Origin of the sequence: Acinetobacter sp. CIP 53.82 (genome assembly GCF_000369465.1) — a bacterium.
Taxonomy (GTDB): Bacteria; Pseudomonadota; Gammaproteobacteria; order Pseudomonadales; family Moraxellaceae; genus Acinetobacter; species Acinetobacter indicus.
In genome coordinates this window covers 1,673,309-1,758,074 of sequence record NZ_KB850046.1, presented here as the reverse complement: position 1 = coordinate 1,758,074, position 84,766 = coordinate 1,673,309, and the positions used below count along the sequence as shown (strand labels likewise).

66 protein-coding genes, 4 tRNA genes and 1 pseudogene (1 of these 71 only partly in view) are annotated in these 84,766 nt (G+C 48.4%); 35 read left to right on the top strand and 36 right to left on the bottom strand.

All coding sequences use genetic code 11. The features are described from left to right. From F905_RS15550 to tusA, 4 genes and pseudogenes are all read right to left on the bottom strand, one after another. Nucleotides 1-422 (bottom strand): annotated as a pseudogene (locus tag F905_RS15550) (DUF1910 domain-containing protein); the annotation flags it as partial. A 4-nt stretch (nucleotides 423-426) separates the two neighbouring features. Beyond that, nucleotides 427-1,878, bottom strand: a complete 1,452-nt coding sequence (locus F905_RS13775; protein WP_005181886.1) for a hypothetical protein — start codon at nucleotides 1,876-1,878, stop codon at nucleotides 427-429. Further along, nucleotides 1,875-4,961 carry a type VI secretion system Vgr family protein gene (locus tag F905_RS13770; RefSeq protein WP_005181883.1) on the bottom strand — a complete coding sequence of 1,029 codons (3,087 nt, stop codon included), beginning with the start codon at nucleotides 4,959-4,961 and terminating at the stop codon, nucleotides 1,875-1,877. Before F905_RS13770 ends, F905_RS13775 begins: the two co-directional genes overlap by 4 nt. A gap of 151 nt (nucleotides 4,962-5,112) precedes the next feature. Further along, nucleotides 5,113-5,370 (bottom strand): sulfurtransferase TusA, encoded by a 258-nt coding sequence (gene tusA / locus F905_RS13765; protein ID WP_005181880.1) that lies wholly within the window; start codon nucleotides 5,368-5,370, stop codon nucleotides 5,113-5,115. A 198-nt stretch (nucleotides 5,371-5,568) separates the two neighbouring features. Here tusA and F905_RS13760 point away from each other — a divergent pair, with 198 nt between their 5' ends. Both F905_RS13760 and lnt read left to right on the top strand, forming a co-directional pair. Beyond that, complete coding sequence (locus F905_RS13760) at nucleotides 5,569-6,408, top strand: HlyC/CorC family transporter (RefSeq protein WP_005181878.1); 840 nt, start codon at nucleotides 5,569-5,571, stop codon at nucleotides 6,406-6,408. Continuing rightward, nucleotides 6,405-7,964, top strand: a complete 1,560-nt coding sequence (gene lnt / locus F905_RS13755) for an apolipoprotein N-acyltransferase (protein WP_005181876.1) — start codon at nucleotides 6,405-6,407, stop codon at nucleotides 7,962-7,964. Before F905_RS13760 ends, lnt begins: the two co-directional genes overlap by 4 nt. A 153-nt stretch (nucleotides 7,965-8,117) precedes the next feature. Here the strand turns inward: lnt and F905_RS13750 are convergent, their stop codons facing one another. The 3 genes from F905_RS13750 to gspF all read right to left on the bottom strand — a co-directional run bounded on the left by F905_RS13750 (nucleotide 8,118) and on the right by gspF (nucleotide 10,549). Continuing rightward, nucleotides 8,118-8,453, bottom strand: a complete 336-nt coding sequence (locus F905_RS13750) for a hypothetical protein (RefSeq protein WP_005181873.1) — start codon at nucleotides 8,451-8,453, stop codon at nucleotides 8,118-8,120. A 401-nt stretch (nucleotides 8,454-8,854) separates the two neighbouring features. Next, complete coding sequence (gene gspG, locus F905_RS13745; RefSeq protein ID WP_005181871.1) at nucleotides 8,855-9,292, bottom strand: type II secretion system major pseudopilin GspG; 438 nt, start codon at nucleotides 9,290-9,292, stop codon at nucleotides 8,855-8,857. Nucleotides 9,293-9,343: 51 nt separating this feature from the next. Then, nucleotides 9,344-10,549 carry a type II secretion system inner membrane protein GspF gene (gene gspF, locus F905_RS13740; protein WP_005181870.1) on the bottom strand — a complete coding sequence of 402 codons (1,206 nt, stop codon included), beginning with the start codon at nucleotides 10,547-10,549 and terminating at the stop codon, nucleotides 9,344-9,346. A gap of 151 nt (nucleotides 10,550-10,700) precedes the next feature. Between gspF and F905_RS13735 the strand changes: the two genes are divergently transcribed. From F905_RS13735 to F905_RS13710, 6 genes are all read left to right on the top strand, one after another. Next, a complete protein-coding gene (locus F905_RS13735) occupies nucleotides 10,701-12,923 on the top strand; it encodes a primosomal protein N' (RefSeq protein ID WP_005181868.1) in 2,223 nt (740 codons plus the stop codon). Nucleotides 12,924-12,973: 50 nt separating this feature from the next. Then, nucleotides 12,974-14,815: a monovalent cation:proton antiporter-2 (CPA2) family protein gene (locus F905_RS13730; protein WP_005181866.1), complete on the top strand. Its 1,842-nt coding sequence runs from the start codon at nucleotides 12,974-12,976 to the stop codon at nucleotides 14,813-14,815. 50 nt (nucleotides 14,816-14,865) lie between these two features. Then, nucleotides 14,866-15,741 (top strand): Hsp33 family molecular chaperone HslO, encoded by an 876-nt coding sequence (locus F905_RS13725; RefSeq protein ID WP_005181862.1) that lies wholly within the window; start codon nucleotides 14,866-14,868, stop codon nucleotides 15,739-15,741. A 411-nt stretch (nucleotides 15,742-16,152) separates the two neighbouring features. Next, a complete protein-coding gene (locus tag F905_RS13720; protein ID WP_005181860.1) occupies nucleotides 16,153-16,614 on the top strand; it encodes a DUF2147 domain-containing protein in 462 nt (153 codons plus the stop codon). Nucleotides 16,615-17,017: 403 nt separating this feature from the next. Beyond that, nucleotides 17,018-17,356 carry a chaperone modulator CbpM gene (locus tag F905_RS13715; RefSeq protein ID WP_005181858.1) on the top strand — a complete coding sequence of 113 codons (339 nt, stop codon included), beginning with the start codon at nucleotides 17,018-17,020 and terminating at the stop codon, nucleotides 17,354-17,356. Nucleotides 17,357-17,432: 76 nt separating this feature from the next. Further along, complete coding sequence (locus tag F905_RS13710; protein WP_034598128.1) at nucleotides 17,433-17,702, top strand: HP1242/YdcH family protein; 270 nt, start codon at nucleotides 17,433-17,435, stop codon at nucleotides 17,700-17,702. 86 nt (nucleotides 17,703-17,788) lie between these two features. On the opposite strand, the gene F905_RS13705 is transcribed toward F905_RS13710, so the two are convergent. The 7 genes from F905_RS13705 to F905_RS13675 form a co-directional block, all read right to left on the bottom strand. Further along, the gene (locus tag F905_RS13705; RefSeq protein WP_005181853.1) at nucleotides 17,789-19,015 is read right to left on the bottom strand and encodes a magnesium transporter CorA family protein; all 1,227 of its coding nucleotides are present in this window, start codon (nucleotides 19,013-19,015) and stop codon (nucleotides 17,789-17,791) included. A 97-nt stretch (nucleotides 19,016-19,112) separates the two neighbouring features. Beyond that, nucleotides 19,113-21,200, bottom strand: coding sequence for a polyribonucleotide nucleotidyltransferase (gene pnp / locus F905_RS13700; RefSeq protein WP_171065134.1), 2,088 nt, complete (start codon nucleotides 21,198-21,200; stop codon nucleotides 19,113-19,115). Nucleotides 21,201-21,447: 247 nt separating this feature from the next. Continuing rightward, nucleotides 21,448-21,717 (bottom strand): 30S ribosomal protein S15, encoded by a 270-nt coding sequence (gene rpsO / locus F905_RS13695; RefSeq protein ID WP_004637724.1) that lies wholly within the window; start codon nucleotides 21,715-21,717, stop codon nucleotides 21,448-21,450. Between the two features lie 217 nt (nucleotides 21,718-21,934). Next, nucleotides 21,935-23,002: an RNA-guided endonuclease InsQ/TnpB family protein gene (locus F905_RS13690; RefSeq protein ID WP_005181845.1), complete on the bottom strand. Its 1,068-nt coding sequence runs from the start codon at nucleotides 23,000-23,002 to the stop codon at nucleotides 21,935-21,937. A 685-nt stretch (nucleotides 23,003-23,687) separates the two neighbouring features. Next, entirely contained in the window at nucleotides 23,688-25,463 is a 1,776-nt protein-coding gene (gene recD, locus F905_RS13685) for an exodeoxyribonuclease V subunit alpha (protein WP_005181842.1), read from the bottom strand. An 80-nt stretch (nucleotides 25,464-25,543) separates the two neighbouring features. Continuing rightward, nucleotides 25,544-29,242 carry a UvrD-helicase domain-containing protein gene (locus F905_RS13680; RefSeq protein ID WP_005181839.1) on the bottom strand — a complete coding sequence of 1,233 codons (3,699 nt, stop codon included), beginning with the start codon at nucleotides 29,240-29,242 and terminating at the stop codon, nucleotides 25,544-25,546. A gap of 3 nt (nucleotides 29,243-29,245) precedes the next feature. Further along, the gene (locus F905_RS13675) at nucleotides 29,246-32,932 is read right to left on the bottom strand and encodes an exodeoxyribonuclease V subunit gamma (RefSeq protein ID WP_005181836.1); all 3,687 of its coding nucleotides are present in this window, start codon (nucleotides 32,930-32,932) and stop codon (nucleotides 29,246-29,248) included. Between the two features lie 181 nt (nucleotides 32,933-33,113). On the opposite strand from F905_RS13675, the gene F905_RS13670 reads away from it, so the two are divergent. Beyond that, nucleotides 33,114-33,620 carry a hypothetical protein gene (locus F905_RS13670; protein ID WP_005181834.1) on the top strand — a complete coding sequence of 169 codons (507 nt, stop codon included), beginning with the start codon at nucleotides 33,114-33,116 and terminating at the stop codon, nucleotides 33,618-33,620. Nucleotides 33,621-33,694: 74 nt separating this feature from the next. Here F905_RS13670 and F905_RS13665 read toward each other — a convergent pair whose 3' ends face one another. Further along, a complete protein-coding gene (locus F905_RS13665; RefSeq protein WP_005181831.1) occupies nucleotides 33,695-35,119 on the bottom strand; it encodes a polyphosphate:AMP phosphotransferase in 1,425 nt (474 codons plus the stop codon). Nucleotides 35,120-35,326: 207 nt separating this feature from the next. On the opposite strand from F905_RS13665, the gene F905_RS13660 reads away from it, so the two are divergent. From F905_RS13660 to F905_RS13595, 14 genes are all read left to right on the top strand, one after another. Continuing rightward, nucleotides 35,327-36,031 carry a DUF8198 family protein gene (locus F905_RS13660; protein WP_005181824.1) on the top strand — a complete coding sequence of 235 codons (705 nt, stop codon included), beginning with the start codon at nucleotides 35,327-35,329 and terminating at the stop codon, nucleotides 36,029-36,031. A gap of 207 nt (nucleotides 36,032-36,238) precedes the next feature. Further along, nucleotides 36,239-37,180, top strand: coding sequence for a bifunctional demethylmenaquinone methyltransferase/2-methoxy-6-polyprenyl-1,4-benzoquinol methylase UbiE (gene ubiE, locus F905_RS13655; protein WP_005181822.1), 942 nt, complete (start codon nucleotides 36,239-36,241; stop codon nucleotides 37,178-37,180). 19 nt (nucleotides 37,181-37,199) lie between these two features. After that, nucleotides 37,200-37,871: a ubiquinone biosynthesis accessory factor UbiJ gene (locus F905_RS13650; RefSeq protein WP_005181819.1), complete on the top strand. Its 672-nt coding sequence runs from the start codon at nucleotides 37,200-37,202 to the stop codon at nucleotides 37,869-37,871. A 12-nt stretch (nucleotides 37,872-37,883) separates the two neighbouring features. Next, entirely contained in the window at nucleotides 37,884-39,503 is a 1,620-nt protein-coding gene (locus F905_RS13645) for an ABC1 kinase family protein (protein WP_005181816.1), read from the top strand. 193 nt (nucleotides 39,504-39,696) lie between these two features. Continuing rightward, complete coding sequence (locus tag F905_RS13640) at nucleotides 39,697-40,773, top strand: patatin-like phospholipase domain-containing protein (RefSeq protein WP_005181814.1); 1,077 nt, start codon at nucleotides 39,697-39,699, stop codon at nucleotides 40,771-40,773. 149 nt (nucleotides 40,774-40,922) lie between these two features. Next, the gene (gene hisIE, locus F905_RS13635; protein WP_005181811.1) at nucleotides 40,923-41,708 is read left to right on the top strand and encodes a bifunctional phosphoribosyl-AMP cyclohydrolase/phosphoribosyl-ATP diphosphatase HisIE; all 786 of its coding nucleotides are present in this window, start codon (nucleotides 40,923-40,925) and stop codon (nucleotides 41,706-41,708) included. Nucleotides 41,709-41,719: 11 nt separating this feature from the next. Beyond that, the gene (locus F905_RS13630) at nucleotides 41,720-43,222 is read left to right on the top strand and encodes a UvrD-helicase domain-containing protein (protein WP_005181808.1); all 1,503 of its coding nucleotides are present in this window, start codon (nucleotides 41,720-41,722) and stop codon (nucleotides 43,220-43,222) included. A 16-nt stretch (nucleotides 43,223-43,238) separates the two neighbouring features. After that, on the top strand, nucleotides 43,239-44,606 hold the full coding sequence (locus F905_RS13625) for a PH domain-containing protein (protein ID WP_005181805.1): 1,368 nt from the start codon (nucleotides 43,239-43,241) through the stop codon (nucleotides 44,604-44,606). Between the two features lie 339 nt (nucleotides 44,607-44,945). Beyond that, a complete protein-coding gene (locus F905_RS13620; RefSeq protein ID WP_005181803.1) occupies nucleotides 44,946-47,783 on the top strand; it encodes a monovalent cation/H+ antiporter subunit A in 2,838 nt (945 codons plus the stop codon). Between the two features lie 2 nt (nucleotides 47,784-47,785). Then, nucleotides 47,786-48,151, top strand: coding sequence for a Na+/H+ antiporter subunit C (locus tag F905_RS13615; RefSeq protein WP_005181802.1), 366 nt, complete (start codon nucleotides 47,786-47,788; stop codon nucleotides 48,149-48,151). Beyond that, the gene (locus tag F905_RS13610) at nucleotides 48,151-49,959 is read left to right on the top strand and encodes a monovalent cation/H+ antiporter subunit D (RefSeq protein WP_005181801.1); all 1,809 of its coding nucleotides are present in this window, start codon (nucleotides 48,151-48,153) and stop codon (nucleotides 49,957-49,959) included. The genes F905_RS13615 and F905_RS13610 overlap by 1 nt, the downstream gene beginning before the upstream one ends. 2 nt (nucleotides 49,960-49,961) lie before the next feature. Next, nucleotides 49,962-50,483 (top strand): Na+/H+ antiporter subunit E, encoded by a 522-nt coding sequence (locus F905_RS13605; RefSeq protein WP_005181800.1) that lies wholly within the window; start codon nucleotides 49,962-49,964, stop codon nucleotides 50,481-50,483. Beyond that, nucleotides 50,480-50,755 carry a monovalent cation/H+ antiporter subunit F gene (locus F905_RS13600; RefSeq protein ID WP_005181799.1) on the top strand — a complete coding sequence of 92 codons (276 nt, stop codon included), beginning with the start codon at nucleotides 50,480-50,482 and terminating at the stop codon, nucleotides 50,753-50,755. Before F905_RS13605 ends, F905_RS13600 begins: the two co-directional genes overlap by 4 nt. A gap of 9 nt (nucleotides 50,756-50,764) precedes the next feature. Further along, complete coding sequence (locus tag F905_RS13595; RefSeq protein ID WP_005181795.1) at nucleotides 50,765-51,175, top strand: Na+/H+ antiporter subunit G; 411 nt, start codon at nucleotides 50,765-50,767, stop codon at nucleotides 51,173-51,175. A gap of 180 nt (nucleotides 51,176-51,355) precedes the next feature. Here F905_RS13595 and F905_RS13590 read toward each other — a convergent pair whose 3' ends face one another. The 10 genes from F905_RS13590 to tpiA form a co-directional block, all read right to left on the bottom strand. Beyond that, nucleotides 51,356-51,760, bottom strand: a complete 405-nt coding sequence (locus tag F905_RS13590; RefSeq protein ID WP_005181793.1) for a ribosome-binding factor A — start codon at nucleotides 51,758-51,760, stop codon at nucleotides 51,356-51,358. Beyond that, nucleotides 51,760-54,480: a translation initiation factor IF-2 gene (gene infB, locus F905_RS13585; RefSeq protein WP_005181788.1), complete on the bottom strand. Its 2,721-nt coding sequence runs from the start codon at nucleotides 54,478-54,480 to the stop codon at nucleotides 51,760-51,762. Before infB ends, F905_RS13590 begins: the two co-directional genes overlap by 1 nt. A 10-nt stretch (nucleotides 54,481-54,490) precedes the next feature. Next, nucleotides 54,491-55,975, bottom strand: a complete 1,485-nt coding sequence (gene nusA / locus F905_RS13580) for a transcription termination factor NusA (protein WP_005181786.1) — start codon at nucleotides 55,973-55,975, stop codon at nucleotides 54,491-54,493. Nucleotides 55,976-56,007: 32 nt separating this feature from the next. Next, nucleotides 56,008-56,532 (bottom strand): ribosome maturation factor RimP, encoded by a 525-nt coding sequence (rimP, locus tag F905_RS13575; RefSeq protein ID WP_005181784.1) that lies wholly within the window; start codon nucleotides 56,530-56,532, stop codon nucleotides 56,008-56,010. A 228-nt stretch (nucleotides 56,533-56,760) separates the two neighbouring features. Beyond that, nucleotides 56,761-56,837, bottom strand: a tRNA-Met gene (locus F905_RS13570). A gap of 143 nt (nucleotides 56,838-56,980) precedes the next feature. Beyond that, nucleotides 56,981-57,057 (bottom strand) — tRNA-Met (locus F905_RS13565). 77 nt (nucleotides 57,058-57,134) lie between these two features. Next, nucleotides 57,135-57,211 (bottom strand) — tRNA-Met (locus F905_RS13560). A gap of 51 nt (nucleotides 57,212-57,262) precedes the next feature. Continuing rightward, nucleotides 57,263-57,347 (bottom strand) — tRNA-Leu (locus tag F905_RS13555). A 53-nt stretch (nucleotides 57,348-57,400) separates the two neighbouring features. Further along, the gene (gene secG, locus F905_RS13550) at nucleotides 57,401-57,730 is read right to left on the bottom strand and encodes a preprotein translocase subunit SecG (protein WP_005181783.1); all 330 of its coding nucleotides are present in this window, start codon (nucleotides 57,728-57,730) and stop codon (nucleotides 57,401-57,403) included. A 13-nt stretch (nucleotides 57,731-57,743) separates the two neighbouring features. Next, nucleotides 57,744-58,535: a triose-phosphate isomerase gene (gene tpiA / locus F905_RS13545; RefSeq protein WP_005181780.1), complete on the bottom strand. Its 792-nt coding sequence runs from the start codon at nucleotides 58,533-58,535 to the stop codon at nucleotides 57,744-57,746. Between the two features lie 290 nt (nucleotides 58,536-58,825). Here tpiA and pilB point away from each other — a divergent pair, with 290 nt between their 5' ends. Further along, nucleotides 58,826-60,532 (top strand): type IV-A pilus assembly ATPase PilB, encoded by a 1,707-nt coding sequence (pilB, locus tag F905_RS13540; RefSeq protein ID WP_005181778.1) that lies wholly within the window; start codon nucleotides 58,826-58,828, stop codon nucleotides 60,530-60,532. Nucleotides 60,533-60,610: 78 nt separating this feature from the next. Here the strand turns inward: pilB and F905_RS13535 are convergent, their stop codons facing one another. Then, nucleotides 60,611-61,762 (bottom strand): IS4-like element ISAbe18 family transposase, encoded by a 1,152-nt coding sequence (locus F905_RS13535; RefSeq protein WP_005176703.1) that lies wholly within the window; start codon nucleotides 61,760-61,762, stop codon nucleotides 60,611-60,613. 99 nt (nucleotides 61,763-61,861) lie between these two features. On the opposite strand from F905_RS13535, the gene F905_RS13530 reads away from it, so the two are divergent. The 3 genes from F905_RS13530 to coaE are packed head-to-tail and all read left to right on the top strand — an operon-like array spanning nucleotide 61,862 to nucleotide 64,546. After that, nucleotides 61,862-63,067, top strand: coding sequence for a type II secretion system F family protein (locus F905_RS13530; protein WP_005181776.1), 1,206 nt, complete (start codon nucleotides 61,862-61,864; stop codon nucleotides 63,065-63,067). After that, a complete protein-coding gene (locus tag F905_RS13525) occupies nucleotides 63,067-63,927 on the top strand; it encodes a prepilin peptidase (protein ID WP_005181774.1) in 861 nt (286 codons plus the stop codon). Before F905_RS13530 ends, F905_RS13525 begins: the two co-directional genes overlap by 1 nt. A gap of 10 nt (nucleotides 63,928-63,937) precedes the next feature. Beyond that, entirely contained in the window at nucleotides 63,938-64,546 is a 609-nt protein-coding gene (gene coaE, locus F905_RS13520; protein ID WP_005181773.1) for a dephospho-CoA kinase, read from the top strand. On the opposite strand, the gene F905_RS13515 is transcribed toward coaE, so the two are convergent. The 3 genes from F905_RS13515 to F905_RS13505 form a co-directional block, all read right to left on the bottom strand. After that, nucleotides 64,543-65,463 (bottom strand): DMT family transporter, encoded by a 921-nt coding sequence (locus tag F905_RS13515; RefSeq protein WP_005181771.1) that lies wholly within the window; start codon nucleotides 65,461-65,463, stop codon nucleotides 64,543-64,545. The two genes, coaE and F905_RS13515, sit on opposite strands and share 4 nt — an antisense overlap. A 17-nt stretch (nucleotides 65,464-65,480) precedes the next feature. Beyond that, nucleotides 65,481-66,233: a 23S rRNA (guanosine(2251)-2'-O)-methyltransferase RlmB gene (rlmB, locus tag F905_RS13510; RefSeq protein WP_005181769.1), complete on the bottom strand. Its 753-nt coding sequence runs from the start codon at nucleotides 66,231-66,233 to the stop codon at nucleotides 65,481-65,483. A 105-nt stretch (nucleotides 66,234-66,338) separates the two neighbouring features. Beyond that, nucleotides 66,339-66,662, bottom strand: a complete 324-nt coding sequence (locus F905_RS13505) for a pyrimidine/purine nucleoside phosphorylase (RefSeq protein WP_005181767.1) — start codon at nucleotides 66,660-66,662, stop codon at nucleotides 66,339-66,341. A gap of 712 nt (nucleotides 66,663-67,374) precedes the next feature. Between F905_RS13505 and recN the strand changes: the two genes are divergently transcribed. The 4 genes from recN to F905_RS13485 all read left to right on the top strand — a co-directional run bounded on the left by recN (nucleotide 67,375) and on the right by F905_RS13485 (nucleotide 71,023). Further along, a complete protein-coding gene (recN, locus tag F905_RS13500) occupies nucleotides 67,375-69,039 on the top strand; it encodes a DNA repair protein RecN (protein ID WP_005181764.1) in 1,665 nt (554 codons plus the stop codon). Nucleotides 69,040-69,148: 109 nt separating this feature from the next. After that, nucleotides 69,149-69,703 carry a YqgE/AlgH family protein gene (locus tag F905_RS13495; protein ID WP_005181761.1) on the top strand — a complete coding sequence of 185 codons (555 nt, stop codon included), beginning with the start codon at nucleotides 69,149-69,151 and terminating at the stop codon, nucleotides 69,701-69,703. After that, on the top strand, nucleotides 69,696-70,136 hold the full coding sequence (ruvX, locus tag F905_RS13490) for a Holliday junction resolvase RuvX (RefSeq protein WP_005181760.1): 441 nt from the start codon (nucleotides 69,696-69,698) through the stop codon (nucleotides 70,134-70,136). The genes F905_RS13495 and ruvX overlap by 8 nt, the downstream gene beginning before the upstream one ends. Before the next feature lie 119 nt (nucleotides 70,137-70,255). Next, a complete protein-coding gene (locus F905_RS13485) occupies nucleotides 70,256-71,023 on the top strand; it encodes an IclR family transcriptional regulator (RefSeq protein ID WP_005181757.1) in 768 nt (255 codons plus the stop codon). An 85-nt stretch (nucleotides 71,024-71,108) separates the two neighbouring features. Here F905_RS13485 and F905_RS13480 read toward each other — a convergent pair whose 3' ends face one another. Continuing rightward, nucleotides 71,109-71,732 (bottom strand): alpha-ketoglutarate-dependent dioxygenase AlkB family protein, encoded by a 624-nt coding sequence (locus F905_RS13480; protein ID WP_005181754.1) that lies wholly within the window; start codon nucleotides 71,730-71,732, stop codon nucleotides 71,109-71,111. A 137-nt stretch (nucleotides 71,733-71,869) separates the two neighbouring features. On the opposite strand from F905_RS13480, the gene F905_RS13475 reads away from it, so the two are divergent. Further along, nucleotides 71,870-73,672: an ABC transporter ATP-binding protein gene (locus F905_RS13475; protein ID WP_005181751.1), complete on the top strand. Its 1,803-nt coding sequence runs from the start codon at nucleotides 71,870-71,872 to the stop codon at nucleotides 73,670-73,672. A gap of 82 nt (nucleotides 73,673-73,754) precedes the next feature. Here the strand turns inward: F905_RS13475 and pgsA are convergent, their stop codons facing one another. The 3 genes from pgsA to uvrC form a co-directional block, all read right to left on the bottom strand. Beyond that, on the bottom strand, nucleotides 73,755-74,342 hold the full coding sequence (gene pgsA, locus F905_RS13470) for a CDP-diacylglycerol--glycerol-3-phosphate 3-phosphatidyltransferase (protein WP_034598126.1): 588 nt from the start codon (nucleotides 74,340-74,342) through the stop codon (nucleotides 73,755-73,757). A 108-nt stretch (nucleotides 74,343-74,450) separates the two neighbouring features. Beyond that, on the bottom strand, nucleotides 74,451-75,245 hold the full coding sequence (locus F905_RS13465; RefSeq protein WP_005181735.1) for a thioesterase family protein: 795 nt from the start codon (nucleotides 75,243-75,245) through the stop codon (nucleotides 74,451-74,453). Between the two features lie 114 nt (nucleotides 75,246-75,359). Then, a complete protein-coding gene (gene uvrC / locus F905_RS13460) occupies nucleotides 75,360-77,159 on the bottom strand; it encodes an excinuclease ABC subunit UvrC (protein WP_005181732.1) in 1,800 nt (599 codons plus the stop codon). 173 nt (nucleotides 77,160-77,332) lie between these two features. Between uvrC and F905_RS13455 the strand changes: the two genes are divergently transcribed. Then, nucleotides 77,333-78,409, top strand: coding sequence for an AAA family ATPase (locus F905_RS13455; protein WP_005181730.1), 1,077 nt, complete (start codon nucleotides 77,333-77,335; stop codon nucleotides 78,407-78,409). Here F905_RS13455 and F905_RS13450 read toward each other — a convergent pair. Then, nucleotides 78,398-78,814, bottom strand: coding sequence for a PH domain-containing protein (locus F905_RS13450; protein WP_005181729.1), 417 nt, complete (start codon nucleotides 78,812-78,814; stop codon nucleotides 78,398-78,400). The genes F905_RS13455 and F905_RS13450 overlap by 12 nt on opposite strands. Before the next feature lie 121 nt (nucleotides 78,815-78,935). Next, nucleotides 78,936-79,850 carry a lipid A hydroxylase LpxO gene (lpxO, locus tag F905_RS13445; protein WP_005181728.1) on the bottom strand — a complete coding sequence of 305 codons (915 nt, stop codon included), beginning with the start codon at nucleotides 79,848-79,850 and terminating at the stop codon, nucleotides 78,936-78,938. Between the two features lie 489 nt (nucleotides 79,851-80,339). On the opposite strand from lpxO, the gene fadB reads away from it, so the two are divergent. Together fadB and fadA are read left to right on the top strand one after the other, a co-directional pair. Further along, entirely contained in the window at nucleotides 80,340-82,493 is a 2,154-nt protein-coding gene (gene fadB, locus F905_RS13435) for a fatty acid oxidation complex subunit alpha FadB (protein ID WP_005181727.1), read from the top strand. A 12-nt stretch (nucleotides 82,494-82,505) separates the two neighbouring features. Continuing rightward, nucleotides 82,506-83,678, top strand: coding sequence for an acetyl-CoA C-acyltransferase FadA (gene fadA, locus F905_RS13430; protein WP_004975824.1), 1,173 nt, complete (start codon nucleotides 82,506-82,508; stop codon nucleotides 83,676-83,678). A 146-nt stretch (nucleotides 83,679-83,824) separates the two neighbouring features. On the opposite strand, the gene F905_RS13425 is transcribed toward fadA, so the two are convergent. Further along, a protein-coding gene (locus F905_RS13425; RefSeq protein ID WP_005181726.1) for a nucleobase:cation symporter-2 family protein crosses the window boundary here: on the bottom strand, nucleotides 83,825-84,766 show its 3' portion. The gene runs 420 nt beyond the window's last position; the window shows 942 of its 1,362 coding nt (coding positions 421-1,362); its start codon lies beyond the right edge, outside the window — the gene reads right to left on this strand; its stop codon occupies nucleotides 83,825-83,827.

Sequence of the window (84,766 nt, the reverse complement as noted above, 5' to 3'; positions counted from 1 at the left end):
AAAGCAATATACCAATAATCTTCAGTTCCTAAAGAAATATGCCAGACATAACGTCCACCTGCATCTGGGCTTAAATTATAAAGATGACTCGTTTCAGCATATTCTTCTGTCCAATGAAGAAGATATGGATAAAGTTCTTTTATAAAATTTAAATCTCCACCCGCGGAATATTGTAAAGATATTAAGTTTAAAGCATCTTGTAAGCGTTGATGACCAGCTGCGATATATCCGCCAAATTTAGAATCATTTTTATACTTATTGAAACCGTCTGTAACGGAATATATACCATTCACTAAAATGTCAAATCGTTTATGATACATTTTTGATTCAAGAAAGTTATCTCTATATTTTTTTGAATCTTTTACTTCTAAATTTAACCAACTGTGCCAATCTATATCTTTATCATTTACTTGTATCGACATTCTTTTATCTCTCCAACATCTCATTGGGTAAAACAAATTCTAATTTAATCCCATGCGCAGTCACTGTCCGTGTGCACTTGGGTTTATTTAAACCTTTACATTTTTCATGATGGTCAAATTTATCGCCTGTAATCGTAACTAGGCTTCTATCATAAGGACAACGTATTGCAACGGTTTTTCCAATTTTTCTTTCTGTACTTGGTTTAAAGTTAACACGTCGCCATGCTTCTATTTGTAAAATCAATTTTTCTTCATGTAACTCAATAATTTTTGAGCTTTTTATCTTATTAGCAATCCATAAATGTGACATTTGCACCCCATCACTCACCGTTGTTCCAACGGAGCGTTTCACTTTATCATCTTGGTCTGATGCCATATAAACATCGAGACCCATTTTCAATGCCATCATGACTGCCTTTGGTGTCATCAGTGTTCGATGACTCAGTGCATTGGTCGCTTTACTGTCTGTAATACGATACTTATGTGCTAGTCGAGCACTATGCCATACATGATCAAGTCCGTTATGACCCGTATCGTGATATTCGTACAGCACGCCATTATTATTAATTTTAGAGCGACTTTTCATGCGTTTTACATAGTAATAATCCGTAATGTGCTCACCACCTGAACCAAGTTCTTGATTCGATCTTCTTTTTCGCTGTAATTGTTGACGTCGTGTTGAAGTATTTTGACGACCTAGGCTTACATTATTTCCTCCAGTATTTCTTGATACATTGCCATTTTGCTGAGTTCGTGGGGCTGGATTTTGATTTGGTCTACTGGTTGTTGTCGGTGTTCGAGTCGTAATTGGAGCTCTAGCTGTAGTGTTAGGATAAGGAGTTACTAGTGCCTTTTTATGGGCTGCTTGCATTTCTTTCATAACCATATCAATTTTTTGATTGGCAACTTTCTTCATTTGCTGAAGCTGAGTTACTAATGTTTTTAACTTAGCATTGCCGAGAACAGCTCGTGTCATCCAACTATCAAAGACGCCAATTAAACCATCAATAATTTTATTACTAGTTGTTTGCAGCTCTCTTGTGTATGTATTCCAATTTAAGGTTCTAAACCATTTATCTACATCACCACGTAATGTTTTGCTTGGTATTGCATCCAAAATAGCTCCCATAGCTTTACCTGAACGCAATTGTTTAAAAACAATTTTTAATCCATCACCAGCAATTGGAACAAATGCAACAAGATTAAATACCAAATCAAACCAATTCTCTTTATTATCTGGCTTTTCTGATATTTTAACGACTGAGACAATCACATTCCCGACATCAACGCCTTGACCAACAAAGGGTATACAACCTATCACAACTGCAACAATAATTTGAGCAGGACTGGAGCCACTACCATCAAGTACACCTTTAATCCATTGAGCCGCCGATTCTTCCCCTTTAGCTGTTATTCTCACAGCTTGCGTTGAACCCTTGGCTACGGCAGTATTCATTGTTTATCTCCTAGCTCTAATCTAGAAGTAGAATCATCTGTAAGTAAAATTTCTTCTAAATCATCTGCTATTGCATCGTCTACATCATTTTGTTGTGGTATTAATTGTTCTTCATAATCGCTTACATGATCGTCGTATTCGATATTATTTGACGTGAGCATCTCTTCAATTTCATCAGGGAAATATTCATCTAATAATGCATCAAGTTCCTGTTGATTATATTTTTCAATTAACTGCTCTGCTTCAGTAACACTCATCACTTTTTGATCTTTGAAAGGATTATCAACTTTTTCTCTATCTGGTTTCGCCTCAACACTACTAAAGCCATAGTAGACTTTAGGTTGAGTTTTATCACTAGGAATAGTGACTTTGGCATAACCTTCGGCATCTAGTACTCCTTCTTGAGAAGAACCATCAGCAAAAATCAATTTAAATGGAGCTTGTGCAACAGGTTTTAAGTCATCATAAATGTATTTTAATTCCACTTTATTAGGTAATAATTTAAAGGTAGGTAAAGCTGGAAATTTTGCTGATACATTCTTTCCATTCACAAACTGATGCTGCCCTGCTTTAACCTCAAACTTACCGCCAGTCGTAGGAAAAATCCCCGAAGCATTTATTTTTAGTTGCGAACCGCCTGCGGTCAGTACGATTTCTTTCGCACTGGTGATATCGACATTTGCCTCCGTCGAAATAATCTGCACACCCTTTCTAGCAATCAGATCAGCACCATCCCCTTGAGCTTGAATCTCGATCTTGCCTTTGCCTGCATAGAGTCGTGCCCCTTCTTGCGCTGCAAATAAACTGATCTTTTTGCTGGCATGTCCGATGATGCTGTCTTGCGTGCTGGTGTTAATGCTTCCTTGTGCAATCTGGTTGATCTGCCCATCTGCACTGAGGTGGATGTCTTCGTTACTTTCTAGGGCAATTGAACTTGGTGAAGCCAAGAGCATGATCGCTTGTTTGAAAGCCGCGGCTTTGCTTTGGTCTTCACTCTCTAAGTTCTTGAGGTAGCCCTGTAGGTTTTCGAGTAAGCTCAGTGGATCAGTTTGTTGGTTTTTGGCCACTTCACTTAAAGCTTGGGCATTGTTCAGTGAGCCTTCAATCTGGGATTTGGCCTCACTGGTATCAAGATGATTGCCTTCGGCTTGTTCTTGTTTGTAGGTGGAGATGAGTATGCCTTCTCCCGCTCGTACTGCACCCCACTGATCAGTTCTGAGTTCAAAACCTTCACCCCGACCATCACTTTCGGCGCTGGCTTTGGGATGACTTAAGTTCCCCAGGTTCAGTTGGGTCGCACCATGGCTGCTTTGCAGCTGGGCAGAAATCTGCTTCGGAGTATCATCAAAACGCAGCTGGTTAAAGCCACTGCCTTCAATTTCCTGTGAGCGGATCCCGCTGAGTTTTTTGGTGTCGGGTAGTTGGCCTTGTTGGTCGAATTGGGTTGGCGAGCGTTCTGCTTCATGTAGACGCCCCACGACAAATGGCCGATCGATGTTACCGTCAAAGAAGTCGATCACCACAATTTCATTAATCCGTGGCAGGAAACGTGCCCCGTAGCCTTCTCCGGCCCAAGGCGTCAGTACATCGACCCAGGCGGAATCGGTGTCATTGTCATTACTGCCGGCCCCGCCATCATGCTGATGGTCATCACTGCGGGTAAACAGGAAACGGACTTTAATCCGTCCCCATTCATCGACATGGATGCTTTCGCCAGCAGGACCGACTACCCGGGCGCGCTGTGGATGAACCGCCGGTCGGTGCTGTAGTGGATGGTATTCCGGGACGGTGCGGATATTGCGGCGTTGCAGGGCTAAGGTATTGCCTTGACGTTCATCCGGGTGTTGTTCGTGTTTAACATTAATATGGCTATGCCAGTGGCTCTGGCTGAGTAGCTGGTTGATCTGCTGATTGAGGTCTTTAGGTAAGTTGTTCTGGTTATAGAACTGTTTGCCGGTGATTAAGAATTCTTTGTCGGCTGCACTGTGCTGGTCAATTTCCGGGTGTTCATTCAGTTCAAACCAGTAGCCGACCTGGGCATCACGGACGGTGGAATGCGCACTAAAGTATTTGGATTGCAGGTCGTGGTAGTGACTGAGGTTCTGGTTCAGTTTGTCCAGCTGGTTATTAGAGGATGCGGTGGCCTGGTCTTCGCCATTTAAATCCTGCATCCAGGCCGGGCTGATCTGCCAGGCTTGTTCCAGGCTCAAGCTGGCATTGTCCTGATTATGGCTGTGCTGGTGTTTGCTTTGCACTGAACCGGCACCTTCTTCCTGGCTCAGGCTATCTGACTGCCAGCGTTGCAGATGTACGGCAGTCGGTTGCAGGCTGCGCTGGGCAATCAACTGGGTGATGCTATCTAATTGTTCGGTGGCACTGGAGCGATGAAAACGAATGCTGCGGCGGTTTAAGGCACTGTACTGGCTGTTGTCATCAATCAGACGTAGTTTCTGGGCCTGAATCGGGCTACTGGAATGTAAGACCTGTAACTGGGCTTCATCAATCAGCCAGTTAATGCCTTCACTGCGCCAGAGCCGGGTCAAAAAGTCATAGTCGGTTTCATTGGACTGCATGATAAAAGGACGCACATCCAGTTCCTGGGTCAGTCCAGTTAAGTCCAGGGTCAGGCTAGCGGCAAAGAGCGGGCTTTTGTTTTGCCATTCTTTAAATAGAATTTCGCTGACCTCACGCACGCTTTTATTCATAAACACGCGGCTGTTACGGCGTTTATGCCAGAGTGCAGTCGGATCTTCTAGCGTGAGTTTATAGAGGGTGAGTGAGCCATCACTCTGGCCTTGCGCGGCTGCGGTGATAATACCGCTGCTGCGAAACAGCTGGCCCTGGTCGGTGACCTGATCGACGGCAACCTGCGCGCCGATAAACTGTTTTAACGGAATCTGGGCATTGGTGGAGAGACAGATCAGTTCGGCATGTAGACCCTGATTGAGCTGGTGTTCACCGTCGATGCGCTGTAAAAAAACATCGGCATTTAAGGCAGGCTGAGAAAATTGAATATGGAGGGCACGTTTTTGTGGGCTGAGGCCTAATTTTTCTAGTGCTGCAAATATATTGCTTGGCATCATTGTTCTGTAATAAATAGCTAAAAAAAAGTGTGGCTATTTTATACAAAATAACCACATAAAACATCGCTTCAACCCGGCCGCTTGTTTATCAATATGTAACTATCCGATAAAAAGCATAGCCTTTAAAACCGCGGCATTGTCGGAGGATGGCCTAGCCTTTTTTGACCAGATAATGAAATTCTTTATTACCGGCAGCATCCAGCACTTCTTCCTGTAACAGCAGCTCATGGCCCAAATGCATACAGAATTTTGGAATATCCCACGAAGTAGAATTGTCGGTGGCAAAAATCTCCACCACATCGCCCGATTTAGATTTACGAATGGCTTGATGCAACATCATCACTGGTTCAGGGCAACGCAGACCACGCGTATTTAGCTGAATGGCAGGGGTAATGGATGAATCAGACATAATAAAACTCGGCGAGATACAATTTTTCTATTCTAACACAAAGCCAGCAAAACCACTGATGCCGCAAGCTGGCTTTATCCGCCTGATAAATCATCAAATTCATTGTTTCAGCGAAAGTCGATAAACAATAGACAACTGTATTTTCTGCGGTATGATTAAATCAAGTTTTTTAGATACAACGAGTCTTTAGGAAGGATCATGCACGAGGAATCAGGCCCATCGTGGGGTATGCGTGGCTTACGTAAATGGTTAGGTACTGCACCGGAAACCCGCGATGAATTGCTAAAATTAGTACAAGATTCACGTCGTTTTTTAGAACCCGATACTGTGGCAATGCTGGAAGGTGTGCTGGATTTGCCGGCCACCAAAATCCGTGAGGTTATGACCCCGCGCACTTCCATGATCAGCTTGCAGGAAGATGATGAGCTGCTGGATATTCTGCATGTACTGGTCGAGTCGGCCCATTCACGCTTTCCGGTCTTCTCTTCAGACCAGCCTGACAATGTAGTGGGGATTCTGCTGGCCAAAGACTTGTTACCCTTTCTGACCGAACCAACGCCGAAGGTCGATATCCGGGCACTGATGCGTCAGCCACTGTTTGTGCCAGAAAGTGCGCGTTCCGATCAGGTCCTGCGTATGCTGAAAAATACCCAGACCCATATTGCCATTGTAATTGATGAATATGGCAGCACTTCAGGACTGGTAACCCTAGAAGATATTCTGGAAGAAATTGTTGGTGAAATTGAAGATGAGCATGATCAGGCCGATGCCGAAGCACAATACATTGTGCCCGATCATGATCCGCAGACCGCCAACACCTGGCTGGTACAGGCACTTACACCAATTGAACACTTTAACAATGTTTTAGATGCTGATTTTTCTGACGATGAAGTAGAAACTGTCGGCGGTTTACTGCTTCAGGAAATTGGATTGGTGAGTGATCTGCAAGGTCAAATTATTGAAATTGGGGATTGGCAGTTTAAGATTCTTGAAGCAGATGCACGCACTATTCATCTGATTCGAGCTGTACGTCAATGAGGACTTATTTCACCAAGCTGTTAGATTCATCCCAACAACACAAACAGCTCCCGCTAGTTTATCCCCTGCTGATTGCCTTAATCGCAGGTGCCATTTTCAGTTTTGCCCTGGCACCGTATTATTACTGGTGGATTGCCCTGCTGTCTCCGGCCTTGCTTTATGCAGTTTTACGTCAGCGCTCTGCCAAACAGGCCTTTTTTATTGGCTGGGCCTACGGTATTGGCCTGTGGTTTGTCGGTGCCTTCTGGCTATATACCTCCATTCATGTCTATGGAGATACCCCGGCCATTTTAAGCGTGCTGATGATTGCGATTATGGCCTTGGCCATGGGGCTGTTTACCGCCATTCAAACCTGGCTGTATCGCCGCTTCTTCCCGGAAACGCCGCTAACTTTTGCGCCGCTGTGGGTGTTCTTTGAATGGGCCAAAACCTGGGTATTTACCGGTTTCCCGTGGCTATTTGTCGGCTATGCCTTTACCGAGCGTTTTCTGGACAGCTATGCGCCTTTATTCGGGGTGTTCGGGGTGTCGTTTGTGGCCATTATTCTGGCCTGTGCGCTGGTGGAAATTCTGAATAAACGCATCTTCTGGCTGGTGCCGTCATTGCTGCTCCTGGCCGGTGCTTGGGGTGCTTCCCAGCTCAGTTTTGTCAGCGAGAAAGATGAACCGCCGCTGTCCGTGTCCTTGATTCAGGGCAATATTCCACAAGACCTGAAATGGCTGACCGAATATCAACTGAAAACCCTGTTAATCTACAGCGAACTGACCCGCACCGAATGGGGCCGCGACCTGATTGTCTGGCCAGAATCTTCCATTCCAATGTTCCAGACCGATATCGAACCGTTTTTAGCCGCCATGAAAACCGAGGCGGAAAAATCGGGAAGTGCCTGGGTCACCGGTATTCCGTATTGGGACCTGCCTGAATCGCAGCAAAATGGCCAGCCGATGTACTACAACAGTATTATGGCCACCGGTACAGATTCAGAAGGCTTATACAAGAAACAGCGCCTGGTGCCATTTGGTGAATATATTCCTTTATCCGGCCTGTTAAGCTGGGTCTTGCCGGCCTTGCAGAATGATCCATCCATGAGTGGTTTTTCGCGCGGTGCCAAAGAGCAAAAACCGCTGATGATTCATAACTCGCCGTTGGGTGCAGCCATCTGTTATGAAGTGGCCTATCCGAATCTGACCCGTCGTAATGCCAGCCAGAGTGATTTTCTGGTGACTGTGTCCAATGATGCCTGGTTTACCGGTACAGCCGGCCCGTGGCAGCATTTACAGATGGTGCAGATGCGTGCCAAAGAAAATGGCCGCTGGTTTATTCGGGCCACCAATACCGGTGTGACCGCCTTTATTGACCATCAGGGCCATATTGTGCAGCAGGCTCCAATTGATCAGGAAGCAGTGCTGCGCGGTGAGTTACCGGCAATGCAGGGCCAGACCTTGTATACCCGCCTTAGTGATTGGCCGGTGCTGATCTTCTCCTTCCTGTTGCTGATTTTGGGCTGGATCTATCGTCCACGTAAGGTCGATGTCAGCTTTAAGTCGAGAAGATAATTCGCCTATGAAGTCCCCCTTTATCAAAGGGGGGTTAAGGGGATTAACTTTATAAATCCCTCCCTTGCGAAGCAGTGCTTCTCACCCTTTGTAAAAGGGAGGCGTAATAAAAAACCGAGGTGCATGCCTCGGTTTTTTTTATTTTGTCTATATTTAAAGCTGGGTCACCAGATAGGACAGCATCGCCGCCAGAGAGAGCATCGGCAAATAACGATAGACTTTTACCACTGCCTGCTCAAAGCAAGAGGCCTGTTCTGGTTCTAGTTTTAAAATAGTGGCTTGTAGCGCCGACAAGAAACTTAAGAGCAAGCACGAGCTCATCAGGCTCAGGGCGAAGAAACCGACCATAATCTGGCTGCTGCCTTCGGTGCTTTGCCAGAGATGCAAAAAGCCCTGACTCAAGGGAAGCAGGCTTAAAATCAGCAGAACAGACTTCAGCATCGTCCAGTGAAACTGGTTAATTTCATCCGACAAGATTAATGCTTTCATACCATCCTCCAGACAAATATGTGCCTTTTGACTTATTATGAACGGTTTTAATGAAATAAATAGATGATATTGCTCCACATTCCCGGGATTATTGTAATCAGTACTGTTGGGAATAATTCTTATTATGAATCTCAAATCTGGAAGATTATCTTAAATCTATATTTATCAAGATATTAGTATATTTTTTATAATTAAGAGCGGTTTTGTTGCATAAATATGTAAGCATCTGATTTAAATAAATTTAATTTTGGATCAAAAAATAATCAAAACTTTTAAAATCATATAGTTATGAAATCTTTGTGCAACAAAGCCATTAAGAGCTATTATCACTTCACCTTTAATTGAATAGTCCAATCAGGTGAAGTGATATATTCCATCACGGCATTTATAATCAAGCCGGCTTAAGGCTGATAATAAATATCGGCATCGGTGCCTTCACCGCCCTGCTGACCATCTGCACCAAAAGAATACAGGTCAAAAGCGCGACCTTCAGAGCCTGGAATTACATATTGAATGTCATTGTCCCAGCTGTCTTTTGGATAACCGCCTTTGACATAACCACCCGGCAACCAGTTTTTAGCTGACGCGGGCTGATTGACCAGCGCATCTAAACCGCCATCCTGCATGGATGGATAACGGCCATTGTCCAGCTTGTATTGATCCAGCGCGCCGGCCACACCTTTTAAGGTAATTGCGGTGGTATCGACTTTGGCTTTTTCACCACGGCCCATCACGTTCGGGACAATTAGCGCCGCCAGCACGCCTAAAATGACAATCACCACCATTACTTCAATGAGGGTAAAACCGGCCTGTTTATTCGAATAGGATTTCCGTTGCATCAGGTTCTCTCTTGAATCTTTCATCATTTGTTATCTTCAATGGGTCTCGATTTAAATCATATTATTCATATTGACAATAGGCAGCATCACCGCAATCACAATCACCAGCACAATACTGGCCATCAGCACCAGCATTAAGGGCTCCAGCAGCGCCAGTAAGGTCGAGATGAGCGTGGTCACCTCCCGATCCTGCATGGTCGATGCGCGCTCCAGCATCCGGTCGAGCTCACCCGATGCTTCACCACTTTTAATCATTTGTACCATCATCGGCGGGAAATAACCACTGCGCTCCAGCTGGGTGCCCAAGTTCCCCCCTTCGGTGACTTTCTCGGCCGCCAGATTAACCGAATCGCGGATCACCCAGTTACTGCTGACCGCAGCGCCAATTTTTAAGGCATCAACCAATGGTACACCGGACTGGGTCAGAATCGACAGGGTGCTGGCAAAACGTGCTGCGTTTATACCACGTGACAGTTTACCAAATAGTGGCAGTTTGAGGGTTAAACGATCAAATGCATAATGGCCGGCCGAGGTTTTTAAAAAGCGGACCAACAGGAAGATGCCCAGAATCGTCCCGACCAGCAAAAAGGGCCAGGCCAGACGGATAAAATCACTGGCTTGCATTAACGCCACGGTAATCCACGGCAAGGCGCCTTTGTCCTGATCAAAGGTTTTGACAATATCCGGCACCACATAGGTCATCAGCCCCATCACAATGGCAAAGGACATCAGCATTAAAATAATTGGATAAATCATCGCGCCTTGCACTTTTTTCTGCATGGCAAAGCGGTTTTCGGTGTAGTCCGACAGCTGGTCCAGAATTAAATCCAGATGTCCAGAACGTTCCCCGGCGGCAATGGTGGCAATATATAAATCCGGAAAATGCCCCGACTGCTGTAAGGCATTGGCCAGTGAATATCCTTCTAAAACCTTGGAGCGTACCGACAGCAATAAATTCTGCACATGGACTTTTTCACTTTGCTTGGCCACGGCGCGCAAGGCTTCTTCCAGCGGAATGGCTGCGGCCACCAGTACCGACAGCTGCCGGGTCATTAAGGCCAGATCATAAGCGGTCATTTTTTTCTGGAACCAGCGCTGGGCCTGATGCTTCTGTTTTTGTTCTACCGGATCAACGCTAATCGGGATAAGGGCCTTGTCACGCAATTGCTGACGAATCTGCCGTGCAGAATCCCCTTCTAAAACCCCTTTTTGCTGCTTTCCTGATGCATCAAGGGCTGTAAACTGATATGCAGGCATTGTAATGCTCTAATTTTCCAAAAAATTATTCAACGCAGTTGCGTCTCACCACCAAAATCATTCATATTCTGAGATATAAATTATTTGCTCACTCTATCATAACTCCAGATCGAGCACGACGACATTTTCATCAGGAAGCAGACCCGCTGTTATGCCAAATTCGCCCGTCCATCCCGCCCCCATCTACCGTGTTCGTGTAGCTGTTCCGGTCTATCTGTATGACGGGTTTGACTATATGCTCAGTGCGGCTGAATATCAGCAGGCTGCCGTTGGCGCGCGGGTGCTGGTGTCCTTTGGCCGGCAGAATCTGGTGGGCATCATTATTGAAAAACTCCCGCCCGATCATCCGCTTGACCCCAAGATTAAACTGAAAGCCATTAGCGAGCTGCTCGACCAGCAGCCGATTCTAGATCAGAAAGTTTTAACTTTGTTGACATGGTCGGCGCAGTATTATCAGTTTCCGATTGGCGAAGTGATGCATAGCGCCCTGCCCAGCCTGTTACGTCAGGGACGCCCGTATAATTTACTGGCACGAATGTGGAAACTACTGGATGATCAGGCCGAAGCCAAACTGAAGCGCTCCGAGAAGCAGCAGGAGGCCTATAAAGTCCTGAAGCTGCATCCGAGCGGGACTTCAGAAAATATCCTGAATCTGGCCGGTATTGAAACTGCAACCTTAAAAGCGCTGGAAAAAAAGCAGATTTGCTATTGCGATCTGGAGCAGCAGGATTTTAGCCCGGTGCCAATGACGCTGGCGCAAATGCCGTTAACCCCGAACAGTGACCAGAAACGGGCCATTGAAACCGTACTGAAAGCGCAGCATCGTTATCAGGCCTTTTTACTCGATGGTCTGACCGGTAGTGGTAAAACCGAAGTCTATCTGCAGATCATGCAGGAAGTGCTAAAACAGGGTAAACAGGTATTGGTGCTGGTGCCGGAAATTGGCCTGACTCCTCAAACCATTAGCCGCTTCCAGTCACGTTTTCACTGTCATATTGCGCTGCTGCATTCCGGTTTAAATGACAGCAAACGTCTGCAGGCCTGGCAGGCCGCCCAGACTGGCAAGGCTTCGATTATTCTTGGTACACGCTCGGCAATTTATACCCCGCTGCCCAATCTGGGGCTGATTATTCTGGATGAAGAACACGACCTGTCATTTAAACAGCAGGAAGGCTTTCGTTACCATGCCCGCGATGTGGCCTTATACCGTGCTCATTTAGAACACTGCCCGGTGATTCTCGGTTCGGCCACGCCCAGCATTGACAGCTATGCCTTAACGGAACAGGGTAAAATGATCCGTCTGGAACTGAACCAGCGTGCCGGCCCGGCACTGATGCCGAAAATTCACATCATTGATTTAAAAGTTGCGCAAAAGCAGCAAGGTCTAAGCCTGCTGCTGATTCAGGAAATCAAAAAACGCCTGCAGAAAAAAGAACAGGTGCTGATTTTCTTAAACCGCCGTGGTTATGCACCGGTGCTGGTCTGTGACAGCTGCGGCTGGCAGGCACAATGCCCACACTGTGATGCCAACTTTACCCTGCATCATAGTCCATATACCCATCTGCATTGTCATCATTGTGGCACCATTCAACGCAAGCCAGAGCAATGCCCGCAGTGCCAGCATAATGAACTGAAAACCCTGGGCATGGGCACAGCCAAGGTTGAAGAAAACCTGCAACAGCTGTTCCCGGATTACGATGTGGTGCGGGTGGACCGCGATTCCACTAGCCGCGTCGGCAGCTGGCAAAAAATTTATGACCGCATTCAAACCAGCCAGCCGCTGATTCTGCTCGGCACCCAAATGCTGGCCAAAGGCCACCATTTTCCTTATGTGACTCTAGTGGCGATTTTGGATATTGATGCCGGCCTGTTAAGTGTTGATATCCGGGCGCCAGAGCGGACTGCGCAGCTGATTGTGCAGGTGGCCGGTCGTGCCGGCCGCGGTGAACATAAAGGCGATGTCTATTTACAGACCCTGCGTCCTGATCATCCGCTGCTGAGCACCCTGGTCGAGCAGGATTATCGTGCCTTTGCCCGGCAAACCTTAAAAGAACGTCAGGCCGCCCTGCTGCCCCCGTTTCGCTATACCGCCCTGATTCGCTGCGAATCCAAAAGTCAGGAGCAGAACCAGCAGTTTTTACAGCAACATGCCCAGTGGCTGCGAGAAAATTCTGAACAGTTAATTGATATCTGGGGACCGATTCCGGCGCCAATGGAACGCAAGGCCGGCCGCTATCAGGCGCATCTGGTGCTGTTGTCGCAAGATCGCGCCCGTTTACATTTTTATCTACGTGCATGGTGGCAAAATATGTTGCATCACAAGCCATCAAATATGAAACTTAGCTTAGATATAGACCCTCAGGAATTCAGTTAACCACTGACTTTGGCTGCAGCCTGAGGGCACCATAACTCCTAGGATTGTCGATGTCGTTACTGCTGCAAATCACCCTGTTTCTGGGTGCCTCTTTATTACTGGTTCCGCTGCTCAAGCGTTTTGGGATTACCACCGTACTCGGCTATCTGTTTACCGGTATTTTATTGGGCCCGAGTGTGTTCAATATCGCCAGCGACCCGGAAGCCATTCAGGAACTGGCTGAATTTGGCGTCATTTTACTGATGTTCATTATTGGTCTGGAACTCAGACCCCAGCGGCTCTGGCAAATGCGTCAGTCGATTTTTGTCATGGGCAGCGCGCAGGTGGCCGTCACTGGCCTGTTACTGGCGATTCTGGTGTTTTTCAGTTTGCAGCAGCAGATTGCCGCCAGCCTGATTATTGGTTTTGCCCTGGCCCTGTCCTCAACCGCCTTTGTGCTGCAACTCTTGAATGAAAAACAGCAACTGAACAGCAGTTATGGCCAGCAGTCTTTTTCAATTCTGCTATTTCAGGATATCGCCGCCATTCCATTAATTGCAATTATTCCCTTGCTGGCCGGTACTGAATCGACCCATCACGGGCTGGCCTATTTCGCCGCGATTTTAGCCACCTTTAGCGGGCTGTTTTTATTTAGCCGTTATCTCATGCGCCCGTTTTTCCGTTTTGTTGCCAAAACCGGCGCGCATGAGCTGATTACCGCGGTCGGCCTGTTTATTGTGCTGGCCGTGGTCTGCCTGATGGATGTCTTGGGGATTAGCACCACGCTTGGCGCCTTCCTGACCGGGGTGCTACTGGCCGATTCCGAATTCCGACATGAACTGGAAGCCAGTATTGCACCGTTTAAAGGACTATTGCTCGGCCTGTTTTTCATGACCGTGGGGATGACCACTCAGATGTCCCTGCTGATCGACAGTCCACTGTTCATTCTCGGCGGCGCCTTAGTACTGCTGTTGGTGAAATTTATTTCCCTGACCGCAATTGCCCGGTATTTTAAATATTCCTGGCAAAACAGTTTGCTACTGGCCACCTGTCTGGCGCAAGGCGGTGAATTTGCCTTTGTGGTGTTACAGGTTGCCTTAACAGAAAAAGTGGTGGCACAGGCCATTTTAGAGCCGATTACCCTGATGGTGACCCTGTCGATGGTGCTAACCCCGGTGCTGTACTGGTTCATGACCAGTCAAGTGATTCCGCGTCTGAATCAGGACAAGACGCCGGAATATGACCAGATTCCCGATGCGCATCCAGCGCTGATTATTGCCGGTTTTGGCCGGGTTGGGCAGATTATTGCACGGGTGGCCTATTTGCAGCACCTACCCTATACCGCCATTGACAGCAACCTGGATAAAGTTGATTTTGTGCGCAATTATGGCGGTAAAGTCTATTATGGCGATGCCACCCAGCCCGATATTTTACGTGCCGCCGGGATTGAACATGCCAAGACCTTTATTCTGGCTATTGATGATATTGAAGACTCGATGAATGTGGCCCGGCATATCCGCCTGAATTATCCGCAGCTCAAACTGCTGGTGCGTGCCCGTGACCGCCATCATGTGCATTTATTGCGGGATTTAGGCGTTGAACACATCTGGCGCGAAACCTATTTATCTTCTTTAGGCATGGCCTATTGCGCACTGCGCGACCAGGGTATTGCTGAAGAAGATGCTTACAAGAGTATCGAATTGTTTCGCAGTTATGATGAAAAATTACTGGCCCAGCAGCAGAATATTTATACCGATGAGCAAAAAATCTATGAAACTCATCGCAATGCACTGGCCGAGCTGGAGCACCTGTTCGAGAATGATGCTCAGGTCCGGGAAAGCCCGACCGGTGTAGATTTAAAGCGTTCACTACAAAACCATCATATTGATGTAACACGTAATGAATCAAACTGACTTGTGATTTACAATATCATCACCATTAATGCAGGGTTATGGAGAATTTTATGTCTGATTTACGCCAACGCTTTTTTATTGAAGATAGCCCTGTCCGCGGTGAGATTGTTCATCTTGAAGAAGCCCTGCAAACCATTTTGGCCCAACGTGACTATGCGCCTGCCATCCAGGTCCTTTTGGGAGAAATGCTCAGTGCCACCGCTTTGCTGGCCAGTACCTTAAAAATTAAAGGTCGGATTAGCCTGCAAATTCAGGCCAGCGGCACCTTTAAATGGGCAATGGCCGAATGTAATCATCTGGGTGAAATTCGTGCTTTGGCAGATTATGAACCAGATCCACATTTCCAGCAGGCTGAAGACAGCAGCACGGTACTCAAAACCCTGGTCAATCCGGTGCTGTTTATTAATATTGAACCGGAATTTGGTGAGCGTTATCAGGGTATTGTGCCTTTAGACAAGCCAAATCTGGCCGGCTGCCTGATGCAATACTATGATTTATCTGCACAAATTCCCACCCGTATTGTACTGGCCAGCAACGACCAGCGTTCTGGCGGCTTGCTGATTCAGCTGTTACCGCGAAATAGCGAAGAAGAACAGCAACGTGTAGATGAAGATTTATGGCCACGTCTGACCATGCTGACCGAAACCCTGAAAACCAGCGAACTGACCGATCTGGAAGTTCAGGAAGTATTGTACCGTCTGTACAACGAAGAAGAAGTACGTCTGCCAGAAGTTGAACATCTTAAATTTGGCTGTACCTGTTCCAAAGAACGCTGTGCTACGGCACTGACCCAGATTGGGGCCAATGCAGTACGCGAAACCTTGGAACATCAAAACCCGATTGTGATGGATTGCCAGTTCTGTAATGCACGTTATCAGTTTACTGCAGAGGAAGCACTCGGCCTGTTTGGTGAACACCTAAGCTAAGCCGTACAATTTAAAATGTCCGAGAGATCAAATTGGAGAACAGTTTGGTCTCTTTTTTATGTTCAGTTTTATGCGTTTATTCAATCTTTATGACCCTGCAGATATAGGTTCAAATAGCGCACGCTTTTTGCTGAACTCAGCATCAATCTCGCTCAAGCTGTTACTCATCTTTTTTAAGCTATGGGGTTGCGACAAACCGTACCAATTTATTCATCTAGCGTACGCACACATTCTCTGTATAACCTGACTGATGAATTCAAGCGTGCGTAATAGCTGCAACCACTTAGCGGTTTACTGCCTTATTGTGATCGTTTTCACTTATTATTTCATTGATTTAACAGTATTTTCTTCTATAGAATTAGGCACTTTACTCTAATTTTAATAACGCGCATGGCGTTGGGGATAATAATCATGAAAAAGGGGTTTACAGGGATTGTTGCTGGATTGCTTTTGGCAACAGTGTCAGGCGTATCTTTCGCAGAGAATGATCCATTGGTGGGGAAATGGAAAACAATTGATGACCGTACCAGTTATTCCCGTGCCGATGTCGAAATCCGTAAAAAGCCGGATGGCACCTATGAAGGTATTATTGTTGAAACCCGCAACATTCCGGGCGCAGAAAAAATGAATATTTGCCACCAATGTCCGGGTCAACTTAAAAACAAACCGTTTATCGGCTTGCCATTTATCTGGGGCTTTAAGCAGGATCCAAAAAACCCGTTACAGTTTGTGCAAGGCAGTGTACTTGACCCGATTGGCGGCAAAGTCTATAAAGGCAAGGCACGCCTAAGTGCCAACGGTAAACGCCTGACCTTACGCGGCTATGTCGGTGTTTCCGTGATTGGTCGTAGCGTGACCTGGATTAAATACTGATTCTTCAACAAGTTTACAAGAGGCTTCTACGGAAGCCTTCATTTTATCTTAATGATATGGACATAATTTGAAACAATATAGTTACTCTACCCTCTGTCCGTCCCTCTCGAAAGCCTGAATAATGAATAAAATTTAAACAGTTTATTTAAACTGGAGATTAGCCAAAAGTAGGCCTGCTGAGCGTCCTTGGTGCCAGCAAAATGGCGAAAAAGCAAGCAAGGCTACGTTTCAAGCACAAAGGAATACCAAACAAAACAGCCAAATGCTGAAATATGGTTTTAAATAAAATTAATCCTTCAGATAAAACAACAAGAGCGCAGCGCATAGACCCGAAATTGCGATAGAACAACCCATGCATCTGCTCTTCCTTGTTTTAACAAGTTCAAGCTAAAAGGAGTAAGCCATGACCACGATCCAATATCGCGAAAACTCCCAGTCTGGTCGCCCACAAGCTGAAATTATAGATGAGCGCGTATCTTTTGATTTAGAGCATTTTGCTGAAGCTTGTGGTCAAAGCCCGGAATGGGTATTACAGCTTTTAGAATATGACATTCTACCTTCACGTCCGGAAGAACGGATTCACCAGTTTTTTGGGGAAGATGTCTCTCGTGCCCGCCAGGCCTATCGCCTGCAACGCGATTTTAATGCCAGCTTTTCTGCCGTCGCCATGATGCTCGACCTGATTGATGAACTGCAAAATTTGCGCAAAGAAGTCAAACATCTGCATTTAAGACAAAGCTAGGCACCACGCCATTTACTCTCTACAGGGAAATCTGCGTATTTCCCTCTCTTCATTTTTGGGAAAATAGACGGTCGCAATGAAAACAAAAGAATGCAACAAAAAGGTCAAACTCATGTTCCCGGAGTTTCGGGAATTAATGCAACAACTGCGCGAAGACAACCCACATTTTGCGCGCCTGTTTGAAGATCATGAACATCTGGACCGGAAAATCAGCCAGCTCGAGCTTGATCCGGTTCATCAGATTAATGATGATATCGAGGCGCTGAAACGCAAAAAATTAAAACTGAAAGATCAGATTTATCAGCTTTTGCAGCAGGCCCAGCAAAATCCTTCATCTTCACCTTAACCGGTTTTTATTGCAGTGCGATGAAATCTGCACGCTGCCCGAAAGAAAGCAGATGCTTTCTTTCGGGCAGGCAAATGAAGGCTGCATTATTTTGGTTTAAGCTGAGAATCTCGAAGAGTGTTCTGACCTTCCGGCAGTAATGGCTTGCCAGGCACATAATCCAGAAACCAGAACAGGTCCATCCGGGTCCGATCCGGCCGCTGCGAAAGCATGTCCAGCACACTTTTTTCACCGCGTCCCACCATATGCCGCCGATAAAAATAATACAGCAGCAACAAGGTGGTAATAAGCATGGTGCCAAGCATCACCCAGAAAGCATAGGGTGAATCCAGCCCCGGAATCATCACGAAATTCATGCCGTAAATTCCGGTTAACAGGGTTAAGGGTGCAAACACCGCGGTAATAATCGCCAGAATCCGCATATTTTCATTGGTCTGGTTGGCAATGGCAGAAAAATGCAGGTCTATGGCCGCCTGAATGGCACTTCTTAAACGCAAGGTATGTTTCTGGATGCGGGCCACATGGCTGCTTAAGTCATCTACCCGCACCAGCATGATTTCCTGTTTTTCACTGCGTTTCTTGCCTTTTAAATGCAGATAGTTTTCGACAATTTCATCGCGCAGTTCCTGCAAGGTATCAATCTGTTCTTCACACAGATTTTCCACATGCTGAAATGCCATATTTTCCTGTAGCAACTGATGCCACTGGTTAAAACGGCGATGGCCCTGCAACAGCTCACGCTGCCAAAACTCGACCCGGCGGGTTAAAGGATGACGCAGGTTTAAATAGTCATCGACCATACTGTTCAGTAAACGTAAGGCCAAATCTAGAGGCGAGGTCGCCAGTTTTTTTGGTTTATTCTGCTCTTCAGCCGGCCGGCTTAAAATGGTATCTAAACGGGCAATATAATTTTCGATGGCTTTATTGCCCTGCTCACTCACCGTAATAAGCACCTGCGGGGTCAGAATAAAACTGACCGGTGTGGTGCTTAAGCCAAACACATGCTCATGCGCTTCGTCATTAAAGTTATGAATCTGGTCATCCGGAGTAATCAGTTTGCGGAAAATCAGCAGGTCATAATCTTCCAGACTGTCGAAATTACAGGGATGTTCCAGATTTAAAATATCTCGCAGATGATATTCATTCAGCCACAGCTGGGTGTGCTGCAGTACCTGTTGCTGCCACTGTTCCGGATGCTGGCGTACATCTTCCCGGGTATAGTCCAGCCAGATAAATTCTGCCTCGGCGGCCGGCCCCCGATGCAGAAATAACTGTTGTGTGGTGTCATGGAGGGAAAAATAATACTGTTGCATCCGCGTGCATCCACATTCCTGTCATTTTATTTTGCGATCATGCCATAAAAAAGCCCGCTTCATAAAGCGGGCTTTTTCAATTCATCAGGGCCTGAAATTAAGCCTGATCAATGTCTTTCATGGTTAACTTGATACGGCCACGGTTGTCGACATCTGCAACCTGGACTTTCACTTCCTGGCCTTCTTTCAGTACGTCAGTCACGTTAGCTACACGCTCATTTGAAATTTGAGAAATGTGCAGCAGACCATCTGTACCCGGCATGATGTTTACGAAGGCACCGAATTCAACAATACGAATTACTTTACCGGCGTAGATTTTGCCTGGTTCAACTTCAGCAGTTAAAGCCTGAATTTTGGCAATAGCCGCTTGTGCAGCTGCTTTGGTTTCACCAAATACGCGAACGGTACCGTTGTCTTCAATATCAATTGCCGCTTTGGTTTCTTCAGTGATTTGACGAATGGTTGCACCGCCTTTACCAATCACGTCACGGATTTTGTCCGGGTTGATGGTAATGACCTGGAAGGTAGGCGCATGCATTGAAATTTCTGGACGTGCACGTGAAATCACTTTGTTCATTTCGTTCAGGATGTGCATACGACCGGTATAAGCCTGGTTCAATGCCACTTCCATGATCTCTTCAGTGATCCCTTCGATTTTGATGTCCATTTGCAGCGCAGTAATACCGTTGGCAGAACCGGCAACTTTAAAGTCCATGTCGCCCAGGTGGTCTTCGTCACCCAGGATGTCAGAAAGCACTGCGAAACGCTCGCCTTCTTTGACCAGACCCATCGCAATACCCGCAACTGGTGCTTTTAGTGGAACACCGGCATCCATCAGTGACAGAGATGCACCACATACAGACGCCATAGAAGATGAACCGTTCGATTCAGTAATGTCCGATACAATACGGATTACGTACGGGAAGCGGTCAGCAGCTGGAAGAACCGCTTGTACACCACGACGTGCCAGACGACCGTGACCGATTTCACGACGTTTAGGACCAGACTCACGACCCGTTTCACCAACCGAGTAAGCCGGGAAGTTGTAGTGCAACATGAAGTTGTCAGTTTTGGTTCCAGCCAGGGTATCAACCATTAATGCATCACGGGTGTTACCAAGAGTCGTTGTTACCAACGCCTGTGTTTCACCACGGGTGAACAGCGCAGAACCGTGAGCACGATCAAGAACGCCCACCTGTACATCTAACGCACGTACAGTTTTGGTGTCACGACCATCAATACGCGGCTTACCAGACAGGATGTTGTCACGTACAGTGCGGTATTTCAGATCTTCAAACAGTTCATTCAGGTCATCTGCGATGCCATCTACATCTTCTTCAGGTACGAACTGCGCAACCGCCTCTGCTTGCAATGCATCCAAAGCAGCATAACGGTCTTGTTTGATTGCAATGGTATAGGCTTCAGAGATTTTCGCTTCAAACGCTTCTTTTAATTTCGCGCGAAGGTCTTCATTTTTCTCTGGTGCAGTCCAGGTTGACTCAGTTGCGCCAGCCGCTGCTGCAAATTCATTAATCGCCTGAATCGCAATTTGCATTTCGTCATGACCGAATAACACTGCGCCCAGCATCTGGTCTTCAGACAGTTCTTTCGCTTCAGATTCAACCATCAGTACTGCAGCTTCTGTACCTGCAACCACGAGGTCAAGGTCAGACTGTGCCAGCTGTTCGTGGTTCGGGTTCAGGATGTATTCACCGTTGATTAAACCCACACGTGCTGCACCAATTGGGCCACGGAACGGTGTACCCGCAATTGCCAGTGCTGCTGAAGTACCTAACATGGCAGCAATATCCGCTTCCATGGTTTTGTCAGAAGAGACAACTGTTGCTGTTACCTGGATTTCGTTGTAATAACCTTCCGGGAACAATGGACGAATTGGACGATCAATAAGACGTGAAATTAAAGTTTCTGCCTCAGACGCACGGCCTTCACGTTTGCCATAACCACCCGGAATACGGCCAGCAGCGTATTGCTTTTCTTGATAGTTTACGGTTAGTGGGAAAAAGTCCTGACCGGCTTTTGCTGTTGGCTGTGCAACTACCGCCACCAGTACCGATACACCACCCATGGTGATTAAAACCGAGTTGGCCTGACGTGCAACACGACCGGTTTCCAGTACCACGTTGTACTGACCATATTGGAATTCTTTACGAATAATATTAAACATTGACATGTATTTTTGTTTCCTGATTTTATTCTAGTGGAGACCCCTAAGGTTTGGCATTCACGACTCAGGTTCAAGTAAATGACAAAGCTTAGAAGCCGACCTCACTAGAAATATAGGTTTTTTAAACACAAAGAAGGAGCGAAACAATCGCCCCTTCTTAATTACCCGGTCAACGCCGGGTACACTTTAGTTTTCAGACATACAGCGCAACGCATGCAATAACCCGAAAATAAAAGTCTAAATCGAATTAACGACGTAAACCTAAAGCACCGATCAACGCAACATAACGACCGTGATCTTTACCGTTTAAGTAGTCTAATAATTTACGACGTTGGTTAACCATACGGATCAGACCGCGACGGCTATGGTGGTCGTGTTTGTGCTCTTTGAAGTGACCTTGTAAGTCATTGATTTGAGCAGTTAAAAGAGCTACTTGAACTTCTGGTGAACCAGTGTCGTTTTCAGCACGAGCAAATTTAGCGATGATCTCTGCGCGATCTGCGTTTGTTAAAGCCATTCGATTTCTCCGAGATGCTTATAAAATACCTTGATAAAAATCAAACCGATGTCAAGCATCTGTCTGACTGCCGTGCATCACTACAGCAAGTGCATTATTTTAAGACAAAACCGCTTAAATTGCAAAACACAACGCGAAAAAGCCATGAATTATCCGATGCGATGTCACATGAATGATGCAGCGTCTGCCCGGAGGATTGATTCTATTCTTGACATCCTCACCCACCTGAAAGGAGGGTAATTCCTACTGCTAGACGCTTATGCCCAAGCGCAAGTATGTTCTTGGCGGAGTTTAAATCGCGTTGATTTACACTTCCGCATTCACATTCCCATACTCTTATTCGCAAATCTGCTCTACCTTTCGGACTGCTTGCGGTGATTGCACCGCAGCTCGAACAGGTTTGGGTTGTGAATCTCTCATTGACTTCCTCAAACATGACCCCTGCGTTCTCGCATTTATACTTGAGCATGGTTGTGAGTGCTGAAAATCCTGTATCTAAAACAGATTTCGCCATTTTAGTTTTTACAAGTTTGCTCGCACTTAGATCACCAACGACAATCAGTGCATTGTCTTTCACCAGCTGGGTGCTAGCCTTGTGCAAATGGTCTTTACGACAGTTTGCAATCTTGGCGTGTAATGCACGGACACGCTTTTTATTTCTCGCTCTCTGAGCAATCCCTAATTTCTGTTCATATTGATGGTAAAACTTGGGATTGGAAATGATCGTACCATCTGAACAAGTAGCAATATCTTTTAAGCCTAGATCAATGCCCACGGCTTTTGTGGCGGTAGGTTTGTCTTGTTTGGGTGAATCAACCACTAAGCAGACATACCAACGTCCACGACTATCCTCTACAAATGAGCCTGTTTGAATGCTGTATTTCGATAGTCCGTAACTATCCCATAGCTTGAATTGATGCTTGCCATACTGAACGTATCCATCGGCGTATTTAATAGCGACCTTTTTAAAGGGTATCCAACCTAGTGATCTTCTTGCTGATTTCTTATTACTGACACGCCATCTCAATTTTAATTTTTTGAACTGTTTTCTGCGAGTGACCAATTCTTCTGTTACAGCCTGAATGGTTTGGCTATGAAGATTACATTCCTTTGATGCGCCTTTCGTGTATTTAGCAATATCGTATGCTGAAAAGAATTGTTGTTTGCGCTGTAGGTGTTTGAAACACAAATCATTGACATAGTTCCAGACAAAATTAACTTCAGATGCCAATTGGTCTAGCACCTTACAATGTTTGTCTTTTATACGTAATTTAAGTGTTTTCATGGGCTTATATTAGCTCGTATTAGGCTTGAAATATTGTTTTTTAGCAATTAAACGACATTTCATGTCGTGTCGCTTATATCTCTGACCTGAAAGACAGAGGTTTACGCTCCATTTGATAAAACACCGAGTAGAAGCCCAAGATGATCAAACGCAAATAAGCCAAGATGGAATAAAAATAGCCCGGGAATAAATTCCCGGGCTATTTTTTGCGCTGTAGTTTCTTCTTTTTTCGTTGTTCTAATTTTATTTATTGTGATGTATAGCGAGGCTTTGGCCTTCTTCTAATCAACATTCCCTGTTTTAATTGGCTTTCCTTATGTGATAGATTTTGCCACAAGCCCTTGGGGAAAGAAGCAGATAATTACCTCTCTCCTTGTACGTTTTCGCTTACGTCGATGAATGACGCTTCATTTTTTTGATTTTGAACTGCCAATAAAAAAGCCCTGTAGTCTCTCCCAAAACTACAAGGCTTAGCGGCTGTAAGTTTCCTCTTTTTTTCACCTACTTCAATGTAAGCTCGCTGTCTCTCGACTTTCTTATTCTGGTTTTGCGATTTTCCTCAACTTTCCGTGTTGAGCTTTTGTGTGAAGTCATCTTCTCAAAAACTCAGGCAAAGCTCTATGCGCAAATTTCTCGAATCGTTGTAAGCATTTTCTTACAACGGCCGGGTTTATTTATGCCAACTTTATAATGACAAATGTTCATTTACTTTTTCTAACACACCACTGTTACGGCTGGTTTTCACGGTTAAGGCCTGTACCAGCGCCTGCCGGTCGGCCAGTAAACTCACCACCGATTTGGCCCGGGTAATGGCGGTATAGATCAGTTCCTTGCTCAGCAGATTCTGCGCGGCCTGATCCAGCACCACCGCCACATGCTGAAACTCCGAACCTTGAGATTTATGAATGGTCAGAGCAAATGCGGTTTCAATATTTTTTGGCAAGCGTGTGGCTGGCACCCATTTATCCAGACTCGGGAAATACACTTCAAACTGCCGGTTGCCCTCACGCAGACGTTGCAGACACAGGCCAATATCACCGTTGGACAGGCCGAGCTGATAGTCGTTATAGGTCATCATTACCGGCCGGCCGACATACCAGTCGCCCTGCTTGGCCACGTCCAGAGCCAGTTGCTGCAACAAACGCTGCTCAATCTGCATGTTCAGCTGTTGCAAGCCCAAGCCACCATGCCGAATTGCAGTCAGAATCCGATACTGGTCAAAGGCTTTCACCACCTGCGCCACCACCGAGTCCGGATCATCAGCCTGTAAATACTGTTTTAAGCTGTGCACATAGCCCTGATAGCCCAGCATCAGTTTGTCATAATAGCCCTGCCCGGCTACGGGATCGGGCGCTTCATCGGGTAAATATTCCAGTTGCAGTACATCGGCCATATCCGGCGTTAAAGTTACGGCCTGTAATTCACCCGGCTGTACCAGCTGTGCGGCAAACTGCTGCAAGATTTGCACGGCCGGCTGTTCAGCCGTTTGCTGCTGAATAAAGCGGGCCATTTCACCAATTAAGGCACCGGCTTTAAAACGGCGACTGGTGACCAGATGCACATGATTATCTGCCAGTGCCGGCACCTGCTGTAAATCGGCCAGCACCGAACCAACATCGACCGACGCCAGCTGCTGCGCATCCCCAAGTAAAATCACCCGGGTCTGTTCAGCAATGGCATTGAACAGCATGCTGGCCAGATTCAGGTCCAGCATGGAAGCTTCATCAATCACAATCAGGTCATAAGGCAACGGCTGCCGGGCATGAAAACGTGGCTGCTGCCGGTTGCCAAGGCCCAAAAGCCGGTGGATGGTAATCGGGGTCAGGCGTTTAAGATCGTCACTGACCAGATTGGCAATTTTCGGATCATCAAAGGAATTCTGCAGTGCTTCTTTCATACGCTGCGCGGCTTTTCCGGTCGGGGCCGCCATGGCAATCCGGATTTCCGGCAAGGCCTGGTTTAGCACGGCAATAATCCGCGCCAAAGTATAGGTTTTACCGGTACCCGGGCCGCCCGTAATCAGGTTAAAAGCGGTAGTCGCGGTCATTTTGAGCGCCTGCTGCTGGTGCTGGTCTTCCAATAAATGCAGATAGTCCGACACATCTACCGCCGTAACAGCTTGCTGTTTTAAGCGTGCCACCTGCTGTGCCAGCGCCGACTCCAGCGCCCAATAACGGTACAGGTATAAATGCTGCTGGTCATAAATAAACGGCGCCACCGAACCCGGTTCAGAACCGGAACCGACCAGATTGGCCAACGCTGCCACCTGTTCGGCAGAAGCGGCTATACAGCTGTCACCATTGAGAGTAGCCTCCAGCAACTGCGCGATGATTTTAGCGGAATCTTCTCGCTTTTCCGCCTGAAAAAAAGGCGCCTGTAAAAGATAGTTACTCCAAAGCGCAAACCATGCCGGGCTTTGGGTTTCAGGCGTTGCTGCTAAAACTGTCCGCTGGTTGTCCACACTATTATCCTCAAAGTTATCCACATGCTAAATCATTCTTTCTTTAAATGTTATTAAATGATTTAGGCAATTTTCCCCAGTTAATCGACAGTTGGATTCCCCAACAGTGCATCCAGTCGCAAAATAAACTCGACCGGCGGTTTCCAATGGTACACGCCCTGCCCGGCCTGACCATTCATGCCGCGCAAATACAAATAGCTGGCCCCACCTAAATGTTGATAAATATCGTAATTTTCCAGATGGACTTTCAGGTAGCGATGCAGGGCCACCAGATACAGACCGGCCTGCAGCCAGTAACTGGACTGTGACATGCTGGCCTGCACCGAGGCCGCCTGATAATGCGACTGATCGGCGCCCAAGAAGTTACTTTTATAGTCGGCAATATGGTAACGGTGGCCATCGAAATACACCAGGTCAATCGAACCGGTTAAATAGCGTGCCGAATTGGCATCATGAAAATCCAGCATCTGAATGCCATATTCATCAAACAGCTGATGAATCCGCTTGATCGCCAAGACCTGATCAGACAAGGACAGATAAAACGGAAATTCTGCCAGATGCTGCTCGGGCGCCAGCTGTTTTAACTGAAAGCCCGGATGCAGCGGCGTACTCAGCACATCCAGCAGCCATGCCGACAGCCAGCTTAGCAAGATGTCCTCCGTATGCTCCGGATATTCCTGACTAAACTTGTCCTGCAGCTCCTGCCACAAAGAAGGATAATCATTTTTAAAACGGCGCTGGATTTCCAGCGGCCAGTCCTGCTGATCCTGAAAATCAATATGTTCAAAAATCTCATGCAGGAAATTACCGGCCAAGGTTCCCATCGGGAACAGGCGTTTAATCCAGGCAATCGGCTGATTCAGGATTTCGACATCGTCGACCGCTACTGGCTGATGCAGTTCATCAGCGGCACTGCTGTGCTGCTCAATGTGCGCCGCCAGCGCATCAATCGCCTGTTTACGGCTTAAATGCTGGGCCAGGGCACTAAAACTGGTTTTACTGCGCGGATAGAAACGCTGCTGCGGGAAAGTCTTTGCCGTTAATGGTAGTGTCTGCTCATGCTGCTGCGGCTTCAGCTTTGGCGGCTTTTCAGTCAGCAATGCTTCATCGCCACAATGCGGATGCTGGAAAACGTCACTGCCCTGACCGCGCCAGAAAGCCAGACCGGAACAGGATTTGCCGCTCTGATCCTGCAAAATGGCATAGACCCGATGGCTGGCCCGGGTCAGCGCCACATACCACAGACGGCGTTGCTCAGCTTCGGCCCGGAGCTGATGCTGTTGTTGATCCTCTGCACTGAGCAAAGCTGCTGCATTTACCGCAATCAGACGCTGCTGCTCGGTTTGACCGGTCAGCGGATTGACCGCCTGAACAGTCGAGAAATTCAGGGTTTTGTTGACCTCACGAAAATCCTTATCCGCCCCCAACAAGAACACCACTTTAAACTCCAACCCTTTGGACTGGTGGATGGTCATCAACTGTACCCCGGCGGCATTGGACAGTTTTCGCTCCAGTTCCCACTCGCGTTCACTTGGCGCCTGCAACTGTTTTAAATACCACTGATACAGGGTTTGTGCGCCCTGATAATGTTCGCTGTGCTGGCTAAGCAGTTCGCTTAAATGGCGAAGATTGACCACCACCCGTTCATTGTCACGGCTGTGATGGGCGACCAGATTTTCCCAGACCTGAAACAGGTTCAGGGCATATTGCCAGGCACTTAAAAAGCCTTTTTCAAACCAGATGCTGCGGATGCCGTCAAAATCATCCATAAACTGGCTCAAGCCGGCCGGATGGGCTTCCAGTTCCAGTAAGCGCTGTAAATTAAAATTCAGCAGGCGGCTTAACAAGGCTCTTTTGACTTTGGCTTCATCATAAGGATGCATAATTGCGGTCAGCACCGCCCCCACATCTTTGGCGATCTGGCTGTCAAACACACTGCGTTTGGATGGACGGTTCACCCGAATCCCAAGCCGCTCCAGTTCATACTGCACCTTGTCCAGCCCGTCATGGTTTTTGGACAGCACCGCAATATCATCTTCAATTAGCGGGCTGCGCTCCTGACCATTGTGCAGATAGATCTGCTGCTGCGCCGCCTGATTTAAAAGCTCCCGGATTTTCCAGGCCACCTGCAATGCTTCATTATTTTTGTCTTCTAGCATTAACCAGCGCAAGGGCTGCCGGTTCTCCCCTTGCCCGTCAATTAAGGCCGGATGGGGACGAGGTCCGGCTTCTACCAGGCTATATTGCACCTCTTCACCAAAATCTATTTGGCGCTGGAACAAGGCGTCCACCACTTCCACCAGAGCCGGAATAGAACGATGATTGTATTTCAGGCTATACAGACGTCCCTGTTTGGCCTGCACATCGGCCCGGGCCTTGTTATAGGTCAGCATATCACCGCCGCGGAAACCGTAAATGGCCTGTTTTGGATCACCCACCATAATCATGCAGCCCTGCTGATAATAGCGGGCATGACGCCAGATACTGGCCAGCATACTGTCCTGATCCTGGTTTGTATCCTGAAATTCATCGACCAGAATCAACGGATATTTACTGTGCACAAACTGGGCAAAACGCAGTCCCTGCTCGCCCTGCAAGGCTTCCGACAGGCTGCGGATCTGCTGGGCAAAGGTGGTTTCACCTTTTTGCTGCAACACCTGTGGCAGGCGTTTTTTCACTTCGCGGCTTAAATAGTATTTGAGATAGGCATCCAGCAGCTCTAAATCCAGTTGCAGCTGCTGCAACTGCTGGCAGAAGGCTTTTAGCCGTTGAATCACCGCATGCTGTTCAAACTGCGTCAGCACCTCGTCCGGACATTTGTTCAGCACTTTTTTGGTGGATAAATCGGTACACAGCTTTAAGGTTTTTTCAAAATGTGGTGCAAACAAGGCATAGCCACGTTGCTGGGACAACGCCTTTAGTAATGCCGGCAAAGCCTCGCATAAGGTGTGTTGCATCAGCTGATTGGTGCGCCACTTTTTCCCAACCAATGCAGCGTACTGGCCCTGCTCCAGATAATAGTCGCCTAGGCTGTCGACATCAGCCAGATCCAGCTGCAACAACTCATCAATGGCTGCTTCAAACTGGTTTAAATCCAGTTCGGGCGCCGGTACTTCACGAAACTGGGCCGAGGCAAAATTCAGGGTATTTTCAACAATACCCTCATAGGCGTCGACATGCTTGAGTTTCTTTTGCAACAGCAGATAATTCACCACCTGCTGTGGCTGGGCCTGCAGCCATTGCCGCAGCACATCATGAATCAGCTGATGCACATAACTTTTGGCATCATCAGTAATATCGGCGCGTTCAATCTTGCCACATTCAAAACTGAATTCTCGCAACAACTTCTGGCTAAAACTGTCTAAGGTACCCACAAACAGTTCATCCAGCTGGTCAATCACCAGCTTGAGCCGGTCACGGGCAAAGTCCGGTTTGGCAGCATAATCCGCCAGCACTTTTTGCAATAGCGGATCGGACTCAGTCTGGGCCTTGGCTTGCAGTTCGGCTTCAGTATAGGACTGGCACTGTTCAAAATAACGTAGGGTTTCAACCAGACGTGCACGAATCCGGCTTTTCAGCTCGGCCGCGGCGGCACGGGTAAAGGTGGTCGCCACCACCTGATGGGGTAAATAGGCTTCCAGAAAAATCCGCACAATCAGGCTGGATAAGGTATAGGTCTTGCCGGTGCCAGCCGAAGCTTCAATCCAGTGCAGCCCCTTGAACTGCATGTCGGTAATGGGCTGGAAAGATAGTGGCGAAGAATGTGGAGTAGCGGCCATCATTTACTCCTCAAGCGTCTGCTGGTGCCAGAAAATCGGCTGGTATAAATCATAGGAAAACTGTTCACAGGCATGCGCCAATAATAAACTGGCATCCTGCTCCTGCAAAATAAACTGCCAGTCACGATGATGCTTGCAGGCTTCGTTGTCGGCCACCGAAAAGGCACTAAACTGGCCCGAATCATTCCAGTCCTTATACAGCCCCTCCAGATCTTTCAGCTGCATACGCTGTTCGGCATCGGGTTCCCATTCATGCTGCTTGCCTTTTTCCGCCACTTTCAGCAGCAAGGCTGATGGCAGTACCAAGGGCTGGCGCTGGCCATAGTCCCAAGCCTTAAACCAGTGTTCCAGCCACTGTCTGGCCTGATTGGAACTGACCCCTTCACAGCAGACGGTATCATCGCTAAATACCACAATCCGCTGATGCTGCTGGCCGCCATCACCCAGATTCAGATAGGCCAGCCAGAGCAGATATTCCAGCCAGAGTGCGGTACGGCGTTTGGCACGCGCACTGGACGCTTCCAGACTAACCCAGCGCTCGGCGCCCTGTTTTGGCAGGGTCAGGCGGATGTGCAAGTCAGGACGCACTTTCCAGACCTGTCGGGTGATAGTCGTTTCACTCGGTGCATACTGCTGCAAGCGGGCCTGTAGCTGCTGCTGTTCGACCAAACTCATGGTCCAGCTGCCTTCACGAATCTTGCCAATTGGCAGGCGATCTTGTAACAGTGCCGGATCGGGCGTATCGTGCTGCTGTTTCAGAAAATCGCGGATGGTATAACGGCCTAAACCATCCAGCAATAACGGCTCGGCCTGATCGCTGCGCTGTTCCGGGCGCAGGTTTTCCACCCCGACACTTTTTAAATACAGCCGCGCCGGGAAAATCATGTCCTGAATCCATTGCTGGCTGTCCAGCACCTGCAAATCCTGGGTCAATAAAGGATAAGGCTGATTGGCCCAGTGACTGCGCTGCCCACCCGGCTGACGAATCTGCTGTGCCACTGCATACCACTGGTCCTGAAAACGGATGATCTCGCTGGATTCAAAACCGAGCGGATCAAACGGCTGTAAACGGTGCACACAGTACAGCTGACGCAACTGCTCCGGCACCTCAATCCCGTCAATACTCACGGTCTGGTTCAGCGCAGACTCGGGCTGCGGCGCGGCAACAATCAGCGCCAGATGCTGAATCAGCTCCTGCAAGATGCTGGACGGATCACGCACCTGCCCATCATTGACATCAAAACCGTTATAAAACAGCCAGACCTTGTCCTGCGCCAATAGCAGTGCATCCAAAAATGCACCCTGATCATCTTCCAGACGTGAGCGGTCACCCAGTTGCGGTTTCAGCAACTGCATTAAATCGAATGGCAGCTGCACATTACGATTCGGGAATTTGCCACTATCCAGATTCAGCATCACCACCAGTTTATACGGCAGTGGACGCAGCTGGCCCAGCTGGCAAAAGGTAATCTGGCCGCTTGGTTCGGCCTGTTCCAGTTGTGCTGCCAGCTGTGCTTCAATTTCTTCCAATATATACGGCAAAGGCAGACTTAAGGCCGCCAGCGCATGCCGGTCCTGCTCATCATAATAGCTGGCCAAAGTCAGCATACGGTATTGCTTTTTAATGATCTTATAAACCGTTTCCAGCGCGGTGACACCGGCTGCACTAAACTCGTCAATGTCTTGCATTAAGCGTTTTAGCCACTGTTCGGCCCGCGTGTTCTCGCCGCGTTCATGCGCAATCATCCAGTGCCGGCGCTCGGCCAGGTCCTGATAAATCTGGATCAGTTTGGCAATCAGTTCAAAATCGGCTGGCATCACTTCGGCAAAACATAGGGTGTCCTGAAACAGGGTATGTTCCGGAATGGCCAGCCCCAGCGCCAGACGATCCAGCGCAAATTTAAAGCTGAAGCGATAATCCTGATCATCGGCGCTCAGGCTGCGCTGCAAATGCTCGGCATCAAAACCGCGTTTAAAACCGGCGGCACTGAGCAGTTCCAGCAAACGCTCCAGCTGGGTAATGTCCAGCTCATAACGCTGCAAACTGGCCGCTAGTCCCAGCCAGTCAGCAAATTCATCCAGACTAAAGCGGCCCTGTAACAGACGAATCCGGCCGGCCACGGCGCGCCAGGCATTGCTGACATCCAGCTGGCTAACCCCGGCAATCTGAATTGGCAAATACACGCTGTGCTGGGCCAACCGGCTACTGTCATGTAAGGGACTGCCCAGATCACGCGCACTCGGTGGCGGCGCAAAGACACTGCGGATTAAAGGCTCAAGCTCTTTTAAATTTGGACTTAAAACCAGAATATCGCTTGGCCGGCGTGGCTGCTCTTTTGTGCCTTGCGACAGCCAGTGCAGCAGCTGGTCTTTTAACACTTCCAGCTGACGCAGACTGGAATGGCAGACATGAATCTGGATGGAATCATCATGCTGCTCTAAAGCATATTGATGCGCGGCCGGTTCATTTAAATACAGGATATCGGCCTGCAGCTTGCCCAATAAGCTGGGCTGATAGTCATCAATAAACAGATCGGCCCAGACGCCTTCTTCACCGGAAGATAAGGCAGAGAGTAAGGAGAAATGATCGCGTGCCTGCTTGCCCAGACGGGTCAGCAAGGGATGACGCGACTCGCGGTTCTGGGCATTAAAATGCAGGGTAAACTGTTCGAAAAACTGGGCAATCTCGGCATCATTGGCCTGTGGATGCTGCGCCAGAAAACGCTGTTTCACCCGCGCATCATAACGTGCCTTCCAGTTCGGATCGACGCTGTCGGCCCAGTACTCCTGTGAAGGGTTGTAATGCAGGATAAAAATTTCAATGTACTGACCTAAACGGCGCAGGAACTGTAACTGCTGCGGCGGCAAGTCCAACAAGGTAAATACCACCAGCTGTTTCGGTAATTTGCGTAGCGCCTTGCCCGGCTGCTCCGGACTGCCCAGCGCCTGCCAGAACAGCTGGTCAATCTGCTGCATCTGCTCAAAATCTTCATGAAAAACTGCCTGCCACAGCCAGCGCTGCCACGCCTCCAGTTCTTCTGCCTGCTGCAGCATAAAGCCCGACACTTCGCTGTCGGTTTTAAAGAACATCTGCTCCAGATCAAGGGCCTGATCACGGCCCCATTGCATCAGCCAGTTGGTCGGACAGCGGCACTGCTCGCCACAGCCTTTCTGGCAATGCCCACGATAAGTCATATAGTGGCTAAACAGTTTGGATACCTGTTCGGCCACCCAATACAACATGCTCTGTTTTTTCAGCTGGCGTTCCAGCGGCTGTTCCAGCCGGTCGGCACTGGCATAAATCCGCTGGATAATCGGAAACAGCGCATGGCTGGTTGCTAGCGGATTCTGTTCCGGCTGAATAAATTCTTTTAGCGCCTGAAATACGCGCCATTTAATGATAATTCGTGGAATATTGGCCTGACGGACCAAGTCCTTCTGATCATGCAGCACCCATTGATAGGCACTCCACTGGAAACCGCGAATCCGGTGATGAAACTCGGTATTGGCACAGATGCTTTGATGTTCGGCCAGACGTTGGGTTAACCAGGCTTCCACCGCAGGGGACGGCACAATAAAGTGCTGGGTTTTTAATACCTCCAGCGGATGCGCTGCAGGTTTACGGACTGTCTTCAGCATCGCCTCGACCAGTACATCGACACGCTGACTTTGAATGACATGAATCCCCATAACGCTCTACCCTGTTAAACTTTTGCCATGATATCTACAAAACCATAAAGATTCATTACTATACTTTTGCAGTTGCCTATGTCACTTTTAGCTCATGGTTCGATTCAAAAATGCTTTGAAATACGTACCTTAATAGTGCTTCAATAAAAAAATCGATACACCGCTTAAGGTATTTAATATTATGAAAATAGACAAGATTCCCAACTCGATTGACCCCAATTTAAATTTAGAGCAAGTTCGTGCTGACTGTCTGGAGCTGGTCAAAAAACGGGCCTACGTGTCCGCAGGCGCGGCGGTCATTCCGGTTCCATTTTTAGATGTCGTGATTGACGTCGGTATTTTGTCACAACTGATTCCTGAAATTAATGCCCGTTTTGGTCTGTCGCCGGAACAGGTCAGTGTCTATGACCCCGAAACCAAGCAGATTCACTGGCAGGAACTGCGTAAACGTGGCATTGAATTTTCCGGCCTGGTGGTGGCACGTACCGCCGTCAAAAAATCATTGAACAATGTTGCCGCGAAAGTGATCACGAAGCAAGTCACCAAATTTATTCCTTTAGGCGGACAGCTGGTGGCGGCCAGCCTGGGCTATTTTGTCATGAAGAAAGTCGCCGAAGCGCATGTGGAAGAAAGCTATAAGATTGCCAAAGGCATCCAGCAGAAACAGACCCAGGTGGTCAATGGCTAAGCCTTTTTCCTCAATCTGATGCCGGTCCAGTGACCGGCATTTTTATGGCTGTTTCATGCATGGTTGCTGCCGGCTTAATCGACTTTCAGCTGTTTCAAGATGGTTTTCAGCACTTCAATCCGGGCACTGTTTTTGTCATTGGTGGCAATAATATGCCACGGTGCATCCTCGGTGCTGGTATGGGCAAACATATCGGCTGCGGCATTTAAATAATCATCCCAGCGGTTCCGGTTCCGCCAGTCTTCCTCAGTAATTTTAAAGCGTTTATGCGCAGTCTGTTCACGCGCTTTAAAACGCTGTTCCTGCTCATCTTTGCTAATCGCCAGCCAGAACTTGATAATCACGGTCTGATGTTCGGTTAAATCCTGTTCAAAGCGGTTAATTTCCGCATACGCGCGTTGCCATTCCAGGTCACTGGCAAAACCTTCAATCCGTTCCACCAGTACCCGACCATACCAGGAACGGTCAAAAATACAGATTTTTTCTTCTGGTTGCAGCTTGGTCCAAAAACGCCATAAATAAGGCCGGCGTAATTCATATTTTTCCGGTGCGCCAATGGTATAAATTTCGTATTCACGCGGATCCAGCTTTTTCACAATCCGTTTAATTGCGCCGCCTTTGCCGGCTGCATCCATCCCTTCAAACACAATCACCACGTTGCGGTCATCAAAACGCAAGGCATCGGCCACTTTGCGGCTGAGTTTTTTGAGTTCGGCTTTATAGTCGCCCTCCTCCAGCGCGGCATTGTCCGGATTGAGCAAGGCCTCAGGAATGGGCGCCTGCTGCCAGCTCTGCTCAACAGTTTTCGGATGCTCCGGGCAATCTTTAAAAGCCTGTAATACATGCTGGGCAAACTGCTGGTCACGCAGCTGCTCATCTTCACCATCAATAATAATCCAGTCATCGGTAAAACGCTGGCGCAGCTTTTGCAAGGTGTCGTACTGTTTCTTGTTGCGCCAGGCGAGGCCATTCATTTTGTGCCAGCGCACTTCGCTCGGGTCCATCTCGTTCAGGCGTTTTTGCAGGGTTTTCCAGGACAGGTCAAACCAGATCTTGACCACATCGACCTGGTTGTTTTTTAAATCCTGTTCAAAGGCCCGAAAACGCTGCACATACTCATCAAACAGGCTGTCATCAAAGGGCTTCGAGACATGGGTGGCGCTACTGAGCAGATCGCTATACCAGTTGCCAAACAGAATCATGATCTGCCCTTCGGCCGGAATAAAACGCGCATAGGGCTGCCAGAAACTGGTTTTGAAATCAAACAGGTGTGCAGCATCGGCCTTCACATGCAAATAACGTGGATCAACCCATTCACGCAGCTGTTTCACCGCCTCGCCTTTGCCAGCCAGCTCAATGCCGCTGACCAGAATCACCAGACTTTTGGCATTGCTCTGACCGCGGCTGTCTTTTAGGGCATATTGTGCTTCAATCAGCTCGACAGACAGCTGATCTTCATCCATTAACTGAAATTCTGTTTGCGGGTTCTGCTCGGTCATAGGCACACACTCTTGTTTTATTGTTCCGTTCAGTATAACCAGCCTGCTGGCCGGGCGGCTGATGATTTTGTATAGCGCGTCTGTCTGATTTTGTCTATTTCTAGTGCAAACTGACCCGATGATCCTGAATCTGTCACCAATTTGTCATGGCCTGTGCATGTAACTGGCTTTAGAATGCCGCTTAAGTCAAAACAATTGAGACGCTCCATGTCCAAACTTGCGGTTTTAGATGACCTTTTAGAACTTTATAATCAATTTGAATATCATCGCCAGCCGGAAATTTTCACACGTTTGCAGGAAGTGCAGCTGTGGCAGAAACAGCGCATGCAACGTACCCATGCCCCGCATTTTGCCGAAAAAAATAATGTACTGATGGCCGAATATTTTCTGAACCGTTTATACGGCGGCCCCGATTTTGATACGCTGGCCGCACAGATTGCACGCCTGACCAAATACGCACATAAAGCAGAAAAACTGATTCCGGAAAATGCCATTAAAACCGGCACCTCCGGGGTGGCCCTGGCCATTTTAGCGGTGCAGCTGGATGAACAGGTTGCCATTCAGCTGTTAAAGGATTATCCGGCGCAGACGCCATTGACCGACGAGATGATGCGCCTGACCTATTTAAAGCTCGATCAGGGCAGCGCGCGTTTAAAACAGCTGGACATGCTGGATGAACTGGGCAAAAGCCTGGACAAATACATGCGCTCCTTTATGGTTTATACCGCCTTTAAAATGTGTAAAGGCGCCGCGCATAAATATAATTTCGATATCATGTACGAGTTTATGCAAGATGGTTTTGTGGCCATGAAACCGCTGAAATCTGCAGAAAAATTTGTCCGCGAATTTACCGCAGTTGAACGCCAGATTATTGACAAAGTGCATCGGGGAGATCCGCAGCCCTTTCAATAAAGCCACATAATTTTTTGCATGTGATGGCCAAAATTTGGTACAAAAACAGCAGTAAAACGAATATGCATTCACGTTCATCAGGATAACAATTCAATTTTCTGTATTTTATTCCTGACAATTGCAGGCCGATGACTGTACAACGCCTAAGAATCTGTCATCATGCTTGCACTGCCACATCAACCCGATTTTCATGTTAGGAGTGACACTATGTCTAATGAAGAGCAAAAGCCTACCCATCCAGAAACGGCAACCAACACAGACAAAGTGAGCCCATTCTTAACCTCGCCATTACCGGAAGGTGCACCACAAGGTCAGCAGCAGTCTCTAGAGCAGCGCCTGACTGACACCCCGGTAACAGGCAGCATTCCAAAATACAACCTGCCACGTGGCGCCAATACCGGTAATGTCGGTGCGACCACACATTTTGGCTACCAGACCGTAAACAGCGAAGAAAAAGCCCAGAAAGTGGCGGAAGTATTTCATTCGGTGGCCAGCAAATACGACATCATGAATGACCTGATGTCTTTTGGTATTCACCGTTTATGGAAACGCTTTGCGATTAACATGTCGGGTGTACGTCGTGGCCAACACGTACTGGATATTGCGGGTGGTACCGGTGATTTGGCCAAAGTTTTTAGCCGTGAAGTTGGTCCAAGTGGTCATGTGGTCCTTTCAGATATTAATGAATCGATGCTGAATGTCGGTCGTGACCGTCTGATTGATGCTGGTTGTACCAATGTCGATTTCGTTCTGGCCAATGCTGAAACACTAGAGCCTTTTGCTGACAACAGCTTTGATCTGGTGACCATTTCTTTCGGTTTACGTAACGTGACCGATAAAGATGCTGCACTGCAAGCCATGTACCGCGTACTTAAGCCAGGTGGCCGTTTACTGATCCTGGAATTCTCAAAACCGGTATTTGAACCGTTCTCGAAACTGTACGACCTGTACTCGTTCACCGCACTGCCAATCATGGGCAAACTGGTGGCGAATGATTCTGAAAGCTATAAATATCTGGCGGAATCAATCCGTATGCACCCAGACCAGCGCACCCTGAAAGGCATGATGGAAAATGCCGGCTTCCAGAACTGTGACTACCACAACCTGACCGGTGGTATTGTGGCGGTGCACCGCGGTTTTAAACTCTAATTCCGAAAAGGACACTGCTATGTGGTCGATTCTGGCCTTAGGTGCCGTTGAACGATGCATCCATCATGTCATTAATCTGGATGCGATTACCCGCATCCAGCTGAACCAGCTACAGGGCAAAACCCTGCGCGTGGTGATGGATGGGCCGCAACTGTCGGTAGATGTATTTTTTGATGAAAACAAGGTGCGTCTGGAGCCGACCGTTAGCGGACAGGCAACCCAACCGTCTATTTTCGAGCAGCGCCCGTTTGAGCGCGAACAGCAGCTCAGTGAAGCCACCGCCACCTTGCAGGTCAAGAATGTGGTGGAACTGCTGAAACTGCTGCTGGCCGATGATGTCGGCACCATTCCGGTACAAGGCGACTATAAGCTGCTACAGGACATCCAGCGTATTATCGAGCAGGCCGAACCCGATCTGGCCGCGCATCTGTCGCCGTGGGTTGGCCCGACACTGGCACATGAGCTGGGTAAAATCCAGCTGGCGCCCAAGCAGCTGAAAAAAACCTTGCAAAGTCAGCTGTTTTTCGCCGAAGATGCCCTGAAAGAAGATTCCGGCCTGTTTGCACCGCGCTGGCAAATGGATGATCTGCAACAGGATACCCGCATCCTGAACCAGAATATCGACCGCGTAGAGGCCAAGATTCAACAGCTCCGCAAGCAGCTTGAAGACACTCCAGATTCACACGACTAGGTAAAGAGATTTATGATTCCGCACGTTTCACGTTTAATCGAACTTTGGCGTATTGCTGCGCACTATAGACTCGACACGTTGTTCCCTGCGGAAGAATTACCAGAAAAAGCCCGCCATATTCTGAGTCTGATCCGGATGCATCCGGCGGCCTGGTCCAGTAAGGAACGGAAAAATCCGCTCAAGCTGAAACAGGCCCTGGAAGATATGGGACCGCTGGCGATTAAACTCGGTCAGCTGTTATCGACCCGTCGTGACCTGATTCCACCTGAAGTATTACAGCAGCTGGTCTTGCTGCAGGACCGGGTCAAACCCTTTGGTTCCGATGTCGCGCAAATGCGGATTCAGGAATCCTTAAAGGCCGATGTCAACACCCTGTTCGCGCGTTTTGATGAACAGCCGCTGGCAGCTGCTTCAATTGCCCAGGTGCATACCGCTGCCCTGCACGATGGCCGCGAAGTGGTGGTCAAAGTCACCCGTCCTAATATCCGCCAGCAGATTCTGCAGGATTTTGAAATTCTGCAATGGCTGGGCCATTTTCTGGAAAAACGTCTTGAAGCGGCACGCGCGCTGCATTTATCCGAAATTATTCAGGACTATCGCCAGATTATCCTGAAAGAACTCGATCTGACCTTAGAAGCGGATAACACCCGCCGTATGCGCCATTACTTCACCGGCTCCAGCATGATGTATGTGCCGGAAGTGTATATGGACAGCAAAGATGTGATGGTGGCCGAGCGGATTACCGGGGTACCAATTTCCGATGTGGCCACCTTTGACCGCTTGGGTATGGACCGCGCCGATCTGGCGCAAAAAGGCCTGACCATCTTCTTTACCCAGGTGTTCCGCGACAACTTCTTCCATGCCGACATGCACCCGGGCAATGTGTTTGTAGAAACTATCAATCCGCAAAACCCACGCTTTATTGCACTGGACTGCGCGATTATGGGTGAGCTGTCCAAGCACGACCAGATGACCGTGGCGCGCATGTTACTGGCGGTCATGAACAGCGACTTTATGCAGCTGATCCAGATTGTGCATCAGGCTGGCTGGATTCCACCGGGCACTGATCAGGATGCTTTGGCACGTGAAATGCGCCGCACGGTAGGACCGATGGTCTCCAAACCCATGCATGAGCTGGACTTTGCCGGTATTCTGATTGAAGTGATGGATATTGCCCGCCGTTTCCATCTGGAAATTCCTCCACAGTTGATGCTGCTGCTCAAAACGCTGGTGCATGTTGAAGGGCTGGGCACCGATCTGTATCCGGAACTGGACATCTGGAGTCTGGCCAAACCAATCCTCACCGATTGGGTCAAGGCACAAATGAATCCGCAGAAAAACCTGAAAGAGCTGGGACAAAAAATTCCGGACCTACTGTTGGGTGCGCAGGATTTACCGACCCTGATGATCGACAGCTTAAACGGCCTGAAAAACCAGTCGGCCTGGCATGCCAAACAGCTAAATGAACTGCAAAGCATGCGTCTGCAAATGGAGCATCAGCAAAAACGCAGCTGGATTTTTGGTAGCGTAATGGCGATTCTGCTATCGATTGCGATTATTTCACCGTGGTTTGTCTCAGTCATTCTGATTATGCTGGCCAGTATTCTGGCAGTCTGGCGCGTGGCCAAATAAGGCGAAATGGGCGAAGTTGCGTGAAGCCTTATATCCCCCATTATTTAAACCGGTCACATGACCGGTTTTTTATGCCACGCTATTGCAGACCACATGCCGGATGACTGAGCAGTCAGAGAGTGAACATTCCTGCCCTTGTGAGCCTTGGTCACTGGCCTAAAATACAGACAACTGTTTATTTTTCTGCCTGACCATGATCCAGATTCTGCAAAAACGTCCACCTGCCCTCACCCTTCGTGCCGGTCATCTGGCCCGGCAGCTGATTGCCGAGCAGGGCCTACAACCCGATCAGGTCGATATGATTCCGGGTGCTGCCGGTGGTCCAAAAGGTATTGGTATTCAGGGACTGGATCAGGCCATTTTTGGCGAGTTTTTGCCGCAGTCAGCGCAGCGCCGCACCCTGATTGGTTCTTCAATTGGCAGCTGGCGTTTTGCCAGCATTCTGGCCTGGGGCGCCAAAGCAGGTACCGAACGGCTGGCAGACTTATATACCAATCTGAGCTTTCATAAAAAAATGTCACGGCAGGACGTCAGTCATGTCTGCCGCGATATGCTGTTGAATCTGGTCGATGGCAAGGCACAGCAGCTGGTCGATCATCCGGATTATCATCTGACCGTGCTTTCGGTAAAAGCGCAGCATATTTTCCAGAGTGACCGTGCACTGGCCCTACTGGCCTCGGTGGCTGGTATTGTCAGCGGCAATGCACTGGCGCGCAAACACAACCGCCTGTTTATGCAGCGCGTGATCAGCCAGCCAGCTCAAGGCAACCAGTTTCAGGTGCAGGATGATTTCTTTACCCATTATCATGCGCTAACGCCGGACAATGTCACCAGCTGGCTGATGGCTTCGGCCTCAATTCCGGGCGTGATGTCCGCAATTCGGGATATTCCGGAAGCGCCGGGCAGCTACCGCGATGGCGGCCTGATTGACTATCATATTGACCTGCCGTTTCAGAGTCAGGGACTGGTGCTGTATCCGCATTTTACCGACAGCATTACCCCAGGCTGGTTCGACAAAATGCTGAAACACCGCAAAGCCAATCCGGACAATCATGCACGAACCCTGCTGATTTCACCATCAGCCGAATATTTACAGTCTTTACCCTTGGGCCGCCTACCCGACCGTAAAGACTTTAATTTAAAAGGCATGGATCAGGCACAGCGTATTCAGCTCTGGAAACAATGTATTGCGGAAAGTCAGCGCCTGGGCGATGAATTTTTAGAACTGGTTGAAAAGCAGTGTTTACCAGAGGTGTTACAGCCGCTTTAAATGGGGAGATGAATGAGCAGGATGGTGGTAACATCCTGAGCAAAAATAGGCAAAGATTTTTTCCTGCAAGCCGGTCAGATACCGTACACTATAGCGTTTGCGCACTGGCGTAAATCTCGTTTTTCTGAACAAATTTTGGTGACATACTCATGAATAACTTGCAATGGCTCGATGAAGTAAAATTTAACGAACAGGGATTAGTGCCAGCCATTGCACAGCATCATCAAACCGGTCGGGTGTTGATGGTGGCCTGGATGAACCGCGAAGCGCTGGCCTTAACCGCAGAAAAAAATCAGGCGGTGTATTTTTCCCGTTCACGCAACAAACTCTGGCACAAAGGTGAAGAATCCGGTCACTTCCAGACGGTGCATGAAATCCGTCTGGACTGCGATGCTGATGTGATTATCCTGCAAATTGAACAGCATGGCGGCATTGCCTGCCATACTGGCCGTGAATCCTGCTTCTATCGCAAACTGACTCCGAATGGCTGGGAAATTGTTGATGCGCAGCTGAAAGACCCGAATGCGATTTATGGCGAGAAGTCCAGCAATCCGCACACCTTGGCCATGAATGCCTCCACTGCGCAATCTGAACAGGTCGAAATTCTGAGCTATTTAGGCAAAATGATGGCTGAACGTAAAGCCGCCGATCCGGATTCTTCGTATGTGGCCAAGCTGTATCACAAAGGCCTGAACAAGATTCTGGAAAAAGTTGGTGAAGAAAGCGTAGAAACTATTCTGGCAGCCAAGGAATATCAGGCTGCAGCTTATGAAGACAATAAAAATGACCTGATCTATGAAGTGGCTGACTTATGGTTCCACAGCCTGGTCATGCTCGGCTATTTCAATCTGGACCCGCAACTGATTCTGAATGAACTGGCACGCCGTCAGGGCTTATCCGGTCTGGTGGAAAAAGCCAACCGTACTCAGGCTTAAGCTGTCGCCCTGTGTCTGAGCTGAAGAAACCGACCGCCACCTATGAGCAGGCCACTGCCATTGATAACGCACGTCTGGGTAAATCCTTCAAGGTGATTGCCTATGCCGGCACAGGGAAAACCACTACCCTACAGATGATCAGTGAAGCCATGCCGGAGCGGCGTGGCATGTATCTGGCCTTTAACAAATCCATTGCTGCAGAAGCACAACACAAGTTTCATCGCAATGTCGATTGTCGCACCTTTCACTCGCTGGCCTTCCGTAGTGTTCCACGTGGAGTCACCGACAAACTGCGCCTGCCGCGCCTGAGTCCGAGTTTTATTGCCAAGGAATATCGTCTCGAACCGATTACCCTGCGCCGGATGATGGGTGGCCGCTATGAAAAATATGTGCTGATGCCGTCACGGCTGGCCAGTCTGGTGGCCAATGCCGTTGGCTATTTCTGCTCGACCAGCTCGCAATATCCGGCACCACGGCATATTCAGGCACCGAACTGGCTGCACCCTGATGATGCCGAGCTGCTGCAAAAACATTTGTATCCGGCAGTGGAACGGCGCTGGCTGGAATCAATTGATCCGAACCATCAGGCCGGAATCGGTCATGATATTTACCTGAAACTGTGGGCGCTGTCGGAACCGAATATTCCGGCCGATTATGTGCTGTTTGATGAAGCGCAAGATGCCGACCCGCTAATGCTGGGGATTCTGCTCAAACAACGCAACACCCAGGTGATTTATGTGGGCGATGCCCATCAGCAAATTTATGCCTGGCGCGGTGCCATCAACGCCATGCAGCAACTGCCTTTGCCGGAGTCGCGCTTAACCACCTCATTCCGTTTTGGTCCGGACATCGCCATGACCGCCAATGCCATTCTCGGCGGCTTAAATGAAACCGTGCCGCTGCTCGGCAACCCGGATTTACATTCCAAAGTGGTGAACAAGCCGCATACCAAACAGCGCGATGCGATTTTATGCCGCACCAATGCCCGGGCGATGGAATTGCTGCTGGCCGGTCTGGTACATGGTGACAAGGTCAGCCTGCAGGCCGATCATGTCAAACTGAACCGCTTTGTCGATGCCGCCAGTATGCTGAAACAGGGCCGCCGCGTCACCGATGTGCCGGAACTGGCCTGGTTTAACTCCTGGCACGATGTACATGAATATTGCGAAACCAATGAAGGCAGCGACATTAAGCCGCTGGTAAAACTGGTGGATGATCATGGTACTGATCCGCTGAAAAAGGCGCTGGCCAAAATCACCCCGATTGGCCAGGCGGACTATATTATTTCGACCGCGCACAAAGCCAAAGGGCTGGAATGGGACCGCGTGCATCTGGAAGATGACTATCAGTTCAAGGTCAATGAACGCGATCATAAAATTAGTGATGAAGAGTTACGATTACTGTACGTGGCCTGCACACGTGCTAAAGTAAGCTTAAATATCCATCATATTTACGATCTGGTGCAACAGCTGAAACAGCAGATGCCGGTGTCCTTGCGTAAGGCGGTGGGTTAAAGCATGCAGGTGACCCATGAAAATTCAGTCTGTCCAGTTCAAGCACATCACCCACTTTACCGACCTTCAGCTGCAACTGCATCCGCAGCAACAGCCTGTGGCCTTAATTCTAGGCAATCAGAGTTCCGGTAAAACCTCGCTACTGCGCTTTACCTATCAGGCACTGACCTGGTTTGCGGCCCGTTATAAAGATTTACGCACCTCCGGACTGGTCATGCTTGATCAGGACATTATGCACACCCGGCTGCAGTCCAAAATTGACCTGTGCGTGTGTTTTCCCAAAGACATTGGCAGCCTGCCAGAAAACAGCGATGCCCAACAGCAGGACCGTCAGTGCTGTGACTGGCAGCTGTATAAAACCCTGAACAGCAACGGCGTCGGGGTCAGTAAGGCTGAAACCCAGAAACTGGAAAAAATGGTCAGCTTGTACCAGCAGGCCGTAAAACAGGACCCGCTACAAGGCCTGCCATTAATTGCCTATTACCCAGCCGAGCGTTTTGTCAATGAAGTCAATCTGCTGAGTAAAAACAATCCGCTGATTTTTCAGGCCGTACATGCCTATGAAATTTCGGCCATCCCCTTCACCACCTTTACACGCTTCTTTGAGTGGTTCCGGGAAATTTCCGATATTGAAAATGCCCAGAGTGCCCAGCTGATTGAGCAGTTATTACATCCGCAGCATCCCGACGCAGAACCTCCACGGTGTGACAAACTGATGCAGGCACATGCCCAGATGCACGCACCCAGCCTGCAGGCCCTGCGCGACGCACTACAAATTGTGCTACCGGAACTGAGCCAGATTTATCTGCAATATCATCCGAAACTGCAATTAATGGTCACCTATCAGGGCAAAACCCAGCTCTATCAGCAGCTGTCCAACAGTATCCGCAACTGGATTGCACTGGTCGGCGATATTGTGCGGCGTTTATGTCTGCTCAATCCTTATAGCCTGTACCCCACCTTGGAAGGCGATGGCATTCTGCTGATTGATCAGGTCGATCATCAGCTTGATCAGGATATGGCCTCGGTAATTCTGGCGCGTTTGCATCAGGCTTTTCCGGCACTGCAGATTATTGCCACCGGTAACCGCACGGCACTCTTGGAAAATGCCGAAGACTATCAATGTTTAAGGCTGGATCAGCAGCAATTGCATCCAATTCATTTGCAACCGGTGCAGGAACAGCTGGACGCTATTTATGCCCAGTTTATGCAGACTGAAGTCAGCAGCAGCGATGAAAGCCTGAGTGAAGCGGTACAGGAGCCCACCAGCGTAGATGACATCTATCAGCAGATTCAGCAGCAACTGAGTGCCGAACAGCAGGAAGCCTTGCTGAAACGGCTGCAAAATGATGATGACACCTCGACCCCACATCCGTTGCCTTAAATACGGCTTTGAATAGAGGGGAATATCGGAAAATCAGCCGAAAAAATCCGGTCTGATCTAACAATTTCATCCTGAAAAAAGTTCGGCGGCGTATAATGTCTGCCGTGTGCGCAAAAACAAATTGATGTTGTTTTATTCATGTAATAAAATCAATCAGATTTATATTTTTATAGTAAAATCCGATTTGCTATAAGTTTCTCAAGTTGCGCAACACAACTTGTTTATTTAGACATAATTCTATTTTTCGGCTTTCAAGATTGAGTATTTTGGACTGCTCCTTGCATTCCTGTAATCCTTGAAAGATAAGATTCACCCTTAGGTTTTGAACCTATCAAGACAATGGATACGAGTGTGCTATCGATTATTATATTGCTACCGCTGGTACTTGGCACAACCCTTGTCTCGTGGCTGAAGCAATTCTCGCGCGGGGTAACGGCTTTAGGGGCGATAGGAGTCAGTTTAAGCAGTCTGATCCTGTTACTGACTCAAGCAAAGGATGTCTTTAATGGCGCCACCATCATTCAGTCATGGTCGTGGCTACCCCAGTTAGGGATTGATTTAAGCTTTCGCCTGGATGCTTTAGGTTTATTATTTTCTTTGCTGATTACCGGTATCGGTACCCTCATCTTTATTTATGCTTATTATTATTTAAGCCCCAAAAACTCCCTCAGCAAACTGTATCTCCTGCTCATGCTGTTTATGGCAGCCATGCTCGGGATTTCATTGTCGAATAACCTGATTATCCTGCTGGTGTTCTGGGAACTGACCAGTATTTCCTCCTTCCTGCTGGTGGGTTACTGGAGCAATTACGAAGCGGCTCAACGCGGCTCACGTATGGCCCTGACCATTACCGGCATGGGTGGCTTGGCTATGCTCGGTGGTTTTGTCCTGCTCGGACAGATCACCGGCACCTATGAGCTAGACCAGATTCTGACCATGACCGATCAGATTCAAAGCCATGCGCTGTTTGTACCCAGTTTATTGCTGATTTTACTCGGCGCCTTTACCAAAAGTGCCCAGTTCCCGTTCCATTTCTGGTTGCCGAATGCCATGGCGGCACCAACGCCGGTATCGGCCTATCTGCACTCCGCGACCATGGTGAAAGCCGGAATTTTCCTGCTGGCGCGTCTGCTGCCAATTTTTGCCGGCGCGGCGCTGTACCATAATCTGGTCACCTTTGTTGGTCTGTTTACCCTGTGTATCGCGGCTTTCTTTGCCATTTTCAAAGAAGATCTGAAAGGTCTGCTGGCCTATTCCACCATCAGCCATTTGGGCCTGATTGTCTGCCTGCTCGGGATTGGTTCTCCGCTGGCCGTAGCTGCAGCCATTTTCCATATTATTAACCACGCCACCTTTAAAGCGGCGCTGTTCATGATTGCCGGGATTATTGACCATGAATCCGGCACCCGTGATTTACGCAAACTGAGTGGCTTATGGCAGCTGTTACCGTTTACCGGTACGCTGACCATGATTACGGCTGCGTCGATGGCAGGTGTGCCTCTGTTCAACGGCTTCCTGTCCAAAGAAATGTTCTTTACCGAACTGCTGGCCAATTTAAGCGGACCGGTGGTGGTGATCTCGGCAATTGTCGCGACACTGGCCGGTATTTTTGCCGTGGCCTATTCGGTGCGCTTAGTGCATGGCGTGTTCTTCGATGGCCCGATTGGCAAAGACGTACCCAATAAAGATGCACATGAACCGCCAATGGGCATGCGCGCACCGGCCCTGATTCTGGCGATTTTATGTATTGCGGTCGGCCTGTTCCCTGCCCTGCTGGTTGAGCATCTGGTCAATAGCACCACCCGTGCCAGTACCCAGCTGATGAATTTTGAAGGCACCCATCTGGCCATCTGGCACGGCTTGAACCTGCCATTGCTAATGAGTGTGATTGCGCTGGTGGGCGGTCTGGTGATGTATTTTGCCCTGGCCAAAGGCGGCCGTATCCGCGAGATTGATCTCGATCCGGCATTGGGTCGCTTACAGGGACGGGTGTTATTTGACCTGTTCTTAAAAGGCCTATTGCTGAACTCGCGCCGCTTTAAACGCCTCACCGAAAACGGCTCCCTACAAAGTTATCTGTTCTGGATTCTGGTGTTTACCATTGCACTGGTGTCGGTGCCGCTGCTGAATCAGGGGATTGGTACCGGTACGCGTGAGCTGACCCAGGCACCTGCGATTGCCATTGTCTTGTGGCTATTATTATTCAGTGCCTGCTGGATGATGCTGTGGTTCCATCATGAACGGATTAAAGCCGTATTAATCAGTGGTGCTGTCGGTCTGGTGGTAACCATGATCTTTGTAACCCTGTCAGCTCCGGATCTGGCCCAAACCCAGATTACCGTCGATGTGGTGACCACCGTGCTGTTACTGATGAGCCTGTCACTGCTGCCACAATTAACCCCGTATGAATCAAGCAGCACCCGCCGCTGGCGCGATGCCGGAATTGCAATTCTGGCCGGTGCTGGCATCAGCTGGCTGGCCTGGTTAATCATGACCCGTGATCACAACTCGATTTCATGGTTCTTTAACCAGCAGTCAATTCCACTGGGCGGCGGCACCAACGTGGTCAACGTGATTCTGGTCGACTTCCGTGGCTTCGATACCTTCGGCGAAATTACCGTACTCGGTATTGCTGCCATTGGTGCCCTCTGCCTGATGGATGGTATGCGTGCCCACGGCACCACCATGACTCAGGGCCTGACCTATCGTTTTAATCCATCTCCACTGATGCTGCGCATGACCGCTTCCTGGATTTTACCGGTGGCCTTAGTGGTCAGCCTGTATATTTTCCTGCGCGGGCACAACCTGCCAGGCGGCGGCTTTATTGCCGGACTGGTCACGTCAATGGCATTGATCATTCAGTACATTGCCATTGGTCAGGACCAAACCGAGCAAATGTTGAAAGCCAAATCCGGACGTTTATATGAAATCTGGATTGGTTCCGGTCTGACCATTGCCGGCCTGACCGGGATTGCAGCCTGGTTCTGGGGTCGTCCATTCCTGACCAGCGCGCATATTTATGTCAATCCGCCGGTGATTGGTGAACTGCATTTGGCTTCAGCGGCACTGTTTGATGTCGGAGTTTACGTTACCGTTGTCGGGGCAACCATGTTGCTGATTTCCGTGCTGGGCGACTCGCGTCACTCCAGTATGTCTGGTCCAATTCCTCGGGGGTAAGCATGATTAGTATCGAATTTTTAGTCGCAACCTCTGTAGGTTTACTGGTCGCCACCGGCGTGTACCTGATCTTAAGGGCACGTACCTTTCCGGTGGTACTGGGCCTGGCCATGATTGGTTATGCAGTCAATATTTTCCTGTTCGCCATGGGCCGGATTCAGCTGAATGCACCGGCCATTTTAACCACGGCGGTGCAATCCACTGACCCTTTACCGCAAGCGCTGGTGCTGACTGCTATTGTAATTGGCTTTGCTACCACCGCCTTTGTGGTGCAACTGGCCTTACGCAGCCGTTATGAATCGGGAACCGACCATGTGGATGCCAAAGATGATCCTGCTTTACTTGACCCACGTGAGGATGAGCCATAATGCATGACTTTATCCAATTCTGGGCGCAACACACTCCTATTCTCAGCATCCTGCTGCCGGCCTTTACCGGTTTTATTCTGGTGCTGCTGGGCAACCCGGGCTCGGGTTCGCTGTCGTATGACTGGCGTCAGCCGTGGCGTCGTGGCATCAGCCTGATTTCCACTATTCTCGGACTGGGACTGGCGATCAGCTATTTGATGCTGGCCAAAACTGGCCAGATTACCGTCTACAACCTGTCCGAATGGTCAGCTCCATTCGGGATTGTACTGGTGCTAGATCAGCTGTCTGCGCTAATGCTGGTGCTGACTTACGGTCTGGCCTTGCCAGTGCTGTGGTTCGCCTGCCAGCAATGGGATGAACGTGGCCGCTATTTCCATGCCATGTTCCATTTCCTGATGATGGGCTTGTGTGGGGCTTTCCTCACCGGCGATTTATTTAACCTGTTCGTATTTTTTGAAGTACTGCTGCTGGCTTCGTATGTGCTGTTGCTGCATAGCCAGGGCAAACCGCGCTTTCAGCTTGGGGTGCATTACGTCACCATCAACCTGCTGGCTTCAGCGCTGTTCCTGATTGGTCTGGGTATGATTTACGGCAGTGTCGGCAGCCTCAACATGGCCGATGTGGCCCGTTTAATACCGACGCTGGCAGAAGATCAGCATCGTCTGGCGGTGGTCGGCGGCTTGATCCTGTTTATTGTGTTCGGGATTAAAGCGGCAATGCTGCCAGTCGGCTTCTGGTTACCGAAAACCTATGCCGTAGCAGCCACCCCTGTGGCGGCGATCTTTACCATTATGACCAAGGTCGGGATTTATGCGATTTTAAGGGTCAATGGGACGGTCTTTGATGATGAACTGAGCCAGAAAATTCTCAGCAACTGGTTATTGCCAATTGGCCTGATTACCTCACTGTATGGCGTCATTGGCGCAATTGGGGCAGAACGCTTACGCCGTTTTGTCGGTTTTATGATGCTGTCGTCGATTGGCACCATCCTGATTGCGATTGCCCTGTTTAGCACCCAGGCCTGGACAGCAGCGCTGTATTATCTGGTACACAGTACCTTAATTGCCGCGGCCTTCTATCTGTTCTGCGGCTGGGTCACGGCGCAGCGCGGTGAATTTAAGGATCACTTTAATATCGCCCCGCAAATGAAACAGCATAAAGTGATGTCTATTATCTATCTGCTGATTGCACTGATGATTGCCGGCCTGCCGCCTTTTAGTGGCTTCCTCGGTAAAGTGTTCTTGTTACAGGCCACCGCTGATGCGCCTTATCAGGGCATTATTATTGCGGTGGTGCTGCTGGTCGGTTTACTCAGTATTCTGGCCCTGACCCGGGTTGGCTTTATCCTGTTCTGGCGCGCATCGCGTCCGGAAGATGATCCGGACAATGACGCCTATCACAGCTACCAGGCCCTCCCAGCCAAGGCCCCGAAAGGCAATGACAAGGCCATTTACCTGTTATTGGCGGCACTGGTGGCTTATGTGGTTTTTGCCAATCCAATCCAGCGTTATGCCTTTAGCACGGCCCAGCAAATGCAGAACAACCGTCTGTATGAAATGGCGGTGTTAAAGCAGGATGAAACCGGCCAGGTGATTAGCGTCCAGCCTTATGATCCGAACTATTTGCCAGAAACCAAATACAGTGGTGAAAAACCGGACCCGAATGCCAAGCTGATTCCGTATGTGATCAGTCCAAATACACTGGAAGGTGAGCATATTTCGGACTATAAACAACGTCAGATCAATCAGCAGATTGAGCAGGACGCCGCAAGCAACGACCTGCCACAACTTAAACCTATGGAGCCATAACTATGCAAAAAACATCGTTTTGGGATATCTGGCTGCCACATCCCTTTGTTTCGGTGATTGTGGCCATTAGCTGGTTGTTACTGGCACATAGTGTTTCTGCCGGCAATCTGCTGATGGCATTGATCCTGAGTATCCTGATTCCATTGATGGTCAAACCGTTTATTGCCCGCACCCCGAATATCCACTGGGTGCCAGCCTTTAAACTGTTCTGGGTGGTGGTCTGGGACATTATCCTGTCCAATATCCGTGTCGCCAAACAGGTGCTGGGACCCACCGATGCGCTGCATCCGAAATGGTTCCGTGTACCGCTGGAGACCGAGCATGAACAGGTCAATACCCTGTTGGCGATGATCATTACCACCACGCCGGGGACGGTCACGGCCGGTATTGACCAGGACCGCGGCGATATTCTGGTGCATGCCTTAAGTACCGATGATGAAGAAGCTGAAATTGCCCTGATCAAGAGCCGTTATGAACAGCCGCTGATTGAAATCTTTAACGTCAAGACAGGAGCGGCCTCATGATGATATTGCCTTATGCGCTTGGCATCTGCCTGATTGCCATTGCCGGTTCGATGTTTATGTGCCTGATTCGCCTGATTATGGGACCGTCAATTGTGGATCGTCTGCTGGCGCTGGATACCCTGTTTTTAAATGCAACCTGTCTGATTGTGGTGCTGGGCATTTACTGGACCAGCACTTCACTGTTTGAAGGTGCATTACTGGTGGCGATGCTGGGCTTTGTTTCAACCGCTGCCCTGGCCCGTTACTTCACCTCTGGCCACGTGATTGATTAGGAGAACAGCATGCAACTGATGATGGAAATCCTGGTCTCCATTTTCCTGTTAATCGGCACCTTCTTTATGCTGGTTGGCGGGATTGGCATGATTCGTCTGCCGGACCTGTTTATGCGCCTGCATGCCCCGACCAAGTCCAGTACCTTAGGTCTGGGCAGCTTCCTGATTGCTGCCATTATTTATTCGGCTTATCTGGGGCGCTTCGGTTTTGCCGAAGTGCTGATTACCCTGTTTGCCTTTATTACCGCGCCGGTATCGGCCAACCTGATGGCACAGGCAGCCCTGCATTTACGTCTGCGCTCGATGAGTGGTGAAGTCCCAGAAACCCTGGAACGTCCGCTACCATGGCAGCGTAGCCGTCGCCGTGCCTTTAGTGATCGTGAACCACTGGGCAGAATCAAACCCTCTAAAGATGAATAAGTCTTCGCGTCATCTTCTAAAAAACCTGACCCGGATTGTTCCTGGTCAGGTTTTTTATGCTGTCTCAACCCGCCCTGCCCTTGCCTGATTGCACCGCTGAGAAATAGCAAGTCAAGCAATTACGGATGACATAAAAAAGCCACCCGAAGGTGGCTTTTTTGCATAGACCTGCTGGCCTACTTATTCTTCATCTTTTTTTGCATCGGCAGCTGGTAAATCTTTTACTGCTTCTGCAATCAGACCAAACATATAGTTACCGTAGGCATTGGTTTTGTCGTAATGGAAACGCAAACGCGGCGTAATCCGGGTCTTGATACGACGGCTCAGCTCATGGCGCAGGAAACCGGAGGCTTTGTTGAGCACATCCAGGGTTTCCTTGTTTGCCGCTTCACTTTGCTCATCGCCAAGTTCACGACCCATTACGGTCACATACACTTCGGCATAGCCTAAATCTGGGCTGACTTTCACCGCCGAGATGGTCACCAGACCACCCAGACGTGGATCTTTCAGCTCCTGGCGGATCAGGTCGGACAACTCGCGTTGTACCGTATCTGCCATTCGCTTAAGACGCTGACTACCCGCCATTAAAGACTCCGTTTAATTAGTTGGACATCGTACACTTCAATCTTGTCTTGTACTTTGATGTCTTTATAGCCTTTGACTGCAAGACCACATTCCATACCAGCACGGACTTCTTCCACCACGTCTTTATAACGACGCAGAGATTCAAGTTCGCCCTGGAACACCACCACATCATCACGTAATACGCGAATCGGCTTGTTACGGTGTAAAGTACCTTCCAGTACCATACAGCCTGCTGCTGCACCGAACTTGCTTGAGTGGAATACTTCACGGACTTCCGCCACACCCAGAATCGTTTCACGGTGTTCTGGTGCCAGCTTGCCGCTCATCGCATCTTTCACGTCATCAATCAATTGATAGATGATCGAGTAGTAACGGATGTCGATACCGTCAGCATCGGCTTTTTGACGTGCAGTATTGTCGGCACGAACGTTAAAGCCCAGCAGTACCGCTTCTGAAGATTCAGCCAGCGTTACGTCAGATTCAGTGATCGCACCGACACCTGAACCAATCACACGGACTTTCACTTCATCCGTTGAAAGCTCGGCCAGTGCCACGTGTAATGCTTCCAGCGTACCACGTACGTCAGTTTTCAGTACCACATTCACAATCGGCACATCTTTCTTGCCCATAGACGCCATGATGTTCTCAAGACGCATTGCAGACTGACGCTCAAGACGTTTCTGACGTTCACGATCCATACGCGCATCAGCAACTTCACGCGCTTTCTTCTCGTCATTGACCACCAGTACTTCATCACCCGCCATTGGCGCTTCTGGCAGACCCAGAATTTCCACTGGAATTGATGGACCAGCAGACTTGATGCGTTTACCGTTTTCATCGGTCATGGCACGTACACGGCCATAAGATGAACCGGCAAGTACCAAGTCACCCACTTTCAGGGTACCGTTTTGAACCAGAATCGAGGTCACTGCACCACGGCCTTTATCAACACGTGCTTCAATCACCACACCTTGTGCTGCACCTTCTTCAGAGGCTTTCAATTCCATCATTTCTGCTTGAATTGAAATCAGGTCAAGTAATTCGTCAATGCCGGCACCGGTATGCGCGGAAACTTTGGCGACTGGAACATCACCGCCCCATTCTTCAGGCACGATTTCCTTGGTGGTTAATTCGTTCAGTACGCGGTCTGGATCAGCTGAATCTTTGTCCATCTTGTTGATGGCAACAATGATTGGCGTACCCGCTGCACGCGCATGGTCAATCGCTTCTGCAGTTTGTGGCATCACGCCATCATCTGCTGCAACCACCAACACCACGATATCAGTCGCTTTGGCACCACGTGAACGCATCGCGGTAAACGCGGCGTGACCCGGAGTATCTAGGAAGGTGATGATACCTTTGTCTGTTGTCACATGGTAAGCACCGATATGCTGGGTAATACCACCGGCTTCGCCTTGTGCCACTTTAGCACGGCGGATACGGTCAAGAAGCGAGGTTTTACCATGGTCAACGTGACCCATGATGGTAACAACAGGTGGACGCGTAGTTTGCTCACCACGTGCTTCTTCAGCCGCTTCCAGCAGGTTGTCTTCAGCCGCAGTTTCAGACACCAGCACCGGATTGTGGCCCATTTCTTCAACCACAAGCACCGCAGTATCCTGATCAATGGCCTGGTTTTGTGTGACCAGCTCACCCATCTTCATCAGGGTCTTGATTACTTCACGTACTTTAATTGCCATTTTCGCAGCCAAGTCAGCCACAATAATGGTTTCACCAATTTCTACATCATAAACCTGTTTTTTCACCGGTTTTTCAAAGCCATGCTTGTTGGCCTGACTGGTTTTTAAACCACGTTTATGCGAGTTGTCACGGAATGACTGTTCTTCACCACGACGGCCGCCTTTCTTCTGGCCACGGGTATCTTTGGTTCCGCCACCACGTTTGATTTCACGGTCTTCTTTGGCAAATGAATCTTCATACGCCTGACCCACCAGACCTGCGGCCAATGGTGAATCATCAATTACGCGAATGGTCGGTGCAGCATCATCAGATGAATACTTCGATGCCATTTTACGCATTTGCTCAAGGGTACGTTGCTGCGCTTCTTCAGCTGCCTTACGACGTGCAGCTTCTTCAGTCGCTTTCAACTGTGCTGCCTGTTCTTCACGGGCGCGTTTTTGCTCAGGCGTTTCAACCACTTTAACCTGGGCTTTCACCACTGGCTTGTTGGTTGATTTACGCTTCACCACCACAGCGGCTTTAGAAGTTTCCTGTTTGGCGGTTTCCTGTTTCGCAGCAGCACGCATTGCTTCTAAGGCCTGTTTGGCTTTAGATTCGCCTTTGCTGGCAGCTTCTGGCGCAGCTTTTGGCTTCGCCGGTTCACGGGCTTGCTGTTCAGCTGCTTTGGCTTCTGCTTCAGCCTGTGCTTTGGCCAAAGCTTCTGCTTTGATTTGCTCAGGGTCTGGCTTGACAAATGTATGCTTCTTGCGCACTTCTACATTAATTGTTTTCGCCTTACCTGACGTACTTGCCACTTTAGCAGTACTGGTAGTTTTACGTTTCAACGTGATTTGTCCTGCATTACCCGCATCTTGACCATGTACTTTTTTCAAGTGGGTCACGAGGGTATCTTGTTGTTCAGTGGAAATAATGTCGTCAGCTTTACGTTGCGGTAAACCTGCATCACGAACCTGCTCCAGGAGTTTCTCAACTGGACGTCCTACGCTGAGCGCTAACTCTTTAATCGTCTTGTCCGTCATACATTACCTCCTAGTTAAACCATGATTCGCGTGCTTTCATAATGAGTTGACCCGCTTTGTCAGCACCTAGACCTTCAATATCTGCGATATCGTCGGTGGCCTGGTCTGCCAAGTCATCAACGGTCACTACACCACGAGCAGCAAGCGCATAGGCGATCTCTTGTGTCATCCCTTCCATTGCCAGAAGTTCGTCACTCGGATCCTGAATATTTTCTTGCTGTTTTAACGCATCTGCCAAAGCCACTTCTTTGGCACGACTTTGCAATAATTCAACCAGCTCGGCATCAAGCTCAATTTCATCAAATGTTTCTGCTGGTACATAGGCAATCTCTTCCAGTGAAGTGAAGCCCATTTCAACCAGTGCCATCGCCAGGTCCTCTGCAATGTCCAAACGCGATACAAACATATCCAGATATTGCTGCGCTTCATTTTGCTGACGCGCGTAATATTCTTCTTCCAGCATCATGTCCAGTTTATAACCGGTCAGTTCAGATGCCAGACGTACGTTTTGACCTTGTGAACCAATGGCACGGGCCAATTGATCGCTGGTGGCAAAAATAATGTCAGCAGTACGTGCATCTTCATCAATCACGATACTCGATACATCAGCCGGCTCTAAAGCGCTGGCAATGTACTGTGCCGGATCATCTGACCACACCACCACATCAATACGTTCACCATTAAGTTCCTGCTGGACTGCCTGGATACGCGTACCACGCATACCAATACATGCACCAACCGGATCAATACGATGATCGTTGGTTTTCACTGCAATCTTAGCACGAACGCCTGGTTGACGCGCAGCCGCCTTGATTTCAATGATTTCTTCAGAAATTTCAGGAATTTCTTTTTTCATTAACGCCATCAGCATTTCAGGTTTCGCACGTGACAATAGTAATTGCGCACCACGACCTTCACGGTTGACGTTAAATAAAATGGCATTCACGCGCTGTTTTGGACGCAGAATTTCCTTTGGAATCATTTCTTCACGTGCCAGATACGCTTCGGCATTGTCACCTAAATCAATGATAAAGCCATCTTTGGTCTGCTTTTTCACTTCACCGTAAATCAGCTCGCCCACTTTGGCTTCATAAGCATCGGCAACGAGTGCACGTTCTGCTTCACGAATTTTCTGAACAATTACCTGTTTGGCAATTTGCGCCGCAATACGACCGAAATCAATTGATTCCACTTCAAGTTCGCGAATGTCACCAATTGACCACTGCGCCGGATCGACATCAGAAATCGCATCCTGACATGCTGGCATTTCATGATCTTCATCCGCCACCACTTCCCATTGACGGAAAGTACGGTAGTCACCTGTTTTACGGTCGATTTCTACACGTAAACGTGCTTCTTCCGCATTTGTGCCTTCGTAAAATTTCTTTTTCGTCGCAGCAACAAGAGCCTGCTCTAGCGCCTCAAAGATTGCTTCACGACTTACACCTTTTTCGTTACTAACCGTTTCAACGACGGTAAGAATTTCGCGTGCCATAAGTCACCTATTTTAGATTCTTATTTATTGAATTAATCTTGATAAACCAGATTGGCCTTATCGATATTATGGCTGTCAATTTCCAGCACTTGCTGTTTTTCAACTTCAACCTGAATGGTTTCATTTTCAAGGTCAACTGCCACCAGTTTCGCCTGGAATTTACGACGGTTTTCTACCGCGCTAATCAAACGCAAGGCAATGGTCTGGCCAATATAGGCAGGAAGCTGTTCCAGCTGGAAAAACGGACGATCCCAACCTGGGGAAGACACTTCGAGTGCATATTCACCTGAGATCGGATCATGAACGTCCAAAATGGCGCCCACTTGCTGAGTCACGCGCACACAATCCTGTACGCCTACACCACGACCCTGCTCGAGTTCACCGTCTTCATTCAGGACCGGTGCGGCATTTTCATCAACCGCTTTGTCGATATAAATACGCAATAGTGAGCGTTTACCTTGTGGCAGGAATTCAATTCCCCACAAATCTACATCACAGGCTGCAACTGCGGGTGCAATCAAGTCCTGGAGTGCCTGGGTTTTATTTGATAGCTTCATTTACTCTCGTCATATGGGTGCGATTCAATGGCCTGATCTGACCACTACAGTCTCATTCAAGCTATAGTAGTAGTGAAACATGACACTTGAGTTTATGCCGTATCCGGCTCATATCGACACTACACGATAGCCAATAAAAAAGGGCGTAAATCGCCCCTATTATTACACAGAAAAACCAATGTCCACTGTGCAAAAAGGCCCACCTTGTTGTGAGCCTCTTAAGAAACTTGGTAGCGGGAGCTGGATTTGAACCAACGACCTTCGGGTTATGAGCCCGACGAGCTACCAGACTGCTCCATCCCGCATCAACGTGCAAAAATTATATACAAAATATGCGCAATTTTCAATGAAAATCGTATGTCCTGTATATGGCGTTATTTATCGCTGAAGAATGAGTAACAAGCGTCAGATTCAACCAACATGAAATATATTACTCAACCATTAAAAATGGTAGCGGGAGCTGGATTTGAACCAACGACCTTCGGGTTATGAGCCCGACGAGCTACCAGACTGCTCCATCCCGCATCAGCGTACAAATAACTCTTCTCAGCTCAAGAAACTTAAGCCGCCTTTTAAAGTTTGCATCTTTAAAAAGGATTGATTGGTAGCGGGAGCTGGATTTGAACCAACGACCTTCGGGTTATGAGCCCGACGAGCTACCAGACTGCTCCATCCCGCATCAACAGAAGTTTTGCTGCATACACCAAACTTATGTTCTGGATTATAAGTTTGGTGCGGAAGGGGGGACTTGAACCCCCACGCCCGAAAGCACTACCACCTCAAGGTAGCGTGTCTACCAATTCCACCACCACCGCAGCTGTGACGCATTCTAGTCGCATCACCGCGAAAAATAAAGGCCTAATTGCAATTATTCGCCAGTTTGAGGTGTAGTTGGTGAAGAATCAGGCAATGTTGCCGGCGCGGTTGTGGTCGCCGGAATTGATTTTAAACTGTAGGCATCGGTGGTTTGCTGTTTGGCAAATACCGCCAGGGTCAGACTGGTGATAAAGAACAAAGCCGTTAAAATTCCAGTCAAACGGGTCATAAAATTACCCGAACCAGAGGCACCAAATACGGTCGCCGCACCGCCGCCACCAAAAGAAGCACCAGCATCTGCCCCTTTGCCGTGCTGAACCAGAATCAGCACAATCATCAAGACGGCTAAAATAATATGTACTACCAGCACAAAAGTTTGCATGCTGAACTCCTAATTATTGTGTATTGGCAAAGGCCTGCGCAATTTGATGGAACGATGCTGCATTTAAAGAAGCACCGCCGACCAGCGCGCCATTAATATCTGGGCAGGCTGCTAACTCTACTGCATTTTCCGGCTTAACACTACCACCGTACAGAATAGCCATTTGCGGACCATAGCTGGTCAGCTGGGTCAGACCTTCACGAATTTTGGCATGCATGGCCTGCGCATCTTCAGGCGAAGCGGTTTTACCAGTACCAATGGCCCAGATTGGCTCATAGGCAATTACAATATTCTGCCACTGCTCTGCCTCGACCACTGCCGCAATGTCACAAATCTGCTGTAACACCACCTGCTCGGCCTGGCCACTTTCACGTTGCTGCAGGCTTTCACCGACACAGTAAATTACGGTCAGACCGGCTGCCAGTGCATTTTGAATTTTTGCATTTAGAATTTGCACATTTTCAGCAAAAATTTCACGGCGTTCTGAGTGACCGACCAGTACAAAGCCAATCTGGCTGTCTTTTAATAGCTCGGCACTCACCTCACCAGTATAAGCACCTAAACCAGCAATACGTGAAACATCTTGTGCCACGGTATACACTGGACGTACCGCAGTTTTCAGCTGTTCCTGAACACTGCCCAATGCGATTGCAACTGGCGCAACCCCTAAATGACACTGTGCGGCATCAATGGCCTGCTGTTCTAATAATGTTTTAAATTCTGAAACCAGCTGTTGCGCTTCTGCTTGCACTGGGTTCATTTTCCAATTGCCAATCACCCAAGGCGTAATCGCCGAACCCGACATACAATACCTATTCAAATACCTATGTTTCAATCGCGCACATTCTACACGTAAATCGGTTCAGGGCAGAACAATTTGTTGCAGCATTTTTAGATCTACAGTCTAAATAAGCCCATCTGAACATCGGCTTAACAAAAAATCTTTGCCGATTAATTGCGACTGGTTCATGCTTTTAGGGGATACTTAGGTGGTGACATCATTTTCAGATATGGTATTTTTATGCAACAAAAGTATAATTTTGTGATACCAATTATAAACAAACTTTTTTGATTTTTTTTTAAGGACGTTGGGGAATGTCAGTACAACAAGCAATGCCTAGATTTACAGGTTTTATTCGGCGACTGGTCGAAGAAGGGCTTGTGACGGCTGAAAATATGCAGCAAGCCATTGTCGCGGCGAAAAAAGCCGAGACCGATATTGTGCCGTATTTAATTCAGCAGTTGCAGATTTCACCGCTGACCATTGCTGAAAAAATTTCCTATGAATTTGGTGAACCGATTTTTGACTTGGCGGTGTACGATTCGCGTCTGATTGTACGTGAAGGTCTGGATGAAAAACTGTTCACCAAATACCGAATTCTGCCCATTTTCCGACGTCACAATCAGCTTTATATTGCTACCAGTAACCCAACCAATATCGAAGCCATTGATGCGATCCGCTTTAACAGCAAGCTGAATATTGAAGTGGTGATTGTTGAGCATGACAAGCTGGAACGGCTGATTGAACAGAACTTTACCGAAGACAGCACCTTTGACTTTGATGAAGACTTTGATCTGGAAGTTGGCGACAACGCTCCCGAAACACAAAAAGATGACGATGAGCCACAAGGCGATGAAGCCCCAATCGTCAAATATATTAACAAGTTACTGGTCGATGCAATCCGTATGGGCGCCTCGGATTTACACTTCGAGCCTTATGAAAAAAGCTACCGGGTCCGTTACCGGATTGACGGCGTTTTGCGCCAGATTGCCAATCCTCCGTTACAACTGGCCACACGCCTTGCCTCACGTTTAAAAGTCATGTCACAAATGGACATCTCGGAAAAACGTATTCCGCAGGATGGCCGGATCAAGCTCAAGCTGTCAAAAAACAAAGCCATCGACTTCCGTGTCAACTCATTGCCGACCCTGTTTGGAGAAAAAATCGTACTGCGTATCCTCGATCCATCTAGCGCCATGCTGGGGATTGATGCACTTGGTTATGAACCGGAGCAAAAAGAGCTGTTTATGGAGGCGCTGGACAAACCACAAGGCATGTTGCTGATCACCGGCCCGACCGGTTCCGGTAAAACCGTATCTTTATATACCGGCTTAAACATTCTCAACCGCGAAGACACCAATATTTCTACCGCCGAAGATCCGGTGGAAATTAACCTGGAAGGCATCAATCAGGTCAACGTCAACCCGAAAGTGGGTCTGACCTTTGCCGCAGCACTAAAATCATTCCTGCGCCAGGATCCGGATATTGTCATGGTCGGTGAGATCCGTGATCTGGAAACTGCAGAAATTGCCATTAAAGCCGCACAAACCGGTCACATGGTCATGTCGACGCTGCACACCAACAGTGCACCCGAAACCCTGACCCGTTTACGCAACATGGGCGTCCCCTCATTTAACATCGCCACCTCGGTGAACCTGGTGATTGCCCAGCGTCTGGCACGTCGTCTCTGCCAGAAATGCAAGGCCCCGGTGGAGATTCCACGCCAGAGCCTCTTGGAACTCGGTTTTACCGAAGAAGATTTAAACCAGCCAGAGTTCCAGCTGTATCAGCCGGTTGGCTGCCCGGAATGTCGTGAAGGTTATAAAGGCCGTGTCGGGGTCTATGAAGTAATGAAAGTCACCCCGGAAATCTCACGCATTATTATGGAAGATGGTAATGCCTTGCAAATTGCAGCAGCCTCGGCAAAATCCGGGTTTAACAATTTACGCCGTTCAGGATTAATCAAGGTCATGCAGGGGGTCACTTCTTTACAGGAAGTGAATCGTGTGACCAGCGAATAGATGAAGCATTTAAAATAAGGATAAACACGCATGGCTGTCAAAAAAGCACAGATGATGCCATTGCTGTCCCACAATTTTTCACAAGAGGAAGCTCATTTGAGCTTCCTCTTGTTTTATGGGTATTTTATCGGGTGAAAATAAAGCTTTTAAAGTTCTTCTTTCAAACAAATTCACTTGAATTATTCTGAGTAAACGTTGAACTGTCCAACCTGTTTTTCCTAAATGTCGAGCGAAACTCACCAATAAATAGGCGATCATCGCAATCCAGATTTGTGTCTGAATTGCGTTCCTGCTGCGGCCTAGAAACGCTTTTAATTTGAGATTCTGCTTAATCGCCTTAAAGAACAGCTCAACTTTCCAACGATCTTTATAAATCGCCGCAATGGTGGAGGCGGCTAAATGAAAGTTATTGCTGAGAAAGCTAAAGTGCTTGCCACTTTGCTGATCTCTATATTCAATTCTTCTTAACACTGGGGCTTTTCTTTTTAGGGCATGTGCGCTATTCAGCTGAATGGTTTCATCTTTTAGAATACCTTTGGATTCAAGCACTGGATGTTGCTGGATCACCTGATACACAGATTTAGGCCTAAAACGTGTGACAAATCCAATGTTTTGAGCAGTCAGATTTGCATACCATTGGTAATCGACATAGCCTTTATCAAAAACTACAATGCTGCCAGCAGGAAACTGGAATTTGCGGCCTTGTACCATGTCATTTTCTTTGCCATTTTCAACTGCAACAAACTCAGGAATATCATTGCTGTGATTCAATCCTATACTGAGTTTCATGCTGGCTTTTGAGTCGTGAACTTTGGCCCATTCACATAAGGAAAGCGACAGGTCAATATGACTGGCATCCAAGGAATACAAGGGATTCTTAAAGCGAAATTTATGAGCTACTTTTGAGTGTTCATAGTATTTAAGCAACTTGTAAAATAGCTGTTGATACAAGGCAGCAGGCTGCTGCTCATTGATTCGTGCCAGCGTGCTTCGGGGAATAGACTTTGCTCCGAGATGACTCAGCTTTTCCTGTTGGCACTCCAAATTGGATTGAATATCTCTCAGACTTTGCCTACAAGAGAATTGAGACATCAATATGGCAATAAACTGATCCCACCGGGAAGCCGCTCTAAATTTCTGTCCAACATGGTGTACTTTAGCAAGTTGTTCAAAATCCTGTCGCACAACAGGTTTAATTAGCTCATGAAATACGGTATTCTGATGTGACAAAACCTGAATCCTGGTCGTTAAAGTGTTTGTTTGCACTCATATTTTAACTGTTAGGACTCAGGTTTTTTATTTAAAGCAAACTATGGGACAGCAGTGCAGATGATGCCCACCTTTATTTATGAAGGGATTGACCGCAAAGGGGCAAAACTTAAAGGGGAACTGCCAGCACGTAATATGGCGCTGGCCAAGGTCACGTTGCGCAAGCAAGGGATCACCATCAAAACCATCCGCCAGAAGAAGAAAAATATTCTTGAAGGCTTGATGAAGAAAAAAGTCTCGACCCTGGACATCACGATTTTTACCCGCCAGCTGGCGACCATGATGAAAGCCGGTGTACCGCTGGTGCAAAGCTTTGAAATTGTGGCTGAAGGTCTGGAAAACCCGGCCATGCGTGAAGTGGTATTGGGGATTAAAGGCGAAGTCGAAGGGGGCAATACCTTTGCTGGTGCACTGCGTAAATATCCGCAACATTTCGATAATCTGTTTTGCTCGCTGGTTGAATCGGGTGAACAGTCGGGTGCTCTAGAAACCATGCTGGACCGGGTGGCGATCTATAAAGAAAAGAGCGAATTACTCAAACAGAAAATCAAGAAAGCCATGAAATACCCGGCAACGGTGATTGTGGTGGCCGTGATTGTCACCATTATCCTGATGGTCAAAGTGGTACCGGTGTTTGAAGAACTCTTCACCTCTTTTGGTGCCGACTTACCGGCCTTCACCAAGATGGTGGTGAATATGTCGCAGTGGACCCAGAAATACTGGTTTGTGCTGATTATTGTGGTCGGCTTTGCGATTGCAGCTTTTCTGGAAGCCAAGAAACGCAGCAAGAAATTCCGTGACCTGCTGGACAAAGCCGCCCTGAGAGCACCAATTTTTGGTGATCTGGTGTATAAGGCGATTATCGCGCGTTATAGTCGTACCCTGGCCACCACCTTTGCTGCCGGTGTTCCCTTAATTGATGCACTGGAATCCACTGCCGGCGCCACCAACAACGTGGTTTATGAAGAAGCAGTAATGAAAATCCGTGAAGATGTCGCCACCGGTCAGCAGTTACAGTTTGCCATGCGGGTCACAGATAAATTCCCTTCGATGGCCGTGCAGATGGTTGCGATTGGTGAAGAATCCGGTGCGCTGGATGCGATGCTGGATAAAGTCGCTACTCACTACGAAAACGAAGTCGATAACGCCGTCGATGGCTTAACCTCGATGATGGAACCACTGATTATGGCCGTTCTCGGGATTCTGGTCGGCGGTCTGGTGGTCGCGATGTATCTCCCAATCTTCCAAATGGGCTCTGTGGTTTAATGCAAGAATTCATTCATTATCTGATTCAACACCCAACTGCGCTGTATTTCGTAGTTGGGATTTTTAGTTTATGTATTGGCAGTTTTCTGAATGTGGTGATTTACCGCACGCCAAAAATGATGGAACAGGAATGGCGCAATGACTGTCAAATGCTGCTGCATCCTGAACAGGCCATCATTGATGAAAGCAAAATCAGCCTCAGTCAGCCAGCCTCGACCTGTCCGAAATGCCACAGCCCGATTCGCTGGTATCAGAATATTCCAGTAATCAGCTGGCTGCTTCTACGTGGCAAATGTGGCCAATGCCAAAACCCGATCAGTATTCGTTATCCTTTTATTGAACTGCTGACCGCAGTGTGTGCCTTAACCGTAGTCGCGGTTTTTGGCCCGACCCTGCAAATGCTGTTTGGCCTGGTGTTGACCTATGTGTTAATTGCCCTGACCTTTATTGATTTTGACACCCAGCTGCTGCCTGACCGCTATACCCTCCCCCTGGCTGCACTCGGCTTGGGGGTGAACAGCTATGCCCTGTACACCTCCGCTAGCTCTGCCATTTGGGGATATATCATTGGCTTTTTATGTCTGTGGGTGGTGTATTACCTGTTTAAGCTGGTGACTGGCAAAGAAGGTATGGGCTATGGCGATTTTAAATTGCTGGCCGCCTTAGGTGCCTGGATGGGCCCGCTGATGCTGCCGCTGATTGTGTTGCTATCTTCTCTGGTTGGTGCAATCATTGGCATTATTTTGCTGAAAATCCGCAAAGAGAACCAGCCTTTTGCCTTTGGCCCTTATATTGCCATTGCCGGCTGGATCGCCTTTTTGTGGGGTGATGCAATCATGAAGCTTTATTTAGGTCAATAAGGACAACAGGATGACATTTGTTTTGGGTTTAACTGGCGGCATTGGCAGCGGTAAATCGGCAGCAAGTCACTGGTTTGAAACCCAAGGCATTGTGGTGGTCGATGCAGATGTGGTGGCACGTGAAGTGGTTGAGCCAGGCCAGCCGGCCCTGACCCAGATTCATCAGGCCTTTGGCGACTGGGTCCTGCTCAATGGCGAGCTCAACCGCCGTGCCTTACGCGAGCATATTTTTAAAGAACCGGCAGCACGCAAAACCCTGGAAGCGATTACCCATCCGGCCATTCGCCAGTCGATCATCCAGCAGTTACAGGCAGCCCGCAGTGCCTATGTGGTGCTGGTGTCTCCACTGTTATTTGAAAGCAACCAGCATGAACTGACCCAGCGCAACCTGTTAATTGATGCCTCTGAAGAACTGCAGATTCAACGCGCCTCACAACGCGATGGACAAAGTATCGAACAAATTCGCAAGATTATTCAGGTACAGATGTCACGCGCAGACAAACGCCAGCGGGCAGATGATATTGTGCTGAATGATGGTCATCTGGAGCATCTCTATGCCCAGCTTCAACCCTTACATCAACACTATCTGACTTTGGCGCAACAGCAGCAGTCGGTTTAAGACGGCTTGTTTTGTCGTTCGATTTGCTGGCTTAAGCTGTCTTTCCGGCCCCACCAGCGCCAAGGCTGTAACGCCCCAATGCCCATACCAAGCAGACCACAGACAATCGCCAGGCTCAATGGCTCATTCAGTAACGGTACCGCCAGAATAGCGGCAATAAACGGTGCCAAGGTCACAATACTGCCAGCCTTAAAAGCACCTAAACGCTTAATCGCTTCGACATAGCTGAGCGTGGCAATAATCACCACAAAAATTCCATGAAACAGGGTCTGGCCGATTAAATGCAGTGGTTCGGGACCACTCAGGTTTTTTGGAAAAAATAGGCAATAAATAGGCACATACACCAAAGCTGACCAGATGGCTACACTGGCCATAGAATGCCAGGCCGACAGCTTCCATTGCCGCAACAGCACCGTAAAGACGCCCCACCATAAGGCACTCAGGAAAAACAGCAGATCGCCAAAACCGAAAGCGACACCGGTTTCCTGATACATCAGCAGACTCATGGCAGCAATCGCCAGCAGCATGATCAATACGCTGATCCAGGTATGCCGGTCAAAGGGCTGTCGAAACAGCAACCAGGCCGCCAGTGCAGTACATAAGGGAATACAGCCATTCAAGAAAATCGCCGCATGCGCCGCTGGCACAAAATGAAATGCACTATAAGCCGTCAGGCAGTAACCGACACCGCCAATCATCGCCAGGATAAAGGACTGTCGGGTCCATAAAAATGCCGTATCTTTGCGATATAGCAAAACCGGCATCAGCAGGCAAAAGGCCAGCATAAAACGCAAGGCCACCAGATCCCAAGCACTAATGCCCCACAGGGCACTTAAACGGGTACTCAGGGTAAAGCCACCCCAAATACACATGGTGATGGCCAGTAACAGATAGCCTTGCTGACGCGCGTTGATCATTAAGATGGAAAGAGCGCTTAAGCCGGTTGACGCTGACGGCAAGCTTCATACAGCGCCATGCCGGTGGCCACACTAACATTCAGACTTTGCAGATTGCCCATCATCGGGATATACACGGTTTGATCACACTGCGACTGGGTGATTGGGCGCAAACCGGTATCTTCGGCTCCCATCACCACACACACCGCCGTACCGGTGAAGTCAAACTTCTGGATCGGCAAGGCTTTTTCATCCAGCATGGTGCCGACCACGCGCACATTAAACTGCTCTTTGATTTGCCCCAAAGTACGGGCCAGATTGGTAACCTGAATAAATTTAACTTTCTCGGCGCCACCAGCAGCCACTTTACGCGCCGTTGGGGTCAGGCTGGCTGAACGGTCACGCGGTACAATCACCGCTTCTACACCCATGGCTGCTGCCGTACGGATACAGGCGCCCAGATTATGCGGATCGGTGACCTGATCCAGAGCCAGTAACAGTGGCTGATTGGACTGCTGCAACAGCTGTTCCAAATCTTTTTCATTTAAGGTTGGATGCGGACGCACCGCAGCCACCACGCCCTGATGAAATGGCAAACCGGCCAGTTTTTCCAGGCTGTCACGACTGGCTTTTTGTACGCTAATACCAAACGGCTCTGCCAGTTCCAGAATACGCTGTAAACGCTGGTCATCACGACCTTTGAGGGTAAACAGGGTTAATACACGCTCCGGTTCAAGTTCTAACAATGACTCTACCGAATGAACGCCATAATAATATTCTGGTTTTGCCATGAATGACCTCAACGCTGTGCTGTAAATCCAAAAGAAAAATCCTGCAAAGGAAACTTTACAGGATTTCTGTGTCGGCCTAGTTTAACCGATTTGGGCTAAAAATGCTTAGCCTTCTAAATGACAAACGTAGTCCAGTACATCATCAGTTTCAATCTTAAAACGGCTGTTGCCCGGTACATAAAAAGACTGACCAGCGCGGAAAAGCTCACTTTCTTCACTATCGGCGATTTGCACACGACATTCACCTGAAATAATTTCCATCCGTTCAGGAACATGCGTTTCGAAAGTTAAGGCTTGTTCAGTCGGTAAAATCACACCCAGCGTCTTTTTGGTGCCATCTTCAAATTGCACCGTATGACTAATGCAGAGCCCGCCAAAATAAACATTGGATTTTTTTACCACTGATACATGATCAAACTGAGCTGACATGCGTATTCTCCAGCTAACGCGTTTTTATATTTTATGATTGAGGTAGTGTAATGCTGCCTACTGAACTAATCAATCAATCTTCATCTAAGGTAAATCACTCTATTTCCTGTCGTTTCAGGCAAGTCATTTTGCCTGGCACGCGAATAAATTCACCTCATTTTTGCGAGAGTCTAAATCAACTTTCAGGCAAGTACAAATACCTTTTAATCGCAGATGAACTAAAGTTCAACGCCCCCATTGCACTCTCCGACCATCTGTATTTTCAGCCTGACAAATCCTGCGCCGAACTGGTTCAATTCGGGTTATGCATCTGACTGATTTTCATCTGAATCTCTAAATATAGTGAGCGCTTTTCTGCTCGTTTTCAGCTTATCTGATAATCACAAAAAATTTTGATGATTGGCAGATAAAGTTATGCAACATTCTGCCGACGCTGTATTGCAAGCACATGAAACTGGACACAGTTTTCTGTTTCAGATGAAGATAACAGCTGATCTTTCGATTGCAACGGTAGCGACTTGATCTACATGGTGGATGTAGAACCTCTGCTCACAGCATGCCGCTGAATATTCTGTACCGAGAAGTTTTATTTTTCTGCAAAAATTAAGCTAGAATGATTGTGTTTTTTCAGTTGCTTAAAATAAAGGGCAATGCTTTGCACTGCCCAACCTGACATTCTTCAACTCAAACTTTTCGCAGCCTGGATGCGTTTATGCTGACACATTTAATCCTGATCAATTTTGCCTTAGCCGACCGTTTAGCCATTGATATTGAATCTGGTTTTAACGTCCTGACCGGGGAAACAGGTGCCGGAAAATCATTATTACTGGATGCGCTTTCGGCCTGTCTGGGCGAACGCACCGACACCAATTATGTCCGTTATGGCGCAGACAAAGCCGATGTCACTGCCACCTTCAGTTATCATGACGGCAGTCCAGAAGCTGAGTGGCTAAAACAGCAGGAACTGGATGATGAATCGGGCGAAATTCATTTACGCCGGGTAATTTTCGCCACCGGACGCAGCAAGGCCTGGATTAACGGCCGTCCGAGCAGTCTGTCTGAGCTCAAAGAAATTGGCCGTTTGCTGGTGCAGCTGTATAGCCAGCACAGCCAGCAGCAGCTGTTAGAACCGCCTTATCCAAAACACTGGCTGGATCGTTATAGCAATTTTTATGCGCCAGCCCAGGCCGTACGCGATGCCTATAGCCAGTGGCAAAAAGATATTCGCCAGCATCAGGCGGCTTTGGATGCCCAGGCGACGCGTAAACAGCGCATCGACACACTGGAATTGCAGCTGGAAGAATTAGAAGAAGTGGTCCAGGTCGATTATGCCGATATTGAACAGGAATTTGATCGCTTAAGCCATCATGAAGCGATTATGCAGGATTGTGCCTATAGTCTGAACGGGCTGGATGAAGCAGAGCCAAACCTGAGCCAGGAACTGTCCTCGATTTTACGGCGTCTGGAAAGCCATGCCGGCCGCAGTGAACAGCTGTCAGAAATTTATACTTCCCTGCTGAATGCGCAAAGTGAAATTGAAGATGCCACCGCCAGTTTGCGTCATTTTATTGACCGGCAGAGTTTCGATCCGGAGCGGATGGAAGAACTGAATTCCAAACTGGAAATTTTCCATCGTCTGGCCCGTAAATATCGCACCCAGCCAGAATTATTGAAAACCGAATATGACAACTGGCAGGCCGAGCTGGAACAGCTGCATCAGCTGGAAGATCCGGAAACCTTGGCCGAACAGGTCGAAGTGTCCTATCAGGACTTTTTGGCCAAGGCCGAACATTTAGACCAGATTCGACGTGAAGCGGCCGGACCGCTGGCCAAACAGCTGACCGAACAGGTGAAACAACTGGCCTTACCGGAAGCACATTTTGAATTTAAATTTGAGCCTTTAGAGCAGCCATCGAGTGAAGGCTTAAGCTTTATCCAGCTGCTGTTTACGGCCAATAAAGGCATTCCAGCACAACCACTGGCGCGTGTCGCTTCGGGCGGTGAACTGTCGCGTATTGCGCTGGTGATGCAGGTCATGAATGCTGAAAAAACCGAAGCAGAAGTGCTGGTGTTTGACGAAATTGATGTCGGGATTAGTGGTGGTACTGCAGAAATTGTGGGGCGTTTACTGGCCGGTCTGGGGCAGCACGTACAAATTCTGTGTATTACCCATCAGGCGCAGGTTGCGGCTCAGTCTGACCAGCACCTGCTGGTGAAGAAACAGCAGACTGATCCGGCCAGTAGTACTATTTTAATGCTGCAAGAAGAAGAGCGGATTCTGGAACTGGCACGGATGACTGGTGGCGTCGAAATTAACGAAACCACCTTGCAGCATGCCAAGCAGTTACGTCAGCTCAAGTTTCAATCTGGCGCATAAAATCACTGAAAAACCACAAAAAATGTTTGGTGAAATAGCAATCCTCTTGTAACGTGATGATTAAGACCTATATCTATATCAGAACATACATTTTAGGAGAAAGGCTTAGGTGACCAAACAATATCTGACACATCGCTGTCTTATTGCGCCACCCGAGATAAATGATGACTTTTTTGCGAATACTGTCATTTATTTGGCGCGTCATGATGAAGACGGGGCGCAAGGCATTATTCTCAATCGTCCGGCAGGGATTCAAATTAAAGAATTACTGAATGATCTGGATATTGAAGCCGATCATGTCCATCCACATGAAGTGCTGCAAGGCGGGCCGCTGCGTCCGGAAGCTGGATTTGTGCTGCATACTGGCCAGCCAACCTGGCATTCATCCATTGCGGTTGGTGAAAATGTCTGTATTACCACCTCCAAAGATATTCTGGATGCCATTGCGCATAACGAAGGCGTAGGCCGTTACCAGATTGCCCTCGGCTATGCCAGCTGGAGTAAAAACCAGCTGGAAGAAGAAATTTCGCGTGGTGACTGGCTGATCTGCGATTCAGATATGGATCTGATTTTTAATCTGCCCTATAGCGACCGTTGGGATGCCGCCTACCGGAAAATCGGAATTGACCGCACCTGGCTTGCATCAGAGATTGGCCATGCCTGAGTCTGCTGCACACATGATTATGGCCTTCGATTTTGGCACCCAGAAAATGGGCATGGCGGTGGGTCAATCCCTGATCGAAAGCGCCACGCCGCTGGCCCTGTTTCCCATGAAAGATGGTATTCCAAACTGGGATGAACTGCTGAAACTGGTGAAACAATATCAGCCAAATTTATTTCTGGTTGGCTTGCCACTGAACATGGATGATAGCGAGTCAGAGCTGTCGACCCGGGCGCGCAAGTTTGCCCGACGTTTACGTCATCAGACCAATATCGAAACCCTGATGGTGGACGAGCGTTTGACCACGCGTGAAGCCCGTGATGAACTGGATCATTATCAGGCTCAGGGACGCGGTAAAAAAATTGCCGCCGACAGTATTGCGGCCGCCCTGTTCATTGAAAGCTGGTATCGTTATCCGCAAGGCGTCCAGCCTTAAAATCTCGCTGTTGACGTCCAAATCCCCTTTCTCTTGGTTTTCAGCTCAATCCGGTCTGTTATGATAGTCAGTACCGGATTTTTTCATTGATCTTTTTTTACGTTGTAGAGTAATCGCTGATGGCAATATCGAGTTTTGGCAAAATTTTGATGGTTCTGAATTTATTTTCAGTGTCACGTCCGGTGATTAATGTCGATATGATCAGTGAAGAACTGGGCCTGTCCAAACCGACCAGCTACCGCTATTTAAAAGAACTGGTTTCGGCCGAATTATTGCAGCGTTTAAGTGGGACTTCGGGCGATTACACCCTCGGCTCGAAAATTGCAGTGCTGGATTATATTTCCCGCACCACCGATCCACTGGTGCAAATCAGCATTCCGTTTATGCAGGATATTGTGCAGCGTACCGAATTTTGCTGCGTACTGACCTATCTGAATCAGGATGCCTGTATCGACCTGCATGATGAAGTGTTCCAGCATATGAATCTGCTGTCCTATGGCCGCGGCTGCCCACGTCCGGTGTATATGGGCTCTTCACCGAAAATCATGCTGGCGCATTTACCAAAACAGAAAATGCTGAATTATTATCAGCGTTTTGCCGTGCAGTTCCGTCAGTCCGGTTTTGCCCAGGATGAAGCCGAGTTCATCAGCAAAATGAAAAAGATCAAAAAACAGGGTTATTACTATTCTAGTGGTGAACTGGAACCGCAACTGGCCGGCTTGTCGGTGCCGATCAGACTCTCCAATAAAACAGCGCCGTTCACCTTGACCTTGCTGGCCTCCAAAAACCGCTTTGAATTTGTTAATGTCGAAAAGCTGATTGCCATTTTGCAGGAAAATGCCGCACTGATTGAACAGAAAGTTGAAAGCCTGAATCCACACGCTTAACTTGATCTTTATCAAAACACAGCTATTAAGATCAGCGTGGTGAGATAAGTCTCTGCCCTGCCCGGCCTTTGGATCACAACCAGCATTAGAGTGGATAAAAATAGCGAAAGGTTAAATTGATTCGTGGCGCCACCACACGGCTGGATTTGGGCAGGCTGTGCTTCCAGTAGCGCTGGGTCTGCCCGCGCATCACAATTAATTGACCACTCTGTAGCAGCAGTTCGACTTTTGCTGCGCTGTGTTTATGCTTAAAACTGAATTTACGGGTGGCCCCCAGACTTAAAGAAGCAATCACCGTTTCTGCACTCGGAGATGCGACCAGACTCGGTTCATCATCACTGTGCCAGCCCAGTCCCTGACTGCCATCTGCATATAAATTGGCTAAACAGGAATTAAATGGATGTCCCACGATCTGTTCAATCTGCTGTTTTAACTGCCACAAAGCCGGATGCCAACGCTGCGCCTGCTTCAAACTGCCCGAATAACGATACTGATAATACTCATCACCATACCAGGCAATTTTCCGCGCGGTGACATAATGTTTGCCAAATAAGGTGACTTCATCGGCTTGCCAGGCCAGCTGCTGTAAACATTGCTGCAAGTAAGCGTGACTGTCCTCAGCGGACAGAATCAGCCCATAATCCTGCACGATCCCCTCATAGGGCAACAGATTCTGCCGCGGCTCGGGCGGAAACAGTTCCAGATTCATTGTGGCGTTTTCCTGCGAAGCGGAACTTCAGTTTAAACCCAAAACGGCTTCACAAATCAAAACATTCTCTGTGCTTGTGAGCCACGCCAAATCGACATAGACTGAAAAACAGGTTTTAGAATAAAAAATAATTGCTTATGAACTTATGGCAGCTCTTTCAGAAGCTCAAGCCCTTTGTGCGGCCGTATCGGCTGCTGGTGATTGCCACGCTGATTCTGACTTTAATTGGTTCTCTGACCGCACAGGTCAATGCCCTGACCCTGCAATATGCCGTCGACAGCATTAACCGGCTGGTAGAAGCCGGTCAGGGGCTGGCTGAAGGCTGGCAGATTCTGATAACCATTAGCGCCATTTTACTGGGCAAGGAAATCATTAATGCCTTTGTCCAATTCGGGCAGAAATTTTATGGTGAAAAACTGCGGATTTTTGTGTCGCAGGATTTGGCTCAAGGCATTATTGAGAAGTTCCTGACTTACCGGCTGGCGTTTTTTAATCAGGATAACAATCAGGCCGGCAAGCTGCAAACCCGGATTGACCGCGGCATTGGCTCCCTCACCCGGCTGGTACAAATCTTTTTTATTGATATTTTACCGTTATTTACCAGCGCGATTATTGCCTTAGGGCTGATGTACTGGGCCAATTTCTATGTCGGACTGGTGGCCTCGGCCATTGTGCCCATTTACTTCTGGCTGACCTATAAACAGGCCCAGAAACTTGGCAGCTGGCGCCGCAATTTACGTGATGGCCGCGAACGGAAAAGCCAGGGTATTCTGAGTATTATCAACTCGATTACCGTGATCAAATCCTTTAACCGGGAACATATCGAATCGGACAAACAGCTAAAACTGCAAAAGGAACTGACCGATAACCAGATGCATACCCGGCAGACCAGCTTCCTGTTTGATGGCCTGAAAACCTTTATTGAACAGATCGGAATTGTGCTGATTATTATCCTGACTGCCTATTTTGTGCTGGATGGCCAGATGAGTATCGGCATGATCATGTATCACGTGTTGCTGTTTAATAACGTGTCGGCACCAATCCGTTCACTGCACCGGATTTATGATGAAGTGAATGATGCCATGATCTACTCGGAAAGCTTTTTCCAGATTCTGGAGGCCGATGATGAAATTGAAGCCAGCGGTGCACAAAAACCGGTAATTCGCGGGCAATTCAATTTAAGCGGGGTCGAGTTTTATTATCCGAACGGGCATCATGCCTTAAAAAATATCGAGATGTGCATTCAGCCCAACAAGATTACCGCACTGGTCGGCCTGTCCGGTGCAGGGAAATCGACCCTGATCAGCCTGCTGGATAAATTCTATGAACCACAGCAGGGCAGCATTCAGTTAGATGGAGTGGATTTAAAAGACATCGACACCCAATACCTGCGTGACCATATCGGGCTGGTGCTGCAAAAAAACCATATTTTCCAGGGCAGTATTTTTGACAATATCCGCTATGGCAAAACCGATGCTTCTCAGGAAGAAGTGATACAGGCCGCCCAGAAAGCCTCGATTCATGAGCAGATTTTGCAGCTCCCGCAAGGCTATGACAGTGATGCCCTGATGCTCTCGGGCGGTCAGCAGCAGCGGATTGCACTGGCGCGGATGTTCCTGAAAAATCCACCGATTATTTTTCTGGATGAACCAACCGCCAGTCTGGATGCCATTGCCACCGAGCAGATCAAGCAGAGTCTGGATGAAATTAAACAGGGCCGTACCGTGGTGATTATCTCACACAGTCTGTCGCAGATTATTGATGCCGATTACACCTATGTCATGAAAGAAGGCGCGATTGCCGAACACGGCGAACATGACACGCTCTACCATCAGGACGGTGTCTATAAAGAAATTTTTGATGCGATGGCCAAAAGCCTGAATATTGAAAAGATTGCCCGAACCTTTGAAGATGACGCAGAAGAAGAAACCCATAGTTAAACCGCAATCCGGTTAAAGATGAAGGAATGATTCTGTATTTTTTAATCCATAAAAAAAGCTCCTGTACAGGAGCTTTTTTGCCTTAAGGCTGTTTTAAATACGGCCAGGCGGCTTTTAAATAAATAAACATCGACCACAAAGTCAGCACCACCGCAGTATAGAGTAAGGCATAACCAAGCAATTCCAGTGGCTCCCAGTTCAGCAAGAACACGGAAATCGCAATCATCTGAAATGCAGTTTTATATTTCCCGACGGTAGAGACCGCCACGCTGGTACGCGCGCCAAGTTCTGCCATCCATTCACGCAAGGCCGACACGGTAATTTCACGTGAAATAATTACAATCGCGGCAAAGGCCATGGAAATGGTCGGCTGCCATTGCACCAAGACAATCAGGGCGGCTGCCACCATCAGTTTATCCGCCACCGGATCCAGGAAACGGCCAAAGGCTGAGGTCTGGTTTAAGGTTCGTGCCAGATAGCCATCAAACCAGTCAGTGACGGCAGCAATCACAAAAATAGCGGTCAGAATCAGATGCCGGGTCATCCCTGCATCATGATCATGGATTCCCATGGCAGGCGGCCAGTAGGCCACCAATAAAAATACGGGAATTAAGGCTATACGCGCTAAAGTTAAAATATTTGGAATGTTCAGGATTCGACCTGTTGTCATAGACACCGCCAATGCTTCCCCGTTATGCACGAGCTAAATGCACATATTTTTTGAGGGTTTATCCATCGTTAATAGGCTTCACTTTATACGAAATGGCAGAAAGTGTCACTAGGCAAAGACCGTTACGGTTTGCCGCGAAATGGCAATCAGCCGGTTTTCAGCATCCCAAAGATGCGCCATTTCAGTAGAATAGCCATCTGCCGCATGCTCAGTAATCACTTTATATTTAAACCAATCATGCACTTGGTGGCGGATCGGATGCACATAAGTAATATGCCAGGTCAGCGAACTGGCCGGTGACAAGGTTTTAAATAAAGGCAGTACACCCGGTGGCCAAATGTCCATCAGTGTGACCAGATCGGCCACAGTAAAGTCGCGGTTGGCATGTTTTTCTGGCGTATAGCGGCACCAGCCACCAAAATCGGACTGCTGGCTGCCGGTACACGGATAATCGCCTTCGGCCCAGCACACCTCAAACTGCTGATAACATTCCGGCATCAGCTGATGCACCGGTAAATAGTTAAGCTGCGCTGGTGCAGGATAATCCGGCGCCACCGGTTCCTGCTGTACCTGAATAGTGGACTCACGCGCCGCGCCAAAGCTGGCCAGCAAGATGCTTTGTACCGCATCATCCTGCCATAAGCGCACTTCCAGCGTGGTCACCGACTTGCCCTGTCGCAAAATTTCTGCACTGATTCTGGCCCGGTCTTCCCGCACCGGCCCGACAAAGGTCACCGATGCACTGAGCAGACGTTTATCCGGGTCGGCAATCACCGAAAGGGCTTTCTGCATCATCAGTCCGGCCACCAGTCCGCCATAGATGGTTCGGCCCTGTAACCAGCCTGTTGGAATCTGAATCCATTCATCCTGCTCGATTGCGGCAAATACAGAACGCAGCGACATATATTTTCCTTTTTATTGAGTGCGCTTCATCTTGCAGCTTTTCAGTGTGGATGTGAATGGTCAATCGTATACTGGCCAGTGACTATTTTTGCCAATAGGTCAAATATGCCGGACTTATTCGTGCAGAATTTTATAGATGGTCCGCGCCATGACCTGCCCCAGTCCCGGTACCAGCATCAGGTCTTTTTCCGAGGCTTTTAGCACGCCCTGAATCCCGCCAAAATGGGTCAGCAAATCACGGCGGCGTTTTGGTCCCAGGCCGGGAATCACTTCCAGCACCGAACTGCCACGTTTTTTATCACGTTTGGCCCGATGCCGGGTAATGGCAAAACGGTGCGCTTCATCCCGTACCTGCTGAATCAGATGCAGGGCTTTATGGTCTTCCGGCAGCTGGATTTTGCTGCCATCGGTAAAATGCAAGGTTTCCAGTCCGGGTTTACGCCCCTCGCCTTTGGACACGCCGACCATAAAGGCTTCCAGTCCCAGTTCCTGCATCACTTCCATCGCCATATGCAGCTGGCCTTTACCGCCATCAATCAGCAGCAAATCCGGCAGCATGGCTTTTTTATAACGTCGGGTCAGGGCCTGACGCATTGCGGCATAGTCATCGCCTTCGGTAATGTCATTGATGGAAAACTGGCGATAATCGCGTTTGCGCGCACCGCCCGAATCAAACACCACACAAGACGCCACGGTCGCTTCGCCCATGGTGTGGGAAATATCAAAACATTCAATCCGGTCAATAGGACGCCCCACCACCTGCTCCAGCTGATGAAAACGCTCATTCAACTCGAAGTGATTGGCCAGCTTGCCTTTAATCGCGTGTTGCACGTTCATTTGTGCCAGTTCTTGCCATTCGGCCCGGGTTTCGCGGACTTTGTGCTTGATCTGGACTTTCTGCTGAAACTGCTGCTGTAGCGCCTGCTCCAGCTCTTTGGCATCTGGCAGTTCTACATTGACAATCAGCTCGGCCGGTACTTCATCGGCGACCTGAAAATAGAAGTTGGCGATAAAATCGGACAACATCTGGCCCTGATCATCTCCGAGCATATCCGGGAAATAGCTTTTCCCGCCCAGCATCTTGCCATTGCGCACATGCATAATCTGCACACAGGTCACCCCAGCCTGATAGGCAATTGCCAGAATATCGGCTTCGCCTTTGACCTTATAAATGGCCTGTTGTGCCTGTACATCGCGCAGCAAGGCCATTCGGTCCCGATAAAACACCGCTTTTTCAAATTCCAGTGCTTCAGCCGCGGCTTCCATTTTGGCAATCAGTTCCTGATTCAGTTCACGGGTATCGCCCTGTAAAAAACGGATCGAGTTCTGCACATCTTCCTGGTAGGCTTCCGGTGAAATCAGCCCGACACAAGGCGCCGAACAGCGTTTGATCTGATATTGCAGGCAGGGACGTTTGCGCTGGGAAAAATAGCTGTTTTCGCACTGGCGCACATTAAACAGCTTTTGCAGCACGATTAAAGTATCGCGGGCGTTGTAGGCACTTGGATAAGGCCCGAAAAATTTACCGACCTGATGCTTGCCTTTGCCACGGCCACTGGCAATCCGCGGATAAGGCTTGTCACTGGAGACAAAAATATAGACATAAGATTTGTCATCGCGCAGCATGATGTTATACGGCGGCCGATGCAGCTTGATCAGGTTCTGTTCCAGCAGCAAGGCTTCGGTTTCAGAGCGTACCACCAGCGTTTCAATATCATAAATCCGCGCCACCAGCGCCTGGGTTTTCGGATGTTCGATGGTTTTCACGAAATAGCTGGACACGCGATTTTTAAGATTCTTGGCCTTGCCCACATATAACAGTTCCCCATCTTTACCCAGCATGCGGTAAATACCGGGCAAGGTGGTCATATTGGCCAGAATTTTGACAATATGTTCGCGTGCGTTTTCGTTCACATTCAGCCTATTTATCGATCTCGTCTGCTCTAGCATGATGTGATGGTGATTCTGCTATTTTCAAGCATTGCCGCGCAAGCATGCCGGCAGAAATGACATGATTGCTACAAAGTCTTAGTGCCACAGGCAAATTTTGCTATGCTGAACAGCTTGTCCCGCTCAGGATTCAGTTTATGCACACCGCCCACTCTGCCATGCATATTATTCAGCCGGCCACCTCAACACATGCGGCATCGGAAAAAGACCGCCTGATTGGCAAACCGCGCTTTCATTTTGAACCGCGTGAAGTGATGCAGCTGCTCAGAACCCGGATTATTGGACAGGACACAGCCTTAAATGAAATTGAAAAAATGCTGCATGTGGTCAAGGCAGATTTTTCCAGCCCGGAACGTCCGCTGTCGGTGACGCTAATGCTGGGGCCAACTGGCGTCGGTAAAACTGAAACTGTCCGGCTGATCAGTGAAGCGATTTATGGCCGCCCGGATGCTTTTTGCCGGATTGATATGAACACGCTGGCACAGGAACATTATGCAGCAGCACTCACCGGTGCACCGCCGGGCTATGTTGGCTCCAAGGAAGGCCATAGCCTGTTTGATGAAACTGCGATTGCAGGCAGTCACACCCGCCCCGGCATTGTGCTGTTTGATGAACTGGAAAAAGCCTCGACTGAAGTACTGCGCGGGCTAATGAATGTGCTGGACACCGGCAAACTGACCCTGACTTCTGGCACCAAAACCATCGACTTTCGCAATTGCATGATTTTCATGACCAGTAATGTCGGTGCCCAAGCTGCGCAGCAATATCTGGACAAGCTGAATCTGTTCCCGAAAAAAATGCAGGACCTCTGTCTAAAACGTCTGCCGGCCAGACAGATTATTGAAAAGGTGATGCAGCGCCGTTTTGATCCGGAATTTCTCAACCGGATTGACCGGACCCTGCATTATGCGCCGGTCCAGGAAAATGCCCTGCCGCAACTGGTCGAGATTGAACTGGAAAAACTGAACAAACGCCTGCAGCATCAGAAACGTCAGGTGCAGCTGACCGATGCCGCCAAGGCTTATTTTTATCAAGGACATGATATTCGCTATGGCGCCCGGCATTTGGGCCGCCGCATGCGCACCGAACTGGAACCGATTCTGGCGCTGTATTTCCTCAGTCATCCAGAGCAGCTTAGTCTGTGTCTGGACTGTCAGGATCAGCAGCTGTTGATTCAGCCGGACCCAGCGACCAGCACTGAATCAGGACGATAAAGGCTGTTTAATCGCGGCGCAGAATTGCTCCGGATGCCGCGGCGACACCAGCACAAACTTGTTCACGCCATCTTGCTGATAGTCAATCTTTAAGCGTTTTAAGGACATGGCCGGAGATGCCACCGAGTTATTGGTCGGTGATACTTTTTGAATCTGCGCCAATGGGATGCGCCAGCTTAAAAACAGGCAGCGGATGGTCAGGCAGTCTTCGCTCACACGATAGCGGGTATTCCACACCGGCCACCAGATCACCACAATGGTCAGCAGATACACCGCGGTATGCACCGGATACGCTTGCATGGTGCCTTTGGCCTGCATGGTCAGTAACAATTGCACCAGCAGCCCAGTCATACAGATCAGAAAGGCCAGCACCCACCAGTCAATTTTGGAACGAAATTTCTGCATTATTTTCCCCTTTACTGTCTGTATCTTACACAAAATTTATGGGGACTGCTGTATTCGGCCGTGCAGAAAAAAACGCCCATGTGGGCGTTTGGGTTGGAGTGCAAAAGATCAGCATGTCATCTTAAAACAGATAAGGCCGGATAAAAATCAGGAAGAATAGCCCCAGCATCAGCACCCATTTTAAAATGTAATACAGGGTCCGGTTTCTGGCTTTCAGGGCCTTGGCCTGAATCCGGATCTGATAAACATAGGCAAAGACTTTATTCAGGCCGCCGGTACGATCGCCAACTTCATTGGGCGAGCTGGCTGCCGTCATCACCTTTTTACCAAACCATTGATTAAACTTTTGCATCCAACGGGTAGTTAACGGCCGCTCGACATCGGCAAAGAAAATAATCCGGTTTTGCGTAGTGCCATTTTCAGCATAGTGAATATAGGTTTCATCAAATACCACACTTTCACCATCACGCCATGAATAGCGCTGGCCATCGACATCAATAAAACAGCGCTCATCATTCGGGGTCATTAAGCCCAAATGATAACGCAGCGAACCGGCATAAGGATCGCGATGCCGGACCAGGCGGCTGTCCGGTGCCAGTTCGGTAAACATTGCCGCTTTGATACTTGGCAAGGTTTTTAATAAAGCCGTGGTTTTCGGGCACAGCTCGGCCGCAGAAGGATGCGCGGTGTCATACCATTTCAGGTAAAAGCGTTTCCAGCCGGTTTTAAAGAAAGAGTTAAACCCCAGATCATCATATTTGCTGGAGGCCTTGATGCCGCCTTGTTCATACAGCGCTTTGGCCTCATCGCGAATCATCTCCCAATGTTCATCCAGCACTTTTAAATCCTGAAAATGCTGGGTGTCGATGTAGGGCTGATTCGGTACGCGTGAAAAACGGTACATCAGAAAATTAATCGGGGCGAACAGGGTCGAATGGTCAAAGAACTGACGATAAAACGAATGCCGAACTTTGCCGCGTTGCTGGATATAAAACGCTGAAATGACAAAGATGGCCAGAATAATCCACTTAAGCATAGCAACATCCGGGAAATTGCCGCCCTGTACAGGGACGACAGACAAGCCAAAATATCGGCGAGTATAACAAATTTAGCCAGGCCAATCAGCCAGGCGTTTAAGACACAGCGTTGCAAAACTGGCGCTGTTCAGGTGCTTGCAATGCCCTGTCCATTCACACAAATTGACTTTTTTGACCAAAACACCACAACTCCGGCATGGGCAGTAGCAGCTTTTTCCGTTATAAACAGAAGGCAACCGCGCCAAAAAAGTAAAACTGAAACAAGTACTTCATCTGCTTTTAAGCGAAATAAGCAGGAGAAGAAAGGGAACAAGACCTTGATTGGGCATAGAAAAATTGATGACCCTTGCGTCACGGCTTGATACAACTTGTTATGTTCTTTTTCGATATAGTTATCGTAAGATTAGCGAGGCATAGAAGTGTGCGGGAAATGCACACTCGCTTCACAACATCAACTTAGAAATCCTCCAAAATAAAGGAGATCAGGCATGATCCACGCTGGCAATGCCATTACCGTCCAAATGCTTTCGGACGGAATTGCAGAATTCCGCTTTGACTTACAAGGTGAGTCGGTCAACAAATTTAACCGTGCAACGATTGAAGATTTTAAAGCTGCAATTGACGCTGTCAAAGCCAATAGTGAAATTAAAGGCTTGGTGGTCACTTCAGGCAAATCGACCTTCATCGTGGGTGCAGATATCACTGAGTTTGGTGAAAACTTCGCACAAGGCGAACAAGCAATTGTGGAATGGGCGTTGCCTGTTCACGACATCTTCAACAGCTTTGAAGATCTAGATATTCCTAAAGTCGCTGCCATTAATGGTATGGCGCTGGGTGGCGGTTTTGAAATGTGTCTGGTCTGTGACTACCGTGTCATGTCCGAACAGGCGCAAGTCGGCCTGCCAGAAATCAAGCTGGGAATTTTCCCGGGCTTTGGTGGTACAGTACGTTTAAGCCGTTTAATCGGGATCGACAATGCGGTTGAATGGATGGCAATGGCCAATCCGAAAAAACCAGCCGCAGCATTAAAAGATGGTGCAGTAGATGCCGTTGTTGCCGCGGACAAACTGACTGAAGCAGCGGTTGATCTAGCTAAACAGGCAGCAGCTGGCCGTCTGGACTGGAAAGCCAAGCGTCAGGAAAAACTCGATCCGGTGAAATTGAACCCGCTGGAACAGATGATGGCGTTCAACACGGCGAAAGGTGCGGTATTAGCCAAAGCGAATCCTGCACAATACCCAGCACCAAAACTCATGCTGGATTCTTTACAAGCTGGTGCAAGCTTGCCACGTAATGACGCACTCAAAGCAGAAGCTGAAGGCTTTGCTAAAGCTGCTGTAACGCCTCAAGCAGGTGCGTTGATTGGTTTGTTTATCAACGACCAAGTGGTGAAAAAGACCTCGAAAAAATATGAAAAAGGTGCACATCCTGTGAACCAAGCGGCTGTACTCGGCGCGGGTATCATGGGCGGTGGTATTGCTTACCAAGCGGCAAGCAAAGGCACACCAATTATCATGAAAGACATCGGCAACCCACAATTAGCATTAGGGATGTCTGAAGCAAACAAATTGCTGACCAAGCAAGTTGAACGTAAAAAAATGACACCTGCCAAAATGGGTGAAACTTTGGCACGTATCCGCCCAACTTTAAGCTATGACGAGTTTAAAGAAGTGGATATCGTGATTGAAGCCGTGACTGAAAATCCGAAAGTCAAAGGCATTGTGTTGGCTGAAACTGAAAAATCAGTACGTGAAAACACTATTATCGCGTCAAACACATCGACCATTTCGATTACACGTTTGGCTGAAAACCTACAACGTCCTGAAAACTTTGTCGGCATGCACTTCTTTAACCCAGTGCACATGATGCCATTGGTTGAAGTGATTCGTGGTGAAAAAACTTCACCTGAAGCAATTGCGACCACTGTGGTTCTTGCTCAGAAAATGGGTAAAACACCAATTGTTGTGAACGACTGCCCAGGCTTCTTGGTGAACCGCGTATTGTTCCCTTACTTTGGTGCATTCGACTTGTTACTTAAAGATGGTGCAGACTTCCAGCAAGTCGACAAAGTCATGGAAAAATTCGGCTGGCCAATGGGCCCTGCATACTTAATTGACGTTGTCGGTATCGACACGGGCGTTCACGGTGCAGAAGTTATGGCAGAAGGTTTCCCTGACCGCATGAAGCCTGACTATAAAGGCTCAATCCAAGTCATGTATGAAAACAAACGTCTTGGTCAAAAAAATGACGTTGGTTTCTACAAATATGAGTTGGATCGCAAAGGCAAGAAAGCCAAAGTGGTTGATCCAACTGCATACGAGCTTGTGGCATCTGTGGCAACATCTGAAAAACGCGAATTTGATGCACAAGAAATCATTGACCGTATGATGTTGGCGTTCTGTAACGAAACTGTTCGTTGCTTAGAAGACAATATCGTGGCAACACCATCTGAAGCAGATATGGCGATGATTATGGGTGTAGGTTTCCCTCCATTCCGTGGTGGCCCATGCCGTTACATCGACCAAACAGGTGTTGCTGAATACGTTGCGCTTTGCGACAAGTATGCACACTTAGGAAAAGCTTATGAAGCGCCACAAATGTTGCGTGACATGGCTGCTAACAACAAAAAATTCTACGGTTAAGGAGCAACGTGAATGGCTACTTTAAATCCACGTGACGTTGTCATCGTTGATGGCGTACGTTCTGCAATGGGTAAAACCAAAAACGGTATGTTCCGCAATGTACGTGCTGACAGTCTATCGGCTGAATTGGTTCGTGCTTTAGTTGCTCGTAACCAGTTTGATGTCAACGAAGTTGAAGACGTAATCTGGGGCTGTGTCAACCAGACTCTGGAACAAGGTATGAACATTGGTCGTAATATTGCATTACTGGCTGATCTTCCAAAAACAGTAGCGGGTCAAACCGTAAACCGTCTGTGTGGTTCTTCAATGCAAGCCATCCACACGGCTGCAGCACAAATTGCAACCAATCAGGGTGATATTTTCATCATTGGTGGTGTAGAGCACATGGGCCATGTGGGCATGATGCACGGTATCGACATCAACCCTGCTGCATCGAAGCACTATGCCAAAGCATCAAACATGATGGGCTTAACTGCTGAAATGTTGGGTCGCATGAACGGTATTTCGCGTGAAGAGCAAGATGCCTTTGGTGTGGAATCACATCGTCGTGCATGGGCTGCAACACAAGAAGGTCGTTTTAAAAACGAAATCATTGGCATTGAAGGTCATGACGCAAACGGCTTTAAACAGCTATGCGACATCGACGAAGTGATCCGTCCAGATGCTAACCTTGAAGCATTCCAAGCTTTACGTCCTGTATTTGACCCGAAAGGCGGTACAGTAACAGCGGCAACATCTTCAGCATTGTCTGATGGTGCATCTGCTATGTTGCTTATGTCTGCTGAACGTGCACAAGCATTAGGTTTGAAACCACGTGCGGTGATTCGCTCTATGGCGGTTGCAGGCTGTGATGCAGCAATTATGGGTTATGGTCCAGTACCTGCAACGCAAAAAGCCCTGAAGCGCGCTGGTCTGTCGATTGCTGATATTCAAACTTTTGAATTGAACGAAGCATTTGCGGCACAAGGTCTGTCTGTTCTAAAAGGCTTAGGCATTTATGATCAGCAAGATCGTGTGAACTTGAACGGTGGTGCAATTGCACTCGGTCACCCATTGGGTTGTTCAGGTGCGCGTATCACCACCACATTGCTGAACGTGATGGAACAACAAGATACCCAAATTGGTCTTGCGACCATGTGTATCGGTCTTGGTCAAGGTATCGCGACAATTATTGAGCGTGTTTAATCTTTAAATACCAAGATAAAAAACCCCGCTTAATGCGGGGTTTTTTATATTCGCAGAAATCACTTAATAAAAACGCCCCATGTGCTACATCGGGCGTTTTTAAATTGCATCTCAATCACGACTGAAACAAGCTTCAGCTCATCGCCTTAATGTTCCGGCTTGGCCACTGTGGTTAACACTGGCTCAACCACTGTCTTTTTACCAAAATGAAGATGGTTAAACAGGATATTCAGGAAAATCGCCATCACACAGGTCGAGCTAATGCCCGAATGGAACAGGGTTTTAAACCAGGTCGGAAACTGGGCATAGAAAGAATGATCAATAATTGGAATCATCCCGGCGGCTAAAGACGTTGCCACAATAATCAGATTCTTCTGGTCGCTATAGTCCAGTTTAGATAAAGTACGAATCCCGCTGGCCGCCACTGTACCAAATAGGACCAGACCAGCGCCGCCTAATACCGGCGTAGGAATGGAAGCAATAATACGGCCCATAATCGGCAGCAAGCCCAAGATCACCAGAATCAAGCCACCGGCAGCTACCACAAAACGGCTTTTCACACCGGTAATCGCCACCAACCCCACATTCTGAGCAAAGGCACTTTGCATAAAGGTGCCAAAGAAGGGCGCTACTGCTGAGGAAATCATATCGGCGCGCAAGCCATTGGCAATACGCTTGTCATCGACTTTGGCACCGACAATATCTCCCACTGCAATAATATCGGCCGTGGTTTCAGTTAACACCACCACCATCACAATGGTCATGGCCAGAATTGCAGACAGATGAAAAGTCGGTGCGCCAAAAGCCAAAAAGTCAGGAAAGGCAAACCAGGCACCCTCACCCACTTTGGAAAAATCGCCAAAACCCAAGACATAGGCCAGAATCGAACCGATCAGAATCGCCAGTAAAATTCCGGTACGGCGAATGGTTTCAGAACCAAAACGGCTTAAAAGCAGCAAAATCCCCAGGGTCATGGCGGCCAGACCAATATTCTGCATAGAACCCCAGTCAGGTGCATTGCTATTGCCACCCATAATCCAGCGCACGGCCACCGGCAATAAAGACAGGCCGATGATGGTAATCACACA

What these genes read in the sequence shown, in the direction of transcription:
- F905_RS13775 (WP_005181886.1), bottom strand. Translation starts at nt 1,878, where the DNA reads ATGAATACTGCCGTAGCCAAGGGTTCAACGCAAGCTGTGAGAATAACA.
- F905_RS13770 (WP_005181883.1), bottom strand. Translation starts at nt 4,961, where the DNA reads ATGATGCCAAGCAATATATTTGCAGCACTAGAAAAATTAGGCCTCAGC.
- tusA (WP_005181880.1), bottom strand. Translation starts at nt 5,370, where the DNA reads ATGTCTGATTCATCCATTACCCCTGCCATTCAGCTAAATACGCGTGGT.
- F905_RS13760 (WP_005181878.1), top strand. Translation starts at nt 5,569, where the DNA reads ATGCACGAGGAATCAGGCCCATCGTGGGGTATGCGTGGCTTACGTAAA.
- lnt (WP_005181876.1), top strand. Translation starts at nt 6,405, where the DNA reads ATGAGGACTTATTTCACCAAGCTGTTAGATTCATCCCAACAACACAAA.
- F905_RS13750 (WP_005181873.1), bottom strand. Translation starts at nt 8,453, where the DNA reads ATGAAAGCATTAATCTTGTCGGATGAAATTAACCAGTTTCACTGGACG.
- gspG (WP_005181871.1), bottom strand. Translation starts at nt 9,292, where the DNA reads ATGCAACGGAAATCCTATTCGAATAAACAGGCCGGTTTTACCCTCATT.
- gspF (WP_005181870.1), bottom strand. Translation starts at nt 10,549, where the DNA reads ATGCCTGCATATCAGTTTACAGCCCTTGATGCATCAGGAAAGCAGCAA.
- F905_RS13735 (WP_005181868.1), top strand. Translation starts at nt 10,701, where the DNA reads ATGCCAAATTCGCCCGTCCATCCCGCCCCCATCTACCGTGTTCGTGTA.
- F905_RS13730 (WP_005181866.1), top strand. Translation starts at nt 12,974, where the DNA reads ATGTCGTTACTGCTGCAAATCACCCTGTTTCTGGGTGCCTCTTTATTA.
- F905_RS13725 (WP_005181862.1), top strand. Translation starts at nt 14,866, where the DNA reads ATGTCTGATTTACGCCAACGCTTTTTTATTGAAGATAGCCCTGTCCGC.
- F905_RS13720 (WP_005181860.1), top strand. Translation starts at nt 16,153, where the DNA reads ATGAAAAAGGGGTTTACAGGGATTGTTGCTGGATTGCTTTTGGCAACA.
- F905_RS13715 (WP_005181858.1), top strand. Translation starts at nt 17,018, where the DNA reads ATGACCACGATCCAATATCGCGAAAACTCCCAGTCTGGTCGCCCACAA.
- F905_RS13710 (WP_034598128.1), top strand. Translation starts at nt 17,433, where the DNA reads ATGAAAACAAAAGAATGCAACAAAAAGGTCAAACTCATGTTCCCGGAG.
- F905_RS13705 (WP_005181853.1), bottom strand. Translation starts at nt 19,015, where the DNA reads ATGCAACAGTATTATTTTTCCCTCCATGACACCACACAACAGTTATTT.
- pnp (WP_171065134.1), bottom strand. Translation starts at nt 21,200, where the DNA reads ATGTTTAATATTATTCGTAAAGAATTCCAATATGGTCAGTACAACGTG.
- rpsO (WP_004637724.1), bottom strand. Translation starts at nt 21,717, where the DNA reads ATGGCTTTAACAAACGCAGATCGCGCAGAGATCATCGCTAAATTTGCT.
- F905_RS13690 (WP_005181845.1), bottom strand. Translation starts at nt 23,002, where the DNA reads ATGAAAACACTTAAATTACGTATAAAAGACAAACATTGTAAGGTGCTA.
- F905_RS13680 (WP_005181839.1), bottom strand. Translation starts at nt 29,242, where the DNA reads ATGGCCGCTACTCCACATTCTTCGCCACTATCTTTCCAGCCCATTACC.
- F905_RS13675 (WP_005181836.1), bottom strand. Translation starts at nt 32,932, where the DNA reads ATGGGGATTCATGTCATTCAAAGTCAGCGTGTCGATGTACTGGTCGAG.
- F905_RS13670 (WP_005181834.1), top strand. Translation starts at nt 33,114, where the DNA reads ATGAAAATAGACAAGATTCCCAACTCGATTGACCCCAATTTAAATTTA.
- F905_RS13665 (WP_005181831.1), bottom strand. Translation starts at nt 35,119, where the DNA reads ATGACCGAGCAGAACCCGCAAACAGAATTTCAGTTAATGGATGAAGAT.
- F905_RS13660 (WP_005181824.1), top strand. Translation starts at nt 35,327, where the DNA reads ATGTCCAAACTTGCGGTTTTAGATGACCTTTTAGAACTTTATAATCAA.
- ubiE (WP_005181822.1), top strand. Translation starts at nt 36,239, where the DNA reads ATGTCTAATGAAGAGCAAAAGCCTACCCATCCAGAAACGGCAACCAAC.
- F905_RS13650 (WP_005181819.1), top strand. Translation starts at nt 37,200, where the DNA reads ATGTGGTCGATTCTGGCCTTAGGTGCCGTTGAACGATGCATCCATCAT.
- F905_RS13645 (WP_005181816.1), top strand. Translation starts at nt 37,884, where the DNA reads ATGATTCCGCACGTTTCACGTTTAATCGAACTTTGGCGTATTGCTGCG.
- F905_RS13640 (WP_005181814.1), top strand. Translation starts at nt 39,697, where the DNA reads ATGATCCAGATTCTGCAAAAACGTCCACCTGCCCTCACCCTTCGTGCC.
- hisIE (WP_005181811.1), top strand. Translation starts at nt 40,923, where the DNA reads ATGAATAACTTGCAATGGCTCGATGAAGTAAAATTTAACGAACAGGGA.
- F905_RS13625 (WP_005181805.1), top strand. Translation starts at nt 43,239, where the DNA reads ATGAAAATTCAGTCTGTCCAGTTCAAGCACATCACCCACTTTACCGAC.
- F905_RS13620 (WP_005181803.1), top strand. Translation starts at nt 44,946, where the DNA reads ATGGATACGAGTGTGCTATCGATTATTATATTGCTACCGCTGGTACTT.
- F905_RS13615 (WP_005181802.1), top strand. Translation starts at nt 47,786, where the DNA reads ATGATTAGTATCGAATTTTTAGTCGCAACCTCTGTAGGTTTACTGGTC.
- F905_RS13610 (WP_005181801.1), top strand. Translation starts at nt 48,151, where the DNA reads ATGCATGACTTTATCCAATTCTGGGCGCAACACACTCCTATTCTCAGC.
- F905_RS13605 (WP_005181800.1), top strand. Translation starts at nt 49,962, where the DNA reads ATGCAAAAAACATCGTTTTGGGATATCTGGCTGCCACATCCCTTTGTT.
- F905_RS13600 (WP_005181799.1), top strand. Translation starts at nt 50,480, where the DNA reads ATGATGATATTGCCTTATGCGCTTGGCATCTGCCTGATTGCCATTGCC.
- F905_RS13595 (WP_005181795.1), top strand. Translation starts at nt 50,765, where the DNA reads ATGCAACTGATGATGGAAATCCTGGTCTCCATTTTCCTGTTAATCGGC.
- F905_RS13590 (WP_005181793.1), bottom strand. Translation starts at nt 51,760, where the DNA reads ATGGCGGGTAGTCAGCGTCTTAAGCGAATGGCAGATACGGTACAACGC.
- infB (WP_005181788.1), bottom strand. Translation starts at nt 54,480, where the DNA reads ATGACGGACAAGACGATTAAAGAGTTAGCGCTCAGCGTAGGACGTCCA.
- nusA (WP_005181786.1), bottom strand. Translation starts at nt 55,975, where the DNA reads ATGGCACGCGAAATTCTTACCGTCGTTGAAACGGTTAGTAACGAAAAA.
- rimP (WP_005181784.1), bottom strand. Translation starts at nt 56,532, where the DNA reads ATGAAGCTATCAAATAAAACCCAGGCACTCCAGGACTTGATTGCACCC.
- secG (WP_005181783.1), bottom strand. Translation starts at nt 57,730, where the DNA reads ATGCAAACTTTTGTGCTGGTAGTACATATTATTTTAGCCGTCTTGATG.
- tpiA (WP_005181780.1), bottom strand. Translation starts at nt 58,535, where the DNA reads ATGTCGGGTTCGGCGATTACGCCTTGGGTGATTGGCAATTGGAAAATG.
- pilB (WP_005181778.1), top strand. Translation starts at nt 58,826, where the DNA reads ATGTCAGTACAACAAGCAATGCCTAGATTTACAGGTTTTATTCGGCGA.
- F905_RS13530 (WP_005181776.1), top strand. Translation starts at nt 61,862, where the DNA reads ATGATGCCCACCTTTATTTATGAAGGGATTGACCGCAAAGGGGCAAAA.
- F905_RS13525 (WP_005181774.1), top strand. Translation starts at nt 63,067, where the DNA reads ATGCAAGAATTCATTCATTATCTGATTCAACACCCAACTGCGCTGTAT.
- coaE (WP_005181773.1), top strand. Translation starts at nt 63,938, where the DNA reads ATGACATTTGTTTTGGGTTTAACTGGCGGCATTGGCAGCGGTAAATCG.
- F905_RS13515 (WP_005181771.1), bottom strand. Translation starts at nt 65,463, where the DNA reads ATGATCAACGCGCGTCAGCAAGGCTATCTGTTACTGGCCATCACCATG.
- rlmB (WP_005181769.1), bottom strand. Translation starts at nt 66,233, where the DNA reads ATGGCAAAACCAGAATATTATTATGGCGTTCATTCGGTAGAGTCATTG.
- F905_RS13505 (WP_005181767.1), bottom strand. Translation starts at nt 66,662, where the DNA reads ATGTCAGCTCAGTTTGATCATGTATCAGTGGTAAAAAAATCCAATGTT.
- recN (WP_005181764.1), top strand. Translation starts at nt 67,375, where the DNA reads ATGCTGACACATTTAATCCTGATCAATTTTGCCTTAGCCGACCGTTTA.
- ruvX (WP_005181760.1), top strand. Translation starts at nt 69,696, where the DNA reads ATGCCTGAGTCTGCTGCACACATGATTATGGCCTTCGATTTTGGCACC.
- F905_RS13485 (WP_005181757.1), top strand. Translation starts at nt 70,256, where the DNA reads ATGGCAATATCGAGTTTTGGCAAAATTTTGATGGTTCTGAATTTATTT.
- F905_RS13480 (WP_005181754.1), bottom strand. Translation starts at nt 71,732, where the DNA reads ATGAATCTGGAACTGTTTCCGCCCGAGCCGCGGCAGAATCTGTTGCCC.
- F905_RS13475 (WP_005181751.1), top strand. Translation starts at nt 71,870, where the DNA reads ATGAACTTATGGCAGCTCTTTCAGAAGCTCAAGCCCTTTGTGCGGCCG.
- pgsA (WP_034598126.1), bottom strand. Translation starts at nt 74,342, where the DNA reads ATGACAACAGGTCGAATCCTGAACATTCCAAATATTTTAACTTTAGCG.
- F905_RS13465 (WP_005181735.1), bottom strand. Translation starts at nt 75,245, where the DNA reads ATGTCGCTGCGTTCTGTATTTGCCGCAATCGAGCAGGATGAATGGATT.
- F905_RS13455 (WP_005181730.1), top strand. Translation starts at nt 77,333, where the DNA reads ATGCACACCGCCCACTCTGCCATGCATATTATTCAGCCGGCCACCTCA.
- F905_RS13450 (WP_005181729.1), bottom strand. Translation starts at nt 78,814, where the DNA reads ATGCAGAAATTTCGTTCCAAAATTGACTGGTGGGTGCTGGCCTTTCTG.
- lpxO (WP_005181728.1), bottom strand. Translation starts at nt 79,850, where the DNA reads ATGCTTAAGTGGATTATTCTGGCCATCTTTGTCATTTCAGCGTTTTAT.
- fadB (WP_005181727.1), top strand. Translation starts at nt 80,340, where the DNA reads ATGATCCACGCTGGCAATGCCATTACCGTCCAAATGCTTTCGGACGGA.
- fadA (WP_004975824.1), top strand. Translation starts at nt 82,506, where the DNA reads ATGGCTACTTTAAATCCACGTGACGTTGTCATCGTTGATGGCGTACGT.